The 115,343-nt window shown below is 37.2% G+C and carries 90 protein-coding genes and 2 pseudogenes (2 of these 92 cut by a window edge); 46 read left to right on the top strand and 46 right to left on the bottom strand.

The annotated features are described in order from the left end of the window. The 6 genes from ACFINU_RS01655 to tatA form a co-directional block, all read right to left on the bottom strand. Positions 1 to 594, bottom strand: partial view of a peptidoglycan DD-metalloendopeptidase family protein gene (locus tag ACFINU_RS01655; RefSeq protein WP_375617681.1) — the 5' portion only. Its footprint begins 588 nt before the window's first position; 594 of the gene's 1,182 nt are visible here — the first part of the coding sequence; it begins with the start codon at positions 592 to 594; its stop codon lies off the left edge, out of view. A 155-nt stretch (positions 595 to 749) separates the two neighbouring features. Continuing rightward, entirely contained in the window at positions 750 to 1,409 is a 660-nt protein-coding gene (locus tag ACFINU_RS01650; protein WP_273791164.1) for a protein-L-isoaspartate(D-aspartate) O-methyltransferase, read from the bottom strand. 133 nt (positions 1,410 to 1,542) lie between these two features. Next, positions 1,543 to 2,820 (bottom strand): serine--tRNA ligase, encoded by a 1,278-nt coding sequence (gene serS, locus ACFINU_RS01645; protein WP_375617680.1) that lies wholly within the window; start codon positions 2,818 to 2,820, stop codon positions 1,543 to 1,545. A gap of 61 nt (positions 2,821 to 2,881) precedes the next feature. Continuing rightward, positions 2,882 to 3,664, bottom strand: a complete 783-nt coding sequence (tatC, locus tag ACFINU_RS01640) for a twin-arginine translocase subunit TatC (protein WP_375617679.1) — start codon at positions 3,662 to 3,664, stop codon at positions 2,882 to 2,884. Further along, positions 3,661 to 4,101, bottom strand: coding sequence for a twin-arginine translocase subunit TatB (locus ACFINU_RS01635; protein ID WP_375617678.1), 441 nt, complete (start codon positions 4,099 to 4,101; stop codon positions 3,661 to 3,663). The genes tatC and ACFINU_RS01635 overlap by 4 nt, the downstream gene beginning before the upstream one ends. A 55-nt stretch (positions 4,102 to 4,156) precedes the next feature. Then, the gene (gene tatA / locus ACFINU_RS01630) at positions 4,157 to 4,459 is read right to left on the bottom strand and encodes a twin-arginine translocase TatA/TatE family subunit (protein ID WP_375617677.1); all 303 of its coding nucleotides are present in this window, start codon (positions 4,457 to 4,459) and stop codon (positions 4,157 to 4,159) included. A 1,634-nt stretch (positions 4,460 to 6,093) separates the two neighbouring features. On the opposite strand from tatA, the gene ACFINU_RS01625 reads away from it, so the two are divergent. The 3 genes from ACFINU_RS01625 to pgsA all read left to right on the top strand — a co-directional run bounded on the left by ACFINU_RS01625 (position 6,094) and on the right by pgsA (position 9,973). Next, positions 6,094 to 6,957 carry a 23S rRNA (adenine(2030)-N(6))-methyltransferase RlmJ gene (locus tag ACFINU_RS01625; RefSeq protein ID WP_375667316.1) on the top strand — a complete coding sequence of 288 codons (864 nt, stop codon included), beginning with the start codon at positions 6,094 to 6,096 and terminating at the stop codon, positions 6,955 to 6,957. Positions 6,958 to 7,339: 382 nt separating this feature from the next. Beyond that, positions 7,340 to 9,319: an excinuclease ABC subunit UvrC gene (gene uvrC / locus ACFINU_RS01620; RefSeq protein WP_375617675.1), complete on the top strand. Its 1,980-nt coding sequence runs from the start codon at positions 7,340 to 7,342 to the stop codon at positions 9,317 to 9,319. A 72-nt stretch (positions 9,320 to 9,391) separates the two neighbouring features. Next, entirely contained in the window at positions 9,392 to 9,973 is a 582-nt protein-coding gene (gene pgsA, locus ACFINU_RS01615) for a CDP-diacylglycerol--glycerol-3-phosphate 3-phosphatidyltransferase (RefSeq protein ID WP_375617674.1), read from the top strand. 336 nt (positions 9,974 to 10,309) lie between these two features. Here pgsA and ndk read toward each other — a convergent pair whose 3' ends face one another. The 4 genes from ndk to bafA (ACFINU_RS01595) all read right to left on the bottom strand — a co-directional run bounded on the left by ndk (position 10,310) and on the right by bafA (ACFINU_RS01595) (position 22,858). Next, positions 10,310 to 10,732, bottom strand: coding sequence for a nucleoside-diphosphate kinase (ndk, locus tag ACFINU_RS01610; RefSeq protein ID WP_375617673.1), 423 nt, complete (start codon positions 10,730 to 10,732; stop codon positions 10,310 to 10,312). 268 nt (positions 10,733 to 11,000) lie between these two features. After that, positions 11,001 to 13,589, bottom strand: a complete 2,589-nt coding sequence (gene bafA / locus ACFINU_RS01605; protein WP_375617672.1) for a BafA family autotransporter — start codon at positions 13,587 to 13,589, stop codon at positions 11,001 to 11,003. Positions 13,590 to 14,420: 831 nt separating this feature from the next. Continuing rightward, complete coding sequence (gene bafA, locus ACFINU_RS01600) at positions 14,421 to 16,985, bottom strand: BafA family autotransporter (protein ID WP_375617671.1); 2,565 nt, start codon at positions 16,983 to 16,985, stop codon at positions 14,421 to 14,423. 359 nt (positions 16,986 to 17,344) lie between these two features. Beyond that, positions 17,345 to 22,858: a BafA family autotransporter gene (bafA, locus tag ACFINU_RS01595; protein WP_375617670.1), complete on the bottom strand. Its 5,514-nt coding sequence runs from the start codon at positions 22,856 to 22,858 to the stop codon at positions 17,345 to 17,347. Positions 22,859 to 23,431: 573 nt separating this feature from the next. Here bafA (ACFINU_RS01595) and ACFINU_RS01590 point away from each other — a divergent pair. Further along, positions 23,432 to 24,721, top strand: a complete 1,290-nt coding sequence (locus tag ACFINU_RS01590; protein WP_375617669.1) for an MFS transporter — start codon at positions 23,432 to 23,434, stop codon at positions 24,719 to 24,721. Here the strand turns inward: ACFINU_RS01590 and ACFINU_RS01585 are convergent. Genes ACFINU_RS01585 through ACFINU_RS01575 form a run of 3 tightly spaced genes read right to left on the bottom strand, consistent with a single transcriptional unit; the run spans position 24,718 to position 25,596 of the window. Then, positions 24,718 to 24,981, bottom strand: a complete 264-nt coding sequence (locus tag ACFINU_RS01585) for a hypothetical protein (protein WP_375617714.1) — start codon at positions 24,979 to 24,981, stop codon at positions 24,718 to 24,720. The two genes, ACFINU_RS01590 and ACFINU_RS01585, sit on opposite strands and share 4 nt — an antisense overlap. Then, entirely contained in the window at positions 24,971 to 25,150 is a 180-nt protein-coding gene (locus ACFINU_RS01580; RefSeq protein ID WP_375617668.1) for a hypothetical protein, read from the bottom strand. Before ACFINU_RS01580 ends, ACFINU_RS01585 begins: the two co-directional genes overlap by 11 nt. Then, on the bottom strand, positions 25,150 to 25,596 hold the full coding sequence (locus ACFINU_RS01575) for a DNA polymerase III subunit chi (RefSeq protein WP_375617667.1): 447 nt from the start codon (positions 25,594 to 25,596) through the stop codon (positions 25,150 to 25,152). Before ACFINU_RS01575 ends, ACFINU_RS01580 begins: the two co-directional genes overlap by 1 nt. Positions 25,597 to 26,002: 406 nt before the next feature. On the opposite strand from ACFINU_RS01575, the gene lptF reads away from it, so the two are divergent. The 6 genes from lptF to rsmA all read left to right on the top strand — a co-directional run bounded on the left by lptF (position 26,003) and on the right by rsmA (position 33,542). Continuing rightward, on the top strand, positions 26,003 to 27,193 hold the full coding sequence (lptF, locus tag ACFINU_RS01570) for an LPS export ABC transporter permease LptF (RefSeq protein ID WP_375617666.1): 1,191 nt from the start codon (positions 26,003 to 26,005) through the stop codon (positions 27,191 to 27,193). Further along, positions 27,190 to 28,281 carry an LPS export ABC transporter permease LptG gene (lptG, locus tag ACFINU_RS01565; protein WP_375617665.1) on the top strand — a complete coding sequence of 364 codons (1,092 nt, stop codon included), beginning with the start codon at positions 27,190 to 27,192 and terminating at the stop codon, positions 28,279 to 28,281. Before lptF ends, lptG begins: the two co-directional genes overlap by 4 nt. Beyond that, positions 28,282 to 30,642: an LPS-assembly protein LptD gene (locus ACFINU_RS01560; RefSeq protein ID WP_375617664.1), complete on the top strand. Its 2,361-nt coding sequence runs from the start codon at positions 28,282 to 28,284 to the stop codon at positions 30,640 to 30,642. A 109-nt stretch (positions 30,643 to 30,751) separates the two neighbouring features. Beyond that, positions 30,752 to 31,708 (top strand): SurA N-terminal domain-containing protein, encoded by a 957-nt coding sequence (locus tag ACFINU_RS01555; protein WP_375617663.1) that lies wholly within the window; start codon positions 30,752 to 30,754, stop codon positions 31,706 to 31,708. Next, positions 31,708 to 32,721, top strand: a complete 1,014-nt coding sequence (gene pdxA, locus ACFINU_RS01550; protein WP_375617662.1) for a 4-hydroxythreonine-4-phosphate dehydrogenase PdxA — start codon at positions 31,708 to 31,710, stop codon at positions 32,719 to 32,721. Before ACFINU_RS01555 ends, pdxA begins: the two co-directional genes overlap by 1 nt. Further along, positions 32,712 to 33,542: a 16S rRNA (adenine(1518)-N(6)/adenine(1519)-N(6))-dimethyltransferase RsmA gene (gene rsmA, locus ACFINU_RS01545; RefSeq protein WP_375617661.1), complete on the top strand. Its 831-nt coding sequence runs from the start codon at positions 32,712 to 32,714 to the stop codon at positions 33,540 to 33,542. The genes pdxA and rsmA overlap by 10 nt, the downstream gene beginning before the upstream one ends. 29 nt (positions 33,543 to 33,571) lie before the next feature. Here rsmA and gmk read toward each other — a convergent pair whose 3' ends face one another. The 7 genes from gmk to ACFINU_RS01510 form a co-directional block, all read right to left on the bottom strand. Further along, the gene (gene gmk / locus ACFINU_RS01540; protein ID WP_375617660.1) at positions 33,572 to 34,249 is read right to left on the bottom strand and encodes a guanylate kinase; all 678 of its coding nucleotides are present in this window, start codon (positions 34,247 to 34,249) and stop codon (positions 33,572 to 33,574) included. 290 nt (positions 34,250 to 34,539) lie between these two features. After that, positions 34,540 to 35,649 carry an endolytic transglycosylase MltG gene (gene mltG, locus ACFINU_RS01535; RefSeq protein WP_375617659.1) on the bottom strand — a complete coding sequence of 370 codons (1,110 nt, stop codon included), beginning with the start codon at positions 35,647 to 35,649 and terminating at the stop codon, positions 34,540 to 34,542. A gap of 95 nt (positions 35,650 to 35,744) precedes the next feature. Next, positions 35,745 to 37,007 carry a beta-ketoacyl-ACP synthase II gene (gene fabF, locus ACFINU_RS01530; RefSeq protein WP_375617658.1) on the bottom strand — a complete coding sequence of 421 codons (1,263 nt, stop codon included), beginning with the start codon at positions 37,005 to 37,007 and terminating at the stop codon, positions 35,745 to 35,747. 101 nt (positions 37,008 to 37,108) lie between these two features. Further along, positions 37,109 to 37,345 carry an acyl carrier protein gene (locus ACFINU_RS01525; RefSeq protein WP_004860281.1) on the bottom strand — a complete coding sequence of 79 codons (237 nt, stop codon included), beginning with the start codon at positions 37,343 to 37,345 and terminating at the stop codon, positions 37,109 to 37,111. A 260-nt stretch (positions 37,346 to 37,605) separates the two neighbouring features. Then, on the bottom strand, positions 37,606 to 38,343 hold the full coding sequence (gene fabG, locus ACFINU_RS01520; protein WP_375617657.1) for a 3-oxoacyl-[acyl-carrier-protein] reductase: 738 nt from the start codon (positions 38,341 to 38,343) through the stop codon (positions 37,606 to 37,608). An 18-nt stretch (positions 38,344 to 38,361) separates the two neighbouring features. Then, positions 38,362 to 39,306: an ACP S-malonyltransferase gene (fabD, locus tag ACFINU_RS01515; RefSeq protein ID WP_375612933.1), complete on the bottom strand. Its 945-nt coding sequence runs from the start codon at positions 39,304 to 39,306 to the stop codon at positions 38,362 to 38,364. Positions 39,307 to 39,383: 77 nt separating this feature from the next. Continuing rightward, positions 39,384 to 39,971, bottom strand: a complete 588-nt coding sequence (locus ACFINU_RS01510) for an undecaprenyl-diphosphatase (protein WP_375617656.1) — start codon at positions 39,969 to 39,971, stop codon at positions 39,384 to 39,386. Between the two features lie 334 nt (positions 39,972 to 40,305). Between ACFINU_RS01510 and rpsF the strand changes: the two genes are divergently transcribed. The 10 genes and pseudogenes from rpsF (at position 40,306) to ACFINU_RS01460 (ending at position 50,768) form a co-directional block, all read left to right on the top strand. Next, positions 40,306 to 40,713 (top strand): 30S ribosomal protein S6, encoded by a 408-nt coding sequence (gene rpsF / locus ACFINU_RS01505; protein ID WP_375617655.1) that lies wholly within the window; start codon positions 40,306 to 40,308, stop codon positions 40,711 to 40,713. After that, on the top strand, positions 40,713 to 40,961 hold the full coding sequence (rpsR, locus tag ACFINU_RS01500) for a 30S ribosomal protein S18 (protein ID WP_012754957.1): 249 nt from the start codon (positions 40,713 to 40,715) through the stop codon (positions 40,959 to 40,961). Before rpsF ends, rpsR begins: the two co-directional genes overlap by 1 nt. Positions 40,962 to 41,109: 148 nt before the next feature. Continuing rightward, a complete protein-coding gene (locus ACFINU_RS01495) occupies positions 41,110 to 42,090 on the top strand; it encodes a hypothetical protein (RefSeq protein WP_375617654.1) in 981 nt (326 codons plus the stop codon). A gap of 25 nt (positions 42,091 to 42,115) precedes the next feature. Beyond that, a complete protein-coding gene (gene rplI, locus ACFINU_RS01490; protein ID WP_375617653.1) occupies positions 42,116 to 42,712 on the top strand; it encodes a 50S ribosomal protein L9 in 597 nt (198 codons plus the stop codon). 588 nt (positions 42,713 to 43,300) lie between these two features. Beyond that, positions 43,301 to 44,791, top strand: coding sequence for a replicative DNA helicase (locus ACFINU_RS01485; protein WP_375617652.1), 1,491 nt, complete (start codon positions 43,301 to 43,303; stop codon positions 44,789 to 44,791). Between the two features lie 603 nt (positions 44,792 to 45,394). After that, positions 45,395 to 46,339 (top strand): annotated as a pseudogene (locus tag ACFINU_RS01480) (DnaB-like helicase C-terminal domain-containing protein); the annotation flags it as partial. A 6-nt stretch (positions 46,340 to 46,345) separates the two neighbouring features. Next, positions 46,346 to 47,722 (top strand): DNA repair protein RadA, encoded by a 1,377-nt coding sequence (radA, locus tag ACFINU_RS01475; protein WP_375612937.1) that lies wholly within the window; start codon positions 46,346 to 46,348, stop codon positions 47,720 to 47,722. A 142-nt stretch (positions 47,723 to 47,864) separates the two neighbouring features. Further along, the gene (locus tag ACFINU_RS01470) at positions 47,865 to 48,440 is read left to right on the top strand and encodes a CvpA family protein (protein WP_375617651.1); all 576 of its coding nucleotides are present in this window, start codon (positions 47,865 to 47,867) and stop codon (positions 48,438 to 48,440) included. Between the two features lie 82 nt (positions 48,441 to 48,522). Further along, entirely contained in the window at positions 48,523 to 50,016 is a 1,494-nt protein-coding gene (gene purF, locus ACFINU_RS01465; RefSeq protein ID WP_375617650.1) for an amidophosphoribosyltransferase, read from the top strand. A 2-nt stretch (positions 50,017 to 50,018) separates the two neighbouring features. Continuing rightward, the gene (locus ACFINU_RS01460) at positions 50,019 to 50,768 is read left to right on the top strand and encodes an SDR family NAD(P)-dependent oxidoreductase (RefSeq protein WP_375641507.1); all 750 of its coding nucleotides are present in this window, start codon (positions 50,019 to 50,021) and stop codon (positions 50,766 to 50,768) included. A 70-nt stretch (positions 50,769 to 50,838) separates the two neighbouring features. On the opposite strand, the gene pssA is transcribed toward ACFINU_RS01460, so the two are convergent. The 5 genes from pssA to cysS form a co-directional block, all read right to left on the bottom strand. Beyond that, positions 50,839 to 51,678 carry a CDP-diacylglycerol--serine O-phosphatidyltransferase gene (gene pssA / locus ACFINU_RS01455; protein ID WP_375611225.1) on the bottom strand — a complete coding sequence of 280 codons (840 nt, stop codon included), beginning with the start codon at positions 51,676 to 51,678 and terminating at the stop codon, positions 50,839 to 50,841. Positions 51,679 to 51,686: 8 nt separating this feature from the next. Then, complete coding sequence (locus tag ACFINU_RS01450) at positions 51,687 to 52,385, bottom strand: phosphatidylserine decarboxylase (RefSeq protein ID WP_375617649.1); 699 nt, start codon at positions 52,383 to 52,385, stop codon at positions 51,687 to 51,689. A gap of 117 nt (positions 52,386 to 52,502) precedes the next feature. Beyond that, positions 52,503 to 54,386: an ABCB family ABC transporter ATP-binding protein/permease gene (locus ACFINU_RS01445; RefSeq protein WP_375617648.1), complete on the bottom strand. Its 1,884-nt coding sequence runs from the start codon at positions 54,384 to 54,386 to the stop codon at positions 52,503 to 52,505. Between the two features lie 117 nt (positions 54,387 to 54,503). Beyond that, the gene (locus tag ACFINU_RS01440; RefSeq protein ID WP_375617712.1) at positions 54,504 to 55,175 is read right to left on the bottom strand and encodes a DUF421 domain-containing protein; all 672 of its coding nucleotides are present in this window, start codon (positions 55,173 to 55,175) and stop codon (positions 54,504 to 54,506) included. A 39-nt stretch (positions 55,176 to 55,214) separates the two neighbouring features. Then, positions 55,215 to 56,723, bottom strand: coding sequence for a cysteine--tRNA ligase (cysS, locus tag ACFINU_RS01435; protein ID WP_375617647.1), 1,509 nt, complete (start codon positions 56,721 to 56,723; stop codon positions 55,215 to 55,217). A gap of 498 nt (positions 56,724 to 57,221) precedes the next feature. Between cysS and ACFINU_RS01430 the strand changes: the two genes are divergently transcribed. Continuing rightward, positions 57,222 to 57,590, top strand: coding sequence for a TIGR02301 family protein (locus tag ACFINU_RS01430; RefSeq protein WP_375617646.1), 369 nt, complete (start codon positions 57,222 to 57,224; stop codon positions 57,588 to 57,590). Positions 57,591 to 58,008: 418 nt separating this feature from the next. Here the strand turns inward: ACFINU_RS01430 and ACFINU_RS01425 are convergent, their stop codons facing one another. After that, entirely contained in the window at positions 58,009 to 59,337 is a 1,329-nt protein-coding gene (locus ACFINU_RS01425; RefSeq protein ID WP_375617645.1) for a dihydroorotase, read from the bottom strand. Positions 59,338 to 59,401: 64 nt separating this feature from the next. Here ACFINU_RS01425 and ACFINU_RS01420 point away from each other — a divergent pair, with 64 nt between their 5' ends. The 3 genes and pseudogenes from ACFINU_RS01420 to ACFINU_RS01410 form a co-directional block, all read left to right on the top strand. After that, entirely contained in the window at positions 59,402 to 60,274 is an 873-nt protein-coding gene (locus ACFINU_RS01420; RefSeq protein ID WP_375617644.1) for a YgfZ/GcvT domain-containing protein, read from the top strand. Next, positions 60,267 to 60,884 (top strand): YfbR-like 5'-deoxynucleotidase, encoded by a 618-nt coding sequence (locus ACFINU_RS01415; protein WP_375617643.1) that lies wholly within the window; start codon positions 60,267 to 60,269, stop codon positions 60,882 to 60,884. The genes ACFINU_RS01420 and ACFINU_RS01415 overlap by 8 nt, the downstream gene beginning before the upstream one ends. Before the next feature lie 352 nt (positions 60,885 to 61,236). Beyond that, positions 61,237 to 61,379: pseudogene (locus ACFINU_RS01410) on the top strand (integrase); the annotation flags it as partial. Positions 61,380 to 61,477: 98 nt separating this feature from the next. On the opposite strand, the gene panB reads toward ACFINU_RS01410, so the two are convergent. The 11 genes from panB to rpoZ form a co-directional block, all read right to left on the bottom strand. Next, positions 61,478 to 62,293, bottom strand: coding sequence for a 3-methyl-2-oxobutanoate hydroxymethyltransferase (gene panB / locus ACFINU_RS01405; protein ID WP_375617642.1), 816 nt, complete (start codon positions 62,291 to 62,293; stop codon positions 61,478 to 61,480). Continuing rightward, a complete protein-coding gene (gene panC / locus ACFINU_RS01400; protein ID WP_375617641.1) occupies positions 62,290 to 63,150 on the bottom strand; it encodes a pantoate--beta-alanine ligase in 861 nt (286 codons plus the stop codon). The genes panB and panC overlap by 4 nt, the downstream gene beginning before the upstream one ends. 23 nt (positions 63,151 to 63,173) lie before the next feature. Then, on the bottom strand, positions 63,174 to 63,920 hold the full coding sequence (recO, locus tag ACFINU_RS01395) for a DNA repair protein RecO (RefSeq protein WP_375667312.1): 747 nt from the start codon (positions 63,918 to 63,920) through the stop codon (positions 63,174 to 63,176). A gap of 25 nt (positions 63,921 to 63,945) precedes the next feature. After that, positions 63,946 to 64,851, bottom strand: coding sequence for a GTPase Era (gene era / locus ACFINU_RS01390; protein ID WP_012754937.1), 906 nt, complete (start codon positions 64,849 to 64,851; stop codon positions 63,946 to 63,948). Then, positions 64,844 to 65,551, bottom strand: coding sequence for a ribonuclease III (gene rnc / locus ACFINU_RS01385; protein WP_375617639.1), 708 nt, complete (start codon positions 65,549 to 65,551; stop codon positions 64,844 to 64,846). The genes era and rnc overlap by 8 nt, the downstream gene beginning before the upstream one ends. Then, on the bottom strand, positions 65,532 to 66,344 hold the full coding sequence (gene lepB / locus ACFINU_RS01380; RefSeq protein ID WP_375617638.1) for a signal peptidase I: 813 nt from the start codon (positions 66,342 to 66,344) through the stop codon (positions 65,532 to 65,534). Before lepB ends, rnc begins: the two co-directional genes overlap by 20 nt. A 79-nt stretch (positions 66,345 to 66,423) precedes the next feature. After that, positions 66,424 to 66,825: a holo-ACP synthase gene (gene acpS, locus ACFINU_RS01375; protein WP_375606308.1), complete on the bottom strand. Its 402-nt coding sequence runs from the start codon at positions 66,823 to 66,825 to the stop codon at positions 66,424 to 66,426. Between the two features lie 37 nt (positions 66,826 to 66,862). After that, complete coding sequence (locus ACFINU_RS01370) at positions 66,863 to 67,435, bottom strand: DUF2062 domain-containing protein (RefSeq protein WP_375617637.1); 573 nt, start codon at positions 67,433 to 67,435, stop codon at positions 66,863 to 66,865. A gap of 92 nt (positions 67,436 to 67,527) precedes the next feature. Further along, complete coding sequence (gene pyrE, locus ACFINU_RS01365; protein WP_375617711.1) at positions 67,528 to 68,106, bottom strand: orotate phosphoribosyltransferase; 579 nt, start codon at positions 68,104 to 68,106, stop codon at positions 67,528 to 67,530. A gap of 16 nt (positions 68,107 to 68,122) precedes the next feature. After that, the gene (locus tag ACFINU_RS01360) at positions 68,123 to 70,348 is read right to left on the bottom strand and encodes a RelA/SpoT family protein (protein ID WP_375617636.1); all 2,226 of its coding nucleotides are present in this window, start codon (positions 70,346 to 70,348) and stop codon (positions 68,123 to 68,125) included. A 128-nt stretch (positions 70,349 to 70,476) separates the two neighbouring features. Continuing rightward, on the bottom strand, positions 70,477 to 70,875 hold the full coding sequence (gene rpoZ / locus ACFINU_RS01355) for a DNA-directed RNA polymerase subunit omega (RefSeq protein ID WP_375617635.1): 399 nt from the start codon (positions 70,873 to 70,875) through the stop codon (positions 70,477 to 70,479). Between the two features lie 575 nt (positions 70,876 to 71,450). Here rpoZ and ACFINU_RS01350 point away from each other — a divergent pair. Further along, entirely contained in the window at positions 71,451 to 72,119 is a 669-nt protein-coding gene (locus ACFINU_RS01350; protein ID WP_375617710.1) for a uracil-DNA glycosylase, read from the top strand. A gap of 48 nt (positions 72,120 to 72,167) precedes the next feature. Here ACFINU_RS01350 and smpB read toward each other — a convergent pair whose 3' ends face one another. Together smpB and dapA are read right to left on the bottom strand one after the other, a co-directional pair. Beyond that, positions 72,168 to 72,644: an SsrA-binding protein SmpB gene (gene smpB, locus ACFINU_RS01345; protein ID WP_012231306.1), complete on the bottom strand. Its 477-nt coding sequence runs from the start codon at positions 72,642 to 72,644 to the stop codon at positions 72,168 to 72,170. Positions 72,645 to 72,662: 18 nt separating this feature from the next. Beyond that, positions 72,663 to 73,547: a 4-hydroxy-tetrahydrodipicolinate synthase gene (gene dapA, locus ACFINU_RS01340; protein WP_375617634.1), complete on the bottom strand. Its 885-nt coding sequence runs from the start codon at positions 73,545 to 73,547 to the stop codon at positions 72,663 to 72,665. Between the two features lie 250 nt (positions 73,548 to 73,797). Here dapA and ACFINU_RS01335 point away from each other — a divergent pair, with 250 nt between their 5' ends. After that, complete coding sequence (locus ACFINU_RS01335) at positions 73,798 to 75,888, top strand: lytic transglycosylase domain-containing protein (RefSeq protein ID WP_375617633.1); 2,091 nt, start codon at positions 73,798 to 73,800, stop codon at positions 75,886 to 75,888. Positions 75,889 to 76,904: 1,016 nt separating this feature from the next. Here the strand turns inward: ACFINU_RS01335 and ACFINU_RS01330 are convergent. Beyond that, entirely contained in the window at positions 76,905 to 77,675 is a 771-nt protein-coding gene (locus tag ACFINU_RS01330) for an energy transducer TonB (RefSeq protein ID WP_375617709.1), read from the bottom strand. Positions 77,676 to 77,917: 242 nt separating this feature from the next. Between ACFINU_RS01330 and ACFINU_RS01325 the strand changes: the two genes are divergently transcribed. The 5 genes from ACFINU_RS01325 (at position 77,918) to ACFINU_RS01305 (ending at position 84,251) form a co-directional block, all read left to right on the top strand. Next, positions 77,918 to 80,095 (top strand): TonB-dependent hemoglobin/transferrin/lactoferrin family receptor, encoded by a 2,178-nt coding sequence (locus tag ACFINU_RS01325; protein ID WP_375617632.1) that lies wholly within the window; start codon positions 77,918 to 77,920, stop codon positions 80,093 to 80,095. 263 nt (positions 80,096 to 80,358) lie between these two features. After that, positions 80,359 to 81,402: a hemin-degrading factor gene (locus tag ACFINU_RS01320; RefSeq protein ID WP_375617631.1), complete on the top strand. Its 1,044-nt coding sequence runs from the start codon at positions 80,359 to 80,361 to the stop codon at positions 81,400 to 81,402. Between the two features lie 13 nt (positions 81,403 to 81,415). Beyond that, the gene (locus tag ACFINU_RS01315; RefSeq protein WP_375611206.1) at positions 81,416 to 82,318 is read left to right on the top strand and encodes a hemin ABC transporter substrate-binding protein; all 903 of its coding nucleotides are present in this window, start codon (positions 81,416 to 81,418) and stop codon (positions 82,316 to 82,318) included. 5 nt (positions 82,319 to 82,323) lie between these two features. Further along, positions 82,324 to 83,421: a FecCD family ABC transporter permease gene (locus ACFINU_RS01310; RefSeq protein ID WP_375617630.1), complete on the top strand. Its 1,098-nt coding sequence runs from the start codon at positions 82,324 to 82,326 to the stop codon at positions 83,419 to 83,421. Continuing rightward, entirely contained in the window at positions 83,418 to 84,251 is an 834-nt protein-coding gene (locus ACFINU_RS01305; protein WP_375617629.1) for a heme ABC transporter ATP-binding protein, read from the top strand. Before ACFINU_RS01310 ends, ACFINU_RS01305 begins: the two co-directional genes overlap by 4 nt. Before the next feature lie 1,153 nt (positions 84,252 to 85,404). On the opposite strand, the gene ACFINU_RS01300 is transcribed toward ACFINU_RS01305, so the two are convergent. Then, a complete protein-coding gene (locus ACFINU_RS01300) occupies positions 85,405 to 86,379 on the bottom strand; it encodes a tail fiber protein (RefSeq protein WP_375617628.1) in 975 nt (324 codons plus the stop codon). A 1,862-nt stretch (positions 86,380 to 88,241) separates the two neighbouring features. On the opposite strand from ACFINU_RS01300, the gene thiC reads away from it, so the two are divergent. The 9 genes from thiC (at position 88,242) to ACFINU_RS01255 (ending at position 99,959) form a co-directional block, all read left to right on the top strand. Beyond that, positions 88,242 to 90,077: a phosphomethylpyrimidine synthase ThiC gene (gene thiC, locus ACFINU_RS01295; RefSeq protein ID WP_375617627.1), complete on the top strand. Its 1,836-nt coding sequence runs from the start codon at positions 88,242 to 88,244 to the stop codon at positions 90,075 to 90,077. Beyond that, entirely contained in the window at positions 90,074 to 91,024 is a 951-nt protein-coding gene (thiO, locus tag ACFINU_RS01290) for a glycine oxidase ThiO (protein ID WP_375617626.1), read from the top strand. Before thiC ends, thiO begins: the two co-directional genes overlap by 4 nt. A 3-nt stretch (positions 91,025 to 91,027) precedes the next feature. Then, on the top strand, positions 91,028 to 91,225 hold the full coding sequence (gene thiS, locus ACFINU_RS01285; protein WP_273791115.1) for a sulfur carrier protein ThiS: 198 nt from the start codon (positions 91,028 to 91,030) through the stop codon (positions 91,223 to 91,225). Between the two features lie 4 nt (positions 91,226 to 91,229). Beyond that, a complete protein-coding gene (locus tag ACFINU_RS01280) occupies positions 91,230 to 92,003 on the top strand; it encodes a thiazole synthase (protein ID WP_375617625.1) in 774 nt (257 codons plus the stop codon). Further along, positions 92,000 to 92,605, top strand: a complete 606-nt coding sequence (locus ACFINU_RS01275; protein WP_375617624.1) for a thiamine phosphate synthase — start codon at positions 92,000 to 92,002, stop codon at positions 92,603 to 92,605. Before ACFINU_RS01280 ends, ACFINU_RS01275 begins: the two co-directional genes overlap by 4 nt. After that, positions 92,596 to 93,354 (top strand): hydroxymethylpyrimidine/phosphomethylpyrimidine kinase, encoded by a 759-nt coding sequence (locus ACFINU_RS01270; protein WP_375617623.1) that lies wholly within the window; start codon positions 92,596 to 92,598, stop codon positions 93,352 to 93,354. Before ACFINU_RS01275 ends, ACFINU_RS01270 begins: the two co-directional genes overlap by 10 nt. Positions 93,355 to 93,810: 456 nt before the next feature. Next, complete coding sequence (locus tag ACFINU_RS01265; RefSeq protein ID WP_375617622.1) at positions 93,811 to 94,650, top strand: uracil-DNA glycosylase family protein; 840 nt, start codon at positions 93,811 to 93,813, stop codon at positions 94,648 to 94,650. A 73-nt stretch (positions 94,651 to 94,723) separates the two neighbouring features. Next, the gene (gene pepN / locus ACFINU_RS01260; protein ID WP_375617621.1) at positions 94,724 to 97,351 is read left to right on the top strand and encodes an aminopeptidase N; all 2,628 of its coding nucleotides are present in this window, start codon (positions 94,724 to 94,726) and stop codon (positions 97,349 to 97,351) included. Between the two features lie 286 nt (positions 97,352 to 97,637). Then, positions 97,638 to 99,959 carry an ATP-binding protein gene (locus ACFINU_RS01255; RefSeq protein WP_375617620.1) on the top strand — a complete coding sequence of 774 codons (2,322 nt, stop codon included), beginning with the start codon at positions 97,638 to 97,640 and terminating at the stop codon, positions 99,957 to 99,959. Here the strand turns inward: ACFINU_RS01255 and ACFINU_RS01250 are convergent. After that, positions 99,956 to 100,477, bottom strand: a complete 522-nt coding sequence (locus ACFINU_RS01250; RefSeq protein ID WP_375617619.1) for a methylated-DNA--[protein]-cysteine S-methyltransferase — start codon at positions 100,475 to 100,477, stop codon at positions 99,956 to 99,958. The two genes, ACFINU_RS01255 and ACFINU_RS01250, sit on opposite strands and share 4 nt — an antisense overlap. Before the next feature lie 792 nt (positions 100,478 to 101,269). Between ACFINU_RS01250 and carB the strand changes: the two genes are divergently transcribed. The 3 genes from carB to ACFINU_RS01235 all read left to right on the top strand — a co-directional run bounded on the left by carB (position 101,270) and on the right by ACFINU_RS01235 (position 106,736). Then, entirely contained in the window at positions 101,270 to 104,755 is a 3,486-nt protein-coding gene (gene carB / locus ACFINU_RS01245) for a carbamoyl-phosphate synthase large subunit (RefSeq protein WP_375611195.1), read from the top strand. 247 nt (positions 104,756 to 105,002) lie between these two features. Further along, positions 105,003 to 105,212 (top strand): cold-shock protein, encoded by a 210-nt coding sequence (locus ACFINU_RS01240; RefSeq protein ID WP_012754908.1) that lies wholly within the window; start codon positions 105,003 to 105,005, stop codon positions 105,210 to 105,212. Positions 105,213 to 105,533: 321 nt separating this feature from the next. After that, complete coding sequence (locus tag ACFINU_RS01235; RefSeq protein WP_375617618.1) at positions 105,534 to 106,736, top strand: pyridoxal phosphate-dependent aminotransferase; 1,203 nt, start codon at positions 105,534 to 105,536, stop codon at positions 106,734 to 106,736. A 1,061-nt stretch (positions 106,737 to 107,797) separates the two neighbouring features. Here ACFINU_RS01235 and ACFINU_RS01230 read toward each other — a convergent pair. Beyond that, the gene (locus ACFINU_RS01230) at positions 107,798 to 108,703 is read right to left on the bottom strand and encodes a LysR family transcriptional regulator (protein ID WP_273791217.1); all 906 of its coding nucleotides are present in this window, start codon (positions 108,701 to 108,703) and stop codon (positions 107,798 to 107,800) included. 42 nt (positions 108,704 to 108,745) lie between these two features. Then, the gene (trxB, locus tag ACFINU_RS01225; protein WP_375617617.1) at positions 108,746 to 109,702 is read right to left on the bottom strand and encodes a thioredoxin-disulfide reductase; all 957 of its coding nucleotides are present in this window, start codon (positions 109,700 to 109,702) and stop codon (positions 108,746 to 108,748) included. 310 nt (positions 109,703 to 110,012) lie between these two features. Here trxB and ACFINU_RS01220 point away from each other — a divergent pair, with 310 nt between their 5' ends. Beyond that, positions 110,013 to 111,407 (top strand): TrkH family potassium uptake protein, encoded by a 1,395-nt coding sequence (locus ACFINU_RS01220; protein ID WP_375617616.1) that lies wholly within the window; start codon positions 110,013 to 110,015, stop codon positions 111,405 to 111,407. Between the two features lie 917 nt (positions 111,408 to 112,324). On the opposite strand, the gene ACFINU_RS01215 is transcribed toward ACFINU_RS01220, so the two are convergent. Next, positions 112,325 to 113,383: a glycosyltransferase family 4 protein gene (locus ACFINU_RS01215; RefSeq protein ID WP_375617615.1), complete on the bottom strand. Its 1,059-nt coding sequence runs from the start codon at positions 113,381 to 113,383 to the stop codon at positions 112,325 to 112,327. Between the two features lie 17 nt (positions 113,384 to 113,400). After that, complete coding sequence (greA, locus tag ACFINU_RS01210) at positions 113,401 to 113,874, bottom strand: transcription elongation factor GreA (protein ID WP_007347010.1); 474 nt, start codon at positions 113,872 to 113,874, stop codon at positions 113,401 to 113,403. A 338-nt stretch (positions 113,875 to 114,212) separates the two neighbouring features. On the opposite strand from greA, the gene ACFINU_RS01205 reads away from it, so the two are divergent. Both ACFINU_RS01205 and uvrB read left to right on the top strand, forming a co-directional pair. Beyond that, the gene (locus ACFINU_RS01205; RefSeq protein ID WP_375617614.1) at positions 114,213 to 114,527 is read left to right on the top strand and encodes an SH3 domain-containing protein; all 315 of its coding nucleotides are present in this window, start codon (positions 114,213 to 114,215) and stop codon (positions 114,525 to 114,527) included. Positions 114,528 to 114,784: 257 nt separating this feature from the next. After that, positions 114,785 to 115,343: the 5' portion of an excinuclease ABC subunit UvrB gene (gene uvrB, locus ACFINU_RS01200; protein WP_375617613.1), read on the top strand. Its footprint extends 1,751 nt past the window's final position; 559 of the gene's 2,310 nt are visible here — the first part of the coding sequence; the start codon lies at positions 114,785 to 114,787; the stop codon falls past the right edge of the window.

The following is a 115,343-nucleotide window of genomic DNA, read 5'->3' as shown; positions in this document are numbered from 1 at the left end:
AGATTCTGTTGTTGACACTGCCCAATCGTTATTATTGTGTGCATTTGAAGCTGCTAATGTACGCCTGCTTGGAACAACAAGGACCTGACCGATATAAATGGAATTGCTGTTTATACCATTTGCTAATTTTAATGCCTCAACACTAACCCCTACTTGTCGTGCAATACTGAGCAGTGTATCTCCACTCTGGACAATATAAGAACTCCGCCGAAAAATAGGAGATTTATCCATTTGTGAACGAGAAAGTGTTCCAAGATTACGTGGAGGGGCGCCCATAACGCGACCATCAGAAGAAGTTATCCTACCTTGATGTGGAAAATTATAGAGGGAATTATCATCTCCCCACGAATCATCGCTTGATTCCACAGGTGGCAATTCAGTGCTTTGTATCATACCACTACCGTATGATAGCATTCGCGGATCTGTATACATAGTGCTTGATATATTTGATTGAGATGATACCGCACGATGAGAGAATGTATTGGAAAAACGCTGTGTACCAGAACTACAACCAGCAACAATAGTTACCACCGCTAAAAAAGTTATTCTCTGAAAATTATGCTGGAAAATATTATCCAAAGCTTTTAGACACATCGTTTTGCTCACTCATCAATAATCAACTCACTCCATTAAAGCTTTTTTAAATTACCGAAGAGTTAAAATGAGATGTTTTATTCATAAATATCTTTATATAAGATCAAAATGAATTTAACGTAGACAATTTGCAGAAATTTCTTAGCTTTTAAAAATTAAAGTATCTCTGCAATGCCTTTAATAAAAGGTTGGTAACGCACTTGGAACAGTTCTAAACACTCAAATCGACTACCAATTTTTGTATAGCGCGTCACCGTTTGTACCCCTTCGTCAGGTCCTATCGCCTGAATGAGAATTCCATTTTCAGCTAAAAGTTCTAAAAATTCCTTTGGTTCATCAAAACGTGATGGCCAAATAAGAATGCGATCAAATGATCCTAAGCCTGTCACACTATGACTTCCATCAATCTGCCGTATAACAATATTTTCAATTCCTAAAGTTTGAAATTTTTGGCGTGCTAAATCAACAAGCGTTTTATAACGATCAATCGTTGTCACACGGTCACTCAGACATGCCATAAGAGCAGTACAAAAACCAGATCCTGTACCAATTTCTAAGACACGATGCCTTTTTTTCAAAGATAATGCCGAAAGAATTAAGAGTTGTTCTTCCAAACGTTCCATATATTCACCACACTCAAGGGGAATAACTTTATTATCATAAGCACTATTGAACCAAGGAGCAGCAACAAACTGTTGACGCGGAATTTTCTCTAATGCCGAAAAAAATCGCACGTCATCAATGCCTTTGCTACGCATTTTCAGTACAAGAGCGGCTAACTCCTCACGAAATTGTAAAATACCCTTTTGCCCCATAGTATCATTCAATCTCCAATGGAGGTGCACTTTTATCATACTGACAAACTGCTTCTTTTAAAATGGCAAAAACTTGCGTCTGTGTATCATCACCTCTTTGCAATAAACGCATATTGTCTCTCCTTTCGTAAAATTAAGCAGTAATACAGCGCATGCCTCCCATATAAGGTTGTAAAACATCTGGAATAATAATTGATCCATCAGCCTGTTGATAATTTTCAAGTACGGCAATAAGACAACGTCCAACAGCCGTACCAGAACCATTAAGGCTATGAACAAAATGCAATTTTTTATCGCCGTCTTTACGATAGCGCGCATTCATACGACGACCTTGAAAATCTCCACAAACTGAACAGCTAGAAATTTCACGATAACATTCTTGACCAGGAAGCCAAACCTCGATGTCATAGGTTTTACGCGCTGCAAACCCCATATCACCCGTAGAAAGAACCACTGTGCGAAAAGGCAAACCAAGCCGTTTTAATATATCTTCTGCACATTCCGTCATACGTTCCAATTCAATTAAAGACTGCTCTTCACTGGTAATCGAGACCATTTCAACTTTCCAAAATTGATGCTGACGCAACATACCGCGCGTATCACGACCGGCTGCTCCCGCCTCTAAACGAAAACAGGGAGATAAAGAAGAAAATCGCAGTGGTAAATCTGATATTTCAAGAATTTCATCGTTGACCAAATTGGTTAATGGCACTTCTGCTGTGGAAATAAGCCATCGACCATCTGTTGTACGAAAAAGGTCTTCAGCAAATTTCGGTAATTGTGCTGCTCCGTAAACAATCTCATCACGAACAAGAAGAGGTGTTGAGACTTCTGTGTAACCATTCTCATTGACATGCACATCAAGCATAAATTGGCCTAATGCTCGTTCTAGCCGTGCTAACGCCCCTGAAAGTACTGTAAAACGTGTTCCAGACAAACGACTAGCTCGTTCAAAATTCATCTGTTTGAGATCTTGACCAAGATCAAAATGTTCCTTTGGTGTAAAATTAAATGTTGGAGGTGTACCAAAATGTCGAATGACGACATTATCACTTTCATCTTTACCTTCTGGAACATCATCTAATGGAATATTTGGAAGTGCTGAAAGAATTTTCTCAAGACTCTCCGTCAGCTGTTTTTCTTCCACTGTTGCAGAGGAAAGAAAAGCTTTAATCTCTTCAACTTCAGCTCTAAGACGTTCAGCCATTTGCTGATCCGATACCGCTAAAGCCTGTCCTATTTCCTTTGAAACAGCATTGCGACGTTCCTGCGCCAATTGCACCTTAGCAATATGCGACCGACGTGCAAGATCAAGTTGTATTAACCTTTCAGCTTGTGGCTCAAGACCTCTACTTACGAGTGCTTTATCTAATTTCTCAGGATTGTCACGAATCCACTTAATATCAAGCATAAAAATTCCTCATTTATATTGTTTTTATTCATTCCTTATCGCATAAGATTATACACTTTTCTTAAGCGGATTTTCTTCTCTTTTCTATACTGTAAGCAATTAAAATTGAAATCTCGTAAAGTGCTATCGTTGGTAAAGCCACTGCAAACATCGTAAAAAAATCAGACGGCGTTATGATTGCCGCAATGATAAAAGAGAGTAAAATAGCCCATTTTCGTTTAGACACCAAATCATGAGACGTTAAAAATCCGATTTTTGTTAAAAGAATGATGACAAGAGGTAATTGAAAAATCAAACCAAAAATTAGGATAAATGATGTCATAAAGCCCAAATAATCAGAAATACGCACTATAAACTCTATTTTTAAATGAACATCTGGAAGAAATTGTTGAGAAAGGCTAAACCATAGTATTATTGGCGCTAATAGACCATAAACAAACGCTCCCCCAATACAAAATAAAATAGGCCCCCCAATGAGAAATGGTAAAAAAGCCATCCGCTCATTTTTATAAAGCCCTGGTGCAATAAAACTATAAAACTGAAAAGCCGTATAGGGAAAAGATAAAATAATTCCCCCAAAAGCAGAAAGCTTCATCTTCGTTAAAAAAGTTTCCCATACTTGCGTTGATTGCAAACGAATACCCTCAGGGTTACCCCCTGCTATTTTCATTGCCCACTGATATGGCCATAGTAAAAAATTTAAGATATAATCTTTAACAAGAAAACACATCATAAAAGCGATCATAAATGCAACCAAAGCAGAAATAATTCGCTGACGAAGTTCAATTAAATGTTCTAAAAGTGGAGTCATATTAGCATCAACTTCATCTTTTTTTACATTCATGACACATCTTCTTTTTCTTTATCTTTAGGAGAAACAAAAATGTTTTCAGAATGATGAGAAGCTATAGAAACTGTCATATCTTTCTTGATTACCTTTTGATCACATTCCAAAATTTCTTTATCTTTTTTTGATTTATGATGTGTTTCCTTAACATCCCAATTATCGTGGATATCCTCTAATATATTTTGAGTGGGATCAAAAGTTTCTGCCAATTTCTTGCTTGAATCGCTAATATCCGAACATACTTTTTGCAAATCATCGCGCTCGATTTGTTTTATTACATCATCAAACTGATGACGAAATTCATTTGCTGTTGAATACACATACGCTCTTATCTTTGCTACTGTCTTTAATATTTTAGGTAAATCTTTTGGTCCAACGACAATGATGAGAACAAGTAAGATTACGATAAACTCTGGTCCGTCAATCCCAAACATCTCTTAATTCGACTTTCTCATCAAAAAATATTGCATAATGATGATTGCGTTTTTGTTACTGTTTTTTAGCAACAGATGTTTTGCTTTTTTTAGAAGCAGAAGAAACCTTTTTGCGCGCTGTTGCATGTTTTACTGATAACGGCTGAGATTGTTGAGATTCTACATCAATCATTTGGGAAGTAGGAGCCATTTCAACTTTATCCTCAATGCTATCATCTTCTTCCTTCATATTTTTTTTGAAGGTTTTAATTCCTTTAGCAACATCGCCCATTAATTCAGAAATTTTACCGCGACCGAAAAGCACAAAGATAATCAATAAAATTATAATTAAATGCGTTGGTGAAAAAATATTACCCATTATTCTCTCTAACTTTATGCTTTTAAATTTGATTTCATTTATTCATGCTTCCTCTGAAGAATGTATCAAATATAATATCTTACTTATATATTTTCTTCTTAACTTAAAAGCAATTACACGCTTTTATTGCAAAAAGAACTTTTTATCCTCTCATCCTTTTTTAGCGTATTATAACACAAACCATTCAAAAATGATAAACCACTTCATACAAAATTCAAAACACTTAAAAACTTTTCTAAAATAACTTCATCTGATCTCTTAGGTTACTCATCTTCCTGTAAATACTATAGCCAATGTCTTTCCTTTTAAACAATGTTGTACGTATCATTACAAACATTTCCGCCAAATTATCCTTTACTGATAAAAATCATAACATGCTGTAAAACATTTTACGTATTCAATTAAAAAAATTAGAAAGAAAAATCTCTAAAAAACTTTCTTAACACATCATCGTTCTCTTCAAAAACGATCATCTTACGCACAACATTTATTCTTTGCGTTGGGGTGGGAATTTTATCATCCATTATTCCATATACAATACGAAATATGAGCCATCATCGTATTCAATTAACTATCTGTCGTGTAAATAAAAACTATTAGCGGAAAGAGTAAAAATGTACTTTATGAACCAACTCAAGTGCCAAGAGGTATGGCAATACTGCTAAAAAATAAAAAAGGTACCAGCTTGTGCCTTTATTCAGTAAAATACCTCCATATAACCAGCTCTCTAAGCCACGGCATGCTCTAACTATTACAAGTCTCCGGATTCTGGGCATGCGTTCTCATAATATCATGTGTTTAACCTATCTCAGTATTGAAACCAGAATGGGCATTAATAGAAAATTACATTCAATCAAAAGCATGGCATCGAAGCATAATTCATGTAAAAAGAATTTCTTATCCTCGCCTTTTTTATAAGATTTCCTTATACAGCCGCTCGATAATACAGTGTTAGAGATAAATAAACCTATTTACTTTAGTTTAAAATTCTCATTTTATTGAAATAGCTTGCAGAGTGCATATCAATTTTCAAAAGTTTTATTTTAGCGTCATACACAATAACCTAGCCATTTAGCGTGTATAATGTAAAGCTTTGGCTCCGCTTAAAGCAATGAGATTCATTCATACTTTTACAAAAATCTATCACTATAACACCAGCACTTTATTGCTCTCTCCATAATTTTACGCTCGCTAAAAAACTGATCAATGTAACAATGTTTTTATCAAGCATTTGAAATTCTTTAATCTTTAAACAAGCAAATTTATGAATGAATTTACCCTTCAATTTTTCAACAAACTTCACTAATATTCTCGTTAATTGAGTGTTTTTATAGTTTTCCTAAAAGAGTCCGCGATCATAAAAAATTCTCTTACAACATAAATATCTCTATTGAAATGTTTGATCTCTTCTTGTCTATCTTTCATATAAAAAATTAAAATTTTAACGATTAATCTCATTATATAAAAATAGCTCTGTGAATAAATGCTCCCATGACATTAATATTTTTTCTGTAGTGTATAATTGGGAGGTGAGGGCATTGTTTGATTTCTACAAGAGTATTTTTATGGATATCAATTCTATTATTCTATGCTAATAATCCGGTACAGTTATACATAATGATAGAGTTTACTCCATGAATTATCGGCATATTTATCATGCTGGCAATTTTGCTGATGTTTTTAAACACATTATTGTCACTCGCATTGTAGAATATCTCAAACGCAAAGAAAAAGCTTTTCGCGTTATAGATACGCATGCTGGAATCGGTATTTATGACCTTTCTTCTTTAGAAGCACATAAAACAGGAGAGTGGCGCGAAGGTGTCCAACGACTTTTTTCAACTCCTATCCCAGAAGATTTAAGAACACTCCTTTGTCCATGGTGTGACATCATTGATGCCCTCAATAAAGGGGAAAAAGAAATTGTATTTTATCCTGGATCTCCTGTTCTTATTCGTCAATTATTACGGAAACAAGATCGCCTCACCGCAATAGAATTGCACAATGAAGATTATCATATTTTAGCAAAAAACTTTGCAAGAGATTATCAGACAAAAATTCTGCATTTAGATGGTTGGCTTTCCTTAAATGCTCATGTACCACCAAAAGAAAAACGTGGGTTTATCCTTGTTGACCCTCCCTTTGAAAAAGCTGGAGAGTTTTCCCGCCTTATTGAGGGATTAACGAAAGCCTATCGTCGCTTTTCTGGAGGGATCTACGCTTTATGGTATCCTGTTAAATATGACAAAGAAATTGAAAGTTTTCTTCACGCGCTTTATCAAACCGGAATTCCTAAGATTCTACAGCTTGAAATGCGTATCCGAAAAAGTTCAAGTCCACCGACAATGAATGGAAGTGGTATGATTATTATTAACCCTCCCTACCTTTTGAAAGAAGAAATGAAAAAACTCAGCCCCTTTCTTATCAACCGTCTTGGACAAGATGAAAATGCCAAAATAACTCATAAGTGGCTTCAAAAAGAACATCTATTATTTTAGATCTTTCTCTGATATTTTTCTTAAATCAAATATCATGTTGTAAGATATAAAGACTTTGAATGATAAAGTTCTTTGAATAATACCAACATATTATAGTAGTAAGCTAATAACGATCAGCGTGAATTATTTTTTTAGAAAGCCTATCCTCTTACATCATGGATTTCTTATTTCAATCATTTTAATGGATAAATTAGGCAAATTCATAAAGCTGTTTTAGAATAACAACTCTCATATTTTTTATGAAAGATCGGCTCTCTAAAATCATACTCTTATGTTATAAGATATTATTTATAGAAAAAAATTATAAAGACATGAATAATCATTATTTAATAAAAAAGAATATTTCATATATTAAACAAACAACATATTCGTAATAAACGGAATGGTCCTGAAAAATAATACAAATTATCCGCAAAATAAACGGGAAAATCTTTCTTTTCTCTCTAATATTACATGGCATAATGCCAATCAAAGCAATGAGAAAAATCAATTCCAGGGTATCAAGTTCATACAAGAGTTTGTTAGACACCTTCCGCATAAGCCTGGGGTTTACCGGATGATTGGTGAAAATGGTGATATTCTTTATGTTGGCAAAGCCCGTAATCTCAAAAAACGTGTTTCAAACTATACACGTGAACAAGGACACAATAATCGTATTACCCGCATGATTCGTGCAACATATCATATGGAATTTATCGTCACCCATACAGAAACAGAAGCACTCCTTTTAGAAGCCAATCTCATCAAAAGATTGCATCCACATTTTAATGTACTCCTGCGTGATGATAAAAGTTTCCCTTATATTATGATTACAGATGATCATCGAGTGCCTGCACTTTACAAACATCGTGGTGCTCGAACACGAAAAGCTCACTATTTTGGTCCTTTTGCTTCTGCTGGTGCAGTGACACAAACAGTTCATGTTTTACAACGCGCCTTTTTATTACGAACCTGTACTGATTCAGTTTTTGAAAACCGTACACGCCCCTGTTTGCTTTATCAAATTAAGCGATGTTCTGCACCTTGTACTCATGAAATTAGTGACAGTGATTATAAAGAACTGGTGAAAGGAGCAAAAGCGTTCCTTTCGGGAAAAGATCAATCTATTAAAAGCGATATGGTTCAAGCTATGCATAAAGCCGCAGAAAATCTTGATTTTGAACAAGCAGCTTCCTATCGTGACCGCTTATCAGCCCTTTCTCACATACAAAGCCATCAAGGTATTAATCCTCAAACGATAAAAGAAGCGGATGTATTTGCAATTGCGCAAAAAGAAGGAATGACTTGTATTCAAGTGTTCTTTTTTCGCATGGGGCAAAATTGGGGAAACCGTGCCTATTTTCCTAAAGCAGATCCCTCTTTTTCCCGCACTGAAATTTTAGCGAGTTTTCTTGCCCAATTTTACGATAATAAACCACTTCCCAAAAGTATCCTTTTATCTGAAGAAATTGAAGAAAAAGCACTTCTTACAGAAGCATTTAGTCTCAAAGCAAACCACAAAGTATCCCTCTCTTTACCCAAACAAGGTGAACGGAAAACTCTTGTTAATCGTGCCTATCTCAATGCTCATGAAGCACTTGAACATAAGCTTTCTGAAACAGCCACCCATACAAAATTGCTTCAAGGTCTTGCTAAAACATTCCAACTACCTTTTCGTCCACGCCGGATAGAAGTCTATGACAATTCTCATATCATGGGAACAAATGCTGTAGGGGCTATGATTGTCGCTGGTCAAATGGGATTTATTAAAAATCAATATCGAAAATTCAACATTCGCTCAACAGATATCACGCCTGGCGATGATTTTGGCATGATGAAAGAAGTGATTAAACGAAGATTTTCACGCCTTATCAAAGAGTATGATCTGCCAAATAGAAGTCATGACATAAAAGATGATGATCTTTTTCCCATTTGGCCTGACCTTATCTTAATCGATGGTGGTGAAGGACAAATCAACAGCGTACATGAAATACTTGCTGAGTTACAATTAAATGATCTCTTCACAGTTGTTGGAATCGCCAAAGGTGTTGACCGTCATGCGGGACGTGAAAGATTTTTTATAAAAGGTATTTCCCCCTTTACACTTCCTCCACGTGATCCTATTCTCTATTTTTTGCAACGTCTGCGTGATGAAGCACACCGTTTTGCGATTGGAACTCATAGGATAAAACGAAAAAAAGCAACATTCAAAAACCCACTTGATGAAATCGAAAATATCGGTCCGACAAGAAAGCGTGCGTTGCTTCATCATTTTGGAAGTGCCAAAGCTGTTGCTAGTGCCTCATTTGAAGATTTAAAAAAAGTTACGGGAATCTCTATGACAATTGCACAAAAAATTCATAACCATTTTCATGAAAAATAGGCTTGTTTCATAACCTTCGCCTTGTTACGTTTAGGAAATATATTCTCTTTCACAAGAATTAAAAATGGCTCCATGAAAAATCATACTTTTTCTTTTCCAAATATTTTAACTTATGCACGAATTGTTGCAGTCCCAATGGTTGTTGCATGCTTTTTTTTAGAAGGGCGACTACAATCAAGTGATATCACTCGCTGGATTTCTGTTTCCATTTTTATCGTTGCATCCATTACTGACTTTCTTGACGGTTACCTTGCTCGTATTTGGGAACAAACATCCAATATTGGTCGCATGTTAGATCCAATCGCCGATAAACTTCTCGTCTCTGCTTGTCTGCTCTTGCTTGCCGCAGACAGTACCATCGCTGGGTGGACACTATGGGCAGCTATTATCATTCTTTGCAGAGAAATTCTTGTATCAGGATTACGTGAATATTTGGCTGAGTTAAAAGTTAGTGTTCCTGTCTCTCGTCTTGCAAAATGGAAAACTTTTGTACAGATGATCGCTATTGTATTTCTTTTAGCTGGACCAGCCGGTAATAAAATTTTCCCTTACACAGTAGAGTTTGGCATTACTATGCTGTGGATTTCTGCCCTCCTTACATTGTGGACAGGGTGGGATTATTTTCGTGCAGGTTTAAAACACGTTATCCTATGAATAGTATGGAATTTTATAATGATGATTTATCTTTTTGTACTTAAATAAGAGATGAGAATAGCATAAGATTGATTTATTTTAAATCTATTAATGATAAATCAATAAAACACTTTTTTGCACATTACAAGTAAGGGTAGCGTGTAGATAAAAACTCTTCAGAAAACAGTAAATAGGCTTTATATTTTCGTAAAAGCAGCTGCAATATTAAAAGCTAAAAAAAAACGATTAATGCTCCATATGCTTTCAAAAAAAACTATAATCTCATAAGCAAAAAACCGAAATATAGTGTTTCGGATTTTTGCTTCTTATATACGCTTTATTATTATAAACGCTTTATTAACCAACAATTTCTACCTCAGGAAACCAAAAGGCGATTTCTGTTTTTGCCGTTTCAGCACTATCGGATCCATGGACAGAATTTTCGCCAATCGATAAAGCATGAACCTTACGAATTGTCCCTTCTTCTGCATCACTAGGATTCGTAGCCCCCATTACTTCACGGTTTTTAGCTATTGCATTTTCACCTTCCAAAACTTGTACAACGGTTGGACCAGAAGACATGAATTCAACCAATTCACTAAAAAAAGGACGTTTTTTATGAACAGCATAAAATTTTTCAGCCTCACGTCTGCTCATCCAGACACGTTTAGACGCAATAACACGTAGCTCCGCATCCTCAAGCATTTTAGTAATTGCGCCAGTCAAATTACGACGGGTTGCGTCTGGTTTAATCATCGAAAAAGTACGCTCTAAAGCCATTTAACCACCTTTATTTCATTTATAATATTCTCTAGCCATTTCTATAGCGAGCAAGGAGCCCTTTGCCAAGTGACTCTGCAAAAATCTACACAAATTCTCATAAACATAGAATAAATTATAAAGAAAACTTTAATAAAAATACCTGCAATTGCTTATCCCATCATAAAGATGCGCTACCGAATCTCAATAAATATTGAATCCTCTTTCACAATCTTAAATGCTTCCTATCAAAATTATCATTGAAATCAATCAAAAAATAACCATATCGTTAGAAACTATAGCGTACACCTAAAATACCCTGAAGGGACTGTTTTGTTTTACGCCCTTTAATATAATGTGCCTCACCATATAACTTTAACTTCTCACTCACTAAACTGCTTAAACCTATTCCTAATTTACCTGCATTCCCCGATAAGTCAGTGGTAAATGGATGGCGTTGATTAATTAACGTTTGATTATCATCTTTATTCTCACGCAACCATGCTGCTGTAATATACGCAAGCGATGAGGAATCCATGTGAGAACCAAATTCATATCCTAAAGATAAGCCAATCTCACTGCGTAATGAAGTGAATGGACGCATGTCACCTGTCATGCCATTCGATAACTTGATTTCTTTACCCTCAACTTGCAACCATGTAAATTGTCCATAAGGCTGTAACCAACTGTTCTTTGACGTCTTAAGTCGATAACCAGCTTCAAAGGAAGTTCCCAATGCCCTTTGAGTATATGTTCCTTCAATCTCTAAACCATTCGTTGAAACGGCTTTTAGAGTATTTTGATAATGATTGTATTTTAAAATACCATCGAGATACCATCCACTATGATCCAAATAAGTGACATAAGCGCCAATACCATAAGTATTGATTCCACTGTTACCCCCCCGTGCATGCGCAACACGGGCACGATCATAACTGCCAAAACCACCTATATAAAACTCTCCATTTTCCCACTCGTTTAAACCATTGATCCCCAAAACGATACCGGTCTGTTCCAGTTTAAAATCTATATGCTCTGTAACAACACTCTCTTTAGATTTAATCGCATAGCTCCATAAAGCCGTATTCTTTTTACTTTTATCTAGAATTCCTCTTCCCGCACGTACGGTTTGCATTTCATTGTGAAAAACCATCGCTGGCACCACAGACATAGACAATACCGCATCTGTAGAGGGAGTGGTCAAAAAGTGAGAAACTGAAAGATTCTCACTCAATTGTGGAAAAGGGTGTTCTTTATGAACTGGACGCACAATCATTTGATCGGCTAAAGATTGAGAAGAGGTTGAAACAGCAGTTTGTTGTTTTTCATCAGAAAGAGGATGAAGACCTGATGGAGGTAACGCTACAAGAGTCTGATTTTCTTGAGAAGGAGATACAGAAACACTAGAGACATTCTGTGCCCCTCTTAAATGACGTGGAGGTCGTGGTTTAGCTGGTTGCTTTATAGTAGGTTTACGAGAGCCTGTATTTTTTCCTTCAGAAGAAGCCCCTTGATCAGACTGTGTACCCGTATCAGCAGACAATGCAAGAGGAATCTTCGCTTTCTTATTCACACACTCTACTTCAGAACTAGAACCTTCCGTATCTCCAGAAGCTCTACTTAAATACCAAATTGTAGCACTACCACTAGAATCAGCACATCTTCCTCTCTTCACTAAGCGATACTGATAGGTTCCACCATCAACAGCTGTAATGTCCTTGCCCAAAAGATCTGCCAAAGTAAAATCAGCTCCGCCATTGTGGCTTCTATCGGTAATTAACGGAAGCTCAGTAACCAAACTATTCCTTTGTGAGAGAGGACCTGTAATTTCTCGTCCAGAATCTGCAATATTTATTTTGTGATTCCCTGAGCCCTCACCAATCAACAAATAATCACTCGCATCCCACGTAGCGCTAATATTGAATCGAAAATGTAAATCCCCTGAAAGTCTCTCAACATAAAGTGAAATATGACGTGGATCATACGGAATAGAAGAAAAAATAACAGTCCCACCCTGCCCCCCTAAATCTTTAATTTTAATCTGTGGTTTTTCTCCTATCTTCCGTTCACCAACTTCAAATATTGGTTCAGCAGGTTCTCCTTCTAGAGGAATGTTTTTCTTAGTTATATGATTTGTCCTATCGCCAGCGAATAAATAAAGTTCTCCGCCACCATTGATCCTTACTTCTCCAACGACTTCTTGTACACCAACATGGAACCACGATTTAGCAAAATCCGTAATTGTTAAAGTATCTACAAATCCCATAGGATATACAACTTGAATAGCTTGATCCTTCAAAGTAGTTTTCACAGACTCCCCTAGTGCTAAGACATGCTGTCTCCCATTCCCAGAAACCTGAGCATACATTGATTTCCCTCCCTCTTTTCTTTGTCCTGCATAAAGATTTTGTTCTCCGTTATCTCCCACTTTCGTATACCAAGCACCTCCCCCATCATACACATTCTGCTGTCCAACTGTTCCACCATCCCCAGTAACTGTGGAATTATATGCACTACTTCGTCTAACCACGCGTGTAAAATCAATATTTGGCTCTTCATGAACAAACTGCTGACCTCCCAAAATTTCAGCGTTTATTGTAATTCCTGCACGTGTAACTATTTGCATCCCTCCTTTTTTGATAGTGGACCCCACGGAAGTTGTTCCATTATCAATAAGCTCTACATCCCCATATCCAATCGTCACATTATTTTTGAAAAGACGAGCAATTATTTCTAAATTTTTTCGTTCCTCTTCTTCATTTCTCACATGGGTTACTCTTATTTGCCCTCTATTCCCACTCTCTACTACACTTGCAGATTGCACAAGACAACTACTGATCATCAATACTGAAAAACTTAATTTGTATTTATACCGCATTATCCACACTCCACTCTCAATTATTTAGAAAAATATCCCGCGGCTACATAGGTAGCTCGTTTTAGATTGTATCATAATGTGTTTTATTTATGTCTAAATACAATTTTTTAGTGTATTTTTTAATTTAAACAGCTTTAAGTTGTTTGTCTATAAACCACTAAAAAACTCTAACTTAAGGCAGAAAAATTGAATAAAATTCAAAATGTTTATTTGAATTCAAGGAATAATTTGCATATCTGGAATTATAGATGAAAAAAATGCTCGTGCCCTTTAATGGGGGCACCCTCTTTACGTAAAACAAAACGCCATTAGGTTGTACATTCACGCACTTGTTTTAAAAAGACATCTCTCAATGCACTCAAGCCCATTTTGCGACGTCATCCATGAATGATATACCGGTAAAGCCATTGAACCCCCAATCTTTACGCTTATGAAGAAGCGGGCCGGTATCATCATACACTTTGCCATCCCAATGTTGTGACAGCCCTTGACACTAGAGACGATTCATCAGAGACATTTTTACTTCTTTTTTGTATAGTTTTTATACACACCTTCATCCCACTTGCGATGTGCCAAGCGAATAATTTTGATTGATTCAACATAAACAGATTTGAAATGAGAGAATCCTATGATTTTCGCGACTCTCATTCAACATGCATAGAAATGAATTATTATTATAAATTCAGTATGTTGCCTTTAAAAGAGAGAGTATAAAGACATTTCTACTATTTGAGAAAGTCCTTACACTCTCGAGAAGACATAGCCGAACGTTATCTGTTTAAGTTTGCAAAACAATTACATTTGTAAAGTTAATCAGCCATGCACACATATTTAAAAACTATAGCGTAATCCTAAAATACCTTGAAGAGCATTCTTAATCTTATGTCCTTTTAGATAATGTGCTTCCGCATAAAGTGTTAGTTTATCATTGACCGAACCGTTTAAACCAATTCCCAATTTACCCGCACTGCCTGACAAATCTGTAATAAATTTATACTGGTTATTAATTGTCGTATAATTATTATTTATATTCTCACGCAACCAAGCTGCCATAATGTAAGCTGTTAATGAAGTTTCTGAACTCACAAAAAATTCATGCCCTGCAGTCAATCCAACTTCACTGCGGAATGAAGTTAATGGGCTTAGATCACCTATCATTCCATTGGAAAGTTTTATTCTTTTACCTTCAACCTGCAAACCTGTTAGCTTGATATAAGGCTGCATCCAAGTATTCTGTGCCGGTTCAAAATAACAACCAATCTCAAATGATCCACCTATCGCCCACTGATTATAATGACTTTGAATGGCTAAACCATTCGTTGATATGGCTTTCAAATTATTTCGGTAATAATTATATTTCAAAACACCATCCATATACCATCCGCGATGATCAAAATAAGTTGCGTAAGTTCCAATGCTATAAGAGTTCAGATCACTATTACCACCTCGTGCATGAGAAATACGTGCTTGCTCATAACTACCGAAACCACCAACATACAACTCTCCATGCCTTAATTCACTCAACTGATCAGCACCAAAAACTAAACCTGTTTGCCCAAGCTTAAAGTGTGTATGGCCTGTCGCAACACGTTCTCTGCTCTTAATCCCATAAGTCCATAGTTCGATATCTTTCTTATTTCTGTCCCAAATTTTTCTACCATTCCGTATAATTTGCAACTCATTATTAAAAATAAGTCCAGGAACTACGGACAACGTTAATACTGCATCTGTAGAGGGTGTCGTTGTTGTTTCACCAGGAACAAAAGGATTTTCCGGATCTGGAATAGAGGTTTCTGGTCCACTGAGGCGATCTGCAGATAAAAACCAAACTTTTCCATTTTCATCCTTTCTTTCTTTCAAATCATACATATAAGTTCCACCATCAATGGCGTTAATTTTGTCACCCTTAAGATCTGTCAGTGTAAAATGTGCTCCACCACTTTGATCCATAATTAAATCACGCTTATTTGAAAAAGGATCCGTGATTTCAACTCCAGAATCAGCAACACTTATCGTATGATTCCCAGCACCTTTCTCAACCAAGAGATAATCACCACGGTTATGGGCAATCGTAGTATTGAACGCGAAATGTAAATTTCCTGAAAGATTATTCACATGAAGCTGAGAATAATATGGATCAGAACCTGTAAACGAAAAAATAACACTCCCTTCACCACTTAATTTTTGTATCAAAGAACTTTTTCCATCAAACTCATCAGTAATAGAGTACAGTTTTGTATCTTTTCCATTTAAAATAATATCTTCTACTATGGTATGATGTTGATCATTCCCAGCATAAAGATGGATCTGCCCAGAATGATTTAACTGTGTCTTTCCTTCTAATGTTGCCCCAGCATGCACCCATGATTTTGTTTGATCATTCATTGTTAGATTTTTTACAGATCCATCAGTATATATTTCCTGAATAGCACTCTCATTTAAAATAACTCCAATAGCCTGACCGCCTTTTAAGATACGTTGTTTACCACCGCCAAAAACTTCTGTGTCAAATGCAAAACCACCATTTTTTGCACTTTGAGACTTTTGTCCAACCTCTTGGACACCCCCTTGCATAACTTTCGTATTCCAAACTTTTCCGCCATCATATACTTTTTGTTGGCCTAGTGTTTCATCTTGACCATAAATGATAGTATGAGAAGCACTACTCCCTTTAACCTCTCCTCCAACATCCCCCTCCCCGAAAACAAGTTGCTCACCACCATAAATTTTAGTCCCCTCTACTTTTCCTCCATTTCCAACACTTTGTTGTCCACCTTCTTTAACGACTGCATTTTTCGAAAAGCCTTGTTTTCCCTTTAAAGCCTCAACATTTTCAATTCCGCCATGTTCAATTTTACTATCCTCACTGAGTCCTCCTGCATACACATAAAGCTCTGCACCATTCCTTACTGTGTTATTAATGGATCGCCCTGGGCTATCAATCTCACCATCATTTGAAATGTATGCTTTACCTTCATTATCAAGAATATAATTTTCTAACAGTGCCCCATCTTTAATGGAAATAAGTTCAGGTTTTTTAAGAATTTTAGTATTGTGTTCTTGTACATTATTTTCAACATTTTCACGATGACTGCTGTCAAGCTCCTGTTGACTCACAAACACTCTAGCGCCCTTATCCTCAGTAAAATCGCTAGGCTTTTTTAAAAAGTCTAATTCATTACGCGCCCTTATAATAACATCATTAGATGCTCCAAGTATGCATCTTCCCGTTTTCATATCCTCATTGTATTGATCCTGAAATATTTTGCCATTTTCATAACTTGAAGATTGACAAAAAAGCGGTACCCCCCTCTCATTTGCTGCAGCAGCCTGCACAAAACAGCTGCTCAACATGAGTATCCAACAATGTCGTTTCCATTTATATTGTAGAGCCATATCCTCCCCCCTTTCACGCCTGCATAGACACTGAACGTAATTAGCTCTACAAAACATATTTTCAACCTTAGATTGCAATAATCCTTCTTAAAAATCCCCCTTATCTCATAAAAAACCGTTCTTTATAGTTTTTAAATACTTTTTTGATCAAGAATATAAGGGCGTTTTTATAGTGCTTCTTTAGCATTTCCTCAGAATTTTCTTATCAAAAAAAGTAATGCATAATCAAATATATAAGGGAATACAGTTTATCATGAACAACGAAGCTGCGTGCTCTGAAAAATTGTTCTCTGATGCTGCATTAAAAACTTAAAAAAACTAATCATACATTTAAAGATAACTAAAAAATAACCATATAATTAGAAACTATAGCGTACACCTAAAATACCCTGAAGGGACTGTTTTGTTTTACGCCCTTTAATATAATGTGCCTCACCATATAACTTTAACTTCTCACTCACTAAACTGCTTAAACCTATTCCTAATTTACCTGCATTCCCCGATAAGTCAGTGGTAAATGGATGGCGTTGATTAATTAACGTTTGATTATCATCTTTATTCTCACGCAACCATGCTGCTGTAATATACGCAAGCGATGAGGAATCCATGTGAGAACCAAATTCATATCCTAAAGATAAGCCAATCTCACTGCGTAATGAAGTGAATGGACGCATGTCACCTGTCATGCCATTCGATAACTTGATTTCTTTACCCTCAACTTGCAACCATGTAAATTGTCCATAAGGCTGTAACCAACTGTTCTTTGACGTCTTAAGTCGATAACCAGCTTCAAAGGAAGTTCCCAATGCCCTTTGAGTATATGTTCCTTCAATCTCTAAACCATTCGTTGAAACGGCTTTTAGAGTATTTTGATAATGATTGTATTTTAAAATACCATCGAGATACCATCCACTATGATCCAAATAAGTGACATAAGCGCCAATACCATAAGTATTGATTCCACTGTTACCCCCCCGTGCATGCGCAACACGGGCACGATCATAACTGCCAAAACCACCTATATAAAACTCTCCATTTTCCCACTCGTTTAAACCATTGATCCCCAAAACGATACCGGTCTGTTCCAGTTTAAAATCTATATGCTCTGTAACAACACTCTCTTTAGATTTAATCGCATAGCTCCATAAAGCCGTATTCTTTTTACTTTTATCTAGAATTCCTCTTCCCGCACGTACGGTTTGCATTTCATTGTGAAAAACCATCGCTGGCACCACAGACATAGACAATACCGCATCTGTAGAGGGAGTGGTCAAAAAGTGAGAAACTGAAAGATTCTCACTCAATTGTGGAAAAGGGTGTTCTTTATGAACTGGACGCACAATCATTTGATCGGCTAAAGATTGAGAAGAGGTTGAAACAGCAGTTTGTTGTTTTTCATCAGAAAGAGGATGAGAACTTCCTGAACCTAAGACTTCAGTAACGTGACTTCTAAGAGAGGAAATAGTTGGAGATACAGAAGCCTGAGATTTTTGCCTTAAGTTTTGGCGGTTTTTTCTTCGACGTGGGAATTTAATAGCATGCTCTTGTGGTGCTGTAATCGTTGAAAGAGAAGAAACTGATTGATTTTGATTTAAATGCCGCATAGATCTGCTTCTGCGTGGCGCACTATCCATGTAAACTGCAGTCAAATACCAAATTTTTCCCTCTTCATTCTCAATATTTTTGTGTTTTAAGCCATAAGTATAAGTTCCTCCATCAACCATTACAGTTTTTGCGCCAGAAAAACTTTGTAGAGTAAAAGATGCGCTACCACTTTGATCAAAAATTAAATCAAGTCCTGCTGAAGAAGGATCAACAACTTCAATACCAGAATCTACGGCACTTATTGTGTGAAAACCACTCCCATTCTCAATAAAGAGGTAATCACCTTTTCCTTCTGCAAGGCTGACATTAAAATCGAAGTGTAGACTCCCTGCTAGATTATTAATATAAAGCTGAGAGTAATATAAATCATCTTCAGAAGAGGTGAAAATGACTTTTCCTACACCGCTTAACTGCTGAATGCGTGTACTTTTGTCGTCAACCCCACGAGCAACGGAGTATAATTGAGCGTCTTCTCCATTTAATTCAATGTTTTCTACTATAGTTTGTTGACCATCACCTCCAGCATCAAGATAGATCCCACCAAAATCTTGAACTTTTATTTCTCCTCCTAATATTGCACTAGGAGAAATCCATGAATTGGCATTACCTTCAATCGTTAGATTCTTCACAATTCCACCCGCATAGACTTCTTGAACACCACCAGTGCGTAAAATTACTCTATTCGCTTCACCCCCTGCTAATACCCGCTGTACACCACCCGCGAAAACCTCAGTATTCACAGCTAAACCACCACTCTTTTGTATAAAATCATCATCATCTGCGAACCACTTAGCAAGAGTTTGTATTCCTCCACTCATCACTTTTGTTCCCACAGCCATCCCATCATCATATACATTCTGCTGTCCTGGCGTATCACCTTGACCATAAAGTGTCGTGTTATAAGCGCTGCTCCCCACAATTCCACCATTTACATAACCATCTCCGAAAACAAGCTGCTCCCCACCATAAATTTCAGCTCTCAATGCGGTTCCTCCTCCCTCCACTCTTTGTTTTCCACCCTCGTAAATAATCGTAAATTCTGAAATCCCTTGTTCCCCTACAATCTCAACACCACCATTTTCAATTGTCGTATTCTTACTGAAACCACCAGTCTCAACATAGAGTGTTGCAGTTTCCGGAACCGTATTATTAATGGATAATTTAAAATCATCCGTTTCTCCATCACCAACAATATAAACTATGCTATTGTCACCGAGCACGGAGCTTTGCAAAATTTTTTCACGTGTGCCAGTAATGAAATCCTCTGCATGAAAACTGAAATCACCTTTATAAGAATTGGCTATAGAATCTTCCAAAGGAGAACCATACTTTTCTTGCTCAAAAGATTCAGCTATAGCCAACTCCGTATGAGATGGAGGAAAGATAGGAGAAGAATTTTTTTCTGGCATAGATGGTGTTGATAAAGACCAAATCTTTCCACCGTTATGATCTTTTTTCTTGAGAGCGTACATGTAGACTCCATTATCAACAGTAGCTATCTCTTCACCCCAAAAATCTATCAGAGTAAAATGCGCATTTCCGCTTTGATCATGAATTAAATCAAGTTCCAAAACTAAATTCTGATCTTGTAGAGGAGAATTGGTAATTTCAACACCAGAATCGATAACGCTTATGGTGTGATGACCTGCTCCTCTTTTTATGAGAAGATAATCACCGCGCTGTTCTACAAAATTAGTATTAAACCTAAAATGTAAATTACCTGAAAGATTACCGACCTCAAGTTTAGAATAATGTGGATTAAACACGGTAGAAGTAAAAATAACGCGCCCATTCCCGCTTAAATCCTCAATCAAAGAGCTTTCACCGTCCATCTTGGAAGCAATAGAGTATAATGTGGTATCTTTGTCATTTAAAACAATTTTTTCTACTTCAGTACGAGATCGCTCAGTACCAGCATAAAGATAAATCCGTCCAGAATCATGAATCATAGTGCTTCCTTCTAATGTTGCACCAAAATGTAACCACGATTGTGCTTGATCCTTAATTATTAAATCTTTTACATAGCCTCCTAAATCTATTGCTTGGAAAGCATTCCCTTGTAAGAGAACACCAATCGCGATTCCTCCCGCTAAAACGTGTTGCTCTCCACCAGAAAAGACCTTCGTATCAAATGCAAAACTGCTATAATGGTCTAGATCTTCTTCCACAAAAAGATTTTGTACCCCTCCTTCCATGATCTTTGTGCTAAAAACCTCTCCATCATCATACACATTCTGGTATCCTAACACTCCATTTTTACCAGAAACGATAGTGTCATAGGCACTGCTTCTTACCATCTCACCTTTGATATCAGACTTTCCTGAAACAAACTGCTCACCACCGTAAATTTTAACCCCTTCAGCTTTTCCCCCATCTTCAACCTTTTGTTTTCCCCCTTTCTTAACTGTACTATCCTGTGAAAGACCCTGTGTTCTAACAAGCTCAGTGCCGCCTCTTTGAATTGTTGTATACAAGCTAAAACCACCGTGATAAACGGAGATCTTTCCACTGTCTTTAACTGTATTACTAATCGAAGTTTCTCCAGTGCTTTCAACTTTCTCACTGTTACTATCAAAGCTAGGATCAGCAATCGTAACAATCATTCCCTTTTCAATTGTGCGTTCTGTGAGATCATTCGATAATGAAGCTATAGCAGATGGTTGCAAGCTAAAATCAGAAAATAAAGAGGTATTTGTCTCATCAAGAGCATAATTCGCATCTAAATACCAAATTTTACCATTGCTCTCATTTTTTCTCTGTTTCAAACTGTACATGTAAGTTCCGGCATCAATAGCTTTGATTTTTTCACCAAAAGTGTTTGTCAGAGTAAAATGAGCGTTTCCACTATGATCAGAAATTAATGTAAACCTTTTGTGGGAAGGGATTGTGATCTCACCCCCAGAATCAGTAATACTTACTGTATGATAACCTGAACCACTTTCTTTAATGACAAGATAATCACTAAGGTGCTTGGCAAAATTGACATTAAAATTGAAATGTAAAGAACCTGAAAGATCATCAATATTAAGCTGAGAATAATGCTTATTAGTCCCTAAAGACGTAAAAATAACTCTGCCACTTCCCGTTAAATTCTGGACATTAACCTGAGGTTTTTTGCTGTTATCTTCAGACGCAATAATGTATAGTTTGGTATCTTCTCCATTTAAATTAAGATTGTCTACTTCCGTAACAGCTTCACCATTTCCAGCATAAAGATAGAGGTTGCCAAAATTATTAACATTTGTATTTTCACCTAATATCGCACCAGCAAAAACCCATGATTTTGCTTGATGATTAATTGTTAGATTATCCACGTATCCAGAATCATATATCTTCTGAGTAGCTCTATCGTATAAAGTAACTTCGCTCGCATTCCCTCCTGCTAAGATATTCTGCGCACCATTTTTAAAAAGTTCTGTACTCAGTGCAAAAGCCCCTTCATTTATTGTAAAATCCTCACCCTCTATATCAGTATCTTCTGCAAAGCCGTTATTAGAATTCTCTTTACCATCAAGATTCTGGACACCTCCTTTCATAACCTTTGTGTCAACAGCCATCCCACCACTATAGACACTTTGTAGTCCTAGCATTCCATTTTCAGCATAAATTTCGGTGTTATAAGCACTACTTGCCTTATCTTTTCGCGATAAACCAGATCCAAGGCTTCCCTTACCAAAAATAATCTGCTCGCCACCATGGATTTGAGCCCCTTCTGCATTTGCACCACTCTCAACAATTTGTTTACCACCTTTTTTTACAGTGGCATATTCCGAACTGCTCAAGTTTTGTACAACCTCAATCCCACCACTCTCAATTATCGTATCCCTGCTAACACTTGCTGCATCAATGTAGAGTTTTCCACCTTCTTGAACCGTATTATTGATGGAATAGCCTGCATCTTCATATTTAAAGCTATTTATTTCAGAATTTTCAGAGTCACGATTAGTAATATAGATAGTAGCACCATCACTTATTATTGAATTTGTGAGTACTTCAAAGAATAGGTTTTCTAATCTCTTCCTTTCCTCTTCTGAAGGATTACTTCCTTCTACTATCTGTTTATTCTCTATCCTTTTTGATCCCTCATTTTTTTCTTTTAATCCCCTCACTTCCGATAACAATTTTTTTGTCTCTTCTAGGTGTTCACTGATACTTACTGGTGTTAATAACTTTTCTTTTGGTGCTGCTACTCCATCTGCACTCGCAATCTTGACAAAAAAACCACTGGTTATTAATGCACAAAAACTTAATTTCAATTTGCGTTGCATTATTCACACTCCATAATTTTAAATTTAAATTCTCCCATTTAGAAAAAAGTGCATAGACCAAAACAACTCAATGCAATTGCTCAACCTCATGTTTTTTTAAGATAACAAAGCATTCGATGGATTAAACTCTGACAGATCAAATATACATCATGTGTTTTAAAATGTATGCACAACTAAAAGATTTAATTTGTTTTAGATACACTTTAAAAGTGTTATAATTGCATCCATGAAAAATATTTTTAATATTTTAAGACACTAAACACCGATCTACGAAGAAGATTGATTCCTTAATAGATAAAAATAGCATTAAACTTTAAAAGAAACAGCAATGTGAATGAGAGCTGCGTTTATGGCCACCTATTGCCATCTTCTACAGCATTTAAAGCAGTGTCTTTATTTTATTCAATATGGATAATATGTAGACCACTTATTCATACTCATCAGTCCATAATCATTGTTCTAATATATAACGAAGTGTCATAATATTGACTCGACACTGATTTGAAATTTCTATAGTTATAGTCAGTTAACTCGTCATTTGATTTGTCATATACTGAAAGGGACATTCTATTCATGTCTATAAACTCAGAAATGAAAGCTACAAGCAACAGAAATTCCCCTCGTCGCATTTTGTTTGCAAGCCTTATTGGCCCAACAATTGAATTCTTTGATTTCTATGTCTTTGCCACTGCCGCAGCTCTCATATTTCCTCATGTGTTTTTTCCAACACAAAATGATCAGATTGCCATTTTACAATCTTTCCTGATCTTTGGAGCGGCCTTTTTTGCTCGGCCCTTTGGATCAATTGTTTTTGGACATTTTGGAGATAAAATTGGAAGAAAAGCAACACTTATTGCTTCTCTTCTCACAATGGGTCTTTCAACAGTCATTATTGGTTTTCTTCCTACTTATGAAACCGCTGGATGGTTTGCCCCTTTCCTCTTGACCTTGTGCCGTATTGGACAGGGAATGGGATTAGGAGGAGAATGGGGAGGAGCTGTTTTGCTCGCAACAGAAAATGCCCCTCCAGAAAAGCGCGGCTGGTACGCGATGTTCCCCCAATTGGGTGTTCCAATCGGTTTATTTTTATCTATTGCCGTTTATTTAGGTCTGTTGCATTTCCTTGATCATGAAGAACTTTTAGCTTGGGGATGGCGCATTCCTTTTATTGCTTCAGTTGTTTTTATGATTATAGGATTATGGGTCCGTCTTTCAATCAATGAAACTGTTCAATTCAAAAAAACTCTTGAAAGTAAAGAACGTGTCAAAGTTCCTATCATCGATGTCTTTTTAAAATGTCCACGAATCCTATTTCTTGGAATATTTTCTGGTATGGCAACATTTGTTTTGTTTTACTTGGTCACTGCATATTTGTTAAGCTACTCAACAAACCATCTGCAATTGCCATTTTATCAAGCTCTTCAAGTCGAAATTGTTGGTGCTATTTTCTGTGGAATTTTTACTGTCATCACTGGAAAACTCGCTGATCGTATTAGACGTCGAACTTTGATGATTTGGGTTACAATCATCACCGGTATCTATTCTTTTGCAATTCCTTATTTCTTAAATTCTGGAGTTATAGGAGTCCTTGCAATGTCTGTTATCGGTTTGTCTATCATGGGGATGATATACAGTCCTCTTGGTGCTGTTTTGGCTTCACCATACCCAACAGCAATTCGATATACTGGTTCTTCTATTACTTTCAACTTATCGGGTATCGTAGGAGCCTCTCTTGCGCCTTATATTGCAGAATATCTGGTACAACATTTTGATACATCTTATATCGGCTATTATTTGCTTCTTGCTTCTTTTATTTCACTGATTTGCTTCGTTGGATTTACAGATAATGAAATATCCAACTAAAATATAATAAAGAAGAATAAAATAAGTACTGGCAGCAAAAATGCTGCCAGTTTCATTTTTAAAGACAGGGGTTGAGGTATTTTCCACCACAATGTTCCCGCGAACAAGGCACTCAAAAAGAAAAATAAAAAATCTGCAATATTGCTTATATAAAAAACAGCAAACATTTCTGATAAGATATGCGTTGTCCCCAACCATGAAACGCAAAAGAAGGCCAACATCACAGCCCATAAAACAAGCAAAATTCGATCAATAATCATCATTATGGCGTTTCATTTTTTTAATTATAGTCCATATATTTAACATGCCTAAAAGAAAAATCACAATAAAAACCCAACGCCCTCCCCCTGAGCCTTCCGTAATAAAAAGTGCAGGATTTACTATTCCCAGTAATCCTATAAAAATCAGAACAATAGATACGAGACGCATTAAACCTGTTTTTCCCAGCGATGATCTTCAGTCTGTTGCCAATACGTTAAATTATGATTTTCCATTTTATATTTTTTCCACTGTGCACGAACGAGATTCAACTGCTCTTCACTTCTACCATCAAATATCACAACAAGCCGTTGATAAGCATCAATATCCGAACAAACAGCTCCCTCTATGAGAAAACGAATCTTTGAATCATTCGGATTTTCTTGTCCTGTCGTAAGAAATACAGGCTGAAAGTTTGGATATTGATCACACTCCGTTCCATGTCCAATAAATGATTCATCAGTATAAACCCATAAATGTATATCTATAGAATCGCGTTGTTCTTTACTCACACACTGTATTGTTACTGTACCAAAACGAGCCAATGCACGCTCCACAAGCGTCGGCAAAATATCCTTCAGCGTTGACTGCGTCAAATGATAGAATAAAATATCCAATCTCTTAAGCCTTCATCATTCTTTATAAAAAAGCTAACATCTTTTAAAAAAAACTTCTATATCCCTAATACAAAGGAAACGGTTCAAGATATAAACCCTCTTTTTTGATTGAGATGCATCATCTTTTTGCACGTATCTTTAAAAGACAATAATTTTTATTTTCAACGTTAATAAAAAGTTTTTTAAATTATTTTCTAGATTCTTCTAGTTTCTTTGTAGACTATAGTTGAAAATAAAATATAATGTACGGAAAATTTAAAGAGGACCTCATAGGCAATTTTATATTATTTATTTGGTAAAAATATCCAATTCATGAAAGGATGTTTTTTCAAACTTTATTACATTTTAACCGAAAGCAGTAAGAATATTTGCTATCGAATTAAAAACTGAGGATTTTCCCCAATTTATGCGTATTATTGAGTTCTACATTCTGAAACGTGTCCTTGTTTTGTTTAGTTCTGTCATGATTGCAGCAGTGGGCGTTAGTTGGACTGTACAAATTCTTGCACGGATAAACTTTCTCACAACAAGTAAACAAACACTCCTCACAGTCTTACAATTTTCACTCTCATTGGTTCCTTCTGTTATTTTTCTTGTCATTCCATTTGCATTAGTGATCGCAGTTACAACCATCCTCTCAGCAATGCATCAAGACTCAGAATTTGCTGTCATCAATGCCTCTGGTTTTCCTAAAAGTACTGTTTGGAAACCTATCCTTCTTCTTGCTATTGTTACATCCTGTATCTCCTTTTCTATAGCTAATTTTGTTGTTCCTCAAGCGCGTCTTCATATGCGACAAATGCTAGCAAGCGCTCATTTTGATCTTATTAATCTATTCATTAGTGAAGGGAGCTTTCAAAAACTCGCCAATAACCTTTACATAGAAATTGGCGAACGAAATCCAAATGGAACACTTGAACGCCTTTTCATTGCCGACCAGCGTGATCCTAAAACTGATCTTTTTTATTATGCAACAGACGCATCCATTGTGAATAATAAAAACGGCAGTTTTCTGGTTCTCAATAACGGTGAAATAGAAAGAGTCAATCATCAAAATAACAGTGTTTCAATCGTGCAATTTAGCTCATATACTTTTAGCCTAGGAGAGTTTATCCCCAGTGATAAAACACCTACTCTTTATCCAAAAGATCGGTCTCTTTCTTATTTACAAAACCCTGACCCAAAAGATCCCTACTATCAACGAAAACCACTCCAATATAAAGCTGAATTTCACCGCAGATTAACACAATGGCTCTACCCTATTGTTTTTTCACTTATTGCATTAGCAGCGGCAGGGGATGTACGCTCCCATCGACAAGCTCGTCATTCCGCAAACCTCTGGGCAATTGCCCTTTCTTTTCTGGTATATTGGATAGGATATTTTTTCGCAGAAAAAGCAAAAAGCGATCTTGCATACGTTCCTCTCCTTTATATTATACCTATAGGAACAAGTGCATTTGTCTTTTTTATGCTTTTAACGAATCATAAAATTGGGCTTCCCACAAAAGTTAATGAGATACTTCAAATCGCTTTTCAAAAAATAATGAACAAATTTGAACATCGAAAATCTCAAGATTCCTCGGATAAAATATCATGATTGGGTGGACACTTGGACGATATTTTTTTATACGTTATCTTAAAATAACTTGTTATTTCTTGGGAAGCATTTTTGTTCTTGCTCTTTTAATCGATTTCACAGAGAATTCCGGTAGGCTATCTTCCCTTCCGCATTATACAGCAAAAGATGTATTTTTCCTCTCTGTTTTACGCATCCCTTTTATCATGCAACAACTTATCCCTTTCATTGCACTCTTTTCTGCAATAGCAACGCTTATCTCGCTCAACAAAAAACTTGAACTTGTGGTGACTCGTTCAATCGGTGTTTCTGCATGGCAATTTCTTATGCCAGCTTGTTTTGGAGCTTTTCTTTTAGGATTATTTTCAATTCTTCTCATTAATCCACTTGCTGCATGGGGATTTTCTCAAGCAGAAAAAAAGATGACTGAATGGCGCAATCACAATGTACTAACACCTCTTCACAATACAAGTATCCACTGGTTAACACAACGTACAAATTTAGGCAGAACAACCATTGGTGCTAAATCTATCACCGATCAAGGACTTTCTCTTCTCGATGCAACCTTTGTACAATACAATGACAATGCAACCGTTAAAAATTGGATTAACGTCCCAAAAGCAACCTTGACTAATGGATTTTGGCTATTAACAAATGGAACAATCTATAAAATAGGGCATCCTCCTGAAAAATTTACCGTGTTGCAAATAAAAACCAATCTAAAACCTGAATTTTTAACGGAACGTTTAGTGAATCCCGCAACTATTCCATTTTACCAATTGCCAAAAAAAATTATAATTGCACGTTCATTTGGCTATTCTGCTAATAATTTTGATATGTATTTCCAATCTCTGATTGCATTACCGGCATTGCTTGTGGCAATGACCCTCATTGCAGCAACTGTATCTTTAAATTTTACACGTTTTGGGCAATCTAGAATGTTGATTCTTGGTGGCGTAATAGCTGGGTTTATACTTTATGTTATTTCCGTACTTGTTCAAGCTTTTGGTAATGCTGGATATATTCCACCAATTATTGCAGCTTGGACACCCGTTGTTATTGCGTTATTCTTAGGAATCTCTTTTTTACTTCATAAAGAGGATGGCTAAGTGAAAGCATTAACACTTAAAAAAACTATTTTAACAAAATTAAGTGCTCTCGCTTTTAAAAGTATTGTGGGGGTTATTTTAGGAGGTGCTTTATCTTATTGTGCGCACGCTCAAAGCCTTCAATCTCCTTCTCAAAGTCGCATTCAAAATCCGGAACCTCCTCTTTTGCTCTCTGCGGATGAACTCATCTACAATCGTGATGAAAACACTGTTTCTGCACACGGTAATGTCCAAATCGAATATGATGGCAATAAAGTTGTCGCTCAAAAAATTATTTACAATCAAAAAACAGGACGGCTTATAGCACAAGGGAACGTTGAAATTACTCAAAAGGATGGTAATAAAATTTATTCCAACCAAATTGATATGACCCAAGATCTTGGCGAGGGTTTTGTAAACGCCTTACGTATTGATACAGCCAACAATGTTCACTTTTCAGCCCAAAATGCTACACGCAAACACAATCACATAACAGTCTTTGAAAATGCAACCTATACAGCCTGTGAACCTTGCTCTTATAAACCAGATCGAGACGTCCTATGGAAAATTAAAGCAAGAAAGATCATATGGAATAATAGCGTCAAAAAAATTCGGTTTGAAAATAGCAGTTTTGAAGTTTTTGGTGTACCGATTATAAAATTTCCAAATTTTGAGATCTATGATCCAACTGTCAGGCGTGCTAGCGGTCTGCTTACTCCTCATTTTTTTTATACTGATTATCTCGGTATAGGGATAAAGAATTCTTATTTCTGGAATCTCGCCCCCCATTATGATTTTACCCTTTATTCTACGGTTTATACCCAACAAGGGCTTTTAACCGAAGGGGAATGGCGTCAGCGTTTAAAAACGGGCCGTTATAACATTCGCTTTGCTCATATATATCAAATGAAACCGCATAGATTTGATAATGATACGATTGATGCCCAACATAAAAACCGTTATATGCTGGCGACAAAGGGGGATTTTCGTATTAACTCACACTGGACTTATGGATGGGATATTCTTGCACAATCGGATCGGCATTTTAGTCGTGCCTATAAACTTGAAAACTATAACAATCCTACACAACTTTCTCAGATCTATTTGAATGGTCTTGCAGGAAAAAATTATTTTGATATGCGTTTTTATCATTTTAAAGTTCAAGATTCAATACTGAATGATCCTCATTATGAACGTCACTCTCGACAAGCGTGGGTCTTACCACGCATCGATTATTTTTTCACACCAGATGAACCCATTTATAATGGAGAGCTTACCTTCCATAGTAATATACAATCAGTTTATCGTCGCCATGCTGACTTCAATTCACCCGACCAGAACGGAAACCCTCTCAATACAGTAAGACTTTCTGGTATGGCTGGAAATAGTTTGCGTTTAACAAACGAGCTTCAGTGGAAAAAGCGCTTCAACACGCACAATGGACTCATCTTAACCCCTCTTCTCTCTCTACGAGCTGATATCATTACAACCAATGCAAGCAAAAATCATACAGATTCTATAGAAAACAATGCCTTATCCGCAACTCATGGTTCAGCAATTCGTGGCATGGCAACAGCAGGGTTGGAACTACGCTATCCCTTCCTCATTACCGCTGATCATTCTACACATATTATAGAACCAACTGCACAAATTTTTATACGCAATAATGAACAATATATTGGACAAATTCCTAATGAAGATGCTCAAAGCTTTGTCTTTGATGCAACCACTCTCTTTCAACGAGACAAATTTTCTGGTTATGATCGTGTAGAAGGTGGTACAAGAGCCAATATAGGTATAAGATATTCTGGAAGCCTTAATGATAATTGGTCTCTTTATGGTCTCATTGGACAATCCTTTCATCTAGCAGGAAAGAATTCTTTTGCAGAAAAGGACTTTATCAATGTCGGTACTCATTCTAGCTTAGAGGCAAAACGTTCAGACTATGTTGCAATGTTTGGTACAACCCATAAAAGTGGTTTTTCCTTAGAAACGCGTGGACGCTTTGACAAAAAAACAGGAAAAATGCGCCGTAGTGAAATCGAAGCATCACAAAAATGGCAAAATTTTTGGGCGGCTCTACAATATGCCTATATCGCAAAGCAACCAGATTATGAATATTCTCAAGAGCGCCAAGAAATTTCTTTTCAAACAGGACTTAAATTGGCAGATTATTGGTCTATTAATAGCAACGCCGGTTATGATTTAGTATCTGGTACATTTATAAAGCGAGGAATTAGCTTGAGTTATATGGACGAATGTTTCGGGTTAACATTCGGTTATCAACAGGTAACGAATCCAGGCAGGAAAGCCCCCTTGCAAAACTTTAATTTCTCTCTTTCATTGCGTACGATTGCAGATATAGGAAAAAAGATAGATTAATTTATAAAGGGAATGTATCAGTCATTTAACTTATCATTGTTTTTATGAAAGAAAGCGTGTATTTTAAGTTGTTGATGAGAATTAATAAACAATGCGAAAGCCTATTTACATGAATAAATTGAAAAAGCGTTTTCTTGCTTTATTTTATATTGCGTCTTTGAGCGTAAGTAGCCTGCTAATAAATGGATTTTTTATTCCGACAGTCTTTGCGCAGACTTCTATTGTTGTTACAGTTAATGGCAACCCCATCACAAATTATGATATACAAAGACGCCTTTCTTTTCTCAGGTTACAACAAAAGCAAGGCAATTTGGTGGCACAGGCTAAAAAAGAGCTTATTGACGAAAAGCTAAAAAATATTGAAATAAAACGTCGTAATATTGAAGTAAGCAATGATGAAGTTGATAGAGCTTTTGAGAATTTTGCGACACAAAATAATATGACGATTGATCAGCTCAACCAGATTCTGATCCAAACTGAGATCACTGTGCAACACTTTAAAGATTACATCCGTGGACAAATAGGATGGGGGCGTCTTGTTAGTGCACGCTATCAAGCTGAAACAGGTATGATTAGCGAACAAGAAGCTGTACGCAGAATATTAAAAAATGGTGGTGTAAAACCTTCAACCAACGAATATACATTACAGCGAATTGTTTTTGTCATTCCTGCACATCGTCGTTTAGAAATCTTTGAAAGACGTCAAAGAGAAGCAAGTAATTTTCGCGCACATTTCCGTGGATGTGCCAATGCTCACAATCAAGCAAGAGGTATTTTAGACGTTACTATCCGCCACTTAGGAAAGTTTCTGGAGCCACAACTTCCTAATGCATGGGAACAAGCTATTCTTGAAACGCCTGCTGGCAAAATGACAAAATTACAAGAAACATCTGATGGAATCGAAGCAATTGCTGTCTGCAAAATAAAAAGAGTTTCTGATGATTATGTCGCTCGACTGATATTTTCTCTTCAAGATAGTAAAAAAAGAAGCCCGCAAAAACTTGAAGAATTAAGCGAAAAATATTTAGGAGAACTGCGGCGAGTGGCACGCATTCAAAATTCATAATGGCTGCTCTTATTGTTAGCGGTGGTGATCCTGCCGGAATTGGTCCTGAAATAGTACTAAAAGCGTGGAATTTGCGTGTTACGCGCCAAATTCCACCTTTTGTACTTCTTGCTGATCCAGATGTTATTCGTTCGCGCGCTCGTTTTTTACAGATTGATGTTGAGGTGCAATCTGTTTTAATCAATAATCCTGCAAAAAAATTTCAAAACGCTCTTCCTATCATACCGTTAAAAAACAAACAAAGTGATCAATTAGGTATACCTTCATCGAATAATGCCGCTGGAATTATTGAATCAATTAAACGTTGTGTTCAATTGATTCAAAATGGCCATGCATGTGCACTTATCACTTGTCCTATTGCAAAAAAGAGTCTTTATGATGCGGGTTTTCAATTTCCAGGTCATACAGAATTTTTAGCCGATTTAGCCCATAAAGCTTTTCATAAATGTTATCATCCAGTTATGATGTTAGCAGGACCCCGATTAAAAACAGTACCAATAACTGTTCATATTCCATTTAAAAATGTTCCTTCACAGCTTACCCCTGATTTAATTATTCAAACGGTACTTATTACTGAATATGACTTAAAAACAAGGTTTAAAATAACGTCACCCCGACTAGCTGTTGCTGGTCTTAATCCTCATGCTGGAGAAGAAGGTGCAATGGGAAAAGAAGATATTGAAGTTATCACTCCTGCTATTGAATATCTTAAAAAGAAAGGACTCAATATTGCAGGCCCGCTGCCTGCCGACACAATGTTCCATGAATGCGCAAGAAAAGCATATGACGTTGCCATTTGTATGTATCATGATCAAGCCCTTATCCCTGTTAAGACATTAGACTTTGATAGCACTGTTAATGTCACGTTAGGTCTACCTTTTATTCGCACGTCTCCAGATCACGGAACTGCTTTTGACATTGCTGATAAAGGGATAGCCTCTCCCGAAAGCTTTATTGCTGCTCTTAAACTTGCAAATCAACTTGCAAAAAATAGTTTAAACCCATGCCAATAGATAATCTCCCTCCTCTGCGTGAGGTCATTGATATATATGGATTACAAGCGCATAAATCTTTGGGGCAGAATTTTCTTTTTGATCTTAATTTAACATCTAAAATTTCTCATCAAGCAGGCAATATAGAAGGAAAACCTGTTCTTGAAATTGGTCCAGGTCCTGGAGGTCTCACACGTGCCTTGCTAGCAAAGGGTGCCATTGTAACAGCAATAGAACGCGATGAGCGCTGCATACCGGCTCTCTTAGAAATAGAAAAACACTATCCTAAAAAATTAAAAGTTATTTGTAATGATGCACTGAAGCAAGACTTCTCAAAACTCTTTGAAACAAGCCCTGTAAAACCGCGCATTATTGCAAATCTTCCCTATAATATTGGGACACAACTCTTATTAAATTGGCTTTTAACTGAACCATGGCCTCCTTTTTATGAATCAATGACATTGATGTTTCAACGTGAAGTTGCCAAACGGATTACAGCTAAACCTCAATCTACTCATTATGGACGTCTTAGTGTCTTAACTGGCTGGCGTACCACTGCTAAAATTGCTTTTGATGTCCCCCCTCAAGCCTTCATACCAATACCTAAAGTAACGTCTTCCGTTGTTCATATTATTCCGCGAACACAACCTCTTGCCTGCTCTGCAAAAAAACTAAGCCTCGTCACAAAAACCGCCTTTGGACAAAGACGAAAAATGCTTCGTCAAAATCTCAAAATACTTGGAGGTGAAGAGCTATTAGAAAAAGCTGGAATTGATGGAACGCGCCGTGCTGAAACGCTCTCGGTTTCTGAATTTGTAACTTTAGCGCATCTAGTGCTCTAAAAAATACACTTTGTGTTATAAAACCTTTTTTAAACACAACATTTATCGATTTTTTCAGCAATAAGCCCATCAACAAAAGAGCCAAGATAAGAACAACGCTCACGTTTTACGGTTTCAGCTAAATAAATTGATTTAATAAAAGATAAAGACTGATCTAAATCTTCGTTAATCACAACATAATCATAAGAAAGCCAATGCTTTAACTCCGTTCGTGCATTTTCCAATCGCAAATTGATAGTATCTTGACTATCTTCTGCTCGACGATGTAAACGCGAAACAAGCTCTTTCATTGATGGTGGAAGAATAAAAACAGATACAGTGTCTCCTAGCATCTTTTTTTGCAGCTGCTCGGTACCTTGATAATCAATATCAAATAACATATCTTGGCCAGCATTCAATGCGCTTTCAACAGTTTCACGTAAAGTGCCATAATAATTTCCGTGAACTTCTGCCCACTCAATAAATTCATCCCTATCACGCTTATATTCAAACTCTTCTTTTGAAATAAAGTAATAATGCAGCCCATCTACTTCACTAGGACGCCTTTTCCTTGTGGTCATACTTACGGAAAGCTCTAATTGTCCCTCTTTTAGAAGTAATCGAGAGATTGTTGATTTACCAGCACCTGAAGGTGAAGAGAGAATAAATAAAAAACCGCGGCGTTGATTCATTTTTATAGTACTCAATTTACTTTCAAAGACTGTCATTACATCACTCTACTTTGTTCATAAATGTTTCTCCAAAGTTTGAATTATACATTATCTCAACCTATCCCCTAATCAATGTGTTTTCTTAGAAATTCTCAATGTTATTCTGCTCTTTTTTGAGATAAGGTATTAGCAGTATATTCACTTCTTTCTTAAATATTTTTATCCATACGCTAATCCCACTTGTGACAGACAAGAAAATAATTTTTTATCATTCTCATAAAAAGTTTAAATAGAAAAATTTTACTATATTTGAGATTTTCATTTACGATGGTGTTATCACTATAAATTCAATGTCTTGCCTTTAATTCTCGCCACTTGCGAACATTCATATTATGTTCTTCTAAAGTTCGAGAAAAAACATGCCCTCCTGAACCATCAGCAACAAAATAAAGTGCATCACTGCTTGGTGGATGTGCCACCGCTTTCAAAGAATCTCGACCTGGATTTGCAATAGCCGTTGGGGGCAAACCATTAATTTTATAAGTATTATATGGTGTTTCCTTCTCAAGATCTGAACGATAAATCGCACGACCGGATGGTTTTCCTTTTCCTCCGAAGAGACCATAAATCACTGTTGGATCCGATTGAAGACGCATATGCTTTGTAAGGCGGTTATAAAATACCGCAGCAACCATTGGTCTTTCTGCTGCAATTCCCGTTTCTTTCTCAACAATTGAGGCTAATATAACAAATTCATCAATTGATTTAATAGGTAAATCAGGTGAACGCGTAGCCCATATATCATGAATTAATTTTGTCTGTCCTTCACGCAATCTATTTACAATCTCTTTACGCGTTGTCCCCCGAATAAAACGAACAGTATCCGTCATTAAACAGCCTTCTGGAGGCAAAATTTTTGGAAGGTCTCCAATCAAAATTTCATTCGCAGCTAATCGATCGAAAACTTGCTGAACCGTTAAACCTTCAGGTACTGTAAATGTATATTCTATAGATTTTCCTTTCACAAGAATATCCATAATATCCTGCATCGAAGCATGAGCTGGAATTAAATATTCACCAGCCTTCAGATGCGTTGTTTTTTGGTGATAACCAACCCCATAAACAAAAATATCTGATGATCGAATAAAACCACGTTTTTCTAGCAATGAAGCAATTTCACGAATTCCGGTACCAGGATGGATAAGAACAATTTGTTCTTCCTCAATTTTTCCCTTTTCTTCAAAAATACTTTTTCCAATATAAAGAGGAATACTTATGGCAAAAAGAATAATCACAATCAGCATAAGAAAAAAATGACCGAGAATGACCAATGGATTACGGACGATAGATGATTTCTTTCGTTTTTTATGTATTAACATGTCATAACTATCTGCTAAATGATTCGAAGAGGAATCACTTACGTCCTTTAATGATTTTCCATTTTTCACATCGGACATAACCCCTCAATAGCGATTAAGGATAATATTATAATTTCTCATTCACCTTATAATAAAGTAGAAAACTCAAAAGCAGAAATTAAATAAAATACTTATTATCCCCTAAAACGTCGCATCACCAACGATGCATTTGTCCCACCAAATCCAAAAGAATTAGAAAGAATCGTATCAATCTTTCGTTCACGCGGTTTGTGTGGTACAAGATCGATTTTTGTTTCAATCGATGGATTGTCAAGATTAAGTGTCGCTGGGGCTATATTATCCCGTATAGCTAAAATAGAAAAAATAGCCTCAGCAGCACCGGCTGCACCAAGTAAATGCCCGATAGATGATTTCGTTGATGACATAGAAACTTGTGGTGCATAACTCCCTAAAACACGCTCAACAGCCGCTAGCTCTATGGAATCAGCCATCGTAGATGTACCATGAGCATTAATATAATCAAGTTCACTCACATTCACTTGTGCACGCTTAAGAGCAGCTATCATACTACGCTGAGCCCCTTCACCACTTTCTGAAGGTGCTGTAATGTGGTAAGCGTCACCAGATAAACCATAGCCAATAACCTCAGCATAAATACGTGCTCCTCGTTTTTTGGCATGTTCCAGCTCTTCTAAAACAACAACAGCTGCTCCTTCCCCCATCACAAAACCATCACGATCAGTATCATAAGGACGTGACGCCCGTTCAGGATCATCATTGCGACAAGTAGAAAGAGCTCTACAAGCTGCAAAACCTGCAAGAGATATCCGATTTATCGGAGATTCAGTCCCCCCTGCCACCATGACATCTGCATCACCAAACATAATCAAACGTGCCGCATCACCAATCGCATGCGCCCCTGTTGAACAAGCTGTTACAACAGAATGATTAGGCCCCCGTAAACCATATTGAATAGACACATAACCAGAAGCAAGATTAATCAAACGACCTGGAATAAAAAAGGGAGAAACACGACGTGGTCCCTTATCACGAAGCGTATAACCAGCTTCAACGATACCTTCAACTCCCCCAATTCCCGAACCAATTAACACACCTGTACAAATCTGATCTTCATCACTCTTAGGAAACCATTCGGCATCTGCAAGCGCTTGGTTAGCAGCGGCCATTGCATAAACAATAAATGCATCAACTTTACGTTGCTCCTTAGGTTCCATATACAAATCAGCATTATAGGTCCCCTCTGTTCCATCCCCTAAGGGGATACGCGCAGCAATCTGGCATGGCAAATCTGACACATCAAACTCAGTGATACGTCGGACACCACTTCTTCCTTCAAGAAGTCGTTTCCAACTATATTCAATATTACCAGCTAATGGAGATACCAATCCTAAACCAGTAACAACAACACGTTTCATAACTTCTAACCTTGAACTAAACTTCACCTCTCAAAGCTCTCTTTTCAAAAGAGCTCCGAAGAATATAGGCAAAAGCAATTTATGCCTTTGCCCTTTAGTAATCACGCAGAAGCTTTATCAATGAACTTGACTGCATCGCCAACTGTAAAAATCGTTTCAGCAGCTTCATCTGGAATTTCTACCCCAAACTCTTCTTCAAAAGCCATAACGAGTTCAACCGTATCAAGGCTATCAGCCCCTAGATCATCGATAAAGCTTGCATTTTCTACAACTTTATCAGCATTAACCCCAAGATGTTCCACGATAATTTTTTTAACGCGCTCTACTGTATCACTCATGTTGAAATCCTCGAATTTATATTTCCTATAATTTGGTTAACTATATCGGTTCATCTAATCAAGCAATAGATGCATTACTTTAAAAGATTTTAGTAATGATTTAAAACATCCTGTGGATATCCCCTACAAAATGAACCAATCTGACATTCCGACATCAATTGATTAACGACCATATTAAAGAAATAGATGCATCTATCCATTTCAATCGTTACTATCTAAAATAATACAACTCATAAATCAATGTGGAATAAAATAAATACTCATATCATTGCCATTCCACCATTGATATGGAGTGTTTGACCTGTCGTATAGGCTGCTTCATCGCTTGCTAAATAAACAGCAGCAGTAGCTATTTCTTGCCCACTTCCCATACGCTTCATTGGAATTGCAGCCATAATGGCTTCTTTTTGCTTTTCATTAAGCTTGTCTGTCATTGCAGATTTAATAAATCCTGGAGCAATACAATTGACAGTGATATTTCGCGAAGCAATTTCTTGTGCCAATGCTTTAGAAAAACCTATCAAGCCTGCTTTTGCAGCACAATAATTCGTTTGTCCAGGATTTCCCACTACACCAACAACAGATGTAATGTTAATAATTCTTCCATAACGGCGGCGCATCATAGAATGTATTAATTCACGCGTCAAAAGAGAAGCAGCTGTTAGGTTAACTTCTAAAACATCATCCCAGTCTTTATCTTGCATACGCACAAAAAGACCATCCCTAGTGATTCCTGCATTGTTAACCAAAATATCGACGCCATCCATTTTTCTCTCTGCAACTTCAGCCAATTGTTTAATCGATTGGCGTTCAGAAAGATTAGCGGGAAATACAAAAACATTCTGCCCTAATTCTGCCGCCACTTCTCTGAGCTTTTCTTCACGTGTTCCATGAAGTCCAACAATGGCTCCTTGTGCATGAAAGCAGCGTGCAATTGCCTCACCAATTCCTCCCGAAGCCCCCGTTACAAGAGCTTTACGTCCTGTTAATCTAAACATCTTTTAACTCCTTATAGATTAAACGCCAAGCATACCTAGCGCTGATTCTATTTCATCAACTGTTCCAATGGTTACCCCCTTTATATCTTTGTTAATACGACGCGTTAAACCTGTTAAAACTTTTCCAGAACCAACTTCAAAAAGCGTATCAACTCCATTAGCAGCGATCCATTCTATTGTTTCACGCCATCGCACCCTCCCAGTCACTTGTTGGACAAGAAGAGTAGTAATACGCTCTGGATTGCTCTCAGGTGCAACAGAAACATTGGCAATCAAAGGAACAATAGGGGACATTTTGTTAACAGTCAAAAGTGCTTTCTTCATGGCATCAGCAGCAGGTTGCATTAAAGATGAATGAAAAGGTGCAGAAACAGGAAGAAGAAGTGCACGTTTTGCACCTTTTGTTGATGCAATCTCTACCGCTGCCTCAACTGCTTTTGCTTTACCGGAAATAACAATTTGCCCACCACCATTATCATTAGCAATCTGACATAGTCCTTCTCCAGAAACAGTTTCACAAATTTCTTCCACAATGTGCTCTTCTAAACCAATTAATGCAGCCATAGAACCTTCACCAACCGCGACAGCAGCCTGCATAGCATTGCCACGAATACGCAAAAGTCTTGCCGTATCTGTGAGAGTAAATGTACCAGCAGCACAAAGAGCCGAATATTCGCCTAAAGAATGACCAGCAACAAACCTTACCTTTTCTTCTATACGAAGCCCTAATTGTTTCATCACACGAATGACAGCCATAGATACAGCCATTAATGCCGGTTGTGCATTTGCTGTTAACGTTAAAACATCTGCTGGTCCTTCAAAAATGATCTTTGATAATTTCTCACCCAAAGCATCATCAACTTCCTCGAAAACCATCCTTGCGACAATAAATTGCTCTGCAAGCGCTTTCCCCATACCAACAAGTTGACTCCCCTGCCCTGGAAAAATAAAAGCTGCACCCATTTATCAACTCCTAAAACTGTACAATTAAATTATTTTCTTTTGACCTTATTCATCCGCACAAATCAATATAAAGCCCTTTATTTAAAACGAATACCACACTTAAAATTATATTTTAAGGGCGGAATTTGATATAAAAACTTAGGAAAATAGGGTGCTATAAACTGAATAACACCCAAACTTATGAGACTTCCTAAAAGTGCACCTGCTAAAATATCAAAGGGATAATGTACACCCACAAAGATGCGCGCCCAACAGATCAAACACAAAAATACGGTGGCAAATTTAAAAGTAACTTTGTATCGGTAAAAATAAAAGTTAGCTGCATAAGATGCAATGGTCAAGGCATGATTACTAGGAAAAGAAGCTGTTGCACGATGTTGAATAAGCGGTGTCGTCAGCCCTACCACGAATGGGCGAGGATGAAAATAAAAAAGAGAAATGAGATAACCTATGAAAAGAGATGCACAAATACTCATGCAAATGCTTAGCACAACACACCGTTCCCTCTCCCCACTACAAAACCACAACGCACAAAGATGGAGAGGAATAATATAAATTAAAAACTTTGCACAAAAAATACTAAACAAAACTATAATCGACCAAGCTTGATGATTGCCGACAAACATTTCAAAGAGTGTAACATCAATCTGGTTTAAAAAGTCCATTTTTCCCTCCTTTGCCTTTATATTACAGTATTATCTTTTTGTAGAAGAAGGAAATATATCAAGATTTAACAAATCAATTTTTTATGTGCATAAACTTGCTATTTTAAAAGATAACCTGTAGATATGAAATATTCGTTGCCGGCACTTTAGCTGGAGGTTGAACGGAGGGCTGTAAAATATCAGTAGGAAATACAATGTTTCCGGCCTCCCGTGTCTCCGCTCTGAGATGTCTCGAATTGTAAACGCGTCCTTTCTTCTTTGGATTTCCAAAAAAGACAAGTCGCAGAGGCTTTGCGCTAAAACCGGTGAAATTTAATTGAAGAAAGGCAAAACAATGGCTCTTTATGAACATATGTTCCTTGCCCGACAAGACATTGCTCCGCAGCAAGTTGATGAACTTTTGAGTCTCTACAAAGGTGTCATTGAAGCGCATGGTGGAAAAGTTGGGCGTATAGAAAATTGGGGACTTCGTCCTCTTGCTTACCGTATTCGGAAAAACCGTAAAGCTTATTATGTCTTAGTCAATATTGATGCACCAGCTTCAGCAATTGCTGAAGTGGAGCGTCAGATGCGCATCAATGAAGATATTTTGCGTTATATGACCATTCGCGTAGAACAACACGAAAAAGAAAAATCTGCTATGCTCTCACACCTTGATCGCAATAGTCACATTGGACATGATGAAGAGCGTCCTCGTTTTCCACGTCGTCAACGTGAAAATACTATAGAAGGGGTAGAATGATGACTGATACTAATCAAAACTCTGCACGTCGCCCCTTTCATCGTCGTCGTAAAACATGTCCTTTTTCAGGGACCAATGCTCCCAAAATTGATTATAAAGACATCAAGTTGTTACAACGTTATATTTCCGAACGTGGGAAAATTGTTCCTTCACGGATTACTGCTGTTAGTCAGAAAAAACAGCGTGAATTAGCTAATGCTATCAAACGTGCTCGCTTTTTAGGCTTACTTCCGTACGTTATAAAGTAAGCAATCAATATGCTATGCAACTGGAGAGTTTCTCCAGTTGCTTTTCTTATATGGTTTAAAATAGCTTGTTGTATCCTATGTTAAGCTATTAAATGTCAAAGTTGGGGTATTGATACGCCTCTAACTGCAGAAAGCAGGACAGCAATAAATGAAAAAAAATCGTACTTATGAGATATTAACCGGTATTTTAGCAGGATTATTTGCTGTTGTGATAGGGCTGGCAATCATCAGTGTTGCAAATATCGTGCCCTTTTTTTCTCTTCTTCTTGGCTGCTTTCTTTCATTACCAATTTTTATTGTTGCGTTCGGTCAAGGAACATTAGCCAGTCTCATCGCCCTCATAAGTGCTACTGTTGTTCTTATCATAACCACTAATACCTATATTGCTCTTGGCTTTATGGTCTTATTTTTCCTTCCTGCTGTCTATGCTTCTTGGCTTCTTGGGCTTGCACGACCAGCGCAAAAAGAAAATGAACTGATATGGTATCCATTATCATCGGTTATTTTTCATTTAACTAATTTTATCGCTCTTATAGCAACTTTCATTGGGCTCTATGTTCAAACACGTCCTTCCACACCCATCGTTGCAAAAAAAATCACCGAAAACATAGCACAAACTCTGCAACAAACACAGTCAATAAAAGAAGCCTATATACGCGCTTTTAGTGAGCTTTTAATGACGCATACAGCAACTTTTACTGCTTTTTCTTTGACTCTTTATAGTTTGGTTTTTCTCATTGGTAACCTTTACTTTTCCATTATAGCAGCACAACATATGAAATGGCTGAAAAGACCCCGTGATGATTGGAGCCAAACTCTCCGCCTTCCAATTTCTGGAATTATTATTTTCATTATTGTTTGCATAACATCGATGGTTGAGCTGAGCGCTTCTCTTAACTTGAGTACCCTTGTCTTTAGTACTGCATACATTGTCATCATATTAATTAGCGGTCTAGCATATCTTCACAATATTACAAAAGGGGTAAACGGTCGAATTATTATACTTTCTCTTGTTTATATTGCTATTTTTACAGTCGTTTTTGCTCCACCTATTGTTTTCATGGTACTTTTGATGGGAATTTGGGCTGCTATTCAATACAATTTTCAATCACGCAAAAAACTCCACTAAATTTATTTGTTCGAAAGGAAAAACTATGGATATTATTTTACTTGAGCGCATTCCTCGTCTTGGTCAGATGGGTGATATTGTCTCAGTTAAAGATGGTTATGCGCGTAATTTTCTCTTGCCTCAAGGTAAAGCTTTACGCGCAAATGAAGCTAATAAAAAACATTTTGAGGTACAACGTGCACAACTTGAAGCACGTAATCTTGAACGCAAAAGCGAAGCGCAAAAAATTTCTGAAAAACTTGATGGACAATCATTCATTGTTGTTCGTTCTGCTGGTGAAACGGGACAACTTTATGGTTCTGTGTCAACACGTGATATTGCTGAAATCATAACAGATGAAGGCTTTTCTATTGGAAGAAATCAAATCGAACTTAATCATCCAATAAAAATGATCGGTCTTCACACTATCACTCTTAGTTTACATCCAGAGGTTCAAATTTCTGTGATTATTAACGTTGCGCGTTCTACCAGTGAAGCACAACGCCAAGCAGAAGGTGAAACTCTCACTTCGGCTAAAGAAATATATAATATTCAAGAAGAATTATTAGAAGAAAGTCAGGAAGAATTATTGGCAGAAGAAATTAATGACAACGATATAAACAGTTCTCATCAAGAAGCTTAATTGCTATTTTTCTTTCTGTTTTATATTTTTTATTCCATTATAAATATCGCTCATAAAATACTCACACTTTAAAAGTGAGTATTTTATGGCTATCGTACATAAAGAACCTTATTTTTATGAAAGAATTAGAAGTATACTATTTAAAGGCATTACATGCCGAGAATGATAATATTACTAAGAGGAAATGTCTTTTGTTTTCCAGCATATAAAGCAAAAATAATTTAAAGTTCTACCCTTAAGGCTAAAGTTTGTATGAGCGTTAAGTTGATTACATCCTCACATGATCTGAAATAATTTCAGTTATAAAAAAATAATTCTACTTACACAGATATTGGAATTTTAAGGTTAAGTAACTTAAAAATACTTAAATTTAGAGTAGCAAAACTTCCACTTTAAAATCACATATTATAAAATAGATAGACGTTATATAAATAATACACAAATGATAAATGAGAAACGAAAAGAGAGTTTTAAAAAATTATATAATTTTAACTTAAAATGAAGGTTTGTAGCTCTATTCTTTTAATTATACGATTTTCAATTTATCGCCTAAAGTAGCTAGACTTAGAATTTTAGTGGAAAAATATTATGGAAGAAACTAACGTTGTTAATGTCAGCTCTTCAAAGAAAGAGGATTCTCCTTCTTTTCGGCAACTTCCGCATAATATTGAAGCTGAACAGGCATTGCTTGGTGCCATCTTTATCAACAATGATTCTCTTGACCGCGTTTCAGATTTTCTAAAACCAGAACATTTTTTTGAACCATTGCATCAAAAAATTTATCATGTTTTATCTCACCTTATTAAAACAGGAAAACGTGTAGATCCAGTTACAATCAAGCCCTATATCCAAATGGAAGAAAAAATTGGAGATATTACTGTATACCAATATGTTGTTCGCTTAGCCACAGAGGCAGTCACTATTATTAACGCTGAAGATTATGGACGCGTCATTTACGATCTTTTTATCCGACGGTCTTTGATTAACCTTGGAACTCAAGTTGTCAATACAGCCTTTGATGCTCCTGTAGAGCTCACGCCTACCCAACAAATTGAAACTGTTGAAAATCAGTTATTTGAGCTAGCAGAAAAAGGGAAATATGGAGGTGGATTTGAAAATTTTAATGAGGCTATTAAAAAAGCTATCGATATGGCAAGTGCTGCGAAAAAGCGCTCTTCACAATTATCAGGGATAGCCACCCATATTAAAACACTTGATGAAAAAATGGGAGGATTACAAGCATCTGACTTAATTATCCTTGCGGGCCGCCCTGGTATGGGTAAAACCTCACTGGCTACCAATATTGCCTTTAATATTGCTAATGCTTATAATCGTAATGCCAATATCCAAGAAAATGAAGGCGGCATTGTGGGATTCTTCTCACTTGAGATGTCATCCGAACAGCTTGCAACCCGTATTATTTCTGAACAAACAGAAGTCTCTTCTTCTGATATTCGGCGTGGCAATATTTCAGATGAACAATTTTCAAAAATTATTCGTGCGGTGAACCAACTACAAAAGGCACCACTTTATATTGATCAAACTGGGGGAATATCAATTACGCAATTAGCTGCTCGTGCGCGGCGTCTCAAGCGGCAACATGGTTTAGATATCTTGTTTATTGACTATATCCAACTCATGACAAGCAGTTCAAAGCGTTCATCAGAAAATCGTGTTCAAGAGATCACAGAAATTACCACAGGATTAAAAGCATTAGCAAAAGAATTGAATATTCCTATTATCGCTCTCTCTCAACTTTCTCGTCAAGTAGAAAATAGAACAGATAAACGTCCACAGCTCTCAGATTTACGTGAATCTGGTTCAATTGAGCAAGATGCCGATATCGTTCTGTTTGTCTATCGCGAAGAATATTATCTCAAAAATGAAGAACCAAAACTAAACACTTTGGAACATCAAAAATGGCTAGAAATAATGGACAAAGCTTTTGGAAAAGCTGATGTTATTATTGCAAAACAGCGCCATGGTCCGACAGGAATCGTTCCCCTTGCCTTTCAATCTGACTTCACACGCTTTAGTGATCTAGCCGATAGTAATTATCTTCCAGAGCAAATTGGTTAAATCAAAATGGCATGCAACCGTATTCAATTTATCTGTCAAAATTGTGAAACCATTCTTCTTATTAAAAAATGTAGTTCTTATCAAGAATAAAATTTCTTACAAAGAATCATTTTTCAATGATTCTAGCCGCCGTTATTTGCTATTTAATAACATTCTTCTTGCATGAAATGATAACACATCTCTTAATGTTGTAAGTGGGGTACATATATTAAAATCCATAGCTAATCTAAATCTTTCTATATTGTTCCTTCTTTTAAAAAACTCCTTCTCACAAGACACTCATTTTCTTGTTTTTAAATTCAAAAATAATTGCTGCTGTTGTGCAAGGCTGACTATTATGTAGAATATCAGAAACTTTCCTCTTTATAGGACAACCTCTAACCTTTTAACAAAAATATTTTCTAATCTATCTGAAAAATTACCCTAATTACCGCAATATAAAAAACAAGCAGTGTTTTAAATACTACAGCACAGAGAAAATTCTACAATATGCAAAATATTCTTGATATAAAATTGCATAAAAACTGATATCTAACAAAAGGAAAGTGTATAATTATGCTAGAAAAAAAAGAAGACTGCGATAGTAGATTTGACAGTCTTGATGAAGCTATCAAAAGAGTTGTTGATATAGCAAGTGCTGCAAAAAAGCGCTCTTCGCAAATATCAGGGATAGCGACTCATATTCAAACACTTGATGAAAAAATGGGAGGATTACAACCATCCGACTTAATTATCCTTGCGGGACGCCCTGGTATGGGTAAAACTTCACTTGCTACCAATATTGCCTTTAATATTGCCAATGCTTATAATCATAATGGTAATATCCAAGAAAATGAAGGCGGCGTTGTAGGGTTCTTCTCACTTGAAATGTCCTCAGAGCAGCTTGCAACACGTATTATTTCTGAACAAACGGAAGTCTCTTCTTCTGATATTCGACGTGGTCATATTTCAGATGAACAATTTTCAAAAATTATTCGTACGGTAAATCAGCTCCAAAAGGCACCCCTTTATATTGATCAAACTGGAGGAATATCAGTTTCACAACTGGCTGCCCGTGCTCGGCGTCTCAAGAAAAAACATGGTTTGGATGTCTTAATTATTGATTATATCCAACTCATGACAAGTGATTTAAAATACACATCTGAATATCGTATTCAAGAAATCACTGCAGAATTAAAAGCTTTAGCGAAAGAATTAAATATCCCTATTATTGCTCTTTCACAACTTTCACATCAAGTTGAAAACAGAACAGATAAACGCCCAAAACTTTCAGATTTAGGTGGATTTGGTTCTATTGAGCAAGATGCCAACATCGTTTTATTTGTCTATCGTGAAGAATATTACCTCAAAAATGAAGAGCCAAAGTTCGGTAGCCTTGAACATATGAAATGGATAGAGACAATGGACAAAGTTTTTGGAAAAGCTGATGTTATTGTTGCAAAACAACGTCATGGACCGACAGGAATCGTGCCCCTTGCCTTTCAGTCTTCTTTCACACGATTTAGTGACCTAGAAGATAATGATTATCTTCCAGAGCAAATTGGTTAAATCGACATGGCGCGTAATCGTATTCAATTTATCTGTCAAAATTGCGGAACCATCCATTCTCGTTGGGCAGGAAAATGTAGCGCTTGTGGGGAATGGAATTCTCTTATCGAAGAAACTATAAATAGCGGTATAGGAAGTGGTCCTAAGCAAAATGCCCGTAAAGGACGCATTGTCACACTCACATCTCTTTCTGGAAATATCGAAGATGCTCCACGTATTCATTCTGGTATTGCTGAACTTGATCGTGTTACCGGTGGGGGCTTTGTCCGTGGATCAGCACTCCTTGTTGGAGGTGATCCGGGTATTGGTAAATCAACATTGCTGACACAAACAGCCGCTGCTTTATCACGTAAAGGATATAATGTCATCTATGTTTCAGGTGAAGAGGCTATTGCGCAAATTTGTCTGCGCGCACAAAGGCTTGAAGCAAACAATACAGAAGTGAAACTTGCTGCTGAAACCAATGTTGAAGATATTCTGGCAACCTTAAGCGAACATAAAAACCTTGATATGGTGATTATCGATTCGATTCAAACCCTATGGTCAGATACAGCAGATTCAGCACCTGGCACTGTCACACAAGTACGTATCGGTGCTCAGGCAATGATCCGCTTTGCCAAGAAAACAGGAGCCGCTGTTGTTCTTGTTGGGCATGTTACAAAAGATGGACAAATTGCTGGTCCTCGAGTCGTTGAACATATGGTTGATGGCGTTCTCTATTTTGAGGGTGAAGGAGGACATCATTATCGCATTCTTAGAACTGTAAAAAATCGCTTCGGACCAACAGATGAAATTGGTGTCTTTGAAATGTCTGATAAAGGATTACGCGAAGTGATAAATCCATCTGAATTATTTTTAGGGGAACGTAATGAAAAAGCACCAGGCGCTGCTGTTTTTGCAGGAATGGAAGGGACTCGCCCGATACTCGTAGAAATTCAAGCGCTTGTTGCTCCTTCTTCCCTTGGGACACCAAGACGTGCGGTTGTCGGATGGGATGGAAATCGCCTTTCTATGATTCTTGCCGTTTTAGAAGCCCATTGTGGCATTCGTTTTGGACAGCATGATGTCTATCTGAACGTAGCAGGTGGATATCGCATATCAGAACCCGCTGCTGATTTAGCTGTAGCCGCTGCTTTGGTATCTTCTCTTGCCAATATCGCATTGCCAACGGATTATGTATATTTTGGTGAAGTCAGTCTTTCAGGAGCTACCCGCGCTGTTGCACATTCAGCACAGCGCATCAATGAAGCAAAAAAACTCGGCTTTCAAGGAGCCTTTCACCCCACAACAACAACCGAAATGATGAAGTCGCTCAACTTTCAACAAAAAACTTTCTCCGACCTTCCCGAACTCGTTGCTACTCTTACCGTAAGTAAAAAATGATCTGCACCACAGATATGATAATATAGAAAAAACTCTATAAAATACAAAAGATCCTTGCTATAAGAACAAAAAATGGCATAACAAAAAATATATTTGCACACAGACTTAAAAGAACATAACTTTATGTATAAGGAACAAACAAATGATCATAACAATCCTTGATGGAATTGTCGTAGTAATCATCCTGTTGTCCGCTTTTCTTGCTATGCTTCGAGGATTTTCACGTGAAGTGTTATCGTTGATTTCTTGGGCAGTTGCAGCTGTTACGACACTGTTTTTATTCAAACCTGTCTTACCTTTCTTTGAACAATATCTCTCTAATAAAATGATTGCATTGATCACAACATTGGTCACAATTTTTATTATTGTTCTCATTATTACTTCAATTATTACAATGAAGATCTCTGATTTTATTATTGATAGTCGAATTGGTATACTTGACCGTACTATTGGTTTTATTTTTGGAGCACTTCGTGGTTTACTTATCATGGTCATCGGTATGTTGCTGATTAATGCACTGATTAAACCCGAGCTTCAAGCGAATTGGTTAAAAAATGCAAAAACAAGGCCTATTTTAGATTCATTGGGACAAAAAGTTTGGGAAATACTCCCAAAAGATATTGGATCTGTTCTCGAAAAGACGGAAAATTTGTTTAAAGACAGCAATAAACATACGTATGAGCAACACTCTCATGAAAAGATAATTTTCAAAAAATAGAAAATAGTTTTTCATGAGGAAAGAGAACTAAATGATGTAAAATATGATATTAATGATTCCTCCATATCACAACTGAAAGAATATGATGATAAAAAGCGATGTTTTCTGTCAAGAATTTTCATTAGATGATGATACCCTTCATGAAGAATGTGGAGTTTTTGGTATTCTTGGGCATGAAGATGCTGCAACATTAACAGCTCTTGGACTCCACGCACTTCAGCATCGTGGGCAAGAAGCAGCTGGGATTGTTTCTTACCATAATAAAATATTTCATCAAGAAAAGCATTTAGGTCTTGTTGGAGATCACTATACAAACCCTGCAACACTTGCACGCTTACCAGGAAATCGTGCTATTGGACATACCCGTTATTCAACAACTGGAGAAGTGGCATTACGCAATGTTCAACCCCTTTTTGCTGAATTGAAAGTTGGAGGTATTGCTATTGCGCATAATGGTAATCTTACCAATGGTCTCACATTACGCCGTGAACTCATCGCTTCTGGTGCTATCTGTCAATCAACGTCGGATTCAGAAGTTTTTCTCCATCTTATTGCCCGCTCACGTTATGAGTCGTCCTCTGATCGTTTTGTTGATGCGATTCGGCAAGTAGAAGGTGGGTATGCTATGTTAGCGCTCACACGTACAAAACTTATTGCGGCACGCGATCCAACAGGAATTAGACCTCTCGTGATGGGGGAACTTGATGGTAAGCCTATCTTTTGTTCTGAAACTTGTGCTCTTGATATTATTGGAGCAAAATATGTCCGTGATGTTAAAAATGGAGAAATCATCATATGTGAAATACAAAAAAATGGGGAAATTACGAAAAAAATTATAAAACCAGAAAATACAAAACCAGAAAAACTTTGCTTGTTTGAATATGTTTATTTTGCCCGCCCAGACTCAATCGTTGGAGGGCGTAGTGTTTATACAACACGCAAAAATATGGGAATCCGTTTAGCACAGGAAGCCCCTTGTGAGGGTGATGTTGTGGTTCCTGTTCCTGATGGAGGAACGCCTGCTGCAATTGGCTATGCACAAAAAATTGGAATTCCCTTCGAGCTTGGTATTATTCGTAATCACTATGTTGGCCGCACTTTTATCGAACCAACACAACAAATTCGTGCTTTTGGCGTCAAGTTAAAACATTCGGCAAACCGTCCTGTGATTGAAGGAAAACGTGTTATTCTGGTTGATGACTCTATTGTACGTGGAACAACATCCCTTAAAATTGTACGAATGCTTCGCGATGCAGGAGCAAAAGAAGTTCATATGCGCATTTCTAGCCCTATGATTTTTTATCCTGACTTTTATGGTATTGATACACCTAAAGCTGAAAACCTTTTAGCAAATCAATATCCAGATTTAAAATCTATGTGTGATTTTATTGGAGCGGATTCATTAGAATTTCTTTCAACGGATGGATTATATCTTGCTGTAGCAGGGGAAAAACGGAATAACGCCGACCCACAATTTACTGACCATTATTTTACTGGATATTATCCTACGCATCTGGTTGATCAAGAAAATCTCTCCAAAATTCATCAATCATTTGTTCTTAAAACAAGAGATTAATGATGACAAAACGTGACTTTAGTCTCCATGGACGTGTTGCACTTGTTACTGGCGCATCAAGAGGGATTGGCTATTATTTAGCACTCGAGCTTGCTGCACGCGGCGCTCATATTATTGCTCTTGCACGAACAGTCAGTGGACTTACTGAATTAGATAATCAAATCCGAGAAAAAGGGGCTCATGCAACCCTCGTTCCCCTTGACTTGCATCATATGGAAAACATCGATACCCTTGCTATCTCAATTGCCAAACGCTGGAAAAAACTTGATATTATCGTTGCAAACGCAGGAATTCTTGGAACACTCTCACCAATAGCGCATATAGAAAACACGGTATTTGAAGATGTTTTTCAAATAAATCTTTTCAGCCAATGGCGCTTAATGAAAGCCGTTGAGCCTTTATTACGTGAATCTGATGCTGGACGAGCCATCCTGTTATCCTCAAGCGTTGCGCATGCTGCGCGCCCTTTCTGGGGAGCTTATGCAGCCTCTAAAGCGGCTTTAGAGGTGATTGCCCGCTGTTGGGCAGAAGAACTCAAACAAACCCCTATTAAGATTAATTGTGTCAACCCTGGTGCGACACGCACTGCCATGCGCGCTGAAGCTATGCCCGGTGAAGATCCACAAACTCTCCCTTCACCACAAGAGGTTGCAAAAAAGATAGTCCATTTGTTATCACCTGATTTAAATGAAACTGGAAAACTCTTTAATGTCCATAAAAATCGGTTTGTAGATTATCACGTACCTGATTGATCATCATATGAGAAGTAAATTGTTCGACTCTCTCTTTTTTCTGTGCTTCTCGATAGAAGAATGAAGCACTTTATAATTCTTGGATAGCTTTAGCATCAGCCTTTTTCTCTTCTAAAGTAGCACGTTTATTATAAGCGATAAAACTACAGGGGAGAAAAATCATATAACTAACAGCTGTAATCAATAAAGTTTCCCATGTGTAAGTCGCAAGAAAACCGACATAAATAACAATGACCAACATGCACGGTATAACGATATCGCGCCTTAAATTTTGATCAATTGTTTTTGCATTCCATACCGGTAAACGACTAATCAAAAGAAAAGCAATAATTACAGTATAAAGACTAAAAAATAATGCCCACCCCCAATTGGGGACCAAACCAAGAGTGCCTAAATAGGTAGGCAATAAAAGTAATAATGCTCCTGCTGGTGCTGGAACACCAACAAAATAACTTCTCTGCCACTTAGGTATATTGGGGTTATCTAACATCACATTAAAACGTGCTAATCGCAAACAACAAGCAACACAATAAACAAGGGCAGCAACCCACCCAATATGATTCGCTTGATTCAAGATAAAAGAATAAACAATGAGTGCAGGAGTAACACCAAAATTTATAACATCAGCAAGAGAATCCATCTGTGCCCCAAAAGATGAACTACCATCTATTAAACGGGCAATGCGACCATCAGCACCATCTAAAACTGCGGCCAAAAGCACCATTAAAATAGCAGCTTCATAGCGATGTTCAAAAGCCAAACGAATGCTGCTCATCCCTGCACAAATTGCTAAAATAGTAATGATATTAGGAATAACATACCGCATTGATGTAGGTGAACGCCGCCGATTTGCAACATCATCATGCTGCCCCTCAGGATTGAATGAAGAAAATGGCGAAAAATTTTTCATTGTGAACCCTAGTCGTATCTGAAGTCCGTTGTGGCACTCTTATCATCAAAAGAACCCAAAACTGTTTCTCCAGCAATTGCTGTCTGTCCAACTGCAACACGCAATTTCATTTCAGTTGGTGTATAAATATCAAGGCGAGAACCAAAACGAATCAATCCAAATCGCTCACCAGTCATAACGGCATCGTTTTCTTTTGACCAGCAAACAATCCGGCGCGCAACCATTCCCGCTATTTGTACGACACCAATTTTACCATGTTTGCTATCAATTACCACCCCATTACGCTCATTAAACTGACTAGCTTTATCAAAGTCAGCATTGGTAAATCGACCTGGATGATAAACGATAGACTCTACTGTACCACTGATAGGAATACGATTAATATGGCATGAAAAAACATCCATAAAAATGGAAATACGAATCATTTCATCTTTTCCTAATCCTAATTCTTCAGGTGGAACACATGATTCCACAAATGAAATACGCCCATCTGCAGGCGACATAACCCAATTTGAATTCAAAGGGATCACACGATCTGGATCACGGAAAAAGTATACACACCACACCGTGAGAACGAGACCAAACCAAAACAACGGACTCCATATCCAACCAAGAATGAGCGAAATAACAAAAAACGCTACAATAAAAGGATAACCTTCTTTATGAACCGGTACAAAGCTATTATGAAAAGATTGCAGAATACTCATATAATTTCCTATTCATCGTAAACTTAAACAAGCAACAAAGCTTTTTGTTCCTCTTGTGTCTTTTTATGTATTTAATCAATCACTCCATATAAAGATATAGATTACATTTTGCTCTATTTATTTTTTACGATTAACAACACTCGTCTCATCTTCTTCACGCATTTTACGTAATTTTTCTTCCGCTTGCGATGCTTCAAGCTGCTTATTCCACATTGAAGCATAGAGACCTTTCTTGCGTAAAAGCTCTGTATGCGTCCCATTTTCAATAATACGACCACTTTTAAGAACTAAAATTTCATCCGCATTGATAACAGTAGAAAGACGGTGCGCAATAATCAATGTTGTACGTCCACGGCTTACAATATCCAATGCTTGTTGAATTTCCTGTTCCGTCGCCGTATCAAGAGCCGCCGTTGCTTCATCTAGAATAAGAAGTGGAGGAGCTTTTAAAAGTGTCCGTGCAATAGCCACGCGTTGTTTTTCACCACCTGATAATTTGAGACCTCGCTCTCCTACCATAGACTGAAAACCTTCCGGTAAAATTTCAATAAATTTTGATATTTGTGCCATTTCAGCAGCTTTGCGCATCTCTTCATCTGTAGCACTTGGACGCCCATAGCAAATATTATAGGCAATTGTATCATTAAATAACACCGTATCTTGTGGGACCATGCCAATCGCTTCACGCAAACTCTTTTGTGTTACGTCACGAATATCCTGCCCATCAATTGTGATAGAGCCTGCATCAACATCATAAAACCGAAAAAGCAACCGAGAAATAGTAGATTTACCGGCACCCGATGGACCGACAATAGCGACTGTTTTTCCTCCAGGAACTTCAAAATCAATATCTCTGAGAATCTGACGTCTCGAATCATAGGAAAACTTTACCTGATGAAAACAAATGGTCCCATCGCTTATCTCTAACGGTTTAGCATCCGATTTATCAACGATCTCTTTCTGAACATCTAAAAGATCAAACATTGCTTCAATATCCGTTAAACCTTGTCGAATATCACGATACATTGAACCAATAAAATTTAGTGGAATGGAAAGTTGCATTAAAAGCGCATTAATAAAAACAAAATCTCCTAAAGTTTGTGTCTTATAAAAAACTTCATAAGCTGACATCAGCATCATGATCGTCATTCCAATACCAAAGATAAGAGTCTGACCAAAATTAAGCCAGCTTAACGATGTCCAAATCTTTGTTGCGGCTTTTTCATAACCTACCATAGAAGCATCAAATCGATCGGCTTCTAGAGTTTCATTACCAAAATATTTGACCGTTTCAAAATTCAAAAGAGAATCAACAGCGCGAGTATTCGCCTCAGTATCCGCTGTATTCATTTTTTGCCGAATGCGAATACGCCAATCACTCGCCTTAATGGTAAACAAGATATATAATCCAACTGTTGCAACAACAATGAGAAGATAATGCCACCCATAACTTATGTAAAATACCAGTGCCGTTAATATAAATTCTAAAACTGTCGGTACTGTACTAAGAATTGAAAATCTTACGATCGCTTCAATTCCTTTTGTCCCACGCTCAATCACACGAGAAAGCCCACCTGTTCGGCGTTCCAAATGAAATCGCAAAGATAACTCATGCATATGTACAAAGGTTTTATAAGCTAATTGACGAACAGCATATTGACCAACAGTGGCAAACAGGGAATCGCGTAATTGATTTAATCCAGCCTGCATAATACGCGCGACATTGTATGCCAAAACGAGCATGATGGGAATAATCCAACTGGATGGGAACCATTTAGGTGGCTGAAAGCTTGAATCAAGCACATTCGTAGAATATTTAAAGAAATACGGTACAGATATGAGAACGAGCTTAGCCAAAACAAGATAAAATATTGCCCACAACACACGCATTTTTAGATCACGCCGACCTACTGGCCACATATAGGGCCATAAATTGTAAAGTGTGTGCAGAGTTCTCCCTGTATCTGATGATACAGTTTTTGTCATTTCATTGCGTTTCATAAAGTCCTTACTTCTCTATCATCCGCACAAACAGGCAAAATACCCTCTGTGGTTGTTTATAGATTCATCTCTTCATTACGGGGCTTCCAATAAGCTATACCTACCCGTTTTTTGAAGTTAGACTGTTTTTGAAAAAGGAACAAGAAATAATCCACTATACAATTTATTATTTTGATCTATATTTTCATACCATTCTGCTGCGAATAAACTTTCAACTTTTACATGTTTTTTTTTCAATTCTGCCTGAAGCCACTTTTTTGTTTTACCAATCTCTTTAAGTCCCTCATCAATAACTTCACCATTTTCTATTAAAATCGTCGATTTCTTTCCCTCTTCCTTTTTAATGACAGTGAAATCACCATTGGTTTCCAAACGAACAAAAGCAGCTTCATGTAAGTGACACCCTTTAAGACGTAACATCGTAATGAGATCATTAATATTGATCCCTAAGCTCTTAATCTTATCCATTTGGAAAACTCCATCTAAAACTAATGTAACATTCCGCCCTGCAATAAGACGACGAAAAAAAACTGAATAGCGTGCAATAAAATTAAAAGATGTAATCAAGGTTTGCCAGATGAGTAAAACAAGCAATAATTGAATGCTACTAATATTCTGATTATAAATAACTCCTCCAATAATACCTCCCATGACAAAATTACTGACCAAATCAACTGGTGTCATCTGACTAAGACTCCCCCGCCCCGTCGTTCTTAAAATAAATAAGAAGGCAACAAGGCCTACAGCCAGTTTAAGCGCGATATATCCATAATGATATAAAAATTCCATCATATTCTCCTTTTTTATGAAGCTGCTGGAATAGAGAAATTAAAATCGTTTTATTTCCCACACAGTTATGCGCTCACCACTCTGCGGATCCTTACTGTCTTTTAAAAGAACCCCCTCGGCTGCAAGCTCATCACGAATTGTATCCGCAGCTTCCCACTCTTTATTATGGATAAGTCTTAGTCTTTCGGCAATGCGCTGATCAATAAATTTTGTATCAAGGAAAGTTTTTCTCATAAATAACGGGCAATCTATTTCTTTAATCCATTCTTGTCTTAACAGTCCTAATAAATTCATCCCATTCAGAAGAGCCAAAGCATTTCCTTCTTTATAAAATTTTCGCAAAAGAGTCAGTGCTTTTGGAGTATTAAGATCATCACTAAGTGCATCTATCAAAGTATCATCAATTGCTTCATTGTTTTTCATCTCACTCTTTTTGCTGCGAAGCCATTCATACCAACGATACAGTTCGCTGCTCGATTGTATTAAACGCTGTGCTGTCCAATTTAATGGTTCACGATAATGCGTTTGCAACATCGAAAAACGCGCAGACAAACCAGCCCAATTTTGCTTCATTTCATCGGTTAAAATACCATTAAACTCCCCCAAATTATTCTCTAAAATAGAACGAATAGTTCTGAAATTGCCAAAGCTTTTCGACATCTTTTTGCCTTCAACTTGTAAAAAACCATTATGCATCCAAAAATTAGCCATTCTCTCCGTCCCAAAAGCTGAACAACTTTGTGCAATCTCATTTTCATGATGAGGAAAAATTAAATCAATTCCACCACCATGGATATCAAAAACATTGGCAGACGGATCATCACAGGTTAAACCACCGCCATAGGGCGCTAATAACTTTGCCATTGACATTGCAGAACATTCAATATGCCAACCTGGACGACCTAAAACAGGAATTCCGCCCGGTGATTCCCAACCTGGTTCTCCTTCTACAGAAGGCTTCCACAAAACAAAATCCATCTCTTCCCTTTTATAAGCAGCAACATCGATACGCGCCCCCGCCCTCATTTCATCTAAAGAACGATTTGCAAATGCCCCATAATGGGGAGGATTTTTTATGCTACTTACAGAAAATAATATATGATTTTCCGCTTCATAAGCGTGCCCCTTTTCAAGCAAACTTTCAATTAAAGAGCGCATCTCCTCTAAATGCTCAGTGGCGCGTGGCTGACTGGTTGGCAACAGACAACCAAGTGCTATGGTATCTTGTTGAAACTGAGAATATGTACGTTCTGTTAAGTGACGAATAGCCTCATTCAATGATACGTTTGGATATTCGCTAGCTGCTCGTGCATTAATTTTATCATCGACATCTGTAATATTACGCGCATATAGAACATGCTCATTGCCATAAACATGACGCAATAAGCGAAATAAAATATCAAAAACAATAACAGGACGTGCATTTCCTATATGCGCATAATCATAAATTGTTGGTCCACAAACATAAAGACGTACTCTTGTCGCATCTATTGGTGTAAATTTTTCTTTTTTACGTGTTAGCGTATTATAAAATCGCAACTCTTTCATTTATTGACTCCATGGACGATATTATGCACCGATCCTTTTACATGTATCTTATCTCAAATCATTGTATTACGCGGTTTAAGCTAAAAACTTGTATCTTATAATAAATTCTTCTTACCATTTTCCCATTGTATTTACGGCTGTATTCATCGTTTATCATAAAAACAATCTATTTTATTTGATTGGACAAAAGCGTTCTATCATTAGAGATGCTTTCCCTCCTTAAAGAAAATGAGCTTAGAAAAAAATCTATAGGCAATACAATATAAATCTATGTGAAAAATAGATAGCTTGCAGGCAGAAAATCTTAAATTTTTAACCACACAAAGCTTCGTCAGTATTTTCAATATTCCACAATGGGTTCCTTACTTCCTCTTACGCCCTATATTTTATAATCAATAATTGAGAATAATGTAGCAATTAACTTTATTTTTTACACCGTTCTCATGACAAAAATATTTTATCCTTACAGAGTTTTATTCAAAGAAAGCAATAAAAATAATGCATAATAGATTGATAAACATCATTATTTTAATATTTCTTGTCATTTCAATGCCAGCCTTTGCACAACAATCTCCACCTTATGAAAAAAAATTACTCCGACTAGCAGAAATTTTGGGATCATTGCATTCTCTCCAAAATCTTTGCGAGCCTCCAACAAACCAATGGTATGACTATATGAATGCACTGATTGAAGCAGAACACCCCATTCCACAAAGACGTGCTTATTTTTATGAAGCGTTTAATGAAGCATATCGTGCTTTCTCAGAAAATTATCATCATTGTACACAAGCTGCCATTGAAGCCAATCAAAAATACATTGAGGAAGGAAGAATTTTATCTGAAAACCTCCTCATGCATTATAAATAATTAATCTATACAAAAAGTAGCTTTCTCAATTTTAGCGATATCAATGATACTCCTTTCACAAATGCGGGGAGCAATAAACCAGCTCTGAAAATAGAGAGACGTTTAAAGAATAATGTCTCGATACGCTTTTATTCGTATGAGCGCCTTTTTCCCTATACAAAATCGTTCTTTGGCTTCCTCCCCACACCTCAAAGGATGAAGATTGTTAACTAAATTTGCTCTGTAAATAATCTAGGTTCTTGTTGAACAAGATTCCTCTTGGCTTCTAACTCATGTAATTTGCTTCATAGTTTCTAAAAACAAGCCTAAGAATATTCACCACGCATAAAAAAACACTTATGTACCAAAGAGGCTGACATACCCTATATCACCACTCTAAAAGATGGTATTTTACGGCATGCTTATGATTTTAATTTGTTTACACCAAAGTTTCCATAAATTTAACAGGCTCTCCTTGTGAAGGTGTGACAATTTCACCTTCCCACATAACACGCATACCACGGATAATAGTCCCAACAGGCCAACCTTTAACTTTTTGACCATCATAAGGTGTCCAACCGGTACGCGAACCAATTAAGCTATTCGTAATAATTTCTTCTCGCTTAAGATCAACAATGGTTAAATCAGCATCAAACCCAACAGCAATGCGCCCTTTACAACTTATACCAAAAATACGACTAGGGCCATGTGAAGTGAGATCAACAAAACGTTCAAGAGATATTTTTCCTGCATTCACATGTGTCAACATAATTGCTGCTGTTGTTTGCACGCCTGTCATACCTGAAGGTGAAGAGGGATAAGGTTGAAGTTTTTCTTCAAGAGTATGAGGCGCATGATCTGAACCTAAGACATCAATAATTCCTTGTTGAACACCGTACCAAAGAGCGTCACGGTGGCGCGGCTCACGAATAGGCGGATTCATCTGAATTAATGTACCAAACTTCTTATAATCATCAGCCGTGAGCGTCAAATGATGTTGTGTCACTTCAATTGTTGCAACATCCTTATGTTTTTTTAGAAAATCAATTTCTTCTTCTGTCGAAAGATGTAACACATGAATCCGAGCCTTCGTCTCATGAGCAATTTTTACCAAACGCTGCGTACATTTTAATGCCGCAACTTCATCACGCCAAATCGGATGTGACGATGCATCCCCTTCAATACGCAATATTTTACGCTCTTTGAGCCTCGCCTCATCTTCAGAATGAAAAGCCGCACGACGGCGTGTATTCTTCAAAATAAGGCGTACACTTTCATCATCATCAACCAAAAGATCACCGGTAGATGACCCCATAAAGACTTTAATTCCAGCCGCACCAGGAAGTCTTTCTAATTCAGATAATTCATGAGCATTTTCACGCGTTCCTCCAACCCAAAATGCAAAATCACAATGCATTCGATGAAATGCGCGTTGAACCTTATCGCTTAATGTTTCTTCTGATGTTGTCAATGGATTGGTATTAGGCATTTCGAAAACTGCCGTAACACCCCCTAACACAGCAGAATACGAGCCACTTTCCAAATCTTCCTTATATTCATTCCCTGGCTCACGAAAATGCACTTGGCTATCAATAATTCCTGGTAAAATATGAAGCCCTGTACAATCAATGACCTCACTAGCCGATGCACATGTAAGGTTGCCTATTTCAGTAATACGACCATTTGTAATACCAATATCACGCTTGCTTCTTCCATCATGATTCACAAGTGTTGCACCTTTAAAAATTGTATCAAATGTTTTAAACATAGCCACGCTCCTTACATATTGCTCACTTATCGATTATGTAACTTTGAGCAGAAAGGCAAGAACCATGATTGAAAAACAAAATGCCATTTGCTTAAAAAACCGCGGGCTTATTCAAATTATAGGGGAAGAAGCAACAGATTTTCTACAATCCTTGATCACGACAGATGTAAAAAAAATCAGTCCACAGGAACTTTTCCCTGGAGCCCTTTTATCCCCACAAGGAAAGGTTCTTGCTGATTTTCTTATCGGAAAAAAAGAAAATGGTTACCTGATTGATATCAGAATGCCTTTAGCTGATACGCTTCACCAACGTCTGTTGCTCTATAAGCTGCGTAAAAAAGTAGAAATTACACAACCATTACAAGAGCTTGTTACGGTTTCTTTGAATAATGAATCAGATACTTTAAATTTTGATTCAAGTTTTGTTGATAAACGCTTCCCACAACAAGAAAAAATAATACGAATCTATGGAAAAAAAACTTTTTTGACTTCAGAATATCATGATACATGGAATCAATTGCGTATCCGTTATGCAATTGCGGAAAGTGGTCAAGACTATGAAGTTGGCAAAGTCTTTCCTCATGATATTAATTACGATCAAATCAATGGACTTGCATTCAATAAAGGATGTTATATTGGACAAGAAATTGTTTCACGAATGCACCACCGCCGTGCAGCACGTCGCCGTATTTTTATTGTAAAAGGCCAGTGTAAATTAACCCCTCAATCTAGCATTGAAGCAGGAACAAAAGTGCTTGGCTACTTGGGAACATGTGTAGAAAATGAGGCTCTTGCTTTAATGCGTATTGACCACGTCAAAGATGCTATGGATCATAACATCCCCTTTACTGTAAAAAACATTCCTGTCACTATAAGCATTGCTGAAAATATGAATTTTACCTTTCCTGAAAATACTATAGAAAACACTCATGGCTAAAGCTGAATTATTAAAAAATGGAGAAGCCCGGGCTTGGCAAAGAATGCTCTCTGGAAGGCGACTTGATCTTCTCAACCCTTCTCCTTTTGATGTTGAAATTGAAGATATTGCCCATGGACTTTCTCGCGTAGCACGTTGGAATGGTCAAACACGAGGAGAGCATGCCTATTCTGTTGCACAACATTCACTTTTGGTTGAACAAATATTTCAAAAACTTTTTCCACAATCGGGAAGCAACGAATGTCTTTATACCCTTCTTCATGATGCTCCAGAATATGTCATCGGCGATATGATTTCCCCTTTTAAAGCTGTCATAGGAAAACAATATGAACGCGTTGAAAAGCGCATCCAAGATGCTATCCACATGCGCTTTTCTCTTCCCGTTGATCTTTCTCAAAAACTTTTAAAAAAAATTAAACAAGCCGACCGTATTGCTGCCTATTATGAAGCGATTACGCTTGCTGGATTTAATACAGAAGAAGCCCTTCGCTATTTTGGCTCTCCCAATAATATTCTACCCGATGATCTTAATTTATCCCCCTATTCTACACAACACATTGAAAACGCATTTTTAACGCGCTTTAATGACTTAGATGCCCAAAGATTATAGACTCTTCGCATTGTTGATTCCTTGTCATTACAGAATCATCACACTGACTTATAATAATAATTCATTGTTTTTTCATTTTGAATGAGAGCTCCTAATATCGTAAGCTTCACTCATTTCAAATCTGTTTATATTGAATCAATCAAAATCATTCTCTTGCACACCACAAGCGGGGCTGGCGTGTGGGTAAAATTTTTTTAAAGAAAGAGTTAAAATGCTTCTTATGGACCATCTCAAGTGCTAAGCGCTGTCGCAGCATTGAAAATTGGCAAAGTGTGTGATGATGCCGACTTGCTCTCTTATGAAGCGTAAAGACGGGAGTACTCTATAAATTTTATACACTTCATAAGGGACTTACCACTATACTATTCACGAACGCCATCGCGAAATAGGATTGGGTGCCTTAAGAAAGCTCTCTTTAAAAAAGCACGTGAATTAGCGACCCAATGGCGTTCTGTTTTGCATGAGAGGCGTGACTTCATTAAAGAAATGGAAAAAATCACAGTTCAAATTGCATACAAAATATATTAAAAATACACATTCATTATCAAAATAACAAATGTTCTCTTGTCAAACCTTTCATCTTAAACTGAAGTTTATTTTAGTTTATAAACTTCATTATCCGCTGGGAAAGCACGAGATGTGACATCCTCTGCATAATTCTTTATTGCAGTTTCCATGGCTTGTTCAAGGTCTCCATAACGGCGTACAAATTTTGGCACATGAGAACCATAGCCCAACATATCTTCCATAACCAATACTTGTCCATCACATTGATTAGACGCCCCTATACCGATCGTAGGGATAGAAAGCTTATTTGTCAGTTTCACCGCTAAAGGTTCGACAATCCCTTCTAAAACAACAGCAAAAGCACCTGCCTCTTCAATCGCTGCTCCATCTGCTTCAATTCTTTGCCAATCATTCTCCTTGCGTCCTTGTGTTTTGAAGCCACCAAAACGATTCACCGCCTGGGGTGTAAGACCAATGTGCCCCATCACTGGAATGCCACGTTTACACAAAAAATCTATTGTTTCTGCTATATAAACACCCCCTTCAAGCTTAACTGCACCACACCCCGTTTGAGCAAGAATACGCGATGCATTAAAAAAAGCTTGTTCTGGACTTTCTTCATAAGAACCAAAAGGCATATCAATAACCACAAGAGCTTTTTGAGATCCACGCACCACGGCTTTCCCGTGTAAAATCATCATATCTAAATTAACAGGAAGCGTTGTCTCAAACCCATACACAACCATCCCAACGCTATCACCAACCAAAAGGATATCGCAATATGGATCAGCAATCCGCGCAGTATAAGCTTGATAAGCTGTTAAAGAAACAATTGGCTGTTGTCCCTTTCTTGCATGTATTTCGGAAGATGTTATACGCTTTACGGTTTTATGTACACTCATTTTCCACCCTTCTCTTGCAATATATATTGATCAATCAGCCTTACCTCACCAAAGCGGACAGTAAGAAGTAAAACTGCTGGTTTATTCAATGTTCCTCTAATCACGCATAAAGTTTCCATATCCCGTAAATCTATCGCTTCAATGATTGCACGCGTTTCTTGTTGTAAAATATCATGAACAGTTTTGCATAATTTATCAACCGACCGTTCACCTTCATGGTAAAGCTTTTCAGCAGCTTTTCCACTTTCAGGAAGAATTTTGGCAGCTTTACGATCTTCTAATGTTAAAAGCTGATTGCGTGAAGAACAAGCTACACCATCTGACTCCCGTAGAATAGGAACTCCAACGATTTCAATAGGAAAAGCCAAATCTTCAACCATACGCCGAATAATTAAAATTTGTTGAAAATCTTTTTCCCCAAAAAAAGCCTTATCTGGTTGGACAATGTTAAAAAGTTTAGCAACAACGCTTGTTACACCACAAAAGTGCCCTGGACGTAATTTTCCCATCAAAATACGTGATAATTTTTTCACTTGTACAATTGTGTCATTTCCTGGTGCCCACATTTCATCTACAGAAGGAGCAAAAACACATTCAACACCTGCTTCTTTTAACAAAGCACAATCGCCCTTCAAATCTCTTGGATATTGAGAAAAATCTTCATGAGGTCCAAATTGCTTTGGATTGACAAAAATAGAAACTACTACGCGATCACACATTGCTCTTGCATACTGTACTAATGCAAGATGACCATCATGCAATGCCCCCATTGTTGGAACAAAACCAATCGAAAAACCTAAACGTCGTTCCTCTGAAGTATATTGGCGAACTTCAGCAATTGTCTTTAAAATTCTCATTTTCCCATTCAATTATCATCAGATCAACAAATTAATGCCTGTACACCAAATTGCCGCTCAAACAATTGTATCAAATTCATGCGCACTGACGGCTGCTTTATATCTCGTGGCTCCCAGACATGACGCATAAGAAAAAAACCCGTCAGTATAAAACCATTTATTATATCACTAAAATCAGCAGGACGAGTCACTCTTTGTACAAGAAACTGTGGTAGAATAAGAAGCTTTTTTTTCCAAGGTTCTCCTGCTTCTTCACAGACAGCCCGACCAGATTTTGGTGATACGTAATGAAGCCTTTCCTGACGACCTGTTGCAGCACAACAAGATAAATCAAGACCAAAACCAAGTTCTTCAAGAAGCCGCATTTCAAAACGTACAAGCAATTCTGCATTTACAAATGGTTCATCAAAATTCTGCATAAAAAGGTGTAAAATATCATATAAAATGGGGTGCGGATCACGTTCGGGAAGAAGCCGCAAATGAAAAGCTATCAATTGCAAAGCATAAAGTGCTTCTGGTAGACAGATTAATCGTGCCGCATGTAAATCAAGAGCTTCAAGCCGAAAAAGTCCCAAATGTTCGTCTAAACGAGCCCACCATTCAGCCTCCACAAAATTTCCAGGTTGAAGAAGAGCTGCCATGCGACGCGAGCGCCCCCCTTTTACCACTCCCATATAACGACCATGTTCACGTGTCATAATCTCAAGAATAACACTTGTTTCACCATATTGGCGCGTACCAAGTATAACGGCTTGTTCTTTCCACTTCATTTTACTTTAATTATTTTTAAAAATCTTATTTTAAAAAATCCAATCCCATTTCACGATAACGTTCTGGATCGGTATCCCAATTATCGCGCACTTTCACAAAGAGAAAAAGATGAACCTTTTGATCCATAATTTCCATGAGTTCTTTACGTGCTGCTTGACCAATCGCTTTAATTGTATCGCCTTTTGCTCCTAAGACAATTTTTTTCTGACTCTCACGCTCGACATAAATAACTTGATTAATTTTAACGGAACCATCTGAACGCTCTTCCCAGTTTTCTGTTTCAACCGTTGAGGAATAAGGAAGTTCATCATGAAGACGAAGAAAAAGTTTTTCACGCGTAATTTCAGCAGCAAGATGACGCATAGGCATATCAGAAATTTGATCTTCCGGATAATACCATGGTCCTTCCTGCATCATGTTACTCAACGCATGAAGTAAATCCTTGCAACCAGAACCGTTTAGAGCAGAAATCATAAATGTTTGCGCAAACTTTACACGTTCATTTATTTTAGTGGTTAACGCTAGAAGAGATGATTTAACAACTGTATCAACCTTATTAAGAACAAGAACTTTTTCTTGTTTCATATTGTTTACAATATCTAACATCATATCAACTTCATCCGAAAGACCACTTTGAGCGTCAATTAAAACAAGCAGAACATCAGCGCTCTTAGCCCCTCCCCAAGCAGCAGAGACCATGGCTCGTTCTAAGCGCTTATGGGGACGAAAAACACCCGGTGTATCGACCAACACAATTTGCACATCATCATGAATGACAATACCGCGGATTAAAGTTCGTGTTGTTTGTACCTTATGTGTTACAATTGAAACCTTTGTTCCAACCAATTGATTAACCAATGTCGATTTACCGGCATTAGGCATCCCAATAAGCACAACAAACCCAGAACGCGTTTTCATAACGTCACTCATGATTATTTTTTCCCACTGTTTTCCATACACCCTCTCGTCGCAAAATTTTTTCAGCTGCCATTCTTTCAGCATATCTTTTGGAGCTTCCCTGCCCAATCTCTGAAGCAAACCCAGAAATACTGACCTCTACCATAAAAACAGGATCGTGATCTGGACCTGAACGTTTTATAACCTGATAATGTGGTTGTGCATTGCCTTGGATATGCGCCCATTCCTGTAATTCTGTCTTGGCATCACGTCGACCAGCATCCATTTTCTTTGCCCTACTTTGCCAATATTTTTGAATAAAAGGGCGAACACTTTCCAATCCTCCATCGAGATATATTACGGCAATCAAAGCTTCCACGACATCTGCATGCATATTGATAAGTCGACGCCCCTCAAAATTTTTCATCTCAAAACCAACACGGATCATATCAGGAAGTCTCATTTCACGCGCAATATCAGCACATGTCTGTGCATTGACCAGATGATTTAAACGGACTGATAATTCACCTTCACTTGCCTGAGGAAAAAGTTGATACAGCATCTCTGCAATCAAAAGCCCTAAAACCCGATCCCCTAGAAACTCTAGTCGTTCATAATTCCCCTGTTCCGAATCTTGTACACTCGAGTGTGTTAATGCCTTCTTTAACCTCTCTTCATCTTTAAAACAATGCCCCGTCAGCTTGAAAAGCTGATCAATCATGAGACGTTTCATCGTTGTTTCCTTGCTTGATAAGCGGCAAATCATGAACCGTATTTATGAAAGAAAACAAACGTTTCCAACGCACATCAAATGGCCAGCGCCAAATCTGCCAAGCACTTGAACCATTACTGATAGAAAAGAAAATCACGCTCGCGCGACCAATAAGATTTTCTTCTGGAACATAGCCTACATCTAAACGACTATCATCTGAATTGTCGCGGTTATCTCCCATCATAAAGTAATGTCCTTGAGGAACTTCAAAGACTTCTGTATCATCAACTTTCGGGATGAAAGCTAAATCAAGTGTATCATAACTGACACCGTTAGGCATTGTCTCGCGATAAACCTCAACAGGATAGTTCGCTTCCGTTATATCAGAATTATCAATCTCCCCCATAAAGTGACGTGAAACAGCCTCATCATTAATATAAAGGACACTTTGACGGACTTGTATACGATCACCTGGTAGCCCAACGACGCGTTTTATATAATCAATCTTCGGATTACTTGGTAAGCGAAAAACGACCACATCTCCACGTTGAGGTTGAGATGCCCAAATCCGTCCAGAAAAAAGAGGAGGAGAAAAGGGGATGGAAAAACGAGAATACCCATATGCATACTTAGAAACAAACAGATAATCTCCCACCAACAAAGTAGGACGCATTGAACCGGAAGGAATACTAAACGGCTGGAAAAAAAGTGTCCGAATAAACGCTGCTAAAAGCAAAGCCTGTATTAAAACAGAAATAAATTCAAGAAGCCCACCTTTTTTTTCTTTTTTATGCACTTTATCTTTTGGGATCATCACCAACTGCCTTCTCATCACAGATATAATTTTTTTCATCATAATATTCAAATAACAAAAGCACAATCTCTCACGCCATCTATCCACGTGGAAGTGCTTCGATAATAATAAATGCCTGTGCCCAAGGAAAATCATCTGTTATGCTAAGATGAATAACTGCATCATGATGAGGAGGTAATAACTTTTGAAGTTGCATTTGCGCACGATTTGTTAATTGCATTATTGGTTTACCAGATGGCAAATTAACTACCCCCATGTCTTTCCAATTGATACCACAAGCGATTCCCGTTCCTAAGGCTTTAGCACATGCTTCTTTCGCAGCAAATCTTTTTGCATAGGAAGAGGAGCTTTTTTTGAGATTTTCAGATCTATTTCTTTCAATATCCGTAAAAATCCGTTGGATAAAACGCTCACCATAACGAACCAACATTTTCTCAATACGTCGTATATCAACCAGATCATTTCCAAGACCAATAATCATAAGATATTACCCGATCTTTCTTACGATGAGCGCTTCTTTAAACGCCTTTTTTTATAATCTTTTGATATCGCTTTTGTTTAAAACGAACCGTTGCTCTGTAAACACCTATATAAGATAAACCACCAAAAACAATACCTAAAAGAGTTCCCCCTAAAATCATAGGACTCATAATTGTATCCCATGCGCCTTTAAAGAGGAGAGAGAGATTTGACAATGTCAAACCATTAAATAGAGCACGAATTTGCGAAAGAGAAATCTCTTTGACATCGCTAAAAAGTGATAAACAAAAATACCCTACTTTATAATCAGCCATGACAATCAATAAAAATGTGAGTGGATTAGAAAAAATTGTCCCAATGATTGCGGCAGCAAAGTTTGCACGCAAAAGCCAAGAAAAAAATATTGCCAAAATAATATGCAACCCAAAGAAAGGTGAACAAGCTAAAAAAACGCCAACAGCAACCCCTAATGCTACTTCATGCGGTGTTGCTGATATACGCAAAATACGTTTATGTATGTAGCAAAATGAGCGAGAAAATGAACGACGTGGCCATAACCAAAGTCGAATACGCGTTACAAAATCTATTGGTTTTCGACGACGAAAAAGCATATGACTCTCAATATACATCTTTTGATGATGAAATAATCTATATCATCCAAATTAATCTTTTTAAGCTTTTGCACAAAAAAATAGAACGACAATTAAATATTTCGACTGCCTGGTTTAATCGCGGGAAGAACAGAAAGCTCTGCAGGAAGTGCATCACTAGCATAAGAGGTTATCTCGTATTCAGCAAGCGCAATCAATGGAACTCCAACATTGACCTTACCACCAGAACGATCAAGGATACATGCACTGGCCAATACCTCTGCTCCTGCTGTAACAAGCGCTTCAACAGTCTCACGAATGGAAAGACCCGTTGTTACAATATCTTCAACAATAACAACCCGTGCACCCTTCTTGATTTCAAAACGACGCAATTCAAAGATGCCATTTACACGCTCTACCCAAAGAGAAGGAACACCAAGGTGACGTGAAGTTTCATAGGAAGGAATAAGACCCCCAATTGCGGGACCAACAACATAGTCAATTTTTCCCTCGATAGATTTTTTGATTTTTTCAGCCAATCCACGACATAACTTTTCCGTCAAGTCAGCATGCATGAATACTTTCGCTTTTTGCATATAAGTCGCACTATGGCGCCCCGATGTTAAAATAAAATGCCCTTTTAGAATAGCATCTGCTTGTTTAAAAATATCAATGACATCTTGTGTATTCATTGCAAAATCTTTCTTTTTATCCATGAACCCGCCGTACTGTACTTACTGAACCTGCCTTTTTTAACTGAGAAAAAATACGATTCAAATGTTTTAAATCCCACACTTCCAAATCAATCATAATTTCTGTAAAATCTGGTGCTGTACGGATAAAAGATAAATTTTGGATATTGGCATCGTTAGCAGAAATTATTTGTGTAATTTCAGCCAAAGAACCAGGACTATTTACAACTAAAATATTCATCCGTGCAGGAAAACGTTCATTCATTTGGGCATCAATATCCCAGCGGACATCAATCCATCGTTCTGGCTGATCATCATACGCCATCAAAGCTGAAGACTGTATTGGATAAATAACAATCCCAGCTCCTGGCTGCATAATACCAACAATCCGATCTCCAGGTACTGCTCCTTCCGGTGAAAAACGTACGGGTATATCTCCACGGGTTCCTCTAATAGGCAAGGCTTTAGATTGATGATTCTCGACCATTGCATTCTTTTCATTTTCTGGAACTTTAAAAATCATACCTTGAGCATTTTCAATATTAAACCAACCTTCTTCCCCAGGCTTAAAAGATGACTTTTGTACTACACGGTGATCTTGATAATCAGGATAAACCGCTTTAATTACATCAGCGGAAAACAGCTCTCCACGCCCAACAGCAGCCAATACATCCTCTACATCTTTACGTGCTAAACGTGGCAAAACTTTCTTCAAAAGGTCTTTTGAAAATTGCTTTCCCATATATTCAAATGAACGCTCGAGAATACGATATCCTAAACCCGAATATTGTTTACGTACCGCTGCACGACTTGCTCGTCGAATAGCTGAACGTGCTTTACCCGTGACAACAAGAAATTCCCATGCTGCTGGCGGAATTTGAGCGTGTGAGCGAATAATATCAACCTCATCACCATTTTTTAATTTGGTCATTAAAGGCATAATACGACCATTGATTTTTACACCCACACAAGAATCACCGATATCTGTATGGACGGCATAAGCAAAATCAATAGGCGTAGCTCCTTTAGGAAAAGCAATTAATCGACCTTTCGGCGTAAAACAAAAAACTTGGTCTTGAAAAAGCTCAAGTTTTGTATGTTCTAAAAACTCTTCTGGATTATCTCCATCAGACAAAGATTGTATCGTTTGACGCAACCATGCATAGGCATTCGTTTCACTTGATAACTTCACAGTCGAATAATTGGAACCGTGCTCTTTATATATGGAATGAGCAGCAACCCCATATTCAGCAACTTCATCCATAGTAGCCGTTCTAATTTGCAACTCAACACGTTGTCTTGAAGGACCAACAATTGTTGTATGAATAGAACGATAATCATTTTGCTTTGGTATAGAGATATAATCTTTAAAACGACCAGGAACCATTGGCCATGTCGTATGAATGACACCAAGAGCACGATAACAATCATTCACGGACTCAACAATCACACGAAATCCAAAAATATCCGATAATTGTTCAAAAGATAATGCTTTACTTTCCATTTTGCGAAAGACTGAATAAGATTTTTTCTGACGGCTTTTAACATCTGCTTTAATGCCATGCTCGAAAAAAAGTTTTGTCAATTCATTTTCAATTGTGGAAAGCAAATCACGGTTGTGTTTCAATAATTCAGAAAGTCGATTTGTAATCGTACGATAACCTTCTGGATTTAAATAAAAGAAAGAGAGATCCTCTAATTCCTCACGCATATCCTGCATACCCATACGGCCTGCAAGTGGCGCATAGATATCCATCGTCTCCTCAGCAATTCGCCGACGTTTATCATCACGCATAACACCAAGGGTACGCATATTATGAAGACGATCAGCAAGTTTGACTAAAAGAACACGAACATCATCAGAAATAGCAATAAGAAGTTTACGAAGATTTTCTGCTTGTACGGCTTTCTTTGATACAAGATCAAGCTTATTAAGCTTTGTAAGCCCTTCAACCAACTTTCCAATTTCAGAACCAAAAAGCTGATCAATTTCTGCTCGTGTAGCGCTTGTATCTTCAATTGTATCATGCAAAAGAGCAACAGCAATCGTTGCCTCATCCAACCGCATATCTGTCAAAATAGCAGCAACTTCTAAAGGATGAGAAAAATAAAGATCACCTGACGCACGCTTTTGATGTGCATGCTTTTTCATTGCATAATCATAGGCCCTGTTTAAAAGAGCCTCATCTACGTCAGACTTGTAACGTTGAACACGCCCAACAAGCTCACACTGACGCATCATACGAGCATATCCTTTATCTTTTCACACCCCTAATCTTTATTGAACACGTCCTATTAATAAAAGACACGAAAAATAATTGCTCCTTACATGACAAAGTATCTTTACCCCTGTAACATAAATTGCTGCAATTAATAATCGTCACTTTTTTCTGGAACAACCAAACCTTCAATACCCGCTAAAAGCTCTTCTTCTGACATATGATCAAATGAAGTACCTTCTTCTTGCGACGACGTATTAAAAACACTTTCAGCTTCACCTGAATGGGTAATAAATCCACTTGCCATTTCTGGCTCATCTACTTCCACATGCTTTTGCAGCGAATGAATAAGGTCTTCCTTTAAATCAGCAGGCGACAATGTTTCTTCTGCTATTTCACGCAAAGCAACAACTGGATTTTTATCATTATCACGATCAACCGTAATCTGCGCTCCTTGTGAAATCTGACGCGCCCGATGACCTGCTAAAAGTACCAATTCAAAGCGGTTGTCAACTTTATCAATACAATCTTCTACCGTTACGCGGGCCATTTATGCCTCTTTCTCAAATAAAAAAATTTAATAGCGGATAAAGGAGTATATACAATAATCAAAATAAAACACAAGAAAAACAACACAAACTTTTATATTTTTTGATTAAAGAACTTATTTAAAAAAAATCTTGGAAAATTTATAAAAATGTATAACCTATTCATGCTCGTTATCAAAATTTCTTTTAAAAGCATTCCAATAGATTGACCTCAAACAAAGGACGGTCTTTCTTGACAAAATACTTGTCTGGAGTCCTTATCCTTTTAAAAAGAATACCTGCTGTTTAAATCCTTTGCAATAACAGCAGTCTTATACATACTTTTTATGATAATATCTTTATCTAAAGAGAGAATTTTTTTCTTTGAACATCATGTGTATCGCACTCTTATTCATCGAATAAATTACTGAAAAATGACCTCTCTTTACACAATAATGAGCAATAAGTTTATATTAAACTTTCTGCTAAAAAAAGTTTATTTATATTCATTATAGATTATAGATTGTTTATCAAAACATAACCCGTCATATACGCTATAAAGACTCAAAAAATAGAAAAACGATTGATGCCTAACACCATGAATAGCCAATTAACATCACTGTGCCCAGAACCACCCAAAAATTGCAATTTATGTCCGAGGCTTCATCAATTTATCGCTGGCTGGCGTGTAAAAGAACCAAGTTGGTATAACGCACCGGTGCACCCATTCTTTCCTTATAAAGGGCCAGATACAACACGCCTTCTTATTGTTGGGCTTGCTCCTGGATTACGCGGAGCAAATCGAACTGGACGTCCATTTACTGGTGATTATGCTGGGCACTTACTTTATTCAACTTTAAAAAAGTTTGGTTTTGCCCAAGGAACCTTTGAAGAAAGAGCAGACGATACTCTTGAACTTATTGATGCAGCAATTGTTAACTCTGTTCGTTGTGTTCCACCAGAAAATAAACCCACCGGTGCAGAAATTAACACGTGCCGCTATTTCTTCTCACCTCTTTTAACAAATCTTCCCAAACTTAAAGCCGTTATCACTTTAGGCACCATTGCGCACCATTCAACAATACGTGCCCTTAATGCAAAAGTTTTAGCTCACCCTTTTGGACACGGCGAAATCAATAACATCGGCAGATTACGCATCTTTTCGAGCTATCACTGTTCTCGTTATAATACAAATACTGGACGCTTGACAGACGCTATGTTTCACCAAATCTTTCAAGCAGCAAAAACATACTTAGATCAATGCTAAAACTGTTTTAAATAGCGCTATAAATAAAGGATATCTAGATCGCATCCGTCATCCATACCTTTTTAAAAGTCTTGCTTTTTCACGTCCCCAATCGCGTTTTTTTTCCGTTTCGCGCTTATCATGAAGCTTTTTCCCTCGCGCTAGAGCGATCTCCAATTTAACGCGCCCTCGTTCATTAAAATAAAGTTTGAGAGGAACAAGTGTCATTCCTTCACGAGACGTTGCATTAAAAAAACGTGCCATCTCACGTTTTGAAAGTAATAATTTGCGCAAACGTCGTGGTTCATGATTAAAACGATTAGCCTGCGTATATTCAGGAATATAGCTGTTTACTAACCATAATTCCCCATTCTCAAAACTCGCATAGCTTTCAGCAATATTGGCATGATTAGAACGTAAGGACTTCACTTCCGCTCCCTGAAGGACAAGACCAGCCTCGAGATTATTAAGGATTTCAAAATTAAAACGTGCTTTACGATTGTCAGCAATTATTTTCCGTACGGGCGCGTTCTTTTTTTTATTCATGGCTTTGTCAATATCATTTTATGCTTTTAAAAGACCAGCATGACTGAGGGCTGCATCAATAATCTTCTTTGTTCTTTCTGTTAATGGAACAATAGGAGAACGCACAGTATCACCACAAAATCCTAATTTTGCAGCAGCATATTTAATACCTGCTGGACTAGGTTCAATAAACACAGCACGATTAAGAGGCATCAAGCGATCATTTAATTCTCGTGCTGTTTTATAATCACCACGAAAACAAGCAGCTTGAAGCTCTGCACACAGCTTTGGAGCAACATTGGAGGAAACTGAAATACACCCCATACCTCCATGTGCATTAAAACCTAACGCTGTACAATCATCACCGGAAAGCTGTACAAAATCCTTCCCACACTTTTCACGTTGTTCACTAACGCGTTCAATTCTGCTCGTTGCATCTTTTACACCAATGATATTGTTAAAATCTTGATAAAGGTCTTTCATCGTTTCTACAGCCATATCGATAATAGAACGACCAGGAATATTATAAATTATAATTGGAATAGAAACAGCTTTGGCAATGGAAGAAAAGTGCTTGTATAAACCAGATTGATTTGGTCTATTATAATAGGGAGTGACAACCAAAACTGCATCTGCACCAGCTTTTTGCGCGTATTGTGCAAGCTCTACGGCCTCACTTGTGCTATTTGATCCCGCTCCAGCAACAACAGGAACACGCTTTGCAACCTGCTCAACACACAATTCTATAATCCACTTATGTTCTTCATGACTTAACGTTGCTGATTCACCTGTTGTCCCAACAGGGCTTACACCGTTAATCCCTTGTGTGATCTGCCATTCAACAAAATCACAAAACGCCTTCTCATCAATCGCGCCCTTATTATCAAACGGTGTGATAAGCGCAGTTATAGCTCCCTTGAGCATGATAAACTCCCTATAATGTTTGCTTTTATTTTTTTATAATCGCCTTTTATAAATTTTAAATAGAGCATAATCTTGCTCTATCATTGAAGCAAGATGAATTTCAAAAAAAGCCCCCATAAGATGAAAATGTCCCTCCTTAAATGTTGAACATTTCTTTAAAATAAGCCGTCTATATTAACGCGTTTTTCATGCTTGTGTTCTATAAATCCTTAAGTTTTTACAAAAAGCAAGGTCTCAAGGTCTTTTCTCTATGCGTGTATTTTCCACCTCTCTTTTCGTATCAACCTTTACTGCACTTATACTGGCAATAAGAATTTTATTTTCAAGTGCATACGCGCAAACACCACTTTTGCAAGGGAAAGTACCAATCCCTTTGGTTCGCCCTACTCCCTTTACCGCAAAAAAAGCTCAAGAATCTCTTCAACAGATACACACGACATCACACAATACTGCTACACTTCAGCAACTGAAAACTGGGCTAGATGCACTAGCAAACAACAATATTGCAAAAACAATAAATCTTCGTAATTCAATGGAAAAACATAGCCTTGATCGTCATATTTTGACATGGGCGCTGGGGGTGTCAAACCAAGCTAATATACCCAGTTCTGAAATATTTAATGCAATCAACATGCTAAAAGGATGGCCAGGTATAGAAACGATGCAACGCAATGCTGAACGTGCTTTTCTTAACGAAACCAACGTCACACGCGCAATCATCCAAAAATTTTCTCATCACCCGCCCCAAACAGCACAAGGGATGGCTCTTTTCGCTAAAGCACTTATCGCAACGGGACAAACCACTCGTGCTCAACACGTTATTGCGCCATGGTGGCATAAAACACAGCTTAATGCAAAAGAAGAAGTATTTGTTCTTAAAAATGCAAACGCTGCATTAAAACCTATTGATCATTTGAAACGCATGCAGTTTATGCTGTATGCACATCGTTTTGATTCAGCAGCACGCGTTGCAAAATTAGCCCATGCTCAATCTCTTTTTAATGCTTTTGTGGCCGTTGAAAAAAATGATCCTAGAGCTACACAAAAATTAAAAGCTGTAGAGAGATCTTGGCAAAAAGATCCTCTTTTTCAGTTTGCTCGAATACGCCATCTTCGACGAACAGAGCAATATGATGCAGCAGCAGCACTCATGATGAAAACATCAAAAGATGCATTCCGCCTTATGAACCCTCATTCATTGTGGAAAGAACAACGCGCCCTTTCTCGTGAAATGCTCGATTTAAACAAACCAAAAATTGCTTATCAACTTGTTACAATGCACACTGGTATAACATCTGCATTAGCCGTCGATGCTGAGTTTCATGCAGGATGGTATGCACTACGGTTTCTTCATAACCCTAAATTGGCAATGCAGCATTTTTCACGTATTCCTCAACTCTCTTCTTTACCTTTTTATGCATCACGTGGATATTACTGGATGGGACGAACAGCAGAAACGCTAAAAGAACATCAAAATGCCCAGCAATACTTTCATCGCGCAGCTCATTTTGGTGCAACTTACTATGGTCAATTAGCCGCTGCACGACTCAACCAAAAAAAGCTTAAAGTTTTCTTTCCCAAACCAACAACCGCTGAGCGACAACATTTTAGTGCACGAAAAGCGATCAAAGCAATTCAACGTCTTGAAGCAGCCGGCTATGCTGATTTTGCTAAATTTTTTTATAGAGAGCTCGGAAAAAAAATAGAAAGCCCCGGTGAATTAGCTCTTCTGGCTGTTATGGCAGAAAAAAATGGAGACTATTATACCAGCCTCAAAATTGGAAAAATGGCTGTTTTTCAGGGGAAAAATGTCGGTGCACTCTCTCATCCTCTGGGAGCTATACCAGCTTCTGCTAATATTTCTGTAGAAGAAAAATCGCTTATCTATGCCATTGCACGCCAAGAAAGCGAATTTAATCCAACAGCCATATCAAAAGTAGGTGCACAAGGTATACTCCAATTGCTTCCTACAACAGCAAAAGCACTGGCAAAAAAATACTCAATCGCATGGTCTCCTAAAAAATTTAGCAGTGATGCTCATTATAATGCAACATTAGGTGCCCATTTTCTCAATGAACAATTAGAACGTTTTAATGGATCCTATATACTAACTCTTATTGGCTATAATGCGGGTCCCCGTCGTGTCAATGAATGGATAAAACGTTATGGCGATCCTCGAGGACAATCTCTCGATAACGTCATTGATTGGATTGAACGTATTCCTTATACAGAAACACGTAATTACGTGATGCGTGTCATGGAAAATTATGGTGTCTACAAAGCAAGACTCACTGGGAAAATAGATATAAAAACCGACTTGCTTTCTGGTCGACGAAAATAATATGCCTTAACTTCCCAAATAGCATTTGAAAGCGTTGATAAGAAGTGTTTTTATTCCTTTTTAAATAGTACCCACATACCCACCTTTTTAGGACGTATAAGAAAGTAATTTTAATTGATTCAGTATTAATAAATTCGAAATGAGAAAACCCTACGCTATTTGGGACTTTTATTTTAAATACAAAATGATGAATTATCATTATAAATCAACAGGTAGTACAAATAATTCATTTCTTCTCAACATAGACGACAATATCATAGAGATTACAAATATAAGAGAAGAGTGAAACAAATAGCTCATCCTTTTACTGTTGCTTATTAGTCAATATTCAAATCTTGTGAAACAGCATCTTTTAAGACTATTTTTCCTGCTTATAACATTTCTATACCAAATAAGAGCACGTTATTATATATATCGTTTGGATTATCTCTGATAACAGAAAGACAGACTCATTGAGTTAGAAAGCCTTAAAGACAAACAATTCTCTTCTGCCCCTTCCCTTTTCATTCGGTTTTACGACTTTTAAATATGTCAATATCTTTTAATGATGAAGATGAAGCTTTGCTTTTTTTCTCATTTTTACATATAAGCTCACATCCTTCACACAAAACAGAGCATCCCCAAATAGTATGTTTTTCTTATTTATATTATTGTTTTATTTTAATGTTTCTAAGTCCATTTCACAACGGTGTATCTGAAAAGTACTTACGAAAATCCTCTCACGAATGGTATAAAAATCGATTAGACCTTTAATTAATAAAAGCTATAGCTCTATCATCCCTTAACTCCCAATGTTGCAAAAGCCCTTTCATTTAGAGCACTCATAAGAAGTATATTCACTGCTTTTTAGAAGTTTTTTATCCATGCTCCTCCTCAACTTGTATCATAAGTAAGCAGATGGTTTTGATTGATTCAACATCAAAAAAATTCGAATAAATTATATTAGAACTTTCATTAAAATTATAAACAATCATTATAAATCAATATATTATAAGAAAAGCGCCCCGCATAAAAAATCAGCTAAATATTAGGGATACTCTAATTGTTTTATTTACTTTTGATGGTGGTGGTGGTGGAAAAGAACCAACGCGTCGAAGGGCTGCCATCGCTAATCGATCAAGTTCCGGATCACCAGCAGAGACTGCTACACGACTAGAAAAAATACTCCCCTGCTCATGCACCATAAATTCTAACTTCACCGTTCCTTTTGTACGATTGGTGCGCTGTCCCACAATATAATTTTTTTGCCTTTCTAATTGTGACTGTACCTTTGCTAACCACTCCATTAACAACATATCTTCAAGCCCTGCTGTATCGCCGCCCTTGTTGATGGAAGAAGAACGTACCGCCTTTGCATTGGAGCGCTTTATTACAGCCTTTGGCATCGGTATTGTTTTTTTGATAAACGCTTTATGCTCCACTTTTTGAGGTAGGGGTTCTTCCAAAGGCTTTAAGTCATCTTGTTCTACTATATGCTGAGGTTCTTCCGATTGAACTTCATCCACGGATTCCAATCCTTCTAACTCCTGCTCTAGGAGATCAGACTGTAATACTTCTTGCTCTGTATTAATATCCGACTCTCTATGAATATCTGGCAAGTCTGTATCAACATCCGGATATACAGTTTCTTGCACAAAAGTCAGCATAATCTCCGACGAGAGCAAACCATTACTTATACCAGTACTTTGAAAATAAAACTGTGCTGCTAATAATATATGCAAAAAGAAAGCCCCAATAAATGCACCAATCCAAAGAGTTAATAATTGTTTCGTATTTGCAAAATTCATCGTTTCTTCTGCCACTATTTTAAGCTTAATATTGGTGTTCAATCTCATTAAAACAGGCTATTTTGAAATTGCAACTTTTTTCTTGACTGATTTTATCATGTTTAATATGGTCTTCTAATGATTTTGTGCCGTTGTCAAAATCATTCCTACTTGGCTGGCAAGTTTTAATCAGTGAGTCCAGCCTTTTTGTATTAAAAAATTTCAAAACAGAGAGGGGATGTTTAAAAGGGTTATGATGTGTTATGCAAATAAGACGAAAAAATATCTATAAAAGCTGTGTAATTTTAAGTGCATTATCGGTCTGTATACCTTCATTTGTTTTTGCACAAAATAAAGATGGAAGTGCTGTCACTGAACTTAAACCAATCCTTATTAAAGGAAAAAAAATAGAAGATGCTTCAAATTCAATAACCATTCTGACTGATCGTAAGACCAACAAGAATATTGATGAAAGACAAATAACTGATGTTTATGATGTGAGTCGTCTTAATCCTTCCGTATCCTATAACTCAGAAAATAACAGTTTCGTTATTCGGGGTCTAGATGCAAACCGTGTTCTTACGACAATGGATGGTATTTCTCTTCCATGGTTTAATGATATATTCCGTGGTGGAGGTGGAAACACAACTTTTGATTTCAATGCTCTTTCTACGTTTGATACTATTCAAGGATCAGATTCTAGTCTTTATGGTTCTGGCGCCTTAGGGGGAATCATTGCGTTGCGTACCCTTGATCCTGAAGACCTGATCGTGGAAGAAAAGAATTGGGGAAGCCTTATAAAAGGTGGTTATAATTCTGTTGATAACAGCTGGCGCATCGATCAAGCTTTTGCTGTGCGTAATTACCGGACATTTTTACTTTTTCAAGGATCTTATGTAGAAGGTCATGAGCGCAAAAATATGGGAACAATAGAAGGGTATGAGGAACGCACGCGCAAAAACCCTTCTCACTTTGATAAAAATAACTTGCTTTTTAAAATTCATCAATATTTGAGTGATAATCACCGCCTTGGTTTTACCGCAGAGCGTTTTGGTCATAATAGTAACACACATGAATTAAATTCGTCTAAAAGATACGCTCCAGGTTCCGTTTATGAGCAGGATAATAAACTTCGTGAGCGCTTTTCTCTTTCTTATAATTATAATGGTAATGGTGATGCAGTTCTTGATGTGTTTAATGGGCAGCTTTATTGGCAAAGGCAATCAAGTCGTTACGTTATGACAGGCGTTCGTGTTTCAGCACCCAAAGGGGATTATTTGAGAGATAATTTCTTGCGTAATATCAATTATGGTTTCAATGCTGATGCCCTTAAAAAAGTGGATTTTGGCACTATAGACCATACGTTAAAGTTTGTAATGAATGTTTCGTCATCTAAATTTCATCACTATTTGTTAGGTAAAGACAATTGTCATATAAAAGAATACGCTCGGGGATGTCTTTTTGTTCCTGCTAATCGATCAGATTCACCAGACACAAATGGTTACAATTTAGGTTTTGTTTTTGAAGATGAAATTGGGTTGGTTGATGATCGTTTTCGTGTAATACCGGGAATCCGGTATGATTGGTACAAATATGTTCCTCAGAAAACACCTTCTTATGAGAAAGCACTGATTTCTGATAAATTCCCTCCAGAAAGAAGTGGTTCACGCTTTTCTCCTAAATTACGTGTGGAGTGGGATGTTCGTAATCAAGTAACGCTTTATGCTCAGTGGGCACAGGCTTTTCGTGCACCACGTATTTCAGAACTTTACGTCTCTTATATCAAACCTTCTGCTTATTATGTGAAAGGGAATCCTGATCTTCAACCAGAAACAAGCAATGGGTATGATGTTGGTCTACGGTATGGAAATGTAAATTTCGGTGGTTCCTTCAATGCCTTTTTCAATCAATATAAGAATTTCATAGATACTGAGGATAGAGGGCCATCAGAGGAATTTAGATTTGCGCGTCGGCATTACATGAATCGTTTTCACGTGCAAATTTTTGGTGTTGAAACAAAAGCCCATTTAGTTCTTAAAAATGGTTTTCATAGCAATGTTGCTCTTGCTTATTCACAAGGAAAAGATCTTGATAAAAAGGAGTATCTTAACTCAATTCCTCCTTTGAAAGCAGTTATCGGATTAGGATATGCAAAAGAGGTTTGGGGAAGCGATATTATCCTTACTTTGGCAGCTAAACGTGACAAAGTAGCCGGAGAATCTGATTACCAAAAAATTCCAGGATATCATGTCGTTGATATGACAGGGTGGTGGAAACCATTCGGTGAAACGGGACCTATTCTAAGAGCCGGTGTTTATAATCTTTTCAATACAAAATATTGGAATGTATCTGAACTTCCTTCAGGTAAAAGTTCAACACCAAAAGATTATTATAGCCAGCCTGGTCGTAACTTTAAGGTGTCGTTTGTACAAAAGTTTTAGTCACTTCTGTTAATTATTCGGTCAATAAAATCGTATTGATAAAAGGATTAATTATTGTGTTTCTATTTTCAACATCTTTTAAATTACAAAGATTTGGTAGAAAAGTTTTAATTCTTTCTGTTTTATCGTTTTTTGATTGCTCAGCTGTTGGCGATAGAGTGTTATTTTGTGATAGATTGAACTCTTAAAAGAATTTAATTTATTGCCTTGGAATTGTAAAATTTGAAAGTTAGTTTTTGAGTTAAGTAACATAAGGTAAATTCATGGCACATACAGCTGAAATGATTCTTCGTTTGCGTGAAGAAAAAAAAGAAATGCGAAACCGCGATTTTGCGGTTTCGATTGGTATATCTGAAGCAGAGCTTATTGCGGCTTATTGTACCATTGGAAAAGCAAAAAGGCTACAAACTGATGTTGCTACTCTCTTAGAAAATGCACCTCGACTTGGAACCGTCATGGTCTTAACTCGCAATGAATATGCTGTTCACGAAATAACGGGACGTTTTGAAAAAATTGTTCAAAACGAACATATTCCTATCACACTTGGTGAAATTGATTTGCGTATTTTTACAAAACAATGGAAGTTCGGTTTTGAATATGATGTCGTTATTCTTGGAAAACCTACAAAAAGTCTGCAATTCTTTGATCAACATGGCGTTGCTATTTTAAAGGTCTATTCTAAAGATATGACAAATATGGAAGAGTGGAATAAACTTGTTGAAAAGCTCCTTCTTGAAGATCAGTCTCCTGTTCTTAACATTCTTCCCGTTTCTCTTCCAGCCCAATGTGACATAACAGAATTGGATATTGAGAGTTTTCGGGATCGTTGGCGGAAAATGACAGATGTACACCAACTTCACAAAATTATTTCCGAATTTAAAATTAATCGACATCATGCTGTAAAATATGTTGGTAATGAATTTGCCGATGAATTACAGGTAAATGCTGTTGAAATAATGCTTACCCAAGTCGCACAACAAGAACTGCCAATCATGTGTTTTGTTGGGAATAAAGGGTGTATTCAAATTTTTAGTGGGACTGTAAAAAATATTAAGCAAATGGGACCTTGGCTTAATGTTCTTGATCCAAGATTTGACCTTCATTTACTCACGTCCGGAATTGCTAGAGTATGGCATGTTCGCAAACCTACCCGTGATGGTTATGTCAGTTCACTTGAAGTTTTCGATAAAGATGATGAGATGGTTATTCAATTCTTTGGCGTACGCAAGGAGGGTCAAAAAGAACGTGAAGATTGGCGTTCTTTATTGAATAGTTTGCCATCATGCCAAGAAAACAGCAGTAACTAAGATAAGGTTAGACATGTTCATATCTCTTTTACATAGGTTATCAAACCTTTTTCTTACGTGTTTACTGCTCTCTCTTACTTGTTTTTCTAAACAAGTAATTGCTGAACCTGCAACGCGTTTTCCTGAAAATGCTCGAATTGTTTCTATCGGCGGAGCACTTACAGAAATTGTCTATGCATTGGGAGCCCAAGATCAACTTGTCGCTCGTGATAGTACAAGCGTCTACCCACAAGAAGCGCTCAAGCTTCCTGTGCTTGGATATATGCGTGCTCTTTCACCTGAAGGTGTTTTATCACTTGCTCCAGAGGGTATATTGCTTGTTGAAGGAAGTGGTCCCGCTTCAACAATTGATATTCTCAAAAAAACATCGATACCTCTGGTGATTATACCAGAAGACTACTCTCGTGAAAATGTGATAGAAAAGATTCGCCTCGTTGGTCAAGCCATTCATCGGGAAGTGCAAGCCGCGGCGTTAATTGAGAAATTGAAGCGTAATTTTTTAGACAACGATGCGCTTTTGGCGAAAGTAACAACACCAAAGCGTGTTCTTTTTGTTTTCTCTGTGCAAAATGGACGCGTCATGGCATCTGGAACAGGTACTGCAGCTGATAGTATGATCAAACTTTCAGGCGCTATCAATGCTATCACCGATTATAAAGGATATAAACTTCTCAACGGCGAAGCATTATTGAAATCAGATCCTGATGTTATTTTGCTTGTAAAACATGGTGCAAGATCAACCAGCATTGATAAGATTTTAGCCATACCGGCAGTTCAAGCAACAACTGCAGCGAAAAATCATGCCATAAAACAGATGGATGCTATGTATTTTTTGGGATTTGGTCCACGTACTGCAGACGCATCAAGAGAGCTTATTGAGATACTTTATGGTGCACATCAAAACGGTAAGAGCTGATAAAAATGGTAGACGGTACATCCAGGATGCATTTACCTAAAGAAAAAGAAGGTAAAAAAATAAACCGTTCAAAACAGGGGAAGATTTTATTATTAAGCTTAATAATATTCCTTATTTTCAGTATTTTTGGTGGGCTCTTGAATGGTGCAGCAAAGGTTTCTTTCGTTGATCTCCTCCATGTGATGCTTACACAAGATTTTTCGGTAAGTAGTAAAACGCGTGATTACCTCGTGCTCATCGACATAAGGCTTCCCCGTGTTATCTTGGGATTATTGATTGGAGCAGCTTTAGCTGTCTCCGGTGTTCTTATGCAAGGGCTTTTTCGTAATCCTCTTGCAGATCCCGGAATTGTAGGTGTATCAGCAGGTGCTGGACTTGGAGCAGTCTTAGCAATTGTTGTCGGCATTGCTTTTCCTGTTTCTTTTGCACCTTTTCTAGAGCCTTATAAAGTTATCATAGGTGCTTTTTTTGGTGGACTTTTATCAACGATTATTCTCTACATAATAGCAACGCATAACAGCTTTACCTCTATTGCAACCATGCTGCTTGCTGGTATTGCTCTTGGTGCATTAAGCAGTGCTGTTGTCGGAACATTGATTTTTGTCGCAAATGATCAACAACTGCGTGATATCACTTTTTGGAGTCTGGGCTCTCTTGCGGGCGCTACATGGTTGAAAGTATGGCTCGTTCTCCCTTTTATTGTTATTGGTCTTCTTTTCTCTCCCTTTTTATCACGAGCACTTAATGCCCTTGCTCTTGGAGAAGCTGTTGCTGGCCATATTGGTTTCCATATTCAACGCGTCAAAAATATTGCTATTCCTCTTGTTGCTCTTATGTGCGGCAGTGCTGTTGCTGTCAGTGGTGGTATTGGTTTTATTGGTATTATTGTTCCTCATATTTTACGTCAGCTCATTGGTCCTGATCATCGCTATCTCATTCCTTGCTCTGCTCTCTTGGGAGCAGCATTACTTATTTTTGCTGATATGTTTGCACGCTTAATTGTTGCCCCCGCAGAATTGCCGATTGGGATTGTAACAGCACTTTTTGGTGCACCTTTCTTTCTATGGATCCTTATATGCAAACGAGGAACAGACTTTTCATGATTGAAGCGACAAATATTTGTGTTCAGCGCGGAAAGAAGCAGATTCTTAAACACATTAATCTTCAAGCTAAAAGTGGTGCATTTACCATTATTATTGGTCCTAATGGATCAGGAAAAAGTACTTTTATCAAAGCTCTGAGTGGTGAAATTCCTTACAGTGGAAAAATAACCTTAAATGGTTATAATGTATGCCAAACAAAAACTCATGTAATGGCAAAAATGCGCGCTGTACTACCACAATCAACAACGCTCGTATTTCCATTCTTAGTCCATGAAGTTGTAGGGCTTGGCCTTTCTGTAAACCAATTTAGCATTACCAAAGCCGAATTGCAAAATCTTATCCAGAAAGCTTTAGAGTGCGTTGACCTTTCTGATTATGGCAACCTGTATTATCACCAATTATCAGGCGGAGAACAAGCTAGAGTGCAACTTGCCCGTGTACTTTGCCAAGTCTGGAAACCTGTTCATAATGGGATTCCTCGCTGGATGATATTAGATGAACCTATTGCTAGCCTCGATATTCAACATCAAATCATCGTTATGGATATTGCTAAACAATTTGCTCATTCTGGTGGCGGCGTTCTTGCTGTTCTTCATGACCTCAATCTCGCGGCACATTATGCAGATAACATGATCTTGCTCAAGGAAGGTAAGATTTATTGCGAAGGAAATGCAACTAATGTTTTGACAACACAAAATCTCCGCAATGTTTATCATTGTTCTTTAAACGTTTCTGAATTACCTAAAGAAGATATCCCTTTTATACTCCCTCAAACGACATCCTCCTATGAAATTAGATCTCTAAGCTATCGGCTTCAATCTAAAAACTAAAGTCCATAGCAAAATAAAACACGCAAATATTCAAGAATCTTTTTTATTTTTATATGAATTCCTTTTTGTCATCTATCATAAAAAAAGAAGACCAATTACCCTAAAGATATTTTTTGAAAAAAATACCAGTTTAAAATCTTTCAAGATTTTACGTAACTAAAAACATGTGAAGTTTTGTTTTGTTATCAAATTTTTAGATAATACGAATTTATACAACATAAATATGCGTTTTCCCACTCTTTCTATCACTTTTATCTTTATAAAAATGATTCAAGAAATACATACAAATGCCTTTGTTATAATAACGGGTGTATTATTTATATCTTCTAAGGACTATATAGAAATCAAGTACCTTTCTCCCCTCCATAAAAGATTTATTTGTAGCTTTAATGGTAATGTTTTCTTTATAACACATATACTTTAGCTTTTTTTATAAATAAATATTGATTTACAATGATATTTTTACTTTTCTCTCTCTATTAAAAAATTGTTTATTGGCATATCATAAAGAATTAACCTATTGAATAAAAACTTTAAAATAAACTCAATAACGCTTCTTGTAAGCCCCCTAATGCAAAAACAATACGGAATATAGGGATGAGGAGAGAGTATAGAAATAGCGTTGCTCTGCTGCTTCACAAGCATAACGATGATTCCACTCAAAGGGGTACACTATCATTTACAGATAAAGCCTCCTACCATGGCAATGTAAAGAAATGAAATCGACAACAAGGTGAAAAATATCTTTATAAGATGAATTAACTCATACAGGGGTATGCTATTTTTGCACAAAAAACGCTAAAAATATTGTACTTTTTTATGCCTCAGGTTGAATAATTTTATTACCTTCCCCTATCAAAACACCTTATGAAAAAATATATCTCCAGATCTCTTCACGGCACAGTTTAAATGATTTTTACACATTTTCCCTATGTTATCGTACAATTATAAAAAAGTTATGATTTTCTTTTTTTTATAATAAATTATATCCTTAACTCTTTCTTTCAATCATTTTAAAATTGTTTTTTGACTCTCTCAAGTATCCTATTAACAATATAGATTTCCTTTTCATATGCATAGAAAATAACGCGGAATTGCTCCGCGTTAACAAAATTATCAAGGTGTATAGATTATTATTATTACTTAAACATACTCATGATTTTATAGCATAGACAACGGTTGTATTAACAGGGCGCGTTTCTGCCTCACCCGTATGGGAAAGAGTTACCTTGTGTGTATGTGCACCAGCAGAAGCTGTTCTCCCTTTCAGGGTCGCATTATAAGTATAATGATTCGGGAGTCTCCCAATATCACCAACGGGCCATCCTACCCCTTGATACTCAAAATTATGCGCATGCTCGCCTGCGTTTTCAATACTCCCAATATGCGTATGTGATTTTATGCTATCTTGTTGTTCATCTGCAAACTTTCTACCACCATCTAAACCCCGACCATTATCAAAGCCGCGTAAAAACATACCTCTAAAATCAGGAACTTTAAAAGTTTTATTGCTGTCTTTTCCCCATTTATCACCTATTGCCTCGAATAACTGCGGATAATCTTCACGCTTATAGGCTTTACCATCACATAAAAGCCAACCATTTGGCACATTTTGCATAGCAAATGTTGCAATGAATCCAGAGGGGAAACTTTCTATCTTTGGTGGTGTAGGGTTTAATAAATACCAACCCTCATGCTCTTTTATTAAAACACCATTATTGTATACTATTTCATAAATGCCATCTGTTTGAAATTCTCCACCTTCTAATGGTATAACCCCCGTATCAGTGGCTTTATAGATAAGCTTTTCTCCTATATTATTAACAGTTATTGTTGTCACGCCAATATTTACACCACAAGCTTTAAAACGTATGACGATATCATTGTTGTATTTTTTTATAGGCGAAACTGTCTTTAAGGTAATTAATGTTGTTTTATCTTCCAAATTTACTATAAAGCTTGAATTAATAGATCCACCATTATCTGCAAGATATTCGCGCACGCGCTGCATCATCGCCCGTGCACTATCATTAACAGAACTAGGCGGCTGTCCTTCTGCCCAATTAATGATACTATCTGAATAAGCATTTTCATCAGCCTTTAGAGACCAATCGTAAATATTAGACATTTTAAATCCCCCATTATTTTCATAGTTTTTCTAACAACTTCTCGTTCTGTGCACTAAAATGTGCTGCCGCTGTTGACTGGTACATCATAACCACTGCACCATCCTTATTTACGTATTTTATCTCTCTTCACTCCTTCCAATTTTATAACCTAAATTCACCAGACGCTTTTCATAACATTAGTATTAATGCTTTCTCTTCTAATGTATAATCTAACTACCTCATCTGATGTTACTTAATATCTTGTTTTGTTGCTTTGCTGTTGTTATATAATTATTTTTTAAATCTTGCATCTTGTTGCAAAATTTATAAATACTATTCAAATTTTTCCTTATTATGGATTTCATATAACCATTACTGAATGTAATAACTTATCATCCACATAGAAAGTTTCTGACTTAAACATTATCTTTTTTTATTTTTTCAATAGCTTAAATCTATCTCGTCGATATTTTATACCATATATTTTAAACAAAGAAATTCTATCTTTTAGCTATCATTTGTATTAAAATTTTAAAAATTAGCTTCAAATTTTTTATATGCTTCATTATGTTTTTATTCCCACGCACATACTTTGTTCTATTTTATTCAATTTATTTCTGAAATTGTGTCACAAGATTAGCACCAATGTTTTTTTGAATAAGCTTTTGTTCAATCTAAAGGTATCACAGAAAATATATTCAATATGGACATTTGCTCCACACTTTCATTAAACTGGAAATAAAATACTTGGAAATATTAAATATCACACACCTTCACAAAATTTGAAGGTTGTATCCGATCCGGAAAAAATTAAAAAGCATAACCTCACCCCTCCTCCAATTTTTATGAACAATATCCTTGTTTTTTAAACGCCCCATAACCAACTTTTCCCCTCCCACACTTAGCACATCTCCCTCTATATATTATTATATGTATATTTTTTTTGCAAGAACAATAAATCATTCTAAACAACATCTTGCAATTATTGGTGTTCTTCTTAATTCAAGACAATATTATTTTTAATAATAAAGATTAGGTATTGTTTCACGCTTTTGTTTATCGCATTCTTAATGGGAACATCCCCTCATGAAGAATAGAATACCCCAAACAAAATATAATAATATTGCATATTACGCACTTTTTAAGAAATATTGCTCAAAATATACTCCTTTCATTTTACGACAGCGCACGTCCATGATACAATAGCAAGCCATTATAGATCATCAGCTTTAAGATTTTGAAGATACAAGTGGAATCCATCATACATTTTGTTGTCCCCCACGTTTTGACAGCCTCACATCTTAGAATGTTTATTAAATGACATTTGGCTTCCTTTCTTCAAGTGCTTTGCCCTATACGCTCCCACTTATGACGTGCAAGGAAATGTTTTTATATGAAAAGATATATGATGAGAGGATCTTATGGTATTCTGAGTTATTATTTTAATATGAAAAAAATCTCAATCAGAGCCATAAACTATCTACTTTTCCCTGATAGTCCGTTTTTAACTTTATTCTGGTTTATAAAAGCTTCAATATCATAGTTTATCATTTCATAATATCTATTTTCACTCTTAAAAACAAACCAAAATTGTTTAAAATATATTTTTATGATTGACAATATAGATATTTAAGCCAACCATATTCGTATTAACAAAAATACTTCAAGTGGGAGGAGGCATGCAAATATTAGAATAGATATTGTTTCAGTTTTTCAAAATAATTTTTCTTGAGATGTATTGGGTTTTCTTTGCTATAAAGCAATACTATCCCTATTCTTCTGAATGCTCGTAATTGATAATTTGAATACATCTCCATTAACATCATAACTCCATTAACATCGCAACCTATTTTTGAACTCTGTGTCTATAAGGAAAAAGTTTGTGCAGAAAAATACTCCATCAATCAGTTGTAGCCCCTTTCCCGCTTCACGCAAAATTTATCAACAGAGCCTTCTCTTTTCTGATGTGCGCGTACCATTGCGTGAAATTTCACTGGCTGATGGCAGTGGTGAAAAACCTTTAAACGTCTACGATACTTCTGGCCCCTACACAGATAAAGATATGATCATTGATATTACAAAAGGCCTGCCAGCAATTAGCTTGCCTTGGCTCTCTAAGCGGGATGATACTGAAACTTATCCTGCACGATTAGTTAAACCTGAAGATAATGGATTGACTTCTGATAAAAACCTTACACCAGCCTTTAAGCAAAAACGTTCTATTTTACGAGCAAAAAATGGCAAAGCAATTACACAAATGGCTTACGCACGCGCAGGCATTATTACCGAAGAAATGGAATATGTGGCTATACGAGAAAATGAAGGATTAGCAGTAGAAGAACGGCAGAATGTACCATCAAATGAAACATTTGCTGGATCAATACCAGAAATTTATACTGCGGAATTTGTTCGCAATGAAATTGCTTGTGGACGCGCCATTATCCCACAAAACATTAATCATCCAGAATGCGAACCCATGATTATTGGACGTAATTTTCGTGTTAAAATTAATGCCAATATTGGTAATTCAGCAGTGACTTCATCTATGGAAGAAGAAGTTGATAAAATGGTTTGGGCCATTCGCTGGGGAGCAGATACAGTTATGGATCTCTCAACAGGTCGAAACATTCACAATATTCGTGAGTGGATTATTCGAAATGCCCCTGTTCCCATCGGGACTGTTCCTCTGTATCAAGCACTCGAAAAAGTACAGGGTATTGCCGAAAACTTAACATGGGACATTTTCCGTGATACCCTTATTGAGCAAGCAGAGCAAGGAGTTGATTATTTTACCATTCATGCGGGATTAAGACTACCTTTTATCCCTTTGACCGTTGATCGGGTAACAGGTATTGTTTCACGAGGTGGTTCTATTATGGCAAAATGGTGTTTGCATCATCATAAAGAAAGTTTTCTTTATGAACATTTTGATGAAATTTGTGATATTGCAAAAACGTATGACATCTCTCTTTCATTGGGGGATGGATTGCGTCCTGGCTCTATTGCCGATGCCAATGATGAAGCCCAATTTGCAGAGCTTAAAACCTTGGGAGAATTGACAAAAATTGCTTGGAAAAAAGATGTACAGGTTATGATTGAAGGCCCTGGGCATGTCCCAATGCACAAAATTAAAGAAAATATGGAGCAACAATTAGATCTTTGTCATGAGGCGCCTTTTTATACTTTGGGACCTCTTACAACAGACATTGCTCCTGGTTATGACCATATTACATCAGCAATTGGTGCCGCTATGATTGGATGGTTTGGAACTGCTATGTTGTGTTATGTAACACCTAAAGAACACCTAGGACTGCCCGATAGGAATGACGTAAAAACTGGTGTGATTACTTATAAAATTGCTGCTCATGCCGCAGACCTTGCCAAAGGTTTGCCTAGAGCACAATTGCGCGATAATGCTCTTTCGCGTGCACGATTTGATTTTAGATGGCATGATCAATTTAACCTTTCTCTTGATCCAGAAACAGCCTGTGCCTTTCATGATGAGACAATGCCTAAAGAAGCCCATAAATTGGTGCATTTTTGTTCCATGTGTGGACCAAAGTTCTGTTCTATGCGTATTTCCCATGATATTCGTGAGGCAGCCGCAATAAGAAAAACAAAAGGGGAAGGTATGATCGCCATGGCCGAAAAATATCAGAAAAATGGTGACCTTTATATGGAAATTGTTCCTCCTCAAAAAAAGAAAGTAAATAGTTGAAGAACATTCTTATCAAAGGTGCAGGTGTAGGCGGCTTAACAGCTGCCTTTATGTTAAAGCAAAAAGGTGCTTCTGTTACTGTATCAGCCCCCTCTCATTCACCTATAGGAAGTGCTAGTTGGTATGCAGGAGGAATGCTCGCACCTTACTGTGAAAGGGAAAGTGCAGAACAAATTGTTGAAGATCTTGGTGTACAAGCTATACAATGGTGGCGTAAAACGCTCCCCAACCTTGTCATACAAAAAGGTACTTTAGTGGTTGCACCTACACGAGATAGAGGAGAGCTTGAACGATTTTCTGTGCGTACGCATAATCACAAAACCATAGATAATACAGAAATAGCTCATCTTGAACCAGATCTTGCTGAACGTTTTAACTGTGCACTCTTTTATGAAAATGAAGCCCATATTGACCCTCGCAAAGCACTTATGGCTTTAAAAGAAAAGCTTCTCAACAATGGAGCCTGTTTTGTTGATGTAGAGAAGGCTGAAAAAAATTTTGATATTGTTATTGATGCGACAGGAATAGCACGTTTAGGAAAAGATAAAAATATACGGGGCGTACGCGGTGAAATGCTTCTCGTGCGCTGCACCGATATTAAAATTTCGCGTCCAATTCGTCTTCTTCACCCACGATTTCCTCTTTACATTGTACCTCGACAAGATAATATTTTTATGATTGGTGCAACGATGATTGAAAGTGACTTTGATGGTGCAATCTCTGTAAGATCAATGATGGAACTGCTCAACGCGGCTTATACTTTACATCCTGCTTTTGCTGAAGCAGAAATTATTGAATCTGGCGTTGGTGTTCGTCCATGTTATCCTAATAACTTCCCTTCTGTGCATAAAGATGGTAACTTTATTTCTATTAATGGATTTTATAGACATGGTTTTCTGTTGTCTCCAGAAATGGCAAAACGAGCAATGAAATTGGCATTGGAATAAAGCATGCAAATATTTGTTAATGGTGAAACAGTCCAAACAGAAGTTATGACTCTCGGTCTCTTGCTTGAAGAATTGGGGTATGAAGGGAATTGGCTTGCAACTGCTGTTAATGCTGAAGTTGTTCCTATAGATGCACGAAGCCAATTTGTCTTGCATGAAGGAGATAAAATTGAAATTTTAAGCCCAATGCAAGGAGGCTAAAATTATGCTGAATCTTTATGGACGACAATTCTCTTCCCGTCTTCTATTAGGTACAGCGCAATATCCTTCACCAGCAATCCTTCGTGATGCTATTCATAAATCGAATACGGAAATTGTAACTGTTTCCTTGCGCCGTGAAACTGCAGGAGGAAAACAAGGTGGACAATTTTGGCAATTTCTTCAAGATCTTGGGGTAACAGTGCTTCCTAATACTGCTGGTTGTTATACTGTTAAAGAAGCCGTAACCACAGCGCAATTAGCAAGAGATCTTTTTAAAACAGCTTGGATTAAACTCGAAATTATCGGTAATTCAGACACCTTACAGCCAAATATTTTTTCCTTAATCGAAGCTGCTCAAATTTTAAACAATGAAGGTTTCAAAATTTTTGCCTATACAACGGATGATCTCATTGTTGCTGAAAAACTTTTCGACATTGGTTGCCGTGTTATTATGCCTTGGTGTGCTCCTATTGGTTCTGCCAAAGGACCTCATAATACTGATGGATTGCGTTCTATTCGTGCTTACCTTCCTGATGCTACTCTTGTTATTGATGCCGGCATTGGACGCCCATCACATGCCGCCATTGCGATGGAACTAGGTTATGATGCAGTACTGCTTAATACCGCAGTTGCTAAAGCAGCTGATCCTGTCTTAATGGCTGAAGCATTTTCTAAAGCTGTTCAAGCAGGACGTATGGGATATAAAGCTGGCATGATCGAAGCACGCAATGTAGCAGTCCCTTCAACACCAATCATTGGAAAAGCGGTATTTTCATGAAACTGGATCCATTTTACCTCATCGTTGATAACGCTGATTGGATTGAACGTTTGTTTCCTCTTGGTATCAAGCTCGTACAATTGCGTATGAAACATGAAAATCAACAAATAATCCGTCAACATATTAAGCGTGCAAAAAACATATGCAATAAATTGGGAGCACAATTAATTATTAATGATCATTGGGAAATAGCAATTGATGAAAAGTGTAATTTTATTCATCTGGGACAAGAAGACCTGAGCAATGCTGATCTTCACGCAATTCGTAAAAGTGGTATAAAAGTTGGTCTTAGTACACATGATGAATATGAATTGGATACCGCACTCTCTGCTAATCCTGAGTATATTGCACTTGGTCCTATTTATCCGACAATCTTAAAAAAAATGAAATGGATGCCGCAAGGACTAGAGAAAATCAAACAATGGAGAAAGCGGATTGGTGCTTTACCTTTGGTGGGTATTGGTGGTTTAACACCAGAACGCGCAGTTGGTGTTTTAAAAGCAGGAGCAAATAGTGCTGCTGTTGTGACTGATATTATCCTCCATAAAAAACCTGAAGAACGTGTACAGCAGTGGATAAAAGTGACACAAACATGGCGTTGATACCTTCCATTCTTATTGTTGCGGGCACTGATCCAACAGGAGGTGCTGGTATTGTTCGTGATATAGAAACCACTGCGCATTTTCAAATAAAAGCAAATTTAGCAATTACTTGTGTTAACGTACAAGATGATAATCGCGTTGTCGAAATCATTCCAATGCGCGGTGACCTCGTCGCTGCGCAAATGCGTGCTGCCCTAGAAGCAAATCCAATAAGCGCAATAAAAATCGGTATGACGGGGACAAAAGCAATTATAGCAGCAATCTGTAACGTACTCAAAGACTATCCCCATGTTCCAGTTATTTTGGACCCTGTACTTGTCGCTTCATCAGGAGGAAAACTAATAACGGAAACAATCATCGACACTATGATCGATAAACTGCTTCCTCATGTTGATCTTTTAACACCGAATAGAGAAGAACTCTCTCTTCTTAGCCAAAGTCCATTGGTATCTCATGATAAGCAAGCAATACAACAAGCAAAAAAACTTTTGTCATTGGGAGCTCGCTCTATTTTAGTAAAAGGGGGACATGCAGAAGGTCCTCTTGCAATTGATAGCTTCATTGACAAAACTGAAGTCATAAATATCTCTACTCCACGTTTAAAAGGAACAATGCGAGGAACAGGTTGCATTCTTTCAAGCGCTATTGCAGCGCATTTGGCATTAAATGAACCTCTCATTTCAGCTGTAAAAAAAGCAAAAGCATATATCCACACATTGCTTTTAACCCATTGTAAAAATAGTTTATAACGTCTTAGTATTTTCTTATATAAAAGTAATATTTATATATTTCAATTAATATATTTAATATTTTTAATAAAAGTTATTAAAAAAATATAATAATATAATAATATAAAATTTATACTTTATTTTATAAATAAAATAATACAAAATTCACTTTCATTAAGTATTAAATATAGAATATAATAATAAAAAATGTTATCACACCACTTGCATTCAGTAAAAGATTCTTTTATTATGAGTGAGTTTAGTCTGTTTAAAAATTTGAAATAGCGCAATTTAAATAAATTATACATTTAAAGATGCATATAATCGCGAACATTCGCATTTTACGATTTGCCTTTTTTGTGAAAAGAAAGAATCCTATCAGCGTTCTTATACACTAATGGCTAGCGAATACATTTAATAAAACTTGAAGGATAATTTTGTTTGATCTATAATCGCTAGATCATTAGAAAAAGTAAAATGTTAAATCAAACGCCGTGCTCAATTTCCTATGAAGAACTCTTAAACTTTTATAAAGAAAGTGGTGCGGATGCCGTTCTGACAGATTTTCCTATTGATCGTTTTAAGCAGTCTGCTTGTTCAGAGAGAAAATTAATATCTGTTGTGAACATTTCTCATAATCAACAAGCATCTCCCAAAACATCTCCAACCGTAAAATTAGATCATCATCAGCTGCATAACTCTAGGACTATACAAAATGAATCCACTGCTATAGAGAGTGCAAAAAATGCAAAAACACTTGATGAATTAAAATCTGCTCTCCTTGCATTTAATGGCTGTTCATTAAAATTGACAGCAAAAAATACCTGTTTTTCAGATGGAACTGCAGGAAGCCCCCTGATGCTTATAGGCGAAGCACCAGGACGAGACGAGGACATACAAGGAATTCCTTTTGTGGGAAAAGCTGGGATGTTGCTTAATAAAATCCTCGCATCAATTGGCTTAACAAGAAATAATGTTTACATTGCCAACACTATTCCTTGGCGTCCACCAGGAAATCGTACACCAACACCAAGAGAAGTTGCCTTGTGCCGCCCTTTTATTGAACGGCACATTTATTTAGCGCGTCCTCGTGTTCTTATAGCACTGGGAAGCGTTGCTGCACAGTTTCTTACTGGATCTCAAAATGGGATTATCCGAACAAGAGGGAAATGGCATATCTATGAAAGCGAGGATAATATAAAAATACCTGTTATGCCAACTTTCCATCCAGCTTACCTTCTTAGAACCCCTAGTCAAAAGAAGCTTACATGGATAGACTTCTTAGAAGTAAAAAATCGCCTCGACAGCCTTTTGTAATTCTTTAATCCTATATTGCTTCTAAAATTAACACACCCTTCTTTAACTCTTAAAATACAAATGGGAAAAAACTATGAAACAGCTAATAACATCTATTTATCGTTTGGAAGACTACCAACCAACCCCTTACGTTATCCCTAAAACACAACTTTCTTTCCAATTAGCACCGACAAAAACCTATGTTACAGCCATATTGTCTATTGAATCCCGTCACGATACAAAAGAATTAACACCTCTAGTTCTTTCTGGTGATGATCTTACTTTAATTTCCGTTTCTATTAATGATGAGATATTAGCCCCAAACACTTATAAAGTGACGCCTTCACGTTTAGAAATTACAACGCCACCAACGGCTCCTTTTACATTGAAATTGGTTACGGAACTGAATCCTGAAAGCAACCGCCAACTTATGGGGCTTTATCTTTCAAATGGTGTTTATTGCTCACAATGCGAATCGGAAGGTTTTCGTCGTATTACTTATTTTTACGACCGACCAGATGTTCTTTCTACCTATAGAGTGAAAATTGAAGCAGATATCCAAACAATCCCAATCTTGCTTTCAAATGGTAATCTGGTGGAAACAGGAACTTTAGAGAATAATCGCCATTTTGCCATTTGGGAAGATCCTTATCCCAAACCATCTTATCTCTTTGCTTTAGTAGGTGGAGATCTTGATAAGTTAGAAGACCATTTTACAACTGTATCTGGACGATGTATCGAGCTTGGTATCTATGTAGAAAAAGGAAAAACCGAATGCGCAACCTATGCAATGGATGCTCTTAAACGTTCCATGCGTTGGGATGAACAATGTTTCGGACGCGAATATGATCTTGATGTTTTCAATATTGTTGCTGTGTCCGACTTTAACATGGGAGCAATGGAAAACAAAGGCCTTAACGTTTTTAATGATAAATATGTTCTTGTCGATTCTGAAACAGCAACCGATCAGGATTATAGAAATGTTGAACGTGTCATTGCACATGAATATTTCCATAATTGGAGCGGTAATCGTGTTACCTGTCGCGATTGGTTTCAACTCTGTTTAAAAGAAGGATTCACTGTTTATCGTGATCAGGAATTTTCATCAGATCAAAATGTACGCAGCCTACAGCGAATTGAAAATGTAAAAGCATTAAAAGCGACGCAATTTGCAGAAGACGCAGGACCTCTTGCGCATCCTGTACGTCCTCGTCAATATAGCCAAATTAATAATTTTTACACCACAACTGTTTATGAAAAAGGTGCTGAAGTTGTTCGCATGATACGAACTATTTTAGGTCCTACTCTGTTTCGTAAAGGCACTGATCTTTATTTTCAACGTCATGATGGACAAGCTTGTACAATTGAAGATTTTATTACCTGTTTTGCTGAAGTGTCTGGTCAAGACTTCTCCCAATTCATGCTATGGTATGAACAAGCAGGAACACCCAATGTAGAAATCGATAGTCATTATAGCGATGGTGTTTTAACAATTCATACAAAGCAACATATTCCCGCAACCCCACAACAAAATACAAAAAAGCCTATGCTTATCCCTATCGTATTTGGCTTGTTAGGATCTAACGGAGAAAACCTCACCTATGAAGCAGATACAGATATTCAATCAGATGTTATGCTTTTATCCAAGGAAAGCCAAACGTTTACATTAAAGGGACTGCGTGAAAAACCCGTTTTATCACTGCTGCGAGACTTTTCAGCACCAATCATTCTACACACTCCATTCAATGAAAGAGAACTTATTTTTCTTGCACAACATGATGACAATCACATCAATCGCTGGCAATCTCTTAATCATTTAATGACGCAAGCTTTGATTCACAGCATTCAAGATAAAACACAAGAAAAAGCAACACTCCCTTCTGCTTTGCTAAAGCTGATTGAAACGATCATAACAGATGAAACCTTAGAGCCTGAATTTCGTGCCTTCTGTTTAAATTTACCTAGTGAAGTTGAGCTTGCTCATACAATCGGTAAAAATATTGATCCAGATCGTATTCATTATGTCCGCCATCAGTTTTTAGCTTCACTTGCACAAACTCATCAAGATCTCTTAACAAAATTCTATGGACAAATGCAAACCCAAGAGCCCTATTCACCAAACACAGCACAAGCTGGAAAGCGAGCATTAAAGAATATCATACTGGATTACCTTTCCATTGCTGAAGCCAATCCAAATCGAGCTGCTATACAGTATGCAACAGCTGATAATATGACTGACCGTATGGCGAGTATCGCTGTTCTCGTGAAGCGTTTTAATGAAAGTGAGCAGGCACAAAATGCCTTAAATGATTTTGAAAACCGCTATCGGCATGACCCTTTGGTCATGGATAAATGGTTTTCTATTCAAGCAATGGTTGCTGGCACATCAACACTCGAGAATGTTCAAAAGCTCATGCAACATCCGCTTTTTTCACAAGATAATCCTAATCGTGTACGTTCCCTAATCGGTGTTTTTGCCTCTAACAATCTCACGGGCTTTAATAGGATGGATGGAGCGTCTTATCATTTTCTTTGCCAAGTCATTTTGGAAATTGACAAAAAAAATCCACAGCTTGCTTCACGATTATTAACAATGATGCGCTCTTGGCGACAATTAGAACCTATTCGACAACAAAAACTTGAAACTGAATTAAAAATGATTGCTGCTGCGCCAAAATTATCAAGCGATGTTGCTGATATCATCAACCGTCTGCTCACTTGAAACAAAAAAATATTTTAAATCAATATGCTATAATATTTTTTTAAATAAATTCTATAAACTATTCGATCATCATTAAATCTATAAACAGGCAATCTAAGCCTGTTTATAGATCACGTTTAAAGTACTTTTTTCTTTTCATATTCCAAAATCATAAAAGTAAAATTATTTTTTTTAAAAAAAAGACTGGACAGAAGACTCCTGTTTTGATTCATTGCACTCGATGGGGTTACTATGAATATCGAAGCAGTTTTTAAATCACATTATTCCAGAATTAAAGGAACGCGAGATGGCTAAATTGGACGCATATAATGCGCCAAGGGAGGTGTATGCTGATTCAAAATCAAGCGCTCAAAGTCGCAAGGAGCGGACAGAGCGTACCAATCTATTTTCTGGTTCTTCCTATAAAAAACTTCTTTTTATTGAACCTTGGCTGCGACGTTCACTCCCATTTGTAATTCTTGCATTTCTTGTTATACTAGCAGCAATCCGTTTCCTATCAATCTATGATTGGCGCAACACAATTGATAAAAACACGCATTCTACCATCACTCTCTTAGCTTCTCATATTACCAATACAATCGACCGTGACTTACTTGCCGCCACTCGACAAGGAAAAGCTGCTGCTCTTTCTCATAATCATTTACAAAATATCCTAACCAATTTTCGTAACAAAGGTTTTATAAAAACAAACGCTGTTATTGCTATTGTCGATCAAAAAGGCAATGTCCTAGCTTCATCAAGTTCCGAGATTGTCTTAGGAAAACCCTTACAGGATTTTACCTCTGAAAGCATTACTTTACAAGCTCTAGGAAAACATGCTGGAATCATGAAAATTACAATAGGAAAAGATATTCCTGCTCTTGCTTCCTTCCAGCAAACAGAAAATGGACAATATGGGGTATTCATCAGTGAAAAAATACAACATATTTACATGGAATGGCGGAAAGCTCTCTCGTTAAATATAACCATGTTCATTGGAACTAGTGGCGTTATCCTCGCTCTTCTTTATGCTTATTATAACCAAATTGTACGAGCACGCAAAACAGATCTTGTTTCAGAAAAAATTCAAAACCGTATTGATATGGCAATGATGCGTGGACGCTGTGGACTATGGGATTGGAATATGGCAAGTGGACGCGTCTACTGGTCACGAGCAATGTACGAAATGCTCGGCTATGTCCCTCAAGATGCATTGCTCTCAATTTCCCAAATTAGCGCCATTATCAATCCAAATGATGCGAATTTTTTTGACCTTGCTCAGGAATTAATGAGCGGTAAAAAAAAGCATATCGATATTAACGTTCCTATGCGTCATGCTGATGGTCATTATGTATGGATGCGCATTCGTGCCGAAGTGACTGAAGAAGAAGAACCCCATTTGGTTGGTATTTCTTTCGATATTAGTGAACAGCAACAATTGGCTGAACAAACGGCGCAAGCCGACCTTCGTATCCGTGATGCGATTGAAAACATTTCAGAATCTTTCGTCTTGTGGGATGCTGAAGGACGTTTAGTCATGTCCAACAGCAAATTTTGCGAATATGCCGCTATTCCTAAACAAATTCTACAATCAGGGATCCAACGTGCAACCGTTGAAGCCATGGCACGCCCTGCACTCAGTGAATATCCCCTTAAAGATGATGGTACTGGTAACTTAACCAGTATTCGCCAAACGGCAGATGGTTGTTGGCTCAAAATTAACGAACGACGAACCCAAGATGGAGGATTGGTTTGTATTGGTACTGACATTTCTGAGCTTAAACAACAACAGGAAAAATTTGAAGACAGTGAAAGGCGTCTTTTTTCTTTCATTCAAGAACTCAAGCGCGCGCGAGGGAGTGCTCAACAACGCGCAACAGAAGTTGAAAAACTTAATAAAAGTTTGAAAGCAGAAAAAGAACGCGCCGAAAGCGCTAATAAGGCTAAATCAGAATTTTTAGCCAATATGTCTCATGAATTGCGCACGCCTCTGAATGCTATTCTTGGTTTTTCAGACATCATGTTGCAATCAACTTTTGGTCCTCTTGGTTCACAACGCTATAAGGAATATATGCATGATATTTACAATTCAGGAACCCATCTTCTAACCCTTATCAATGACATCCTTGATATGTCAAAAATCGAAGCAGGAAGATTTACGCTTGATTGTAAAAATACCGATCTTGAGCCCATCATTAGTGAAGCAGTACGAACATTAACGCCTCAAGCTCAAGAAAAAAATATTGTTGTTACAACAAACATTACCCCAGAACTTCATGCTGAAGTTGATGGTCGTGCAATGAAACAGATTTTCCTTAATCTCATCTCTAATGCCGTTAAATTTACGCCTTCTGGTGGAAATATTGATGTCTGCGCTTTCAAGAAAAAAAATAATCTTATTTTTAAAATTACAGATACAGGTGTTGGTATTCCCCAATCAGCAATTAAAAAACTTGGGCAACCTTTTGAACAAGTTGAAAATCAGCTTACTAAATCTCATACGGGCTCAGGTCTTGGCTTAGCCATTTCACGCTCCTTGCTAGAACTCCACAAAGGAAAACTTGAAATTACTTCAAAAGAAATGAAAGGAACAACTGTAACGATTATAATGCCCATCACACAAAGTTAAATTTCTCCATTTTGTTCTCGTTGTAGTAAAATCTGTTTCCGTTTGTCCCCCCAACGATACCCTGAAATAAAACCATTTTTACGTACAACACGATGACAAGGAATGATAACAGCCAATTCGTTACGTGCACAGGCATTAGCAACGGCACGAAAAGCTTTCGGCATACCAATACGGCACGCTAAGATTTCATAGGAAATTGTTTCACCACATGGTATATCACATAATAATGCCCATACTTGTCGTTGAAAAACTGTACCATTTATATCTAAGGGAAAATTATATTTTTTTACCAGCTTAGGTGTTTCTATCATGGCTATAATATGGGCAACTTCTCTCTTAAATGTATTGTCACCTACAACTTGTTGTGCATCACCAAAGCGTATCGTAAACTCCTGTAATAATTGCTCTATAGTGTCTCCTAACGCTATATGACAAATCCCTTTTTGAGACCTAGCCACCAAAAGCTTTCCTATTGATACATCTTTCAAACAGAATCTCGTTTGGGAAATGTTCAGCATTTTAGCCTTCTTTATATTTTAAATAAGTAAGGAGAGTATTCACTATCTTTTAAAAACAAACAAAATCATTCTGAAATTATATCCTTAGCCATTGTATTAAAATACACTCTCACCCTTTTATGAAATGGAAAGATACATAGATTGACTGTCTTCCTACCCTAAAACGGAAACTTCGACCAGAGCCGATCTATCAACAATCTTGCTTTTTATATAACAGATTCCAACAGAAACCATTTTATATGGTTTATTTCATAAGCTCTCTACAGACAAATCCTGTCCTGAATTCTATCATACACTCTAACAAAAAAACACCTTAATGTGGTAAATTTTCATACCTTATATCACAGCTCTAAACGGCAGTATTTTACGGAACAACACGATAAGTTTCCTATTTCATTTTACGAAATCCCATCGAACCATAAATAATGGGCTTATGTCTTACAAGCAACAGAAAAAGCGCGTGCTCTCTTAGGCAAAAAACGTCATAAAACACAAAATATGCAGGCAATGGATTGGAAAGATGTTCTGGCTTTTTATGCTCCACGTATGCTTGAATATTCTAATTTGTTGGAGCACTGTTATTATTTTTTTATCAAAGGTCATACTTTTGATAGACTGATGAGATGACTCAACTCAAAAAAGAAATTTATCTTCAATTTTATGAAAAAAAGCATGGAAAAGGTATTTTAATGCTTACTTTCTTTGTCACTTAACTTATAAAATGATTGTAGCCTCAGAACTGAAATATTTTGCCCGCAACAATCGCACATAGATTTGTCATAGGAAAAAGTCATGCCCAAACGCACAGATATAAAATCTATTCTTATCATCGGAGCAGGACCTATTATCATTGGTCAGGCATGTGAATTTGATTATTCAGGCACTCAAGCCTGTAAAGCATTAAAAGAAGAAGGTTACCGAATTATTTTGGTAAATTCTAATCCTGCCACGATTATGACAGATCCAGATCTAGCTGATGCAACTTATATAGAGCCCATTACTCCTGAAATAGTTGCCAAAATTATTGCCCACGAGCGTCCCGATGCCCTTTTACCCACTATGGGAGGACAAACAGCCCTCAATACTGCTTTATCATTAAAGCGTATGGGGATTTTAGACCGCTATCATGTTGAAATGATAGGAGCCAATGCTGATGCTATTGATAAAGCTGAAGATCGTGCTTTATTCCGCCAAGCGATGGCAAAAATCGGTTTGGAAACGCCACGCTCTATGTTAGCCAATGCAACAGAACTGAAAGAAGAAAATCGCCAACAACACGCAAAAACGTGTGCTGAACTTAAAGCAAAGCTTTCTGGTGCTGCGCTTGACAAAGCACTCGAAGAACTTGAGCGCAACTGGCGACATACCGAAGCTGATCGCAAACAACATTATATCGCCCATGCAACAGCAAAAGCAGTTCAAGCTCTTGATGTTGTCGGGCTTCCAGCTATTATTCGTCCTTCATTTACCCTTGGTGGAACTGGTGGTGGAATTGCTTATAACCGCTCTGAATTCTATGAAATTATTGAACGTGGGCTTGAAGCTTCACCAACAACAGAAGTATTAATTGAAGAAAGTGTTTTAGGGTGGAAAGAATATGAGATGGAAGTTGTTCGTGATAAGAACGACAATTGTATCATCGTTTGTTCTATTGAAAACATTGATCCAATGGGGATTCATACCGGTGATTCGATCACTGTAGCACCTGCTCTCACCTTAACCGATAAAGAATATCAATGTATGCGTAATGCTTCGATTGCTGTTTTGCGTGAAATTGGCGTTGAAACGGGGGGATCCAATGTACAGTTTGCTGTCAATCCTGAAAATGGGCGCCTCATTGTTATTGAAATGAATCCGCGTGTTTCTCGCTCTTCAGCGCTTGCCTCAAAAGCAACGGGGTTTCCCATTGCTAAAGTAGCGGCTAAACTGGCTGTTGGTTATACACTTGATGAATTAAAAAATGATATCACGGGTGGTGCAACACCAGCATCATTTGAGCCTTCTATTGACTATATTGTGACAAAAATTCCTCGTTTTGCGTTTGAAAAATTTCCCGGTTCATCACCTGTCCTCACAACTGCGATGAAATCTGTAGGAGAAGTCATGGCAATTGGACGCACTTTTCAAGAATCATTACAAAAAGCACTCCGTGGACTTGAAACAGGGCTTACGGGTCTTGATGAAATTGTGATTCCAGAGCATGCTGAAGGTGATGAAAAAAGTTCTATACGCTCCGCCATTGCCATACCAAGCCCTGATCGTCTACGCTATATTGCTCAAGCCATGCGCACAGGCTTACCCTTAAACGAGATTCACCAAATTAGCAAAATTGATCCGTGGTTTTTAGAACAAATAGCCTCCATCATTGAAATGGAGCAGCGTATCCGCATTCATGGATTACCCCAAGACGCAGATAACTTACGTATGTTAAAAGCTATGGGCTTTTCAGATGCGCGATTAGCCTCCCTTACAGGGAAAGAACCTGATTATATCGCAGCTTTACGCAAATCACTGAATGTTAAACACGTCTTCAAACGGATTGATACTTGTGCCGCTGAATTTTCTTCTCCTACAGCCTATATGTATTCAACATATGAAGTTCCCTTTGCAGGTGTAGAGCACTCGGAAGCACACGTTTCTGAACGTAAAAAAATTGCTATTTTAGGCGGTGGACCAAACCGCATTGGGCAAGGTATTGAATTTGATTACTGTTGCTGCCACGCTGCTTTTGCACTGCGTGATGCAGGATTTGAAGCGATTATGATTAACTGTAATCCTGAAACAGTTTCAACCGACTATGATACCTCTGATCGCCTTTACTTTGAATCTTTAACAACAGAAGACGTTATCGCTATTTTAGAAGCAGAACAGGAAAAAGGAGATTTGGTTGGAGTCATCGTCCAATTTGGCGGACAAACACCCTTAAAATTGGCAAGCGCTCTAGAAAAACACAATATCCCCATCCTAGGTACTTCACCTGACGCTATCGACTTAGCAGAAGATAGAGACCGCTTTCAAAAACTGTTATTTAAACTTAATTTAACACAACCTCAAAATGGTATTGCCCACTCCATTGAACAAGCACGCCTCATTGCCCACGAACTAGGCTTCCCTTTGGTTGTACGTCCCTCTTATGTTTTAGGAGGACGTGCTATGCAAATTATTCGTGATGAACGTAGCTTACAAAATTATTTACTTGAAAGTGTCCCTGAATTAATTTCAGAAGATATCAAAGTCCGTTATCCTAACGACACAACAGGACAAATCAATATATTGCTTGGTAAAAATCCGCTTCTCTTTGATACCTATTTAACAGAAGCAATTGAAGTAGATGTTGATTGTCTATGTGATGGCAAAGAAACACTAATCGTTGGTATTATGGAACATATTGAAGAAGCTGGTATCCACTCTGGTGATTCAGCATGTTCTCTACCAGTCCATACGCTCTCAAATAAAATAGTTACTGAATTAGAGCGCCAAACCAAAGCATTAGCCCAAGCACTTCATGTTCGCGGCTTAATGAATGTACAATATGCTATAAAAGATGACACCATTTATGTCTTAGAAGTCAATCCCCGTGCTTCACGTACTGTCCCATTTGTTGCAAAAACGATTGGTCGCCCTATTGCTAAAATGGCTGCACGTATTATGGCAGGAGAAACGCTTCATGATGCTCTTCAAGCTTATGGTGGATTACCTTCTTTGCAAAAAAAACAACATATTGCCGTCAAGGAAGCAGTATTTCCTTTTGCTCGTTTTTCAGGTGTTGATACACTTCTTGGTCCAGAAATGCGCTCAACCGGTGAAGTTATGGGACTTGACTATGAATTTTCGCTTGCTTTTGCTAAAGCCCAACTTGGAGCTGGTGTAAAACTCCCTAAAGAAGGAACTTTGTTCGTTTCTGTAAGAGATGAAGATAAAAAACGCATCTTAAATCCTGTAAAACGTTTAACTGAGCTTGGCTTTTCTGTTGTCGCCACAAGTGGAACACAAAAATTTCTCACCGAACACCACGTTGAAGCAAAAAAAATCAACAAAGTTCTAGAGGGACACCCCCATATTGAAGATGCTATTCGTAATCGCCAAATTCAATTAATTTTTAATACAACTAGTACTGCCAGTGCCATCTCAGACTCAAAATCATTACGTTATGCAGCACTCATGCAAAATGTTCCCTATTATACAACAATAGCTGGAGCCGAAGCCGTCGTAGAAGCGATCAAAGCACTCAAAAAAAGGCACCTTGAGGTACGTTCACTACAAAGTTATTTTAGTTGATTTTTTTTCTACTTAACAAAATGTACACTGTTTTCTTATTTTTTCTTTATATAAAAATTGATTAAGACTTGCTTTTTGTTCTAAAAACTTTTATAGAGGTTTCATCGAATTTTCGGTTACGTGACTTTCTTTCCTGTGCAATCTGCACTTTCGACGAAACTTCTCCCACCTAATTTCGATCTACAACCGTATTGAAGGAATAAAAGCTTCAATGCTCAATATAATTATATATTCTAAGGAGTTTCCTATGTCTACAGGAACAGTTAAGTGGTTTAATACAACAAAAGGTTTCGGATTCATTCAGCCTAGTGATGGTAGTGCAGATGTATTTGTACACATTTCTGCCGTCGAGCGTTCAGGTCTAAACAGTCTTAATGAAGGGCAAAAAATCTCTTATGATGTTCTTCAAGATCGTCGTTCAGGAAAATTTGCCGCTGGTAACCTTGCAGCACTTTAAAGTTTAAATTCTGCAATATTTTATTTAGAAATCTTCGTCTGTAACGACGAAGATTTTTTATTTTGTATAAAGCATTATTTTACCTTGTTAAAATAAAAGACTGTTTATCTCCTTTGCACAATTCATCAAACCTCTTTTATACTTCCTCAAAAACTTTCATAAAATCTATGAAGAGATTATCTTGTAAAATATCTCAAAAAAGAAGAATATAAAGCCCGTGTAAGAGTATTTTGGAAGTTTTTTATTGCATACAATATAATCTCTTATAGAATATCCTTAAAGCAATAACCATTTGTTGATATAATATAAGGATTTTAAATTATGGCTTTTATTGCCGACAAACTGTCTCGTATCAAACCTTCTGCAACAATTGCTGCTTCTCAAAAGGCCCGTCATTTAAAAGCATTAGGGCGCAATGTTATTGCTTTAAGTGCTGGAGAGCCAGACTTTGATACCCCAGACAACATCAAAAACGCGGCTATTGAAGCTATTCGAAGGGGAGAAACAAAATACCCTCCCATATCAGGAATTCCAGAATTGCGCCAAGCAATTTCTGCAAAGTTTAAAAGAGAAAATAACCTTCTTTATCAACCAGAACAAATTATTGTTGGTACCGGTGGAAAACAAATTCTCTTTAATGCATTCATGGCAACTTTGAATAAAGGAGATGAGGTCATCATTCCATCCCCTTATTGGGTTAGTTATCCAGAAATGGTCGCACTCAACGATGGTACGCCTGTCTTTTTAGAAACAAAAGCCGAATTTTCTTATAAACTCCAACCACAAGAGCTAGAAGCTGCCATTACCCCCAAAACCAAATGGTTCATCTTTAACTCTCCTTCAAATCCATCAGGTGCCGCTTATACACATAATGAATTGAAAAAACTTACAGATGTTTTAGTAAAATATCCTCATGTTTATATCCTTTCCGATGATATATATGAACATCTCACATATGAGGGTTTTACCTTTGTGACTCCAGCTCAAGTAGAACCAGCGCTTTATGAGCGTACACTCACAATGAATGGTGTTTCTAAAGCCTATGCGATGACGGGATGGAGAATCGGTTATGCAGGCGGACCACAAGAATTAATTAAAGCCATGGATACCATTCAAGGACAGCAAACATCTGGAACAAGTGTCATTTCACAATGGGCTGCGGTTGAAGCACTCAACGGGCCACAAAACTTTATTGCTAAAAATAAAAGTATTTTTCAAGCACGCCGTGATCTCGTTGTCTCCATGCTAAATCAAGCTCCTGGCATTCACTGTCCAACGCCTGAGGGTGCTTTTTATGTTTATCCTTCTTGCACCGGACTTATTGGAAAGAAAACACCCAATGGTCAACGTATTACAAATGATGAAGACTTTGCCATAGCGCTTCTAGAAACAGAAGCTGTTTCTGTCGTCCAAGGATCTGCTTTTGGACTTGGATCAACTTTTCGTATTTCTTATGCAACATCAGAAGAATTACTTGAAAAAGCTTGTATACGTATACAGCGTTTTTGCAACAGTTTAATTTAAAATTTTGAATATCATCGCTTGTGATTGTTTTTTGCCGAATGTTAGTATATCCGAGAAAATATCTGAAACTGTGTCATGGTCTAAATCTATCGATTCAGCAAAAATATCTATGAATAAACACAAAAATAGATGCTGTAGATAAAGATCAAAAAAATCTAGCTATCAAATAAATGAATCGGTCTATTATCATAAGAGATGACAAACCTATTCTACTTTCTCCATTCAATTTATAACTCTAAAAAAGACCGAGAACTTTTAAACACAATTGCCCTTATAATCAAAGGCCCTTACAATAAAATCTCTTCTATTTCTCAGCTTCTTCTTCGTCCTAAAACGAAGAAGAAGCCACCTCCCATCGTTGTGTAAACAATACAGTTTCCTTTAAGTTCTATTTAATAACTACTTGATTTACTTCATAGGCTTTATGAACAAGACCTGCCTTAAATATTCACCTCACATTCTAATAAAAAGCACTTCATGTATAAGGTTTTAAATATTTTATATCACGCCCCTAAAAGACAGACTTTTACAGTACAATAGAATACCCCCTCTCAAACTCCTCATTGAATTTTAGTATTCTTAAAAAATTATTGGATATCCACCAGTTTCGAAATTTTTTCTTTATCATCTTCCCATATATTGCAATTTCTAGGGACTCTTTCAAAAATTAAAAAAAAAGCCGGACATATATCCGGCAAATTTGGAAAATCCTCAGAGATAAAATCAATCTGATAGACCTTCGTAAGGGAACACTCAAGAAAACGAAACTGGGAGGCAACATAATCAAGAGATAGTATTCTATGTCATTTTATAAGGAAAAGCACAACAAAGACTTAAGCGTATCTGCTATGCAATAAACACATAGCTTTAAATTTGTCTCCATCATGCACCACTCTCTTTAATTAAATAGTAAAAATGTTAACTACACCATCACACGATTGTCCATTTTTCAATATATAATAACCCTCATGGTTGCTAGTATTCATAAAAAACATTTATCCCTCTTTTCAAAAATATTTACCCGCACAGCTAATTATTCCTTATAAATTAAGATATTAATATTAAAAAGACCACTGGCGAGCTTTTAAAAAAATATAATCTCGAAAAGCATTTAACCTTGCCAAATTCTTTAAATTATAAGGATAACAAAAAAAAGTATCAAAAGAAGGAATATCAACCATATCAGGAAAAAGACGCACTAAATGCTCATCATTATTGACGATATAATCAGGAAGCACAGCAATCCCAAGATCACGCATAAGCGCATTCTTTATTGAGATGATATTGTTGATTTGTAAAACTGAAACGCGCAATGATCCATCACTTCTACCAGCCTTTTCCAACCAATTTAAACCAGACAAATAAGGTGGAACAGGTTCACCGAACGAAATAATACGATGCTCATCGAGATCAGACAATTTTTCCGGCTTTCCATAATTTGCAATATACTTTTCCGAAGCATAAACATGCATATGAATTGTAAAGAGTTTTCTTTGTATAAGATCAGGTTGTTTGGGTTGATGTAAGCGAACAGCACAGTCCGCATGACACATTGTCAAATCAAGCTCTTCATCGGAAAGCAAAAGCTGAACCTGCATATCAGGATAAAGACTAAGAAATTCTGGCATACGCTCTGCAATCCACCCTGCCCCCATTCCAAAGGTCGAGGTCACACGCAAGTGCCCCGTTGGTTTTGCATAGCTTTCACTTAATTGCAAACGCACACTTTCAAGCTTCATCAAAACATCATGAGCTGTACGATAAAGAGTTTCTCCCTGTTCTGTAAGAATCAAACCACGCGCATGACGTTGAAATAAGGATACCCCAACCTCTTGTTCTAAAGCCGAAACCTGTCGTGAAACGGCTGATTGAGATAAATGAAGTTTTTGAGCAGCATGCGTAAAAGATCCCGCTTCTGCTGCAGCGTGAAAAACCCTTAACTTATCCCAATCCAACGGTGGCGCCACAATTAATTCTACCTCTATATTCTCTATGTTCTCAATGAATGACTAAGGCCTGGGTATATCCAAAAACCGTTCTGCTTCCAACGCTGCCATACATCCTCTTCCCGCAGCTGTTACAGCTTGGCGGAATGTTTCATCTGTCACATCCCCAGCAGCAAAAACACCAGCAATGCTTGTTGCTGTTGAGTCCGGTGCTGTCCATAAATAGCCGCCTCGTTTTTGTTTCAGCTGTCCTTCAAACAGAGAAACAGCAGGATCATGCCCAATGGCAATAAATATGCCCTCTGCATTCACTTTCATCTCGTGACCTGTCTTAACATTTTTCAGACGTGCCCCTGTTACAACAGCGCCCATTGAATCTTGAGCTGGCAGCCCCACAATTTCTTCAACCACATGATCCCAAAGAACACGTACATTATTACAAGCCAGCAACCTATCTTGCAAAATTTTTTCTGCCCGAAACTGCCCCCGCCTGTGAACCACGCTTACACTTTTAGCCAAATGCGATAAATAAAGTGCTTCTTCAACAGCCGTATTTCCTCCTCCCACGACAATAACGTCCTTATCACGATAAAAAAAACCATCACATGTAGCACAAGCAGAAACACCTCCGCCCATAAAGGTCTGTTCACTTTCTAAACCAAGCCAGCGCGCTTGAGCTCCTGTTGCAATAATCAGTGCATCACAAGAATATTGTGTTCCTGAATCCCCATATAAGACAAAAGGATACTTCAACAAATCAGCCTTTATAATTGTATCATAGACAATTTTTGTCCCCATATTCTCAGCTTGTTTCGCCATTTGTTCCATCAACCATGGTCCTTGAATGGGATCTGCAAAACCTGGATAATTCTCAACATCAGTTGTAATTGTCAATTGTCCCCCCTGCTGCAAGCCCGTCACCAAAACAGGCTTAAGCATTGCTCTTGCTGCATAGACCGCCGCTGTATAACCAGCCGGACCTGAGCCAATAATCAGCAGACGAATATGCGATTGTACCATTAAATCCCCTTCACTTTATTATAAATTAATTATTCTATAAATGATAACGGAATGCAGCCTTTTAAAAAAATATTTTTCAAGAGCCCTAATTATGTTATATATACTTCTTTTCAAGTTTTATGAAAAGGTCTGATTACTAATTCATCAAGGCACGCTAATGTTAAGAATTAATCCTTATCCTATAAAGAGAAAAATGTAACTTCTTATGAGCACAAAACCATAATAAAAAGAGATACAAAGATAGGGAACGATCATTTTTCAATTTATTATCAATGTCTGTGCACGTTTTGCCTTAATCATGGGAGGAGCAATGCTTTTGCCAATTTTTGTGGATTTGCACGACAACAATCGTAATTGGATAAGCTTTCTCTATTCTTGTGCCATAACCACCATGTTAGCAACGCTGATTCTTCTAGCAACTAAGGGAGCTACTTGTCGTTTTTCAGCACGGCTTGGCTTTATGCTCACTGTTTGTCTTTGGCTTACAGGAAGCATCGTAGGTGCCTTACCTCTTTATCTTTCTCCTCTTCCCATTTCTCTAGCAGGAGCCATTTTTGAATCTGTTTCTGGAATTACAACAACAGGCTCCACAGTCCTTTCTGATCTTGATAATTTATCGCGAAGTATTTTATTATGGCGTTCTCTTATATGCTGGATTGGGGGCATTGGTTTTATCGGTTTAGCCCTCTTAATTTTGCCTTCACTGCGTGTGGGTGGCGTGCGGCTTTTTCATATGGAATCATCTGATAAATCTGAAAAAATATTGCCTCGCATCAACCAAATTGCTAACGGAATTATCATCGCTTATGTTGGGTTAACATTGGCTTGTATGCTTTCTTATTTTGCTGCAGGCATGAATTTATTTGATGCCATTAACCATGCAATGAGTACAGTAGCAACAGCTGGTTTTTCAACGCATGATGCTTCTTTTGGCTATTTTTCTGATACACCAGCCATCTTAATTATTTCAACAATCTTCATGTTGCTTTCTGCTTTACCCTTCGTACTTTATGTTAAATTAGTCCTTCCTGGACACTCCAAACGCTTCCTTGACCCACAAGTGATTGTTTTTCTCCATATCGTTCTCCTTTTCAGCTTTGCTTTAGCGGCATGGCTACGGTTTTATGATCATCGCGCATTCCACTTGATTTTTCTTGATGTCATTTTTCACCTTTCATCCATTATTAGCACCACCGGTTACAGCGCTGAAGATTATCAACTTTGGGGAGCGTTTGCGCTTGGAATTTTCTTTATTGTTTCTTTTACAGGCGGATGTGCTGGTTCTACTTCTGGTGGTATGAAAATCAATCGCCTCATTATTCTTTGGCGTATTACACAAACAAATATAGAAAAACTTCTTTCTCCTAATGTCGTTGTAAAAGCGCGCTACGATCACTCAAATATATCAAATGATGTTGCTCAAGCTGTTCTGTTTTTTGTTTGTCTTTATATGTTTTGCCTTGTTATCGGCACTGCACTTTTGCTTACAACCGGTCTTGACTTTACCTCTGCCTTTACGGGGGTCTTAACCGCACTTTCAAATGTTGGTCCAGGCTTTGGAGATATTATTGGCCCCACTGGTAATTTCTCTACAATCAACGATCATGCTTTATGGATTTTAAGTTTTCTAATGTTAGCTGGACGCCTTGAAATCATAACAATATTCGTCCTTTTTATTCCCGCTTTCTGGCGTGAACAATTCTAATGCATAGAGTATTTTATGCTACCATGATAAAAAATTTACAAGATAAAAAGGCGAGAACAGTATGCATCATAATATTTACCCCTTACTCAATCCACTGAAGATTTCCTAAAATTTCATACAAAACATCATATCAATGATATAAAATGGGCACCATCATTTTTACTTAAATAATAATAAGGTGCAAGTCGCTACTACAAAATAAGATATAAATTAGTACCACCATATTATTTTCTTTCTGCTAATATCGTAACAGCCTACATTTCAGACAATTTATAAGAAATCTCTTTACCCCCTGTCTTCAATAGTTTTTATCCACCACATGCCTTCTTCCAATTGTGATGTGCAAGAAGATAGCTCTCATTAATTTAATATCAACAGATTTTACATGAGAAAATCTTACGGTACTCAAAGCTCTTATTCAAATTGAAAAGGTAAATTATCTATAAAAATCATATATATATATGATCTTAAATCCATCTTATTATGAATTTATTGAAAATATGTACGACTATTTTATTCATGGAGATACCATCATTATCTTTTTAAGACAAGAAAACGTTTTTTTGCTATCTATTTAAGTCTTACAAAACGAACAATATCAGTACGACACCGTATAAGATAGTGCATAAATCCCCAGACTTGAGTTAAAGCATTATTTTCTTATTCTAAAATATCAATGAATAAAAGTAGCTTTCCTCTCTCTTAGTATGCTTTATCATAAACTACATATCGCTCTCAAGCGTATACATTTTTAATATTTTATCCAAAATTTTGAGAACTTTTTATAGCGTGCTACTAAAGACGATATAAATTTTGTAAAATAACATTTATATCATTGAGCTGTTTTCTTGATGACTATGAAAAACCTTTAAGGAAAATACTTTTATCATTCCTCAAAAAGATTTTTGATATAATAATCAAAGTGTTTTTTCTGCAAACAGTTCTTTGTAAACACTTTCAATCTTGCTTGCCTCTTTTTCCAAAGGAAAGTGAGTACGAACATGGGTTAAAGCTTTCTTTCCGGCTGCCAATGTTTTTTCTACATCAGCAAAATAAGGTTCAATTGCTGCTGTTAAAGCCGCTCCATCTCCTGCTTGAACAACCGTTCCTGTTCCCTCGACCACCAATTCTTTAAAAATTCCTACATCACTCGCCACTACAGCCGTCTGTGATGCCATTGCCTCCAATGGTGTCAGACCAAAACCTTCCAAACGAGAAGGAGTTACATAAAGTGATAAACGGCGATACCACACAGGTATATCAAGCCTTTCACCAAGAAAAATAATGCGGTCGTTTAAACCAGCTTCAGCAATCTTCTGTCGTAATTTCTTTTCAAAACCATAATGCTGTTCTGTAGTCCGACCAGCGATAAGTGCTGTCCATTCGGGATAGTCAGGCAATAATGCTATCATCGCGTCCACAAACAAATCAGTACCCTTTAAATAGCGCACGCGCCCAAAACATCCTACCGCATATTTTCCTGGCACCCCAGTTGCTGGAAAGTAATCATCAGGAATTTTGGGGGGTGAAAAACGCCTAATATCCACTCCATGCATAATAACCTTATGAGGCACTTCTAGATAGGTTCCCGTACATACACTAGTAGCGATAACTTTATCCATACGACGAAGCAACCATTTGGTAAAAGGCTTGTGTTCGCGTCGAGATGCCGAAGTAAAGATGAGTTTAAGCTTCATTCGCAAAACATCGCGCAAAAAGATCCCACAAAGCATCTCAATATTGCGTCGTGCATGCCAAATACGAAATGGCTTCCCTTTCGGACTTTTCCAAAGTCCGAAAAGGTCCTTAAAGGCGAGTGTCGGTAAAGTTCGTGGTAAACCAAACCCCAAAGTGGATATACGCACACCCTGTTCGCGTTGCAGTGGAATAAGCTGAATAATCGTAGATGTTACTCCCGACAAACGCCTTTTCAAGTGAGGCGCAATAATCTCAGTTTCGTCCAAAGATACACGCATAATAATCCATATGTTATTTAGATGTACTGAACCTTAATGATCTCGTAATTATGCGCACCACCTGGTGCATTCACCTCAATCACATCACCTTCTTGCTTGCCAATAAGTGCACGTGCGATAGGCGAAGAAATAGAGATTTTACCAACCTTTACATCAGCTTCTTGATCTCCTACGATCTGATACACTTTTTTTTCTTCAGTGTCCTCATCCAAAAGTTTAATGGTTGCGCCAAATTTTATTTTGTCACCTGAAAGACGCGAGACATCTATAACTTCTGCTCGTGCGATATAATCTTCAAGCTCATTTATACGCCCCTCATTATGACTTTGCGCTTCTTTAGCTGCATGATACTCAGCATTTTCAGATAAATCACCATGCGCACGCGCCTCAGAAATTGCTTCAATAATTCGCGGACGCTCCTGTTGTTGACGCCAACGCAACTCTTCTTTAAGACTCTCAAAACCAGCTGTAGTCATCGGAACTTTTTCCATAATCCGTCCCTTTCTATTACACGGAAGGTTTAATAAAAATACAAAAAACGGCTTCCAAAATTACTTTTGGAATCCGAAAACTACGATCTTTTTTATTATATAGTACAGTATCGCTGTTTTCCATACAAAAATAAATAAAGGAAACAAAACATGCACAAATAGTGATTAAAACATCTCATTTTGGTGTTTAAAACGTTAAACTTCACTCTTCTCTTTAAAGTATCCTAAAGAAGAAAGAATTGTATTTTTTTCTGTTTTATCATAATCTAGTAAAAGAAATCATATGGGATATGAAGAGAGAAGGATAGAAAATATCTAAAGAAATTCTTTACAGAAAAATGAAAAAAATCGTCATTTTTTTTATGTTTGGCTCTTTCTTTTTAGCCACAACAATATCAAAGGCAGCAGATGCTTTTGTTACGAGAAATCTTAATTTTAGAACAGGTCCCAGCACTCAGTATGCACTTTGCGGCTTAATCTCTGCTGGAGAATTAGTTTTTGTTAAAAACTGTGAAGGAAATTGGTGCCATATCCGATATAACACTCAAATAGGTTGGGTGTCATCTCGTTATCTTTCATTTAAAGATGGAAATGATCTTTATCACACATATACAATGTCTTTAATGCCCAAACGTACCGATTATTCTCCATAACAGCCATAATAACTTATGCCCTCTTGAATATCATCATGGTAAAAATGCAATAGTGTTCACGAACAACCAAAAATATGCTCCTTCCAAAGAAATACTTCGAAGAATTTGTCTCATAAAAACTTGATCAATATCCTAATGAAAGCTCTAATAAACCAAAATAAATCTGTTCAATAACGTTTTGCTGTTGTCGTAATAAATTTGTAAAAATTAGTATTTTCTTTAAAATCACCAGCACTTTTCTATCAAAGGATACAACAATGAAAAATGGTGTTACTGCAACAGTAGAAGCTCTTTCTGCTCTTATTGCTTCAGGTAATCCTCTTTTTAAGAATGGTGCATTATGGACACCTCACCGCCCTATTCGTCCTGAAAAATCTGAAGGTGGTATTCCATTTCAACTCGAAACATCTTTTAAACCAGCGGGAGATCAACCTCAAGCCATTAAAACTCTGGTTGAGGGAATTCAAAAAAATGAACGTACACAAGTGCTTTTGGGTGTTACCGGCTCAGGAAAAACCTATACAATGGCCAATATCATTGAAAAAACACAGCGTCCAGCTTTAATATTAGCTCCCAATAAAACTTTAGCGGCGCAGCTTTATGGGGAGTTTAAAAGTTTTTTTCCCCACAATGCCGTCGAATATTTTGTTTCCTATTATGACTATTATCAGCCAGAAGCCTACGTTGCACGCTCTGATACCTATATTGAAAAGGAATCCTCAATTAATGAACAAATCGACCGTATGCGCCATGCTGCAACACGTGCTGTCTTAGAGCGTGATGACGTCATTATTGTCGCATCTGTATCCTGTATCT

It is taken from the genome of Bartonella sp. AC130YNZD (genome assembly GCF_042196865.1).
Lineage (GTDB): Bacteria > Pseudomonadota > Alphaproteobacteria > Rhizobiales > Rhizobiaceae > Bartonella.
This window is presented reverse-complemented; position numbering and strand designations above follow the sequence as displayed.

Coding starts and splice junctions, on each gene's coding strand:
- fabG (WP_375617657.1), bottom strand. CDS start 38,343: ATGTTTAGATTAACAGGACGTAAAGCTCTTGTAACGGGGGCTTCGGGA.
- mltG (WP_375617659.1), bottom strand. CDS start 35,649: ATGTCCGATGTGAAAAATGGAAAATCATTAAAGGACGTAAGTGATTCC.
- panC (WP_375617641.1), bottom strand. CDS start 63,150: ATGAGAATTTTAAAGACAATTGCTGAAGTTCGCCAATATACTTCAGAG.
- bafA (WP_375617672.1), bottom strand. CDS start 13,589: ATGCGGTATAAATACAAATTAAGTTTTTCAGTATTGATGATCAGTAGT.
- ACFINU_RS01320 (WP_375617631.1), top strand. CDS start 80,359: ATGGCACATACAGCTGAAATGATTCTTCGTTTGCGTGAAGAAAAAAAA.
- gmk (WP_375617660.1), bottom strand. CDS start 34,249: ATGACAGTCTTTGAAAGTAAATTGAGTACTATAAAAATGAATCAACGC.
- rpoZ (WP_375617635.1), bottom strand. CDS start 70,875: ATGGCCCGCGTAACGGTAGAAGATTGTATTGATAAAGTTGACAACCGC.
- ACFINU_RS01310 (WP_375617630.1), top strand. CDS start 82,324: ATGGTAGACGGTACATCCAGGATGCATTTACCTAAAGAAAAAGAAGGT.
- ACFINU_RS01360 (WP_375617636.1), bottom strand. CDS start 70,348: ATGATGCGTCAGTGTGAGCTTGTTGGGCGTGTTCAACGTTACAAGTCT.
- acpS (WP_375606308.1), bottom strand. CDS start 66,825: ATGATTATTGGTCTTGGAAATGATCTGGTTGATATACGACGTATTGAG.
- bafA (WP_375617670.1), bottom strand. CDS start 22,858: ATGCAACGCAAATTGAAATTAAGTTTTTGTGCATTAATAACCAGTGGT.
- ACFINU_RS01235 (WP_375617618.1), top strand. CDS start 105,534: ATGGCTTTTATTGCCGACAAACTGTCTCGTATCAAACCTTCTGCAACA.
- ACFINU_RS01415 (WP_375617643.1), top strand. CDS start 60,267: ATGGCTAAAGCTGAATTATTAAAAAATGGAGAAGCCCGGGCTTGGCAA.
- ACFINU_RS01430 (WP_375617646.1), top strand. CDS start 57,222: ATGCATAATAGATTGATAAACATCATTATTTTAATATTTCTTGTCATT.
- pdxA (WP_375617662.1), top strand. CDS start 31,708: ATGGCTGCTCTTATTGTTAGCGGTGGTGATCCTGCCGGAATTGGTCCT.
- ACFINU_RS01470 (WP_375617651.1), top strand. CDS start 47,865: ATGATCATAACAATCCTTGATGGAATTGTCGTAGTAATCATCCTGTTG.
- ACFINU_RS01555 (WP_375617663.1), top strand. CDS start 30,752: ATGAATAAATTGAAAAAGCGTTTTCTTGCTTTATTTTATATTGCGTCT.
- ACFINU_RS01580 (WP_375617668.1), bottom strand. CDS start 25,150: ATGCGTCTCGTATCTATTGTTCTGATTTTTATAGGATTACTGGGAATA.
- ACFINU_RS01240 (WP_012754908.1), top strand. CDS start 105,003: ATGTCTACAGGAACAGTTAAGTGGTTTAATACAACAAAAGGTTTCGGA.
- ACFINU_RS01485 (WP_375617652.1), top strand. CDS start 43,301: ATGGAAGAAACTAACGTTGTTAATGTCAGCTCTTCAAAGAAAGAGGAT.
- ACFINU_RS01445 (WP_375617648.1), bottom strand. CDS start 54,386: ATGAAACGCAATGAAATGACAAAAACTGTATCATCAGATACAGGGAGA.
- ACFINU_RS01350 (WP_375617710.1), top strand. CDS start 71,451: ATGAATAGCCAATTAACATCACTGTGCCCAGAACCACCCAAAAATTGC.
- bafA (WP_375617671.1), bottom strand. CDS start 16,985: ATGGCTCTACAATATAAATGGAAACGACATTGTTGGATACTCATGTTG.
- ACFINU_RS01315 (WP_375611206.1), top strand. CDS start 81,416: ATGTTCATATCTCTTTTACATAGGTTATCAAACCTTTTTCTTACGTGT.
- ACFINU_RS01370 (WP_375617637.1), bottom strand. CDS start 67,435: ATGCTTTTTCGTCGTCGAAAACCAATAGATTTTGTAACGCGTATTCGA.
- pssA (WP_375611225.1), bottom strand. CDS start 51,678: ATGAAAAATTTTTCGCCATTTTCTTCATTCAATCCTGAGGGGCAGCAT.
- fabF (WP_375617658.1), bottom strand. CDS start 37,007: ATGAAACGTGTTGTTGTTACTGGTTTAGGATTGGTATCTCCATTAGCT.
- tatC (WP_375617679.1), bottom strand. CDS start 3,664: ATGAATGTAAAAAAAGATGAAGTTGATGCTAATATGACTCCACTTTTA.
- fabD (WP_375612933.1), bottom strand. CDS start 39,306: ATGGGTGCAGCTTTTATTTTTCCAGGGCAGGGGAGTCAACTTGTTGGT.
- ACFINU_RS01525 (WP_004860281.1), bottom strand. CDS start 37,345: ATGAGTGATACAGTAGAGCGCGTTAAAAAAATTATCGTGGAACATCTT.
- rpsR (WP_012754957.1), top strand. CDS start 40,713: ATGACTGATACTAATCAAAACTCTGCACGTCGCCCCTTTCATCGTCGT.
- ACFINU_RS01300 (WP_375617628.1), bottom strand. CDS start 86,379: ATGTCTAATATTTACGATTGGTCTCTAAAGGCTGATGAAAATGCTTAT.
- ACFINU_RS01510 (WP_375617656.1), bottom strand. CDS start 39,971: ATGGACTTTTTAAACCAGATTGATGTTACACTCTTTGAAATGTTTGTC.
- carB (WP_375611195.1), top strand. CDS start 101,270: ATGCCCAAACGCACAGATATAAAATCTATTCTTATCATCGGAGCAGGA.
- ACFINU_RS01420 (WP_375617644.1), top strand. CDS start 59,402: ATGATTGAAAAACAAAATGCCATTTGCTTAAAAAACCGCGGGCTTATT.
- lepB (WP_375617638.1), bottom strand. CDS start 66,344: ATGATCCCAAAAGATAAAGTGCATAAAAAAGAAAAAAAAGGTGGGCTT.
- ACFINU_RS01625 (WP_375667316.1), top strand. CDS start 6,094: ATGAATTATCGGCATATTTATCATGCTGGCAATTTTGCTGATGTTTTT.
- pepN (WP_375617621.1), top strand. CDS start 94,724: ATGAAACAGCTAATAACATCTATTTATCGTTTGGAAGACTACCAACCA.
- dapA (WP_375617634.1), bottom strand. CDS start 73,547: ATGCTCAAGGGAGCTATAACTGCGCTTATCACACCGTTTGATAATAAG.
- ACFINU_RS01280 (WP_375617625.1), top strand. CDS start 91,230: ATGCTGAATCTTTATGGACGACAATTCTCTTCCCGTCTTCTATTAGGT.
- ACFINU_RS01325 (WP_375617632.1), top strand. CDS start 77,918: ATGCAAATAAGACGAAAAAATATCTATAAAAGCTGTGTAATTTTAAGT.
- trxB (WP_375617617.1), bottom strand. CDS start 109,702: ATGGTACAATCGCATATTCGTCTGCTGATTATTGGCTCAGGTCCGGCT.
- lptF (WP_375617666.1), top strand. CDS start 26,003: ATGCGTATTATTGAGTTCTACATTCTGAAACGTGTCCTTGTTTTGTTT.
- ACFINU_RS01460 (WP_375641507.1), top strand. CDS start 50,019: ATGACAAAACGTGACTTTAGTCTCCATGGACGTGTTGCACTTGTTACT.
- pgsA (WP_375617674.1), top strand. CDS start 9,392: ATGAAAAATCATACTTTTTCTTTTCCAAATATTTTAACTTATGCACGA.
- ACFINU_RS01330 (WP_375617709.1), bottom strand. CDS start 77,675: ATGAATTTTGCAAATACGAAACAATTATTAACTCTTTGGATTGGTGCA.
- lptG (WP_375617665.1), top strand. CDS start 27,190: ATGATTGGGTGGACACTTGGACGATATTTTTTTATACGTTATCTTAAA.
- ACFINU_RS01495 (WP_375617654.1), top strand. CDS start 41,110: ATGAAAAAAAATCGTACTTATGAGATATTAACCGGTATTTTAGCAGGA.
- ACFINU_RS01635 (WP_375617678.1), bottom strand. CDS start 4,101: ATGTTTGGGATTGACGGACCAGAGTTTATCGTAATCTTACTTGTTCTC.
- serS (WP_375617680.1), bottom strand. CDS start 2,820: ATGCTTGATATTAAGTGGATTCGTGACAATCCTGAGAAATTAGATAAA.
- ACFINU_RS01270 (WP_375617623.1), top strand. CDS start 92,596: ATGGCGTTGATACCTTCCATTCTTATTGTTGCGGGCACTGATCCAACA.
- panB (WP_375617642.1), bottom strand. CDS start 62,293: ATGAGTGTACATAAAACCGTAAAGCGTATAACATCTTCCGAAATACAT.
- purF (WP_375617650.1), top strand. CDS start 48,523: ATGATGATAAAAAGCGATGTTTTCTGTCAAGAATTTTCATTAGATGAT.
- ndk (WP_375617673.1), bottom strand. CDS start 10,732: ATGGCTTTAGAGCGTACTTTTTCGATGATTAAACCAGACGCAACCCGT.
- ACFINU_RS01220 (WP_375617616.1), top strand. CDS start 110,013: ATGCTTTTGCCAATTTTTGTGGATTTGCACGACAACAATCGTAATTGG.
- pyrE (WP_375617711.1), bottom strand. CDS start 68,106: ATGAATACACAAGATGTCATTGATATTTTTAAACAAGCAGATGCTATT.
- ACFINU_RS01450 (WP_375617649.1), bottom strand. CDS start 52,385: ATGAGTATTCTGCAATCTTTTCATAATAGCTTTGTACCGGTTCATAAA.
- ACFINU_RS01255 (WP_375617620.1), top strand. CDS start 97,638: ATGGCTAAATTGGACGCATATAATGCGCCAAGGGAGGTGTATGCTGAT.
- ACFINU_RS01275 (WP_375617624.1), top strand. CDS start 92,000: ATGAAACTGGATCCATTTTACCTCATCGTTGATAACGCTGATTGGATT.
- rpsF (WP_375617655.1), top strand. CDS start 40,306: ATGGCTCTTTATGAACATATGTTCCTTGCCCGACAAGACATTGCTCCG.
- cysS (WP_375617647.1), bottom strand. CDS start 56,723: ATGAAAGAGTTGCGATTTTATAATACGCTAACACGTAAAAAAGAAAAA.
- ACFINU_RS01250 (WP_375617619.1), bottom strand. CDS start 100,477: ATGCTGAACATTTCCCAAACGAGATTCTGTTTGAAAGATGTATCAATA.
- ACFINU_RS01440 (WP_375617712.1), bottom strand. CDS start 55,175: ATGGAATTTTTATATCATTATGGATATATCGCGCTTAAACTGGCTGTA.
- ACFINU_RS01650 (WP_273791164.1), bottom strand. CDS start 1,409: ATGGGGCAAAAGGGTATTTTACAATTTCGTGAGGAGTTAGCCGCTCTT.
- ACFINU_RS01585 (WP_375617714.1), bottom strand. CDS start 24,981: ATGATTATTGATCGAATTTTGCTTGTTTTATGGGCTGTGATGTTGGCC.
- rplI (WP_375617653.1), top strand. CDS start 42,116: ATGGATATTATTTTACTTGAGCGCATTCCTCGTCTTGGTCAGATGGGT.
- uvrC (WP_375617675.1), top strand. CDS start 7,340: ATGGTCCTGAAAAATAATACAAATTATCCGCAAAATAAACGGGAAAAT.
- ACFINU_RS01305 (WP_375617629.1), top strand. CDS start 83,418: ATGATTGAAGCGACAAATATTTGTGTTCAGCGCGGAAAGAAGCAGATT.
- thiS (WP_273791115.1), top strand. CDS start 91,028: ATGCAAATATTTGTTAATGGTGAAACAGTCCAAACAGAAGTTATGACT.
- ACFINU_RS01215 (WP_375617615.1), bottom strand. CDS start 113,383: ATGCGTGTATCTTTGGACGAAACTGAGATTATTGCGCCTCACTTGAAA.
- rsmA (WP_375617661.1), top strand. CDS start 32,712: ATGCCAATAGATAATCTCCCTCCTCTGCGTGAGGTCATTGATATATAT.
- ACFINU_RS01265 (WP_375617622.1), top strand. CDS start 93,811: ATGTTAAATCAAACGCCGTGCTCAATTTCCTATGAAGAACTCTTAAAC.
- rnc (WP_375617639.1), bottom strand. CDS start 65,551: ATGAAACGTCTCATGATTGATCAGCTTTTCAAGCTGACGGGGCATTGT.
- tatA (WP_375617677.1), bottom strand. CDS start 4,459: ATGGGTAATATTTTTTCACCAACGCATTTAATTATAATTTTATTGATT.
- radA (WP_375612937.1), top strand. CDS start 46,346: ATGGCGCGTAATCGTATTCAATTTATCTGTCAAAATTGCGGAACCATC.
- era (WP_012754937.1), bottom strand. CDS start 64,851: ATGAGTGACGTTATGAAAACGCGTTCTGGGTTTGTTGTGCTTATTGGG.
- ACFINU_RS01335 (WP_375617633.1), top strand. CDS start 73,798: ATGCGTGTATTTTCCACCTCTCTTTTCGTATCAACCTTTACTGCACTT.
- ACFINU_RS01425 (WP_375617645.1), bottom strand. CDS start 59,337: ATGTTTAAAACATTTGATACAATTTTTAAAGGTGCAACACTTGTGAAT.
- recO (WP_375667312.1), bottom strand. CDS start 63,920: ATGAAGTGGAAAGAACAAGCCGTTATACTTGGTACGCGCCAATATGGT.
- greA (WP_007347010.1), bottom strand. CDS start 113,874: ATGGAAAAAGTTCCGATGACTACAGCTGGTTTTGAGAGTCTTAAAGAA.
- smpB (WP_012231306.1), bottom strand. CDS start 72,644: ATGAATAAAAAAAAGAACGCGCCCGTACGGAAAATAATTGCTGACAAT.
- ACFINU_RS01205 (WP_375617614.1), top strand. CDS start 114,213: ATGAAAAAAATCGTCATTTTTTTTATGTTTGGCTCTTTCTTTTTAGCC.
- ACFINU_RS01590 (WP_375617669.1), top strand. CDS start 23,432: ATGTCTATAAACTCAGAAATGAAAGCTACAAGCAACAGAAATTCCCCT.